General features: G+C 70.0%; 98 protein-coding genes, 3 rRNA genes and 1 pseudogene (2 of these 102 running past the window's edge). 46 read left to right on the plus strand and 56 right to left on the minus strand.

Going from position 1 to position 115,343, the window contains the following annotated elements; all coding sequences use genetic code 11:
• Positions 1–1,176, plus strand: the 3' portion of a protein-coding gene (locus OG230_RS15310; RefSeq protein WP_328910768.1) for an alpha/beta hydrolase family protein. Its footprint begins 36 nt before the window's first position; only the last 1,176 of its 1,212 coding nucleotides appear in the window; its start codon lies beyond the left edge, outside the window; it ends in the stop codon at positions 1,174–1,176.
• Between the two features lie 69 nt (positions 1,177–1,245).
• On the opposite strand, the gene OG230_RS15315 is transcribed toward OG230_RS15310, so the two are convergent.
• The 5 genes from OG230_RS15315 to OG230_RS15335 form a co-directional block, all read right to left on the minus strand.
• On the minus strand, positions 1,246–2,622 hold the full coding sequence (locus OG230_RS15315) for a dicarboxylate/amino acid:cation symporter (RefSeq protein ID WP_328910769.1): 1,377 nt from the start codon (positions 2,620–2,622) through the stop codon (positions 1,246–1,248).
• 416 nt (positions 2,623–3,038) lie between these two features.
• A complete protein-coding gene (locus OG230_RS15320; RefSeq protein ID WP_328910770.1) occupies positions 3,039–3,332 on the minus strand; it encodes a DUF4229 domain-containing protein in 294 nt (97 codons plus the stop codon).
• A gap of 74 nt (positions 3,333–3,406) precedes the next feature.
• A complete protein-coding gene (locus tag OG230_RS15325; protein ID WP_328910771.1) occupies positions 3,407–3,964 on the minus strand; it encodes a GNAT family N-acetyltransferase in 558 nt (185 codons plus the stop codon).
• A gap of 104 nt (positions 3,965–4,068) precedes the next feature.
• Positions 4,069–5,232 (minus strand): aminofutalosine synthase MqnE, encoded by a 1,164-nt coding sequence (gene mqnE, locus OG230_RS15330; RefSeq protein ID WP_328910772.1) that lies wholly within the window; start codon positions 5,230–5,232, stop codon positions 4,069–4,071.
• Between the two features lie 48 nt (positions 5,233–5,280).
• Positions 5,281–5,736 (minus strand): Lrp/AsnC family transcriptional regulator, encoded by a 456-nt coding sequence (locus OG230_RS15335; RefSeq protein WP_328910773.1) that lies wholly within the window; start codon positions 5,734–5,736, stop codon positions 5,281–5,283.
• Between the two features lie 121 nt (positions 5,737–5,857).
• On the opposite strand from OG230_RS15335, the gene OG230_RS15340 reads away from it, so the two are divergent.
• Positions 5,858–6,004: a hypothetical protein gene (locus OG230_RS15340; protein ID WP_328910774.1), complete on the plus strand. Its 147-nt coding sequence runs from the start codon at positions 5,858–5,860 to the stop codon at positions 6,002–6,004.
• 22 nt (positions 6,005–6,026) lie between these two features.
• Here the strand turns inward: OG230_RS15340 and OG230_RS15345 are convergent, their stop codons facing one another.
• Positions 6,027–6,698, minus strand: a complete 672-nt coding sequence (locus OG230_RS15345; RefSeq protein ID WP_328911410.1) for a UbiX family flavin prenyltransferase — start codon at positions 6,696–6,698, stop codon at positions 6,027–6,029.
• A gap of 122 nt (positions 6,699–6,820) precedes the next feature.
• Between OG230_RS15345 and OG230_RS15350 the strand changes: the two genes are divergently transcribed.
• On the plus strand, positions 6,821–7,432 hold the full coding sequence (locus OG230_RS15350; protein WP_328910775.1) for a rhomboid family intramembrane serine protease: 612 nt from the start codon (positions 6,821–6,823) through the stop codon (positions 7,430–7,432).
• Here OG230_RS15350 and mqnP read toward each other — a convergent pair.
• On the minus strand, positions 7,422–8,324 hold the full coding sequence (mqnP, locus tag OG230_RS15355; RefSeq protein ID WP_328910776.1) for a menaquinone biosynthesis prenyltransferase MqnP: 903 nt from the start codon (positions 8,322–8,324) through the stop codon (positions 7,422–7,424). The two genes, OG230_RS15350 and mqnP, sit on opposite strands and share 11 nt — an antisense overlap.
• Positions 8,321–9,778: a menaquinone biosynthesis decarboxylase gene (locus OG230_RS15360; protein ID WP_328910777.1), complete on the minus strand. Its 1,458-nt coding sequence runs from the start codon at positions 9,776–9,778 to the stop codon at positions 8,321–8,323. The genes mqnP and OG230_RS15360 overlap by 4 nt, the downstream gene beginning before the upstream one ends.
• Positions 9,779–9,868: 90 nt before the next feature.
• Here OG230_RS15360 and OG230_RS15365 point away from each other — a divergent pair, with 90 nt between their 5' ends.
• The 3 genes from OG230_RS15365 (at position 9,869) to OG230_RS15375 (ending at position 14,079) form a co-directional block, all read left to right on the plus strand.
• On the plus strand, positions 9,869–10,276 hold the full coding sequence (locus tag OG230_RS15365) for a PLD nuclease N-terminal domain-containing protein (RefSeq protein ID WP_328910778.1): 408 nt from the start codon (positions 9,869–9,871) through the stop codon (positions 10,274–10,276).
• A gap of 121 nt (positions 10,277–10,397) precedes the next feature.
• The gene (locus OG230_RS15370) at positions 10,398–12,527 is read left to right on the plus strand and encodes a hypothetical protein (RefSeq protein WP_328910779.1); all 2,130 of its coding nucleotides are present in this window, start codon (positions 10,398–10,400) and stop codon (positions 12,525–12,527) included.
• Complete coding sequence (locus tag OG230_RS15375; protein ID WP_328910780.1) at positions 12,520–14,079, plus strand: hypothetical protein; 1,560 nt, start codon at positions 12,520–12,522, stop codon at positions 14,077–14,079. Before OG230_RS15370 ends, OG230_RS15375 begins: the two co-directional genes overlap by 8 nt.
• On the opposite strand, the gene OG230_RS15380 is transcribed toward OG230_RS15375, so the two are convergent.
• The 8 genes from OG230_RS15380 to hemL form a co-directional block, all read right to left on the minus strand.
• Positions 14,080–14,619: an SRPBCC domain-containing protein gene (locus OG230_RS15380; protein WP_328910781.1), complete on the minus strand. Its 540-nt coding sequence runs from the start codon at positions 14,617–14,619 to the stop codon at positions 14,080–14,082. It lies immediately after the preceding gene.
• Positions 14,620–14,651: 32 nt separating this feature from the next.
• Positions 14,652–15,737, minus strand: a complete 1,086-nt coding sequence (gene ccsB, locus OG230_RS15385; RefSeq protein ID WP_328910782.1) for a c-type cytochrome biogenesis protein CcsB — start codon at positions 15,735–15,737, stop codon at positions 14,652–14,654.
• Positions 15,734–17,452, minus strand: coding sequence for a cytochrome c biogenesis protein ResB (gene resB / locus OG230_RS15390; RefSeq protein WP_328910783.1), 1,719 nt, complete (start codon positions 17,450–17,452; stop codon positions 15,734–15,736). The genes ccsB and resB overlap by 4 nt, the downstream gene beginning before the upstream one ends.
• 3 nt (positions 17,453–17,455) lie before the next feature.
• A complete protein-coding gene (locus OG230_RS15395; protein WP_328910784.1) occupies positions 17,456–18,211 on the minus strand; it encodes a cytochrome c biogenesis CcdA family protein in 756 nt (251 codons plus the stop codon).
• A gap of 4 nt (positions 18,212–18,215) precedes the next feature.
• Positions 18,216–18,821, minus strand: a complete 606-nt coding sequence (locus OG230_RS15400; protein ID WP_328910785.1) for a TlpA family protein disulfide reductase — start codon at positions 18,819–18,821, stop codon at positions 18,216–18,218.
• A gap of 67 nt (positions 18,822–18,888) precedes the next feature.
• The gene (locus OG230_RS15405) at positions 18,889–20,142 is read right to left on the minus strand and encodes a hypothetical protein (protein WP_328910786.1); all 1,254 of its coding nucleotides are present in this window, start codon (positions 20,140–20,142) and stop codon (positions 18,889–18,891) included.
• A gap of 217 nt (positions 20,143–20,359) precedes the next feature.
• Complete coding sequence (locus tag OG230_RS15410) at positions 20,360–21,052, minus strand: histidine phosphatase family protein (RefSeq protein ID WP_328910787.1); 693 nt, start codon at positions 21,050–21,052, stop codon at positions 20,360–20,362.
• A complete protein-coding gene (hemL, locus tag OG230_RS15415) occupies positions 21,049–22,356 on the minus strand; it encodes a glutamate-1-semialdehyde 2,1-aminomutase (RefSeq protein ID WP_328911411.1) in 1,308 nt (435 codons plus the stop codon). Before hemL ends, OG230_RS15410 begins: the two co-directional genes overlap by 4 nt.
• 285 nt (positions 22,357–22,641) lie before the next feature.
• Between hemL and OG230_RS15420 the strand changes: the two genes are divergently transcribed.
• Positions 22,642–23,226, plus strand: a complete 585-nt coding sequence (locus OG230_RS15420) for a hypothetical protein (RefSeq protein ID WP_328910788.1) — start codon at positions 22,642–22,644, stop codon at positions 23,224–23,226.
• 193 nt (positions 23,227–23,419) lie between these two features.
• Complete coding sequence (locus OG230_RS15425) at positions 23,420–27,157, plus strand: S8 family peptidase (protein WP_328910789.1); 3,738 nt, start codon at positions 23,420–23,422, stop codon at positions 27,155–27,157.
• A gap of 63 nt (positions 27,158–27,220) precedes the next feature.
• On the opposite strand, the gene OG230_RS15430 is transcribed toward OG230_RS15425, so the two are convergent.
• Positions 27,221–28,219 carry a TrmB family transcriptional regulator gene (locus tag OG230_RS15430; RefSeq protein WP_328910790.1) on the minus strand — a complete coding sequence of 333 codons (999 nt, stop codon included), beginning with the start codon at positions 28,217–28,219 and terminating at the stop codon, positions 27,221–27,223.
• A gap of 123 nt (positions 28,220–28,342) precedes the next feature.
• Between OG230_RS15430 and OG230_RS15435 the strand changes: the two genes are divergently transcribed.
• The 4 genes from OG230_RS15435 (at position 28,343) to OG230_RS15450 (ending at position 37,881) form a co-directional block, all read left to right on the plus strand.
• Positions 28,343–28,699: an ArsR/SmtB family transcription factor gene (locus OG230_RS15435; protein WP_328910791.1), complete on the plus strand. Its 357-nt coding sequence runs from the start codon at positions 28,343–28,345 to the stop codon at positions 28,697–28,699.
• A gap of 230 nt (positions 28,700–28,929) precedes the next feature.
• Entirely contained in the window at positions 28,930–31,479 is a 2,550-nt protein-coding gene (locus tag OG230_RS15440; protein WP_328910792.1) for a S8 family serine peptidase, read from the plus strand.
• On the plus strand, positions 31,479–34,415 hold the full coding sequence (locus OG230_RS15445) for an FG-GAP-like repeat-containing protein (RefSeq protein ID WP_328910793.1): 2,937 nt from the start codon (positions 31,479–31,481) through the stop codon (positions 34,413–34,415). The genes OG230_RS15440 and OG230_RS15445 overlap by 1 nt, the downstream gene beginning before the upstream one ends.
• A 115-nt stretch (positions 34,416–34,530) precedes the next feature.
• On the plus strand, positions 34,531–37,881 hold the full coding sequence (locus OG230_RS15450) for a BTAD domain-containing putative transcriptional regulator (RefSeq protein WP_328910794.1): 3,351 nt from the start codon (positions 34,531–34,533) through the stop codon (positions 37,879–37,881).
• Positions 37,882–38,356: 475 nt separating this feature from the next.
• Here the strand turns inward: OG230_RS15450 and OG230_RS15455 are convergent, their stop codons facing one another.
• The gene (locus OG230_RS15455) at positions 38,357–38,929 is read right to left on the minus strand and encodes a TIGR03086 family metal-binding protein (RefSeq protein WP_328910795.1); all 573 of its coding nucleotides are present in this window, start codon (positions 38,927–38,929) and stop codon (positions 38,357–38,359) included.
• Positions 38,930–39,161: 232 nt separating this feature from the next.
• On the opposite strand from OG230_RS15455, the gene OG230_RS15460 reads away from it, so the two are divergent.
• From OG230_RS15460 to OG230_RS15475, 4 genes are all read left to right on the plus strand, one after another.
• The gene (locus OG230_RS15460) at positions 39,162–39,713 is read left to right on the plus strand and encodes a GNAT family N-acetyltransferase (protein WP_328910796.1); all 552 of its coding nucleotides are present in this window, start codon (positions 39,162–39,164) and stop codon (positions 39,711–39,713) included.
• A gap of 85 nt (positions 39,714–39,798) precedes the next feature.
• The gene (locus OG230_RS15465; protein WP_328910797.1) at positions 39,799–40,578 is read left to right on the plus strand and encodes a phosphodiesterase; all 780 of its coding nucleotides are present in this window, start codon (positions 39,799–39,801) and stop codon (positions 40,576–40,578) included.
• 141 nt (positions 40,579–40,719) lie between these two features.
• Positions 40,720–41,562 (plus strand): NAD(P)H-binding protein, encoded by an 843-nt coding sequence (locus OG230_RS15470; protein ID WP_328910798.1) that lies wholly within the window; start codon positions 40,720–40,722, stop codon positions 41,560–41,562.
• A gap of 66 nt (positions 41,563–41,628) precedes the next feature.
• Positions 41,629–42,384: a Mut7-C RNAse domain-containing protein gene (locus OG230_RS15475; protein WP_328910799.1), complete on the plus strand. Its 756-nt coding sequence runs from the start codon at positions 41,629–41,631 to the stop codon at positions 42,382–42,384.
• Here OG230_RS15475 and OG230_RS15480 read toward each other — a convergent pair.
• A complete protein-coding gene (locus OG230_RS15480) occupies positions 42,381–42,917 on the minus strand; it encodes a MarR family winged helix-turn-helix transcriptional regulator (protein WP_328910800.1) in 537 nt (178 codons plus the stop codon). The genes OG230_RS15475 and OG230_RS15480 overlap by 4 nt on opposite strands.
• Positions 42,918–42,954: 37 nt before the next feature.
• Positions 42,955–43,530, minus strand: coding sequence for a TetR/AcrR family transcriptional regulator (locus OG230_RS15485; protein ID WP_328910801.1), 576 nt, complete (start codon positions 43,528–43,530; stop codon positions 42,955–42,957).
• A gap of 137 nt (positions 43,531–43,667) precedes the next feature.
• Between OG230_RS15485 and OG230_RS15490 the strand changes: the two genes are divergently transcribed.
• On the plus strand, positions 43,668–45,143 hold the full coding sequence (locus tag OG230_RS15490; protein ID WP_328910802.1) for an FAD-dependent oxidoreductase: 1,476 nt from the start codon (positions 43,668–43,670) through the stop codon (positions 45,141–45,143).
• A 37-nt stretch (positions 45,144–45,180) separates the two neighbouring features.
• On the opposite strand, the gene OG230_RS15495 is transcribed toward OG230_RS15490, so the two are convergent.
• Entirely contained in the window at positions 45,181–45,693 is a 513-nt protein-coding gene (locus tag OG230_RS15495) for a hypothetical protein (RefSeq protein WP_328910803.1), read from the minus strand.
• A 130-nt stretch (positions 45,694–45,823) separates the two neighbouring features.
• Here OG230_RS15495 and OG230_RS15500 point away from each other — a divergent pair, with 130 nt between their 5' ends.
• A complete protein-coding gene (locus tag OG230_RS15500; RefSeq protein WP_328910804.1) occupies positions 45,824–46,177 on the plus strand; it encodes a YnfA family protein in 354 nt (117 codons plus the stop codon).
• Positions 46,178–46,361: 184 nt separating this feature from the next.
• The gene (locus OG230_RS15505) at positions 46,362–47,123 is read left to right on the plus strand and encodes an SDR family oxidoreductase (protein ID WP_328910805.1); all 762 of its coding nucleotides are present in this window, start codon (positions 46,362–46,364) and stop codon (positions 47,121–47,123) included.
• Between the two features lie 100 nt (positions 47,124–47,223).
• On the opposite strand, the gene OG230_RS15510 is transcribed toward OG230_RS15505, so the two are convergent.
• Entirely contained in the window at positions 47,224–48,417 is a 1,194-nt protein-coding gene (locus OG230_RS15510) for an RtcB family protein (protein WP_328910806.1), read from the minus strand.
• A gap of 171 nt (positions 48,418–48,588) precedes the next feature.
• Here OG230_RS15510 and OG230_RS15515 point away from each other — a divergent pair, with 171 nt between their 5' ends.
• The 3 genes from OG230_RS15515 (at position 48,589) to OG230_RS15525 (ending at position 52,061) form a co-directional block, all read left to right on the plus strand.
• Entirely contained in the window at positions 48,589–49,410 is an 822-nt protein-coding gene (locus OG230_RS15515) for a DUF3558 domain-containing protein (RefSeq protein WP_328910807.1), read from the plus strand.
• 179 nt (positions 49,411–49,589) lie between these two features.
• On the plus strand, positions 49,590–50,399 hold the full coding sequence (locus tag OG230_RS15520; RefSeq protein ID WP_328910808.1) for a DUF3558 family protein: 810 nt from the start codon (positions 49,590–49,592) through the stop codon (positions 50,397–50,399).
• A 246-nt stretch (positions 50,400–50,645) separates the two neighbouring features.
• On the plus strand, positions 50,646–52,061 hold the full coding sequence (locus OG230_RS15525) for a DUF2637 domain-containing protein (RefSeq protein WP_328910809.1): 1,416 nt from the start codon (positions 50,646–50,648) through the stop codon (positions 52,059–52,061).
• Positions 52,062–52,158: 97 nt separating this feature from the next.
• Here the strand turns inward: OG230_RS15525 and lysS are convergent, their stop codons facing one another.
• Positions 52,159–53,922 carry a lysine--tRNA ligase gene (gene lysS / locus OG230_RS15530; RefSeq protein WP_328911412.1) on the minus strand — a complete coding sequence of 588 codons (1,764 nt, stop codon included), beginning with the start codon at positions 53,920–53,922 and terminating at the stop codon, positions 52,159–52,161.
• Positions 53,923–54,058: 136 nt separating this feature from the next.
• Between lysS and argS the strand changes: the two genes are divergently transcribed.
• The 3 genes from argS (at position 54,059) to OG230_RS15545 (ending at position 57,332) form a co-directional block, all read left to right on the plus strand.
• Positions 54,059–55,828 (plus strand): arginine--tRNA ligase, encoded by a 1,770-nt coding sequence (gene argS / locus OG230_RS15535; RefSeq protein WP_328911413.1) that lies wholly within the window; start codon positions 54,059–54,061, stop codon positions 55,826–55,828.
• 523 nt (positions 55,829–56,351) lie between these two features.
• Positions 56,352–56,915: an MFS transporter gene (locus OG230_RS15540; RefSeq protein WP_328910810.1), complete on the plus strand. Its 564-nt coding sequence runs from the start codon at positions 56,352–56,354 to the stop codon at positions 56,913–56,915.
• Between the two features lie 3 nt (positions 56,916–56,918).
• The gene (locus OG230_RS15545; RefSeq protein WP_328910811.1) at positions 56,919–57,332 is read left to right on the plus strand and encodes a hypothetical protein; all 414 of its coding nucleotides are present in this window, start codon (positions 56,919–56,921) and stop codon (positions 57,330–57,332) included.
• 9 nt (positions 57,333–57,341) lie between these two features.
• On the opposite strand, the pseudogene OG230_RS15550 reads toward OG230_RS15545, so the two are convergent.
• Positions 57,342–57,743, minus strand: a pseudogene (locus OG230_RS15550) (ATP-binding protein); the annotation flags it as partial.
• Between the two features lie 113 nt (positions 57,744–57,856).
• Between OG230_RS15550 and OG230_RS15555 the strand changes: the two are divergent.
• From OG230_RS15555 to OG230_RS15565, 3 genes are read left to right on the plus strand one after another with little or no spacing between them, the layout of a single operon-like run.
• Positions 57,857–58,681 carry a helix-turn-helix domain-containing protein gene (locus tag OG230_RS15555; protein WP_328910812.1) on the plus strand — a complete coding sequence of 275 codons (825 nt, stop codon included), beginning with the start codon at positions 57,857–57,859 and terminating at the stop codon, positions 58,679–58,681.
• A complete protein-coding gene (locus OG230_RS15560; protein WP_328910813.1) occupies positions 58,678–58,929 on the plus strand; it encodes a DUF397 domain-containing protein in 252 nt (83 codons plus the stop codon). The genes OG230_RS15555 and OG230_RS15560 overlap by 4 nt, the downstream gene beginning before the upstream one ends.
• A gap of 25 nt (positions 58,930–58,954) precedes the next feature.
• On the plus strand, positions 58,955–59,614 hold the full coding sequence (locus OG230_RS15565) for a maltokinase N-terminal cap-like domain-containing protein (protein ID WP_328910814.1): 660 nt from the start codon (positions 58,955–58,957) through the stop codon (positions 59,612–59,614).
• Positions 59,615–59,701: 87 nt separating this feature from the next.
• Here the strand turns inward: OG230_RS15565 and OG230_RS15570 are convergent, their stop codons facing one another.
• Positions 59,702–61,093, minus strand: coding sequence for a helix-turn-helix domain-containing protein (locus OG230_RS15570; protein WP_328910815.1), 1,392 nt, complete (start codon positions 61,091–61,093; stop codon positions 59,702–59,704).
• A 416-nt stretch (positions 61,094–61,509) separates the two neighbouring features.
• On the opposite strand from OG230_RS15570, the gene OG230_RS15575 reads away from it, so the two are divergent.
• Both OG230_RS15575 and OG230_RS15580 read left to right on the plus strand, forming a co-directional pair.
• Entirely contained in the window at positions 61,510–62,247 is a 738-nt protein-coding gene (locus tag OG230_RS15575; protein WP_328910816.1) for a DUF4232 domain-containing protein, read from the plus strand.
• 132 nt (positions 62,248–62,379) lie between these two features.
• Positions 62,380–62,730 (plus strand): hypothetical protein, encoded by a 351-nt coding sequence (locus OG230_RS15580; RefSeq protein ID WP_328910817.1) that lies wholly within the window; start codon positions 62,380–62,382, stop codon positions 62,728–62,730.
• 24 nt (positions 62,731–62,754) lie between these two features.
• On the opposite strand, the gene hemB is transcribed toward OG230_RS15580, so the two are convergent.
• From hemB to OG230_RS15610, 6 genes are all read right to left on the minus strand, one after another.
• Complete coding sequence (hemB, locus tag OG230_RS15585; protein ID WP_328910818.1) at positions 62,755–63,753, minus strand: porphobilinogen synthase; 999 nt, start codon at positions 63,751–63,753, stop codon at positions 62,755–62,757.
• Between the two features lie 113 nt (positions 63,754–63,866).
• Positions 63,867–65,534 carry a bifunctional uroporphyrinogen-III C-methyltransferase/uroporphyrinogen-III synthase gene (locus tag OG230_RS15590; RefSeq protein WP_328910819.1) on the minus strand — a complete coding sequence of 556 codons (1,668 nt, stop codon included), beginning with the start codon at positions 65,532–65,534 and terminating at the stop codon, positions 63,867–63,869.
• Complete coding sequence (gene hemC / locus OG230_RS15595) at positions 65,531–66,517, minus strand: hydroxymethylbilane synthase (RefSeq protein ID WP_328910820.1); 987 nt, start codon at positions 66,515–66,517, stop codon at positions 65,531–65,533. Before hemC ends, OG230_RS15590 begins: the two co-directional genes overlap by 4 nt.
• Positions 66,514–68,007: a glutamyl-tRNA reductase gene (locus OG230_RS15600; protein ID WP_328910821.1), complete on the minus strand. Its 1,494-nt coding sequence runs from the start codon at positions 68,005–68,007 to the stop codon at positions 66,514–66,516. Before OG230_RS15600 ends, hemC begins: the two co-directional genes overlap by 4 nt.
• On the minus strand, positions 68,004–68,774 hold the full coding sequence (locus tag OG230_RS15605; protein ID WP_328910822.1) for a redox-sensing transcriptional repressor Rex: 771 nt from the start codon (positions 68,772–68,774) through the stop codon (positions 68,004–68,006). Before OG230_RS15605 ends, OG230_RS15600 begins: the two co-directional genes overlap by 4 nt.
• 272 nt (positions 68,775–69,046) lie before the next feature.
• Positions 69,047–69,322, minus strand: a complete 276-nt coding sequence (locus OG230_RS15610; protein WP_328910823.1) for a glutaredoxin family protein — start codon at positions 69,320–69,322, stop codon at positions 69,047–69,049.
• Positions 69,323–69,481: 159 nt separating this feature from the next.
• On the opposite strand from OG230_RS15610, the gene OG230_RS15615 reads away from it, so the two are divergent.
• From OG230_RS15615 to OG230_RS15625, 3 genes are all read left to right on the plus strand, one after another.
• Complete coding sequence (locus OG230_RS15615) at positions 69,482–70,414, plus strand: HAD family hydrolase (protein ID WP_328910824.1); 933 nt, start codon at positions 69,482–69,484, stop codon at positions 70,412–70,414.
• A 499-nt stretch (positions 70,415–70,913) separates the two neighbouring features.
• On the plus strand, positions 70,914–71,690 hold the full coding sequence (locus tag OG230_RS15620; protein ID WP_328910825.1) for an ECF subfamily RNA polymerase sigma factor, BldN family: 777 nt from the start codon (positions 70,914–70,916) through the stop codon (positions 71,688–71,690).
• A 210-nt stretch (positions 71,691–71,900) separates the two neighbouring features.
• Positions 71,901–73,097: a DUF5667 domain-containing protein gene (locus OG230_RS15625; RefSeq protein WP_328910826.1), complete on the plus strand. Its 1,197-nt coding sequence runs from the start codon at positions 71,901–71,903 to the stop codon at positions 73,095–73,097.
• Between the two features lie 63 nt (positions 73,098–73,160).
• On the opposite strand, the gene OG230_RS15630 is transcribed toward OG230_RS15625, so the two are convergent.
• The 12 genes from OG230_RS15630 to OG230_RS15685 form a co-directional block, all read right to left on the minus strand.
• Positions 73,161–74,228 carry a lysophospholipid acyltransferase family protein gene (locus tag OG230_RS15630; protein WP_328910827.1) on the minus strand — a complete coding sequence of 356 codons (1,068 nt, stop codon included), beginning with the start codon at positions 74,226–74,228 and terminating at the stop codon, positions 73,161–73,163.
• A gap of 15 nt (positions 74,229–74,243) precedes the next feature.
• A complete protein-coding gene (locus OG230_RS15635) occupies positions 74,244–75,302 on the minus strand; it encodes an NAD-dependent epimerase/dehydratase family protein (RefSeq protein ID WP_328910828.1) in 1,059 nt (352 codons plus the stop codon).
• 192 nt (positions 75,303–75,494) lie between these two features.
• Positions 75,495–75,593: a 30S ribosomal protein bS22 gene (locus tag OG230_RS15640; protein WP_003948845.1), complete on the minus strand. Its 99-nt coding sequence runs from the start codon at positions 75,591–75,593 to the stop codon at positions 75,495–75,497.
• Positions 75,594–75,703: 110 nt separating this feature from the next.
• Positions 75,704–75,916: a helix-turn-helix domain-containing protein gene (locus OG230_RS15645; protein ID WP_328910829.1), complete on the minus strand. Its 213-nt coding sequence runs from the start codon at positions 75,914–75,916 to the stop codon at positions 75,704–75,706.
• 128 nt (positions 75,917–76,044) lie between these two features.
• The gene (locus tag OG230_RS15650; RefSeq protein ID WP_328910830.1) at positions 76,045–76,860 is read right to left on the minus strand and encodes a phosphatase; all 816 of its coding nucleotides are present in this window, start codon (positions 76,858–76,860) and stop codon (positions 76,045–76,047) included.
• A gap of 114 nt (positions 76,861–76,974) precedes the next feature.
• Complete coding sequence (locus tag OG230_RS15655) at positions 76,975–78,144, minus strand: acetoin utilization protein AcuC (RefSeq protein ID WP_328910831.1); 1,170 nt, start codon at positions 78,142–78,144, stop codon at positions 76,975–76,977.
• The gene (locus tag OG230_RS15660) at positions 78,113–79,318 is read right to left on the minus strand and encodes an MFS transporter (protein ID WP_328910832.1); all 1,206 of its coding nucleotides are present in this window, start codon (positions 79,316–79,318) and stop codon (positions 78,113–78,115) included. Before OG230_RS15660 ends, OG230_RS15655 begins: the two co-directional genes overlap by 32 nt.
• Before the next feature lie 42 nt (positions 79,319–79,360).
• Positions 79,361–80,005, minus strand: a complete 645-nt coding sequence (locus tag OG230_RS15665) for an HAD family hydrolase (protein WP_328910833.1) — start codon at positions 80,003–80,005, stop codon at positions 79,361–79,363.
• A gap of 72 nt (positions 80,006–80,077) precedes the next feature.
• Positions 80,078–80,194 (minus strand): 5S ribosomal RNA (rrf, locus tag OG230_RS15670).
• Between the two features lie 76 nt (positions 80,195–80,270).
• A 23S ribosomal RNA gene (locus tag OG230_RS15675) occupies positions 80,271–83,397 on the minus strand.
• A gap of 300 nt (positions 83,398–83,697) precedes the next feature.
• Positions 83,698–85,223 (minus strand): 16S ribosomal RNA (locus OG230_RS15680).
• The 16S, 23S and 5S rRNA genes sit together here, the layout of an rRNA operon.
• A 627-nt stretch (positions 85,224–85,850) precedes the next feature.
• The gene (locus tag OG230_RS15685) at positions 85,851–86,852 is read right to left on the minus strand and encodes a GlxA family transcriptional regulator (protein WP_328910834.1); all 1,002 of its coding nucleotides are present in this window, start codon (positions 86,850–86,852) and stop codon (positions 85,851–85,853) included.
• A 73-nt stretch (positions 86,853–86,925) separates the two neighbouring features.
• Here OG230_RS15685 and OG230_RS15690 point away from each other — a divergent pair, with 73 nt between their 5' ends.
• Positions 86,926–87,510, plus strand: coding sequence for a cysteine hydrolase family protein (locus OG230_RS15690; protein WP_328910835.1), 585 nt, complete (start codon positions 86,926–86,928; stop codon positions 87,508–87,510).
• 3 nt (positions 87,511–87,513) lie between these two features.
• On the opposite strand, the gene proC is transcribed toward OG230_RS15690, so the two are convergent.
• The 5 genes from proC to OG230_RS15715 form a co-directional block, all read right to left on the minus strand.
• On the minus strand, positions 87,514–88,323 hold the full coding sequence (gene proC, locus OG230_RS15695; protein ID WP_328910836.1) for a pyrroline-5-carboxylate reductase: 810 nt from the start codon (positions 88,321–88,323) through the stop codon (positions 87,514–87,516).
• A 62-nt stretch (positions 88,324–88,385) separates the two neighbouring features.
• Positions 88,386–89,153, minus strand: a complete 768-nt coding sequence (locus tag OG230_RS15700) for an ABC transporter permease (RefSeq protein ID WP_328910837.1) — start codon at positions 89,151–89,153, stop codon at positions 88,386–88,388.
• Positions 89,150–89,962 carry an ABC transporter ATP-binding protein gene (locus OG230_RS15705; protein ID WP_328910838.1) on the minus strand — a complete coding sequence of 271 codons (813 nt, stop codon included), beginning with the start codon at positions 89,960–89,962 and terminating at the stop codon, positions 89,150–89,152. The genes OG230_RS15700 and OG230_RS15705 overlap by 4 nt, the downstream gene beginning before the upstream one ends.
• A 276-nt stretch (positions 89,963–90,238) precedes the next feature.
• Positions 90,239–90,775, minus strand: a complete 537-nt coding sequence (locus tag OG230_RS15710; RefSeq protein ID WP_328910839.1) for a hypothetical protein — start codon at positions 90,773–90,775, stop codon at positions 90,239–90,241.
• Between the two features lie 34 nt (positions 90,776–90,809).
• The gene (locus OG230_RS15715) at positions 90,810–91,112 is read right to left on the minus strand and encodes an SH3 domain-containing protein (protein WP_328910840.1); all 303 of its coding nucleotides are present in this window, start codon (positions 91,110–91,112) and stop codon (positions 90,810–90,812) included.
• A 123-nt stretch (positions 91,113–91,235) separates the two neighbouring features.
• On the opposite strand from OG230_RS15715, the gene OG230_RS15720 reads away from it, so the two are divergent.
• Complete coding sequence (locus OG230_RS15720; protein ID WP_328910841.1) at positions 91,236–93,419, plus strand: protein kinase domain-containing protein; 2,184 nt, start codon at positions 91,236–91,238, stop codon at positions 93,417–93,419.
• A gap of 55 nt (positions 93,420–93,474) precedes the next feature.
• On the opposite strand, the gene ilvD is transcribed toward OG230_RS15720, so the two are convergent.
• The 4 genes from ilvD to OG230_RS15740 all read right to left on the minus strand — a co-directional run bounded on the left by ilvD (position 93,475) and on the right by OG230_RS15740 (position 98,002).
• On the minus strand, positions 93,475–95,325 hold the full coding sequence (gene ilvD / locus OG230_RS15725; RefSeq protein WP_328910842.1) for a dihydroxy-acid dehydratase: 1,851 nt from the start codon (positions 95,323–95,325) through the stop codon (positions 93,475–93,477).
• A 165-nt stretch (positions 95,326–95,490) separates the two neighbouring features.
• Positions 95,491–96,108 (minus strand): TetR/AcrR family transcriptional regulator, encoded by a 618-nt coding sequence (locus tag OG230_RS15730; RefSeq protein ID WP_328910843.1) that lies wholly within the window; start codon positions 96,106–96,108, stop codon positions 95,491–95,493.
• On the minus strand, positions 96,105–96,917 hold the full coding sequence (locus OG230_RS15735; protein WP_328911414.1) for a sugar phosphate isomerase/epimerase family protein: 813 nt from the start codon (positions 96,915–96,917) through the stop codon (positions 96,105–96,107). Before OG230_RS15735 ends, OG230_RS15730 begins: the two co-directional genes overlap by 4 nt.
• 137 nt (positions 96,918–97,054) lie before the next feature.
• Positions 97,055–98,002, minus strand: coding sequence for a Ppx/GppA phosphatase family protein (locus OG230_RS15740; RefSeq protein WP_328910844.1), 948 nt, complete (start codon positions 98,000–98,002; stop codon positions 97,055–97,057).
• A gap of 40 nt (positions 98,003–98,042) precedes the next feature.
• Between OG230_RS15740 and OG230_RS15745 the strand changes: the two genes are divergently transcribed.
• Positions 98,043–98,885, plus strand: coding sequence for a hypothetical protein (locus OG230_RS15745; RefSeq protein WP_328910845.1), 843 nt, complete (start codon positions 98,043–98,045; stop codon positions 98,883–98,885).
• Positions 98,886–99,021: 136 nt separating this feature from the next.
• Here the strand turns inward: OG230_RS15745 and OG230_RS15750 are convergent, their stop codons facing one another.
• Complete coding sequence (locus OG230_RS15750) at positions 99,022–100,848, minus strand: BACON domain-containing protein (RefSeq protein WP_443051559.1); 1,827 nt, start codon at positions 100,846–100,848, stop codon at positions 99,022–99,024.
• 172 nt (positions 100,849–101,020) lie between these two features.
• Between OG230_RS15750 and radA the strand changes: the two genes are divergently transcribed.
• Together radA and disA are read left to right on the plus strand one after the other, a co-directional pair.
• Entirely contained in the window at positions 101,021–102,433 is a 1,413-nt protein-coding gene (radA, locus tag OG230_RS15755) for a DNA repair protein RadA (protein WP_328910847.1), read from the plus strand.
• 80 nt (positions 102,434–102,513) lie between these two features.
• Positions 102,514–103,638, plus strand: coding sequence for a DNA integrity scanning diadenylate cyclase DisA (gene disA, locus OG230_RS15760; protein ID WP_328910848.1), 1,125 nt, complete (start codon positions 102,514–102,516; stop codon positions 103,636–103,638).
• Between the two features lie 100 nt (positions 103,639–103,738).
• Here disA and OG230_RS15765 read toward each other — a convergent pair whose 3' ends face one another.
• Complete coding sequence (locus tag OG230_RS15765; protein WP_328911415.1) at positions 103,739–104,539, minus strand: hypothetical protein; 801 nt, start codon at positions 104,537–104,539, stop codon at positions 103,739–103,741.
• Positions 104,540–104,768: 229 nt separating this feature from the next.
• Here OG230_RS15765 and OG230_RS15770 point away from each other — a divergent pair, with 229 nt between their 5' ends.
• From OG230_RS15770 to cseC, 5 genes are all read left to right on the plus strand, one after another.
• Positions 104,769–105,671 carry an A/G-specific adenine glycosylase gene (locus OG230_RS15770; RefSeq protein WP_328910849.1) on the plus strand — a complete coding sequence of 301 codons (903 nt, stop codon included), beginning with the start codon at positions 104,769–104,771 and terminating at the stop codon, positions 105,669–105,671.
• Positions 105,672–105,841: 170 nt separating this feature from the next.
• On the plus strand, positions 105,842–106,462 hold the full coding sequence (locus OG230_RS15775) for a SigE family RNA polymerase sigma factor (protein ID WP_328910850.1): 621 nt from the start codon (positions 105,842–105,844) through the stop codon (positions 106,460–106,462).
• Positions 106,450–107,190: a hypothetical protein gene (locus tag OG230_RS15780; RefSeq protein WP_443051560.1), complete on the plus strand. Its 741-nt coding sequence runs from the start codon at positions 106,450–106,452 to the stop codon at positions 107,188–107,190. Before OG230_RS15775 ends, OG230_RS15780 begins: the two co-directional genes overlap by 13 nt.
• A 29-nt stretch (positions 107,191–107,219) precedes the next feature.
• Positions 107,220–107,933, plus strand: coding sequence for a two-component system response regulator CseB (gene cseB / locus OG230_RS15785; RefSeq protein WP_328910851.1), 714 nt, complete (start codon positions 107,220–107,222; stop codon positions 107,931–107,933).
• Positions 107,930–109,363, plus strand: coding sequence for a two-component system sensor histidine kinase CseC (gene cseC, locus OG230_RS15790; RefSeq protein WP_328910852.1), 1,434 nt, complete (start codon positions 107,930–107,932; stop codon positions 109,361–109,363). Before cseB ends, cseC begins: the two co-directional genes overlap by 4 nt.
• A 7-nt stretch (positions 109,364–109,370) precedes the next feature.
• Here the strand turns inward: cseC and OG230_RS15795 are convergent, their stop codons facing one another.
• Positions 109,371–110,954, minus strand: coding sequence for an MDR family MFS transporter (locus OG230_RS15795; RefSeq protein ID WP_328910853.1), 1,584 nt, complete (start codon positions 110,952–110,954; stop codon positions 109,371–109,373).
• A gap of 142 nt (positions 110,955–111,096) precedes the next feature.
• Here OG230_RS15795 and OG230_RS15800 point away from each other — a divergent pair, with 142 nt between their 5' ends.
• On the plus strand, positions 111,097–111,681 hold the full coding sequence (locus OG230_RS15800) for a TetR/AcrR family transcriptional regulator (protein WP_328911417.1): 585 nt from the start codon (positions 111,097–111,099) through the stop codon (positions 111,679–111,681).
• Between the two features lie 7 nt (positions 111,682–111,688).
• Here the strand turns inward: OG230_RS15800 and OG230_RS15805 are convergent, their stop codons facing one another.
• The gene (locus tag OG230_RS15805) at positions 111,689–112,414 is read right to left on the minus strand and encodes a M23 family metallopeptidase (RefSeq protein WP_328910854.1); all 726 of its coding nucleotides are present in this window, start codon (positions 112,412–112,414) and stop codon (positions 111,689–111,691) included.
• Between the two features lie 454 nt (positions 112,415–112,868).
• Between OG230_RS15805 and OG230_RS15810 the strand changes: the two genes are divergently transcribed.
• The gene (locus OG230_RS15810; RefSeq protein ID WP_328910855.1) at positions 112,869–113,246 is read left to right on the plus strand and encodes a trypco2 family protein; all 378 of its coding nucleotides are present in this window, start codon (positions 112,869–112,871) and stop codon (positions 113,244–113,246) included.
• Positions 113,243–115,343, plus strand: the 5' portion of a protein-coding gene (locus OG230_RS15815; protein WP_328910856.1) for an NACHT domain-containing protein. Its footprint extends 1,139 nt past the window's final position; 2,101 of the gene's 3,240 nt are visible here — the first part of the coding sequence; its start codon is at positions 113,243–113,245; its stop codon lies beyond the right edge, outside the window. The genes OG230_RS15810 and OG230_RS15815 overlap by 4 nt, the downstream gene beginning before the upstream one ends.

Here is a 115,343-nt window from a genome sequence, read left to right on the forward strand (position 1 = left end):
CTCGCCGTGACCATGCTCCTCGCGACCTCCGCCACCGCCGCCACCGCCTTATCGGCACCCGGCGCCACCTCGGCCGGCCAGGCCGTCGCCGCTCCGACCGGCCCACCCGTCTCCACCCCGTCACTGGAGCTGCCCCGCCCGACCGGCCCGTACGCGACCGGCCGCGACACCCTGCACCTGACCGACACGAGCCGCCGCGACCCCTGGGTCCCCGAAGCGGGTGCACGGCAGGTGATGGTGTCGCTCAACTACCCCGCGCGCCCGGGCACGGGCGGCGGAACCGCGCCGTACATGACCGTGGACGAAGCCCGGCGGCTGATGGAGGCCAAGGGCCTGGAGGACGCCTTCCCCCCTGCCACGGTCGCCTCCACCCGCACCTACTCCCGCACCGATGCCCGCCCCGCAGGGGGCCGGTTCCCGCTGGTGGTGCTCTCCCCCGGCTTCAACACTCCGCGCACGACCCTCACCGGCCTCGCCGAGGAGCTGGCGAGCCGCGGATACGTCGTGGCGACCGTCGACCACGCCTACGAGTCGACCGGCACCGCCTTCCCCGGCGGGCGGCTGCTCACCTGCGTCGCCTGCGAGCGCCTCCAGGGGACCGGGCGGGAAGGCATGAAGCGGGTGTCCGAGGGCCGGGCCGCGGATCTCTCGTTCGTCCTCGACCGGCTGACCGGGCGCCACCCGGCCTGGCGTCACACCGGCCTGATCGACCGGCACCGGATCGGCGTCGCAGGCCATTCCATCGGCGGGAACGCCGCCGCGTCGACGATGGCCACCGACTCGCGCGTGGACGCCGGCGTCAACATGGACGGAACCTTCGCCGACCCGGTCCCCTCCTCGGGGCTCGGCGGCCGGCCGTTCCTGATGCTCGGATCGACCGTCGACCACAGCCCCGGCGGGGACGACACCTGGGACGGCGGCTGGGCATCCCTGGACGGCTGGAAGCGCTGGCTGACGGTCGACGGCGCAGGCCACTTCTCGTTCACCGACGTCCCCGCGCTCGCCGAGCAACTGGGTGTCGAGGACCCCGAGACCCCGATCTCCGGGGACCGTGCGACCCGGATCACCCGGGACTACGTCACGGCCTACTTCGACCTGCACCTGCGCGGCATCCACCAGCCGCTCCTGGACGGTCCGGTACCGGCCCATCCGGAGGTCAGGTTCGTGACTCCCTAGGAGTGTCCGCACCGGGAACGCACGAGTGCCCCGGATCGGCTGATCCGGGGCACTCGTGCGTCGTCATGCCTAGGCGGGGACCGGAACGGCGTCCTTGCGGTCGACGTCGACGAGACCGTCCTCGAGCTCCTCGATCTCGTCGACCGGGGACGACGAAGCCGAGTCGTACTTCTCGTGGTCGAGGATCTTCTCGCGGGAGGCCACGATCACCGGGACCAGCGCCTGTCCTGCCACGTTCGTGGCGGTACGCATCATGTCCAGGATCGGGTCGATCGCCAGCAGCAGGCCGACGCCCTCCAGCGGGAGGCCCAGCGTCGACAGGGTCAGCGTCAGCATGACCGTCGCACCGGTGAGACCGGCGGTGGCCGCCGAACCGATGACCGAGACGAACGCGATCAGGATGTAGTCACCGACACCCAGCTGCACGTCGAAGATCTGCGCGATGAAGATCGCCGCCAGCGCCGGGTAGATCGCGGCGCAGCCGTCCATCTTCGTGGTGGCGCCGAACGGCACCGCGAAGGACGCGTACTCCTTCGGGACACCGAGACGCTCGGTGACCTTCTGGGTGACGGGCATCGTGCCGACCGAGGAGCGGGAGACGAAGGCCAGCTGGATCGCGGGCCAGGCGCCCTTGAAGAACTGGATCGGGCTGACCTTGGCGACCGTCGCGAGCAGCAGCGGGTAGACGCCGAACATCACCAGGGCGCAACCGATGTAGACGTCGGCGGTGAACGTCGCGTACTTGCCGATCAGGTCCCAGCCGTAGTCGGCGATCGCGTAGCCGATGAGGCCGACGGTGCCGAGCGGGGCGAGGCGGATGACCCACCACAGGGCCTTCTGGAGGAGCTCCAGGATCGACTCGCTGAGGGTGAGGATCGGCTTGGCCTTCTCACCGAGCTGGAGCGCGGCGATACCGGCGACGGCGGCCATGAAGACGATCTGCAGCACGTTCAGCTCGGTGAACGGCGTGATGACGTCCGTGGGGATGATGCCCGTCAGGAAGTCCAGCCAGGAGCCCGCGCTCTCCGGCTTGGCGCCGTCCTTCGGGGTGAGGCCGGTGCCGGAGCCCGGGTTGGTGATCAGGCCGATCGCGAGGCCGATGGCCACGGCGATCAGCGAGGTGATCATGAACCAGAGCAGCGTGCGGGTGGCGAGCCTGGCGGCGTTGTTGACCTTGCGCAGGTTGGTGATCGACACCAGGATCGCGAAGAAGACGAGGGGTGCCACGGCCAGCTTGAGCAGCTGGACGAAGATGTGGCCGACCTGGTCGAGCGTGGTGTAGAGCCAGTCGATGTCCTGGCTGCGGGCGAGCCAGCCGAGGAGGACACCGAGGACCAGACCGGTGACGATCTGGGCCCAGAACGGGACCTTCGGTATACGGAAACCGCTACCGGAGCCGGAGGGCTTTCCGGTCTCGGTGGTGGTGGACGCGGAGTTCGCGGACACGGACACACTCCTGTGGGGACGCAGCGGAACGCACGAGGACAGACGCACGGTCGTGCGGTGGAACGGGGACGGGGGTGCGGCGCCCGCGACAGGGGCGGCGCCGCTGCATGGTGCCGGTTCAGACGTTGCGGCAACAGACCGCGGACATACAGCGGCAGAGATCGACATGCAGGCGCGCCACGAGCGGAATGCTCGCGGCATGGTGGAGGCGCACAGCTGTCTTCATGTCGAACACGTTAACACTTGAACTTTGAGATCCTCAAAGGTCTTCTTTGGCAAGACGACATGCCGCCACTCCTCGGAGAGGCCGGAAAACGGCGAAACCCCAGTGCTGGAGCGGTGGCTCCGGCCTGGGGTTTCGGGCGCCCGGGGGCGCGAGTGTGAGGAAGCTTACGCTCCGCTTACCGGCTGCGGCCCTACTGGACGGCGTCCTCGCGGGTCCGGTTGGACTCCAGGCGCGCCTTGGTCCGGTCGACCCTGGAGACGAGCTGCTCGGACATCTCGTCGCGCTGCTTGCGCAGCAGCACGTAGCTGAGCGGCGCCGAGAGCAGCAGGCCGAGCAGGATGACCCAGATGAAGTTGGAGCCGGCGAGGCCGGACGGCAGGAGCCCGAAGTGGACCGCCACACCGGAGACGAAGAAACAGCCCACGAAGATCAACAGACGCAACGCGGTGTAGCGGATCGTTGCGTTCGGCCTGGCAGCGGACACGGCTGACCCTCTCTCTACGTACGACACGTCGCAATCCTGCTCAACCAGTGAAGCATGACCCGAATTCACTCGGTTCAGGGGGCTCCCGGGCCGGCCGCGCACGGCGCCGGGTAGAGCGGGAGCAGCATGGTGATGTCGTCGCGGTCGTCGCCCGGGGCCACCCGGATCGCACCGGGGACGCGGCCCACCTCCCGGTAGCCGCAGGAGGCGTAGAAGCGGTCGGCTCCGGTGCCGCCCCGGCAGGTGAGCCGGATGGCCTCGATGCCGTCGGTCGCGCGGGCGGCGTCGGCAGCCGCGGCCATGAGCTCCCGGCCGAGGCCCCTGCCCTGGAGGCGGGGATGGATCATCACGGTGTGCAGCAGGACCCAGTGGGTCATCAGCCGGTGGGTGGTGCGGGCCAGGAAGGCGGTGGCGGCGACGCTCCCGTCCGCGTCGTAGCCGACGAGCAGCCGGGTCCGGCCCTCGGCGATCGCCGCGAGGTGCTTGAGCAGCTCGGGCCGGATCTCGTCGGGGTTCGCGGGCGGTACGAAGCCGACGGCGCCGCCCGCGTCGGTGACATCGGCCCAGAGTGCGGTGATGCCGTCGTGCAGGGGCCGGTCGAAGGCGGGGTCCAGCTCGAATGTAAGCGCCATAATGCGATGTTAGCTATTACATCAAGCACCCTCAACAAGTGTCCGACACGCGAGAAAGCCCCGGTCGGGGACCGGGGCTCTCGTACGGAACGGTGCGCCGGACGTCAGACGCGCATCGGCTGCGGCGACTCACGCCGCCCGGCGTCCGGACCCGGGTACTCCCGCAGGATCTCGTACCGGGTGTTCCGCTCCACGGGCCGGAAGCCCGCGTCACGGATCAGGTCCAGCAGATCGTCACGGCCGAGCTTGTTCGGCGTGCCGTAGTTGTCCGCGTCGTGCGTGATCTTGTACTCGACGACCGAGCCGTCCATGTCGTCGGCACCGTGCTGAAGGGCGAGCTGGGCGGTCTGCACGCCGTGCATCACCCAGAACACCTTCACGTGCGGCACGTTGTCGAACAGGAGTCGCGAGACCGCGAAGGTCTTCAGCGCCTCGGCGCCCGTCGCCATCGTCGTCCGCGCCTGGAGCTTGTTGCGGACCTTGCCGTCCTTCATGTCCACGAAGTCGTGCTGGTAGCGCAGCGGGATGAAGACCTGGAAACCGCCGGTCTCGTCCTGCATCTCCCGCAGCCGCAGCACGTGGTCGACGCGGTGACGGGGCTCCTCGATGTGCCCGTACAGCATCGTCGCCGGGGTCTTGAGCCCCTTCTCGTGCGCGAGACGGTGGATGCGCGACCAGTCCTCCCAGTGGGTGTCGTGGTCGACGATGTGCTGGCGGACCTCCCAGTCGAAGATCTCCGCGCCGCCACCGGTCAGCGACTCCAGACCGGCCTCGATCAGCTCGTCGAGGATCTCGGAGGCGGTGAGCCCCGAGATCGTCTCGAAGTGGTGGATCTCCGTCGCCGTGAACGCCTTGAGCCCCACGTTCGGCAGGGCTTCCTTCAGCGCGCTCAGCGAACGCGGGTAGTAGCGCCACGGGAGGGTGGGGTGCAGCCCGTTGACGATGTGCAGCTCGGTGAGGTTCTCGTTCTCCATCGCCTTGGCGAGGCGGACGGCCTCCTCGATGCGCATCGTGTACGCGTCCTTCTCGCCCGGCTTGCGCTGGAACGAGCAGTACGCGCAGGACGCGGTGCACACGTTGGTCATGTTCAGGTGACGGTTGACGTTGAAGTGCACGACGTCGCCGTTCTTGCGCGTGCGCACCTCATGGGCCAGTCCGCCGAGCCACGCCAGGTCGTCGGACTCGTAGAGGGCGATCCCGTCCTCGCGGGTCAGCCGCTCGCCGGCCCGGACCTTCTCCTCCAGCTCGCGCTTGAGTCCCGCGTCCACTAGGGCGCCTCCCATATCTCCGTGTAACAGACTCCGACCACCGTACGCCTAGCCCTCGTCGGGCAGGTCCCCGACCCGGTTCTCCCACTTCGTGGACAACACGATCGTCGTACGGGTGCGGGAGACGCCCTTCGTGCCGCTCAGCCTGCGGATCGTCTTCTCCAGGCCGTCCACGTCACCGACGCGGACCTTGAGCATGTACGAGTCGTCGCCCGCGATGAACCAGCAGTCCTCGATCTCCGCCAGGTCCTTCAGCCGGTGCGCCACGTCCTCGTGGTCGGCGGCGTCGGAGAGGGAGATGCCGATCAGGGCGGTGACGCCCAGTCCGAGCGAGGCCGAGTCGACGGTGGCGCGGTAGCCGGTGATGACACCGGCGGTTTCCAGCCGATTGATGCGGTCGGTGACGCTGGGCCCGGAGAGCCCGACGAGCCGTCCCAGCTCGGCGTACGAGGCCCTGCCGTTCTCCCTGAGGGCCTGGATGAGCTGCCTGTCCACCGCGTCCATATGACTGAAACCTTCCATTGTTCAGCAGTACCGCGAGTTTACGTATAGAATCTAAGGCATGCAGGCTTCGAGCCCTGCAAATCTTTCAGAACATCCAAGAAATGCTTTCGAATCTTCAGGAGTGAACTTCACCGTGTACACGATCGAGATGGCCTACGCCCGGATGCGCGAGCTGCAGGACCTGGCCAACCGCTCGCGTGCCCACCAGCCCGCCGCCGCGCACCGGATCGACAAGGCCCGGACCCCGCGCGCACCCAAGAAGCGCTGACCCGCACCCCTCGCGAGCAGCATCAGGAGCGGGAGCCACCGAGCTCTCCCTCCCAGCGGCGGTAGAGCTGATGCGGCACCCCTGCCGCGTCCAGCACCCGCCCCGCGACGAAATCCACCAGATCCTGGATGTGCGTCGCGCCCGCGTAGAACGCCGGAGAGGCGGGCAGCACCACGGCGCCCGCCTCGTCCAGCGCCACCAGAGCCTTCAGCGTCTGACCGCTGAGCGGCGTCTCGCGCACCGTCACGACCAGCTTCCGCCGCTCCTTGAGCGTCACGCTCGCGGCCCGCTGGAGCAGATCCTTCGACAACCCCAGCGCCACCCCGGCCACACAGGCCGTCGACGCCGGAACGATCAGCATCCCCTTCGCCGGGTACGACCCCGAGGACGGCCCGGCGGCCAGATCGCCGGCCGCCCAGTGCCGTACGTCGTCGAGATCGCTCCCGCCCACCGCGAAGGTGTCCGGCTTCCCGTCCGCGCCCCGCGCCAGCCAGCCGCGCAGATCCTCGCGCCAGTGAGCGTCGCGGAAGGCGATCCCGGTCTCGTCCAGCAGTGTCAGCCGCGAGGCACGGCTCACCACCAGGTCCACACTCTCCCCGGCGGCCAGCAGCCCTCGCAGGACCGCGGCGGCGAACGGGGTCCCTGACGCGCCGGACACCCCGACAATCCAAGGCCGCCGCTGCTGTTGACTCATCGAAGTCCCGGGTTTCACACCTGTGAGCCTATCCGGCACCCCGCACCAGGAACCGAGTCAGGGCCTCGGGACGTTCCGACAGATGAGGGGCAGGACTGTGCAGGCCCGGGACAGGGGGAGCCATGACCGGCATCCGTAACTCCGCCACGACCACGACCACCGGTGCCCGGGCCATGACGGCCGGCGCGGTGATGCTGGGCTGGGTCGCCCTGCTGTGGGTGCTGGAAGGCATCGACACGGCGACGGGCCATGCGCTGGACACCTACGGAATCAGCCCCCGCGAGCCCTCCGAACTGCTCGACATCGTGCCGTCCGCCTTCCTGCACAGCGGCTGGGACCACGTCGCGTCCAACAGCGTCCCGCTGCTGGTCCTGGGCTTCATCGCGGCGCTCGCCGGGCTGCGCAGGTTCGCCGCCGTCGTCCTCACGGTCGTCCTGATCGGCGGCCTGGGCGTCTGGCTCACCGCCCCGTCCCACACCGTCACGCTCGGCGCGTCCGGCGTGGTCTTCGGCCTCTTCGGCTATCTGCTGGTCCGCGGCTTCGTGGACCGGCGCCCCCTCGACATCGTGGTGGGCGTGATCATCGCCGCGGTCTACGGCTCGATCCTCTGGGGCGTCCTGCCCACCGACTCGGGCATCAGCTGGCAGGGACACCTCTTCGGCCTGATCGGCGGGGTCGTGGCGGCCTTCGCCTTCCGCAGACCCCGCCGCACCGCCACCGCCGTCACGGCGTGAGGCCACGCACCAGCAGATCCAGCAGCGCGCAGGCGAACAGCGCCATGCCGATGAAGCCGTTCACCGAGAAGAACGCCCTGTTGAGCCGGGACAGGTCGTGCGGACGCACCACCCGGTGCTCGTACACGAAGGCCACGGCGACGATCACCATGCCGATCCAGTAGAGCAGTTCCGCCCCGATCGCGAGACCGAACCAGACCAGCATCCCGGTCGTCACCACGTGACAGACCCGCGCGCCCCACAGCGCCGCCGGAATCCCGAAGCGCGCGGGGAACGAGAGCACCCCGTGGGCGCGGTCGGCCTGCACGTCCTGGCAGGCGAAGATCAGATCGAAGCCGCCGATCCAGATCCCGACGGCCAGCCCCAGGATCACCGCGTCCCACGACCAGCTGCCCGTCACCGCGAGCCAGGCGCCGATCGGCCCCATGGCCTGCGCGAGCCCCAGGATGGCGTGCGGGAAGTTCGTGAACCGCTTGCCGTACGGATAGACGACCATCGGCACGACGGCCAGCGGCGCCAGCGCCAGACAGAGCGGGTTCAGCAGGGCCGCCGCACCGAGGAAGACGACGAGGGCGACGAGCGCCCCGGTCCACGCCGACCTCACGGAGACCGCGCCGGTGACCAGTTCACGGCTCGCGGTCCGGGGGTTACGGGCGTCGATCTCCCGGTCGATGATCCGGTTGGCGGCCATCGCGAACGTCCGCAGCCCGACCATCGCGAGCGTGACGAGCAGCAGCGTGCCCCAGTGGATGTTCTCGTCCGTCTGGAACATCGCGGTCAGCGCGGCGATGTAGGCGAAGGGCAGCGCGAAGACCGAGTGCTCGATCATGACCAGACGGAGGAACGCCTTGGTCCTGCCGGGCGTGGGCAGCGCGGCGGCTGAGGCGCTCACAGGCCGTACTCCTTCCAGCGGCGGTCGACCTTCGCCGCCGTCTCCGGGTCGGACTCGACCATGTCGGGCCAGCCGCCGTCCCGGGTGTAGCCCTCCTCGGGCCACTTCCTCGTCGCGTCGATCCCCGCCTTGCCACCCCAGAACTGCTGGTAGGAGGCGTGGTCGAGATGGTCGACGGGCCCCTCGGCGACGGTCAGGTCGCGTGCGTAGTCGGTGTTCCCGAGCGCCCGCCACGCCACTTCGTGGAGGTCGTGGACGTCGCAGTCGGAGTCCACCACCACGATCAGCTTGGTCAGCGACATCATGTGCGCGCCCCAGATGGCACTCATGACCTTCTGGGCGTGCTTCGGGTACTTCTTGTCGATCGAGACGATCGCGCAGTTGTGGAAGCCGCCCGCCTCGGGCAGGTGGTAGTCCACGATGTCCGGCACGATGATCTTCAGGAGCGGCAGGAAGAAGCGCTCCGTGGCCCGCCCCAGCGGACCGTCCTCGGTCGGCGGCCGGCCCACCACGATCGACTGGATCAGCGGACGCTTCCGCATGGTCACGCAGTCGATCGTCAGCGCGGGGAATGGTTCCTGCGGCGTGTAGAAGCCGGTGTGGTCGCCGAACGGCCCCTCCGGCAGCATCTCCCCCGGCTCCAGCCAGCCCTCGATGACGACCTCGGCCTGCGCCGGCACCTGGAGCGGCACCGTCTTGCAGTCGACCATCTCGATCCGCTTGCCCTGGATGAAGCCCGCGAAGAGGTACTCGTCGATGTCACCCGGCAGCGGCGCGGTGGAGGCGTACGTCACGGCGGGCGGTGCCCCGAAGGCGATCGCGACCGGCAGCCGCTCACCGCGCTTCGCGGCGACCTGGTAGTGGTTGCGGCTGTCCTTGTGGATCTGCCAGTGCATGCCGATGGTGCGCTTGTCGTGGCGCTGGAGGCGGTAGAGCCCCAGATTCCGGATGCCGGTCTCGGGGTGCTTGGTGTGGGTGAGCCCCAGGTTGAAGAAGGAGCCGCCGTCCTTCGGCCAGGTGAAGAGTGCCGGCAGCTGCTCCAGGTCCACGTCGTCGCCGGTGAGGACGACCTCCTGGACGGGAGCGTGCTCGGACTTCACCTTCTTCGGCGGCACGTGCACCATCGAGCCGAGCTTCCCGAACGCCTCACGGACCCCGACGAAACCGTGCGGCAGCTCCGGCTTGAGGAGCCCGCCGATCTTGTCGCTGATCTCGGCGTACGACTTCAACCCGAGTGCCTTGAGGAGCCGCCGGTCCGTCCCGAAGACGTTCATCGCCAGGGGCATGGTCGCCCCCTTGACGTTCTCGAAGAGCAACGCGGGTCCGCCCGCCTTGTTCACCCGGTCGACGATCTCGCCGACCTCCAGATGCGGGTCGACCTCGGCCTTGATGCGCTTGAGATCGCCCTCGCGCTCCAGAGCCCGGAGCAGGGAGCGAAGATCGTCGTAAGCCATGCGTCCCAGTATCGGCCACCCGCTACCCTGGCCCCGTCACCGGGGCGGGACACCGCGCCCCCTCACCTCTTCTCGGGGGACCCTTCCACCATGCTCAGGGCCTTGATCTATCTTCTGCCGCTGGCACTGACGATCTACGCGTTCATCGACTGTCTGAACACCCCGGAGGACGAGGCCAAGCACCTTCCGAAGCTGGCCTGGGTCTTCATCATTCTGCTGTTCTGGATCGTGGGCCCGATCGTGTGGTTCGCCGCGGGCAAGATGCGCGTGGCGCCCGACGGCGGCCGTACGCCCTCCGAGTGGCACCGCAACCACCGCCACACGTGGGTGGCGCCCGACGACAATCCCGACTTCCTCAAGTCGCTCAAGGACGAGAACGAGAAGGACGAGTCCGTCCTCAAGGACTGGGAGGCGGACCTGCGCCGCCGCGAGGAAGAGCTGAAGCGCCGTGACGCGGAGGGCGGAAGCCCGGAGGACCCGACGCCGCCGAAGGGCTGAGACCCGGCCGGTCACGATCGGGCTCAATCGTTCGAAAATCTACACCTGCCCCCAACACCCTCCCGATATCCTGATGTTGACGCTGTGACAGGTCGTACGGGGTGTCGGCACTGGGGGTGCGGTGGACAGAGAGCTGTACGGACGCGAGGCGATTTTCGGCAACGACGGCCTGGCGGCACGTCTGACAGGTCTCACTCCGTACGGCTCGGCCAAGACGCCGTACGAGCACCGCGACGATCCGCCGGTGGTCGTGCTGACCGGTGGCCGCGGCATGGGCAAGACCGCGACGCTCAAGCAACTGCGCCATGTGTACCGGGAGATCACCCCGGTCGCGCTGGTCGACTGCGAGGCGGTCGCGCCGCCGGAGGATCCCGGGCCGGGCTGGACGCCGGTGACCGGGGCGCTGCCCGCGCTGGCCGTCCAGCTGACGCCGAGGGTGCGGGCGGCGAAGCCGGTGCAGTTCCCCCGACTCAGCCTGGGTCTGGTGGCGGTCGCGTCCATCGCCTGGAGCCGTGAGGACGAGACGCAGGCCCAGCGCGATCTCCAGTCCCTCGGGCCGGTGCTCGCGACCGTGGACTCCAGGCCGGGTGCGGCGCAGGGCTGGGTCACCAAGGTGCTGACGAAGCTGGCGGCTACGGCGTTCGACGCGGTCGCGCCGCTGGCCGGGCTGATCGCCGAGGCGACCGTGGAGTCGGTGCTGGAAGAGACGTTCAGCCGCTTCCAGCGCCGCACCGTCGACTGGTACGGCGCCTATCCGCACGCCGGGGGCGACGGCCGGATCGGGCTGCGGCAGCTCGCGGTCGACTTCGAGCGGGGCGGGGATCTGCGCAGGCGGGCCGAGGACCATCTGGTCGGGGCGCTGGTCGAGGACCTCTACCGGGCCTACCGGGGCACGGCGCTGGGCATGCGCCGGGGCCGTCCCGTGATCCTGCTGGACAACGCCCACAACGCGCTGGGCCGGCAGCTGGTCGAGCCGGTGCTGCGGGCACGGGCGTCGGGCCGCCGCGACCAGATCGTCTTCTTCGCCGCCTCCCGCTCCAGCGACCACGAGGGGCTGCGGCACGCCGTCCACCACCGGCTGCCGGAGGTGGCGCACGCCTCGCACTGGACCCGCGGCACGGAGGTGACCTCCGGCATCCTCGCGGTGGGGCTCACCCCGCTGAGCGCCGCGCACGCCCAGGCCGCGTTCGAGCGCCACGACCCGGGGGCCCGTACACCGGCCGGCCTGGCGCGCGGGGTGCACCGGCTGACGGGGGGCCGGCCGCTGGGGATCGCGCTGTTCGCCCAGGCGGCGGGCGAGGCGGAGCGGCCCGGTTCTCTGGTGCCGGGCGCGCTGCTGGACTGCACGGTGCAGGTGCGTGAGGACCGGCAGCCGGTGCGGCTGGCGGACGAGCTGCTGGAGCGGCTGCTGCCGGGGCAGCGCCTGGAGGTCCTGAGTGTGCTGGCCGCCGCGCACGGCGAGGAGTCGGCCAGGCTGCTGGCCGGGCTCCGGCTGCGGGGCGAGTCCCTGGACGGCGACGTGGCCCTGCGGGTACGGGACGTGCTGCGCGCGGAGGACTGGCGGGTCGGTCCCGAGTACTTCGTCGGCGACCCGTTGCTGCGCTCGCTGCTGCTGCACCGGCTGCGGTTCCAGGACGACGACCATCCCCGGTACGCGGTGTGGCGCGCGGTGCACGAGTCGCTGCGCGAGGTCTACCAGACGGGGAACGTCGCGAGCGCCCCGCACCGGCTGCACGAGGAGCTGGTGCTGGGCCGGGAGGCGGCGTGCGTGACGCATCTGCGGGTGCGTTTCCCGCGACCCGACGTGCCGGGCTGGCTGGGCGAACTGCGGCTGATCGCCTCGGCGCCGTATCCGCGTGAGCGTGCGGCGCGCGGTCCCGACCCGCGGCGGGCGGTCGCGCTGGGCCAGGACGTGGCCGGAGGGCCGCTGCCCGAGGAACGGACCGGTCTTGCCGGGCTCGACGAGGAGGCCGCGGAGCTCCAGCTGCGGATGCGCCGGCTGCTGCACGCGGTGTGGCTGCTGTCCGATCCGCTGGCCCTGCCGGACGACGAGGTGACCGACAAGATGGCGCACGAGCTGCGGCAGCTGTCCGGCAGGCACCTCACGGGCAACGCGGTGCTGTGGGACGCGGCGACGCACTGGCCGCGGGACATCAGGGCGTGGCGATCGCTGTCCATGCCGCCGGGGGTCCCGCAGGACGGGGCGCCGGACCGACGGAACCGACAGGGGGACGGTGGCTCGGATGCGTAATCCGCTGCGTTATCGCGTCTGGTACACGACCCGGCAGAGGATCGTCACGACGGTCGTCGTGGCGGCGCTGGTGACGGGCACCGGCTGGTACGGCATCGACCGGGCGACCACGCCGGAGGACCGGAGCTGCGTGCCGGGTGTGGAACGTCCGCAGGGCAGCGACGAGTGCGTGGGTGTCTCCGGTTCGGGTTACGACTTCGGGATGAAGCAGCTGACGGAGGTCGCCTCGGCGATCGGCCGGGAGAACCGGAGCCTGAAGGCGGGCGAGTACGCGACGGTCGCCCTGCTGCTGCCCCTGACCTCGACCGACGGGTCCATGGGACGGAAGATGCAGCGGGAGCTGCAGGGTGCGTTCGCCGAGCAGTACCGGGCCAACCGTCTGTCGAACTCCCAGGTGCCGAAGATCCGGCTGGTGCTCGCCAACACCGGTAAGAACAACCTGTTCTGGAAGCCGACGGTCGAGCGGCTGAAGACCATGACGGACGCGCCCGACCATCTGCGCGCGGTGTCCGGGGTCGCCACCAGCAGCTCCGAGGTGAAGCTCGCGGTCCAGGCGCTGACGAAGGCGCGGATCGCCGTCGTCGGCACCACGATCACGGCCGACGACATCGCCAACGGGCCCGGCGGGGACCCGTTCCCGGGGCTGGCGCGGGTCTCGCCCACCAACCGGGACGAGGCGCGGGCGCTGGCACAGTTCGGCAAGGTGGAGGCCGACAAGGCGCTGCTGGTCGAGGACACGCGTACCGGCGACCACTACACGGACACGCTGAAGGCGGCGTTCACCGCGCTGGTGAAGGGCACCAAGTACGAGGCGCAGCTGTTCACCTCGCCCCCGGACGCGACGGACGAGGGCACCACGTCCAACACGTTCAAGCAGATCACGCACCTGCTCTGCGACACGGACGCGGAGACGGTGTTCTTCGCCGGGCGGCACACGCAGTTGCGGCAGTTCATCAACGAGCTGGGGCGGCGCGGCTGCCAGAACCGGGCGTTCACGGTGCTCACCGGCGACGAGGGCTCGTACCTCGGTGGGGACGAGAAGCTGGACCGGAGCGCGCTCAGCCGGAAGGTCACCGTCCGCTACGCCTCGCTGGCCCATCCGGACGCCTGGCTGGACGGGAAGGACAGGAAGGTGCCGACGACGGGCGGTTCCCCGGAAGACTTCCGGGACTTCCAGCGGCTGCTGGCCCAGGTTTCCAAGAAGCCGGCCGGCCCGATCGGTCCGACGGGCCGGGACACCATGACGGACGGCCAGGTGATCATCGCGTACGACGCGATGGCGACGGCCGTGCACGGCATCCGGCAGGCGACCCCGGACGGCAAGCGGCTGCCGACCAAGACCGATGTGGGCGGCCAGTGGCCGCAGGTGAAGTCCTCGCTGAAGGTCGCGGGGGCGAGCGGCTGGATCTGCCTGGACAACCACGGCAACCCGTACAACAAGGCGGTTCCGGTGGTGGAGCTGACGGACCAGGGCGTGCAGCGGTTCGTGGCGATCGCCTGGCCGGAGGGCCGGGCGCCGGACCGGCGCTGCCTGCCGCCGTCGGGGCGCTAGCTAGGTGGGCGCTGCCGCGCCGTCCACCGCCACGTAGAGCGCGTGCAGCTCCCGCCGTCTCGCCGGGGTCCACCGGGACAGGTCGGCGGGGTGTCCGCCGAGCGCGGCGACGAGGTGCTCGAAGTGCTCGTGCCAGGCCGCGAGCCGGTCCAGGCGCAGGTCGTCGTCACCGCGGAACTCGTGGGTGAAGCGGAGGACGACGTGATCGCCGCGTGGCGGCTCCAGATGGAAGCGGACACGGCCGGGCGGCACCCCGACGGTGTACTCGGCGACCCGCTCGACGTCCCAGGCGGTGACGGTGCCCGCGGCGTCGGTGACCGTCCCGTCCAGGCCGCTGTTCAGCCGGCGCAGGGTGATCGCGCCGCCGACGCGCGGCTCGAAGGGGTCGGCGGCGGCGAGCCAGCTGCGCAGCCCTCCGGAACCGGCAACGGCTGCCCACACCCGGGGAACGGGATGGGGCAGCCGCAGGGTGAATCTCAGGAGGTGCGTGCCGTCGCGCGTCTCGCTGGTACCTCGCTCGATCGCATCGGTCGGGGTCATACCTCCAGGGTGACGCAACCGGGCCGGTCCGGCTACACGCCCGCGTACGAGTGCTTGCCGGTGACGAAGATGTTCACGCCGTAGTAGTTGAACAGCCAGCAGCCGAAGGCGATCAGTGCCAGATAGGCGGCCTTGCGGCCCTTCCAGCCGGCCGTGGCCCGCGCGTGCAGGTAACAGGCGTACGCGACCCACGTGATGAAGGACCAGACCTCCTTCGGGTCCCAGCCCCAGTAGCGCCCCCACGCGTCGCCGGCCCAGATCGCGCCCGCGATGATCGTGAACGTCCACAGCGGGAAGACCGCGGCGTTGATGCGGTACGAGAACTTGTCCAGGCTCGCCGCCGAGGGCAGCCGCTCCAGGACGGACCGGGCGAAGGCGCCGGGCTTGCCGCCGCCCGCGAGCTTGTTCTCGTAGCTGTCGCGGAACAGGTAGAGCAGCGTGCCGACCGCACCGAGGTAGAAGACGGCGCCGCAGATGATGGCGGTGGAGACATGGATCCACAGCCAGTAGGAGTCCAGCGCGGGGACCAGCTGGTCGCTGTCGGTGTAGAGCGTGGTGGTGGCGATGCCCAGGTCCAGCAGGACCGTGGTGACGAGCATCAGGCCCATCCAGCGCACGTTCTTCTTCAGCGCGAGCAGGACGAGGTACGCGCCGACCGCCACCGTGGAGAAGGTGATCGAGAACTCGTACATGTTGCCCCAGGGGGCACGCTGCACCGACAGCGCGCGGGTGAGGACTCCGCCGGCCTCGACGAGGAAGGCCACGACGGTCAGGGAGACCGCGATCCGCCCCCACAGGTCGCCCTTGAAGGTGCCGCCGGCCGCTCCGGGGCCGTCCGGGACGTCCCGGGTCCCGGCGGCGGAACGGGTAACGATCTTCGGGCGCTCCAGGACGGTGGTGGCGCCGCCCTTCTGCGCGACCTGCACCTTCACGGCGGGCGCCGAGGACGCCGGGGCTCCGGCCAGCGCGGCGGCGGTACGGCCGACCTTGCTGCGGCTGCCGAACACCCACTCCGCGATGTGCGCGAAGAAGGCCAGGGTGTAGACGGCCATCGACGAATAGATCAGCACATTGCTGGTGTGCGCCAGGTTCTCGTTGGTTGCGGCGGCGAGATTCACTTCTCAGCCCCTTCGGCAGGTTCTTCGGAAGGTACTTCGGGACCGGACCCGGGATCGGTCTCCGGGTCGTTCGTGGCATCGGGCGCGGTGGGCGCCACGCTGTTGAGCTCGACCGCGAGATCGGCCAGCTCCTCGGGGAGTTTCGCGGACTCGCTGCGGCCCAGACCGGCCATCTCGACGACGGTGACGCCGTCCGCTCCCCGTACCGCCCTGACCCACACCCGGCGGCGCTGGATGAACAGCGACCCGGCGAGCCCGGCGATGGCGGCGATCGATCCGGTGAGCGCCCAGCCGGTGCCCGGCTGCTCCGAGACCTGGAAGCTGGCCCACTCCTCGACGCTCTCGAAGGTGATCGAGCCGGCCCCGTCGGGCAGTTCCATCGTCTCGCCGGGGAGCAGCCGCTTCTTGAGCTTCTCGCCGCCGGCGTCCTTGAACTCCGTCATCTTGGAGGAGTCCAGCTGGTACACGTTCTGCGGCAGGCCCGAGTCGACGCCGAGGCTGCCGTGGAAGCCGTTCAGGGCGAGCACCGGGAACTCGGCGCCCGGGAACTGCGAGAACATCGTGCCCTTGCCCGCGCCCGCGAACGTCGGGACGAAGAACGCCTCGAAGCCCAGCTGGGTCTTCTCGCCGTTCTTGTCGCGGTAGCCGTCCATCACCTTGATCGCACCGGTCGAGGTGATGTTGTTGTCGATGGGCAGCAGCGGGACGGCGGTCCGGTAGATCTCCTTGCCCTTGCCGTCCTTGACCGAGACGACGGGGGCGTAGCCGTGCGAGATCAGATAGATCTTGGTGCCGTCGACGACCAGCGGTTCGTTGACCTTGATGACGGACTTCTTCGGCTTGCCGTCGGCGCCCTCCGCGTACGTCACACGGGCCTCGAAGGTGCGCGGGGTGCCGCGCTGCGGGCCGCTCTTCGCGTACGTGCCCACGAAGTCGTCGAGGGTGAAGCTGAACGGGGCGAGGGAGTCGGTGTCGTACAGCGAACCCGACTTGAAGTCGTCGTACTGGGTGAGCGTGTTGGAGAAGCCGTCGCCCTCGACGATCAGCTTGCCGCCCTCGGACTTGAAGAGCTGTCCGGCGGCGAAAGCCACCAGCATCACGATCAGCGCGATGTGGAACATCAGGTTCCCGGCCTCGCGCAGATAGCCCTTCTCGGCGGCCACCGCGTCACCGACCGCGTGGGAGCGGAAGCGCCGCTTGCGGAGCATGGCGACCGCGGCCTCGCGGACCTGCTCGGGCTCGGCCTCGGTGCGCCACGTCGTGTACGCGGGGAGGCGGGTGAGGCGCTTCGGGGCGGCCGGCGGGCGGCTGCGCAGCTGGCCGACGAACTGGCCGGTGCGCGGGACGATGCAGCCGATGAGGGAGACGAACAGCAGGATGTAGATCGCGGAGAACCACACCGAGCTGTAGACGTCGAACAGCTGGAGCTTCTCGTAGATCGGCGTGACCGTGGTGTGCGCTTCCTTGAAGGTCCGCACCTTCAGCTCGTCCACGCTGTTCTGCGGGATCAGCGAGCCGGGGATCGCTCCGAGCGACAGCAGGAACAGCAGGATCAGCGCGACCCGCATCGAGGTGAGCTGCCGCCAGAACCAGCGCGACCAGCCGATGACCCCCATCGCGGGCACCGAGGCGGCGGACTCCTCGCGCGGGGCGGTGGAGAGCTGTTCTCCGGCCGCGTCGAGCTCGCGCTCTTCCGTGGTGTTCGTGTTGCTCATGACTCAGATCCCCACAGTGAAGCCGTTGGACCAGACCTGCATCTCCTGCATGAGGGAGTCCCAGACGCCCGTCAGCAGGAGGATTCCGGTCGCGATCATCATGCCGCCGCCGATGCGCATGACCCATGCGTAGTGGCGCTTGACCCAGCCGAACGCGCCGAGTGCCTTGCGGAAGGCGACCGCCGCCAGGACGAAGGGGACACCGAGTCCGAGACAGTACGCGACGGTCAGTATCGCCCCGCGTCCGGCGGTCCCCTGTTCCAGCGAGAGCGTCAGCACGGAGGCGAGCGTCGGGCCGATGCAGGGCGCCCAGCCGATCCCGAACAGGGCACCGAGCAGCGGTGCGCCGGCCAGCCCGGCCACCGGCCGCTTGTGGATACGGAACTCGCGCTGGGTCACCCCCGGTAGAAGCCCCATGAAGAAGATCCCCATGAGGATCATCAGGCCGCCGAGGACCTTGTTGAGTACCCCGCTGTGTTCCTGGAGCCGGTCGCCGAAGAAGCCGAAGAGCGCGCCGCTGGAGACGAAGACGGCGGTGAAGCCGAGCACGAAGAGCGAAGCACCGGCGACGACCCGGCCGCGCCGGGCGTCGGCGAGATCCGTGCCGCTGACCCCTGTGACGTAACTGAGGTAGCCGGGGACGAGCGGCAGGACGCAGGGCGAGAAGAACGAGACGAGCCCGCCGAGCACGGCGATGGGCAGCGCCGCCAGGAGCGCCCCGCTGAGAACGGTCTCGTTGTACGCGGCGAGGGTGATCACCGGATCACTTCTCCGCGATCAGCGGGTCGATCATCTTGCGCAGGTTCTCCGCGTCGAGGGCCTGCAGGGTGCGGGCGGCGATCTTCCCGTCCCGGTCGATGACCACGGTCGACGGGATGGCCACCGGGTTCAGGGTTCCCTTGGGGAAGCGCAGGATGAGCTTTCCGGTCGGGTCGAAGAAGCTCGGGTAGGTGACGCCGAAGTCCTTCTCGAAGTTCACCGCGGCGGCCTTCTGGGGGTCCCGGGTGTTTATCCCGATGAACTGGACCCCCTGGTCCGCGGTCTCCTTCGAGACCTTCGCGAAGTGCTTGGCCTCGGCACGGCACGGGCCGCACCACGATCCCCAGACGTTCAGTACGACGACCTTGCCCTTGTAGTCGGCGACGTCGAGGCTCTTGCCGTCCAGGGCGGTGCCGTCGAGCTTCGGTGCCGCGGTCCGTTCACCCTTGGCAACGGTCGAGATTCCGCCGGTGCCGGTCACGAAGTTCGTATTGCCGCCGCCACCGGTCTTGTTGCCGTCCCCACTGCACGCGGACAGGGTCAGTGTCGCGGCCACGGCGGTGGCGGCGAGCAGGATGAAGCGGCGTCGGGGTGCGCGGCCAGAGCTCATGTGAAAAGTTTCGCATGGCGGTTTCGGGGATCTTGCGCACCCCCCTCACTGCCCGTAAAGCCCCTTGTCAAGGCTGTTTAAAGAAGGTATTCCAGCCGCCTGCGGGCGACTGACCGACGTCAAGCGTACGGAGCTTCGCGAGCACCGCCGGATCCTGAACGTCGAGCCAGTCGACGAACTGCCGGAAGGAGACCAGCCGTACGTCCGGCTTACCGGCAATGCGCTTGATCACTTCTTCGACGGCATCCATATAGATTCCGCCGTTCCACTCCTCGAAGTGGTTGCCGATGTAGAAGGGCGCGCGATTCGTCTCGTACGCGCGGAGGAAACCGTCCGTATAGGCACCGGCCGCCTGCTTGCGCCAGCCCGGATAGCGGGACGGCATGCCCTTGGTCGAATTCAGCGACTGATTGGCGAGGATGTTGTAGTCCATGGAGAGGACTTCGAAGGAGTGCCCGGGGAACGGCATGCCCTGCAGGGGAAGATCCCACACTCCGTCGCGCTTCTCCGGCCACATCTGACGGCCTCCGGGTGAGCTGGCGTCGTAACGCCATCCCAGCTTCCTGGCCGTCGGCAGGAGATTGTCCTGACCGAGCAGACAGGGAGTGCGTCCGCCGATCAGTTCTTTCCGGTAGTCGAACGGCAGCGGCTCAATGTTTTCCCAGCCGGTGTTCGTCCGCCACTCGGTGACGAAGGAGACCGCCTGATTGATCTCGCTGTGCCATTGCGCGGGCGACCAGTTGGCGACCGAGCCGGAACCGCCGCAGAAGTGGCCGTTGAAGTGGGTGCCGATCTCGTGGCCGTCGAGCCACGCCTCACGGACGTACCTCAGGGTCTCCTTCACGTGGCCATCGGTGAGATATCCGATGTCGGAGGCGCCGCGGGGGTTGTTCGGCGGACGGTACAGCGACTTCTTCGACTCGGGCAGCAGATAGATCCCGGAGAGGAAGAAGGTCATTGCGGCGTCGTGTTCCCTGGCCAGTTCGAGAAAGCGCGGGAAGAGGCCGTTGCCCACCTCGCCCGCCCCGTCCCAGGAAAAGATCACGAACTGCGGCGGTTTCTGGCCGGGTTCGAGAGGAACGGGAGCGGAGGGCTGATTCGGCTGCTTTCCGGTATCGGAGGTCGAACCGTCACCGATCAGCCTGACGCTCTTCTTCGGGGCCCCGGCACCCGGCCCGTTGGCATCACCGCCCCGGCCGCCCCTGGCGCTCTCGCCAGGCTTCGGCCCGTTATTGCCGGACGCTCCGCACCCGGTGATCCCGATTGCGGCCGCGGCTCCCAGTCCGGCGCCCAGCAGGCCCCTTCGCCTGATCTCGCGCATATCGTCCCCATCCGCGTCGTTCATCTCAAGGCCATACAAACCGACGAAGGCTTAGATGACCGATGCAACACGGGGGTTCCGCGAACCGGAACAAATATCGTTACGAGACCAGACCCTTACGGAACCTGCACACCGATAAAGATCGACACCGCAATGGGGGCCGCAACGGAGAGGCGGCACCCGGACGCACCGGGCACCGCCCACCTCCACGCCCGGCCTACGCGCCGAACGCCTTCGACTTCCCCTTCACGGGCTTGGCCCCGGCCAGCAGATGCGCCGGTACGAGATCCCGCGCCGGCTCCGTGTACGCGACCGACACGATCTTGTCGCCCTCGTACGTGAAGCTGGTCAGCGAGGCCAGCGTGCACTGCCGCCTGCGCGGGTCGTGCCACAGCCTGCGGCGCTCCACGAAGCTCCGCACGATCCAGATCGGCAGCTGGTGGCTGACGCACACCGCCTCGTGACCCCGGGCCGCGTCGCGCGCCGCGTCCAGGGCGCCCATCATCCGTACGACCTGCTCGATGTACGGCTCGCCCCAGGACGGGGTGAACGGATTGGTGAGGTGCTTCCAGTTCTCCGGGCGGCGCAGGGCCCCGTCGCCGACCCCGAAGGTCTTGCCCTCGAAGACGTTGGCCGCCTCGATCAGGCGGTCGTCCGTGGCCAGCTCCAGGCTGTGCGCGGCGGCGACCGGCGCGGCCGTCTCCTGGGCACGCTCCAGCGGGGAGGCGACGACATGCGTGATGTCGCGCTTCTCCAGGTGCTCCGCGACCCGGTCGGCCATCTGCCGGCCGAGCTCGGAGAGGTGGTAGCCGGAGCGCCGCCCGTAGAGGACGCCGTCCGGGTTGTGCACCTCGCCGTGACGCACGAGGTGCACCACGGTGGTGTCGTCACGCTTCACGTTCTCGCTCATGCGGTCGCCTCCGCGGCGGCCCGCGCCGCGGCCGGCAGGGCGGCGGCGATCCGCTCGACGGCCGCCGTGTCGTGGGCGGTGGAGACGAACCAGGACTCGAAGGCCGACGGCGGCAGGTAGACACCCTGCGCCAGCATCGAGTGGAAGAAGGCGGTGAAGCGGAAGGCTTCCTGCTTCTTCGCGTCCTCGTAGTCGCGGACCGGCTGGTCGGTGAAGAACACGGAGAACATGTTGCTCGCCGCCGACACCGTGTGCGCGACGCCCTCCTTGGTGAACGCCTCGCCCACCAGTCCGCGGAGCTCCGCGGAGACCGCGTCGATCTTCGCGTACGCGGCGTCGTCCAGCAGGCGCAGCTGGGCGAGCCCGGCGGCGGTCGCGACCGGGTTCCCGGAGAGCGTGCCCGCCTGGTAGACGGGACCGGCCGGGGCGAGGTGCGCCATGACGTCGGCGCGCCCGCCGAAGGCCGCGGCCGGGAAGCCGCCGCCCATGACCTTGCCGAAGGTCATGAGGTCGGGGCGGACTCCGTCGATGCCGTACCAGCCGGCCTTCGAGGTCCGGAATCCGGTCATGACCTCGTCGGAGATGTACAGCGCGCCGTTCGCCGCGCAGATCTCCTTGAGCCCGGCGTTGAAGCCGTCCAGCGGCGGTACGACGCCCATGTTGCCGGGCGACGCCTCGGTGATCACACAGGCGATCTCCCCGGGCTGCGCGGCGAACGCGGCCCGCACGGCCTCCAGGTCGTTGTACGGCAGCACGATCGTGTCGCCCGCCTGGGCGCCCGTGACCCCGGGGGTGTCGGGCAGACCGAAGGTGGCGACGCCGGAGCCGGCGGCGGCCAGCAGCGCGTCGACGTGCCCGTGGTAGCAGCCGGCGAACTTCACGACCTTCGCGCGGCCGGTGAACCCGCGGGCCAGCCGGATCGCGGACATGGTCGCCTCGGTGCCGGACGACACCAGCCGTACCTGCTCCACCGGCTCGATCCGGGCGACGATCTCCTCGGCGAGCGCGACCTCGCCCTCACCGGGCGTGCCGAACGAGGTGCCCCGCCCGACGGCGTCCTGGACGGCCGCGATGACCTCGGGGTGGGAATGGCCGAGAATCATCGGCCCCCACGAGCACACGAGGTCGACATACTCACGACCGTCGGCATCGGTGAGGTACGGACCGGTACCGGACACCATGAACCTGGGCGTACCGCCCACGGCCCGGAAGGCTCGTACGGGAGAGTTCACGCCGCCGGGCGTCACAACGGACGCACGGTCGAACAGCGACTGCGAAACTGGGGCTTCGTATGAATACGCCACTTTGGTCCTGATCTGCGATTCGGGGGTCGGGAGGCCGGGCCGGAAGTCCTGGCCAACGGTGAGCAAGGAGCGCACTCTCCTCGTATCACGAAAGGGCGTCGGCCCCCTCGCGTCTGCGAAACTGGGGCGACATTAGGGAAAGCTCACACATGCCATGGTGTCAGAGGCACGGACGGTCTTGCGGACAGGTGTTTCACCGCACGCCCGTGGGGGAGGTCACTGACACGATGATCGGGTTGCGCAGCGGGGGCTGTGTCTCCTAAGAAGTAGTCGGGTGGATGAGATATGCATCGCGGTGGCGGAGTGGGCGAAGGGACCGACGACCTGGGGCCCGAGCCTGCCCGGCGAGGGCGGCACCGGCGCGAGGCCGAGCGCATACAGGGCACTCAGGCAGGCAATGCCAGGAGTCCCGGGAGCAGGAGCAGTGGCCGCGTGGGGGTGACCTACAAGTACTTCGGGGCCCCCGACGGGGCCACGGCAGCCCGTGTGCCCATTTCGATGCGCCCCGAGGAGCTCGGCGGCGACGAGCTGGGCATGGGTGGCATGTTCACCAAGATCAAGCCGGAGACGGTGGCCGCCATGGTCCTCACCGGCATACAGGGCATACCCCTGCACAAGGTCCCCCCGCTCGAACTGGTCGTCCTGCACCCCGACTACGCGGTGGTCAAGCTCCCGATGACGGTCGTCGACCCCCTGCGCGACGTCGGCGAGGAATCGGTCGGAGCGGCAGCCTTCATCTGGTCCACGGTCCCGGACCGCGGCGGCCCCCGCGACGCGTTCAACGTCTACCAGCTGCTCCACGAGTGGCAGGACTTCTCCCACCGCCTGCACGACGCGGGCCACCAGGCGTACTGCCTGGTGTGGCCCTGACCTGGGGCTCCCCGGGGGCTGGGTGGGGTTTCGGCCCGTCGGCCAACTGAACTGCATCGAGGCGTAATTCACCCAGCATCGGGGCAAAACACCACCTCCGTGCTCGCCCCGGCCCTGGCGACCTGTGCCATGGCGAGAGGTCGCCATCAAAGCCTCGTGTCCGGGCCGGTGGGCGTCGCGCAGGATGCTCGGCATGATTCCTGCTTCTCCTCCAGCCGATGGCACGGCAACATCCCCCAGCACCCGGCGCCGGGCCCTGTTGGCCGCGACCGCCGTCGCACTGGCCGGCGGCCTGCTCCTGCCGCTGGGCCCCGCCACCGCCGCACCGGCCGCCGCACAGCCGGCAGCCTCGTCCGGGTCCGCCGAAAGCACCACCCACCGGATCACCCTGGTCACCGGCGACGTCGTGACGTTCACCGACGGCCCCGGAACCCGTGACCTCGTCACCACCGCCCCCGACGCCCAGGTGTCGGTCGAGCAGTTCGGCGACGACGTCTTCGCCGTCCCGCTCGACGCACAGCCGCTGATCTCCGCCGGGAAGGTGGACCGCCGGCTGTTCAACGTCACCGACCTGGTCGAGATGGGGTACGACGACGCCCGCACCGGCGGCCGGCTGCCGGTGATCGCCACGTACGACGCGAAGACGGCCCGCTCGCAGCCGTCCGCGCCCCGGGGCAGCAGGGTCACCAGGCGCCTGGAGAGCATCGGCGGCGCCGCGCTCACGGCGGACAAGGGCGAACGGCGGTCCTTCTGGAAGTCAGTCGCGGGCTCCGCCGAGGACCGCGCCCTCGAAGGCGGGATCACCGGGCTGTGGCTCGACGGCAGGGTCGAGGCCGCCCTGAGGGACTCCGTGCCGCAGATCGGGGCGCCGGAGGCATGGGCGAAGGGCTTCGACGGCAAGGGCGTCAAGGTCGCCGTGCTGGACACCGGCATCGACCTCGACCACCCGGACGTCAAGGACCGCGTCACCGTCGCCAAGAGCTTCGTACCGGGTGAGGAGGTGGAGGACGGCAACGGCCACGGCACCCATGTGGCCTCCACCATCGCCGGCTCCGGCGCGGCCTCGGGCGGTGCGTACAAGGGTGTCGCCCCGGCCGCCGACCTGCTGATCGGCAAGGTGCTGGGGAACAACGGCTCCGGCGCCGACTCCGGCATCATCGAGGCGATGGAGTGGGCCAAGGACCAGGGCGCCGACGTCGTCAGCATGAGCCTCGGCACCCCCTACGGCGACAGTGGCTCCGACCCGATGTCCCTCGCCGTCGACGCGCTGTCCGCGAACGGCGGTCCGCTGTACGTGATCGCCGCGGGCAACGCGGGCGCCGAGGGTTCCGTCACCGCCCCCGGCTCCGCCGAGAAGGCGCTGACCGTCGCCGCGGTCGACAAGTCCGACACCCGTGCGTCCTTCTCCAGCCAGGGTCCGCTGACGCGCAGCCATGCGCTGAAGCCCGACATCTCCGCACCGGGCGTGGACATCGTCGCCGCCGCCTCGCAGTCCGTTCCGGGCTGGACGGGCGGGATGTACCGCTCGATGGACGGCACCTCGATGGCCACCCCGCATGTGGCCGGTGCCGCGGCGATCGTGCACCAGCAGCACCCGGACTGGACGGGCGAGCAGGTGAAGGACGCGCTGATGAGCACGTCCAAGAAGCTTGCGGACACGCCGTACTCGATGGGCACCGGGCGGGTCGACGTCTCCGCGGCCGTCGGCAGCACACTCACGGCCACCGGTTCCGTCGCCGCCGCGGTCTACACCTGGCCGCACAGCGCCGACGACCCGGCGACGACGAGGACCGTCACCTACACCAACAACGGCACCGAGGACATCGCCCTCGACCTGGCCACGGACACCACCGACCAGGCGTACACGCTGGCCGACCGCGCGATAACCGTTCCGGCGGGCGGGAAGGCGCAGACGACACTCGCCCTCGACCCGGCCGCCGTCGCCGTGGACACCTCGTTCTCCGGGCAGGTCGTCGCCAAGGACCACGCCACCGGCGCGGTCGTGGCGCACACCGGCTTCGCGCTGTACAAGGAGCGCGAGCTGTACGACGTGACCATCAAGCTGCGCGACCGCAGCGGCAAGCCCGCGACCGGCATCGTGACGCTGGGCGCGCTCGGCGGCACGGACGTCGTCGAGCCGATGGTCACCGGCGAACTGACCCTGCGCGTACCGCCGGCCGACTACGTTGCGTGGGCACACCTGCAGGTCGAGGGTGAGGCACCGGACGCGCACGCGACGGCGTTCCTCGTCGACCCGGAGACCAAGGTCACGGACGGTCCGGCGACGATCGTGCTGGACGCGAGCAAGGCCCGCAAGGTCGAAGTGCGCACCCCGAAGGCGGCCGAGACCTCGCAGTGGCGCTACGACATGGCGAGGACCGCCCCCAACGGCAGAGTGATGCGCAAGACCACCACGCTGCCGATCTACGGTGACGAACTGTGGGTCAGCCCGACCGAGCCGGTCACCGAGGGTGATTTCAGCTACCTGACGCGCTGGCGGCAGACCGAGCCCGGCTTCCGTGTCCGCACCGACGGCGGGACGCTCGACGCGCTGACCCAGAGCGGCAGTCCCAGGACCACCGACAAGTTCACCGCGCGCGCCGTGTACGCGGGCGTCGGCGCGGTGGACGACTACGCGGGCAAGGACGTCAGGGGCAGGATCGTCGTCATCGACCGTTCTGCGGAGGTGCCCCCGCGGGAGCGGGCGGCGAACGCCGCGGCGGCCGGGGCGAAGGCCCTGATCGTCGTCAACGACGGCATCGGCCGGCCGAGCGAGACCTACGGCACGTCGACGTCCCCCGCGGCCTTGCCGGTGGCAGGCGTCCGCAAGGCGGAGCGGGCCGCACTGCTCGACCACATCGCCGAGCACGGCGCCCTCTCCCTCGACGTGGACGCCACTGCGGACTACCTGTACGACCTGGTGTCCCGTTACCAGGGCACCGTCCCGGATCGTCCACTGGTCTACGCCCCGGACGCCGACCGCGATCTCGCCAAGGTGGTCAACACCTTCCACGGCGACCGCGACGCGCAGGGCGGCGGCTACCGCTACGACATTCCGGCCTACGGACCGGGGGTCGGTTTCGCGCAGTACGAGGAGTACCCGGGGAAGCGCACCGAGTGGGTGTCCCCGCTCGGTGACGGGTACAAGTGGACGGACCAGCACCAGATGCTGAGCCCGGCGTCCTTGGAGATGTACGGCCCCCTGGCCGACGTCCAGGCAGGCCGGTCCTACGACCGGAACTGGTTCGGACCGGTGCAGCGACCCCGCATGGGCACCGCGTTCGCCGGACCGTACCGCGACGCCAACAACACCCTGTCCCTGGCCGTCGAGCCCTGGACGGACAGCGGCCCGGCCGGAACCTCCGGCATCGGTGACGGTGAGTTCAAGACCGTCCTGTACCGCGACGGCGTGCAGGCCGCGCAGTCGGCCGGCCGGGCGGTCAGGGCCACCAGGCAGCCGGCGGAGGAGCTTCCGTACACGCTGGTCATGGACGCCTCCCGCGACGCGTCGTTGTGGCACACGTCGACCCGCACCCACACCGAGTGGGAGTTCGACTCGAAGGCGATCCCCGCGGGCACGCCGGGAAGCCGGGAGGACGTGCGGCTGCTGCAGCTCGACTACGGAATCGACACCGACCTGGCCGGTGACGTCAGGGCCGGCCTGCCGGTCGTCCTGACGCTCTCCTCCGGAACCCAGGAGTGGCTGCCCTCGCGGGTGACGGCGAACACGGCGGCCCTGTCGGTCTCCTACGACGACGGCGCGACCTGGAAGCCGGTCACGTTGCTCCGCACCGCGGCAGGTACCTGGAAGGCGGCGCTGCTGCCGCCGAAGAGCAAGGCGGGCGGTTTCGTCTCGCTGAAGGCTTCCGCCGAGGCGGACGGCGGACTCGGCGTCAGCCAGGAGATCATCCGGGCCGTCGGCCTGCGCTGACCCCCACCGCGCACGGCGGCCGGCCGCAGCCCCTCCCCAGGGCCGCGGCCGACCGCCGTGCGTTCAGCGCTTCACCCAGCCCTGCTCGTACGCGTGCCATCCCAGTTGCATCCGGGTCGTGACCCCGGACAGTTCCGCCAGCCGCTGTACCCGCCGCTGCATGGTGCGCAGCGACACATCCAGCCGGGCGGCCACCTTGCGGTCGGTCAGTCCGGTCAGCATCAGGGAGAGGATCAGGAGGTCGGTCTCGTCCGGTCCTTCGGTCTGCGGTTCCTCCACCACCTCGCCCGTGGACGACATCAGCAGCGGCCGAGCCGTCACCCAGACGCCCTCGAAGAGCCCGACCAGCGCTTCGACCAGCCCGCCGGCATGCACCACCAGGGCAGCCGCTTCGGCCGACGCCTCGGCTTCGGCCGTCGACTGCAACGGCAACAGGGCGATCGACCGGTCCGCCACCACGAGTTTGGTGGGAACCCGTTCCACGACCCGTACCTGCTGGGCCCGGTCGAGCGCCGAGGACAGCTCCACCAGGGTGGACGGCTGCTCCAGCACGGATTCCTCGATCACCACCCGATAGTTCACCCCCCGGGCGGTCGCCTGCTCCTCCGCCTGGTGCTCCTCGCCGCGCACGGCCATCGGTTCGGCCGTGACCAGCACCTGCAGCTCGTGCGTCGCACCCCGCTGCAACTGCTCGAAGCGGTGCCTGATGGGGCCGGCGCCGGTGAGTACCTCCACGACGTCGGACCGCCCCGGCCCGGCCGACAGCCGCCGGTAGTCCTCGGCGAGCGCGGCCACCTCCGCCTCGGCCTCCTGCAGCGCGTGTCTGCGTTCGGCGAGCGCCCCGCCGAACGCGAGCGGCGGCGGTGCCGCGGCGTAGCGCCCCGGGGCGTCCGCCACGGGGGTGACCATCCCCCGGGACTCCAGACGGCTCAGCAGCCGGGCCGCCTCCCGTTCGCCCAGGCGCAGGTGGTCCGCGACGGCGGACCAGGACGCCGGCCCCCGCTGCACGAGCATGCGATAGGCCGCCTCCTCGCCTTCGGCCAGCCCGATGAAGTCAAGCAACGGTTCACCTCTCCTCTGCCCGCCTCTGCGACGTTGCGCGTGTTCCGCAGGGCCGTGCCAGTCTGCAGCACGGTTTCCCGCCACGGGCAGCCCCCTTGGTTCGACATGTGTCAACATAGACGCATGTCGAATACGAAGGTGTTGCCGCTGCTGGAGTCGCAGGCCGAGCCCTGCTGCCCGCCCCTGTCGGAGCGCCCGCTGACCGCCGAGGAGGCCGTACGCACGGCCGCGATGTTCAAGGCGCTCGGCGATCCGGTCCGGCTGCGACTGTTCTCACTGGTCGCGTCCCACGAGGGCGGCGAGGCGTGCGTCTGCGACATCTCGGACGTCGGGGTCTCCCAGCCGACCGTCTCCCACCACCTGAAGAAGCTCAAGGACGCGGGCCTGCTCACCTCCGAACGACGCGGCACCTGGGTCTACTACCGGGTCGAGCCGTCCGTGATCGCAGCCATGGGAGACATGCTCGCCTCGCGCGGCTGACGCCTCGGGCCCCGCGGACGGCGGAGCACGGACTCGTACAGCGCGGCACACACAAGCCCCGGGCCCCTCGGCCCGGGGCTTCCTCGTGCTGCGCACCGGCTCCGTCAAGATCAGTAATTCGTCAGTAACAACCCGCACCTAGCGTCCGGCCCCGGTCGGTCCCCGGGCCTCATCCACCCCGGAGTGCGTGTCGGGACGGCCCCTCTGCACACCCAAGAAGGAGCAGTCCCATGTACCTGCCCCGCACCCTCCGGCGCAGACGCGCCGTATGGGCGGCGGCCACGGCAGTCGCCGTGCTCGTCGGCTCGGCACCAGCCGCCGCCGCCCAGTCCGCGTCCGGCGGAGAAGCCCGTGGCGCGAAGATCGACTCCGCAGTCCTCGACACCGTCGGGAAGGGCGAGGAGGCGACCTTCTACGTCGTCCTCGACCAGCAGGCCGACCTGGCCCCCGCCAGGGGCAAGCGCAGCCACGAAGCCCGGGCCACGTCCGCGTTCTCGGCGCTGCGCGCGAACGCGGCGAGCAGCCAGGCGCGGATCCGTACCTTCCTCGACAAGGAGAAGGTCGGGTACGAGTCGTTCTGGATCGCCAACGCCCTGCGCGTGACGGGTGACGAGCGACTGATCGACGAGCTGGCCGCCCGGTCCGACGTGAAGAGCATCCGGGCGGAACGTACGTACCACCTCGACGACGTCGAGCAGAGCGGGACCGACCCCGCAGGCGTCTCCTCGGCCGCCGACCCCGAGTGGGGCATCAAGGACATCAAGGCCGACCAGGTCTGGTCCCAGTACGGCGACCGGGGCGAAGGCATCGTCATCGCCAACATCGACTCGGGCGTGCAGTACAACCACCCGGCGCTGGTGGGCAACTACCGCGGCAACCTGGGCGACGGCACCTTCAGCCACGACTACAACTGGTACGACCCGACCGGCGAGTGCGGCACCTCCGGCACGCCCTGTGACAACAACGGCCACGGCACGCACACCATGGGCACCATGGTCGGCGCCGACGGCATCGGCGTCGCCCCCGGCGCCCGGTGGATCGCCGCCAAGGGCTGCGAGTCCAGAAGCTGTTCGGACGCCTCGCTGCTCGCCTCCGGTCAGTGGATCCTCGCGCCGACCGACCGCAACGGCCAGAACCCGAAGCCCGAACTGTCCCCCGACATCGTCAACAACTCCTGGGGCGGCGGCGACACGACCTTCTACCAGGACATCGTCCAGGCGTGGAACGCGGCCGGGATCTTCGACGCGTTCGCCGCGGGCAACGACGGCAACGGCACGACCTGCTCGACCGCGCACGCCCCGGGCTCGCAGGCCCCGGTGTACGGCGTCGGCGCGTACGACTCCACCGGCAAGATCGCCGACTTCTCCGGCTTCGGCCCCTCGCTGGTCGACGGCTCGATGAAGCCCGACATCTCAGCCCCCGGCGTCAACATCCGCTCCGCCTGGCCCGGTTCGGCGTACCGGAGCATCAACGGTACGTCGATGGCGACCCCGCACGTCGCGGGCGCCGTCGGCCTGCTGTGGTCCGAGGCCCCCTCGCTGATCGGTGACATCACCGGCACCCGCGCCCTCCTCAACGGGGCCGCACGCGACGTGGACGACACCCACTGCGGCGGCACCGCGGACGTGAACAACGTGTGGGGCAACGGCAAGCTCGACATCTTCGCCTCTGTCGACGCCGCACCCCACTCCGCGGGCGTCATCTCCGGCAAGGTCACCGACCGGGCGACCGGCGCAGCGGCTTCCGGCGTGTCCGTCAAGGCCGAGGGCTCGGGCGCCACCCGCTCCGTCACCACCGGCGCCGACGGCTCCTACCGGCTGACGCTGCCCGCGGGCGCGTACACCTTCACGCTCGACGGCTACGGATACGCGCACGCCGCCGAGTCCGGCTACGAGGTCGCCACCGGCCGCGACGCCGCAAAGGACTTCGCCCTGGACGCCGTACCGGACCACGCCGTGACCGGCACCGTGCTCGACGTCACCGGCAAGCCCCTCGCCGGGGCCAGGGTCGCCGTCGCGAACACGCCGGTCGCCGGCGTCACCACGGACTCCGCCGGCCGCTTCACCCTGCCGGAGGTCGCCGAGGGTTCCTTCACCCTGACGGCCACCCCCACCGCCCCGGTGAAGTGCAACGGCGTCTACGCCGGCGTGCTGACCGTCGACGGCGACGAGACCCTGACCGCCACCCTGCCGAACCGCTCCGACGCCGCGGGCAACAGCTGCGCCCCGGCCGCGTACTCCTGGATCGGCGGCGCCACGAAGACCGGCCTGAGCGGTGACGAGAATGCCAAGACCCTCGCCCTGCCCTTCCCGGTGAAGCTGTACGGAGTCCCGTACAGCAGCGCGAGCGTCACCACCAACGGCGTCGTCAACTTCCTCCAGCCGCGCCTGGGCGACTACGACAACACCGCGCTTCCCAACGCCGCCCAGCCCAACGGCACCGTCGCCGCGTTCTGGGACGACCTGGTCATGGACAAGAAGTCCAGCGTCCAGACCGCCACCACCGGCACGGCGGGCACCCGGAAGTTCGCGATCGTCTGGAACAACGCCGCGTTCGCCTCGGACACCTCGCTGCGGGTCTCCTTCGAAGCCGTCTTCGACGAGGCCACCGGCGCGATCACTCTCCAGTACAAGGACATCGGCGGCGCCACGCTCCAGCGGGGCTCCTCCGCGACCGTCGGCATGGAGAACCAGGCCGGCACGGACGCCCTCCAGTACTCCTTCAACGAGTCCGTCCTGACCGACGCCTCCGCGATCCGCTTCTCCCCTAAGGCCGCCTGATGAGAAAAATCCACCGCCGGGGCCTGCGCCTCGCATCCGCCCTGGTCGCGGCAGGACTGGCACTGAGCTTCACGCCGCCCGCCTTCGCCGATGACGACAACGGCCTGCTGGTCCTCACCGACAGCCAGGCCGAGGATCTCGCGCAGCACGCGCGGATCGATCCGTACGGAGACGGCGCGACCGTCGACCCGCAGGGCGCGGCCGTGCGCGAGGACGCCGCTTCGGTGCCGTCGTCCACCGGCGCCGACGGCGAGACGGGCGACACCACGGGCAGCGGATCGTCGCTCGACGACTCCACCGACGCCGGCTCCTGGAAGGTCAACCAGAAGTCCTCCGTCGAGGGCGACTTCGGGATGGTCGCCACCGCCCCGGTGGCCGGCTCGGCCGGCGGCGACTACTTCGCACTCGACGCGCTCGGCCCCGTACAGCGGCGCACCGCCGACGGCAAGCAGGTCTGGCGGCGCGACAACGCCTCGTTCTACGCGGACTGGAAGGTCTCGCCGCTGCGGCCCTGGCAGACCGAGCCGGCCCCGGCGCGCATCGTGATGGGCTACAACGCCGTCAGCCCCTTCAGCATCTCCTCGGACAACGGCTACGCCACCGGCGACCTGACCGGTGACGGCGTGGACGACGTGGTCTTCACCGCGAGCGTCGGCGCCACCCCGTACCGACCCTTCACCTCACCCGGCTCCACCCTGCCCACCGGCACCTTCGTGACGGTCCTGGACGGCAGCACCGGCAAGACGTTGTGGAGCAAGCTGTACACCGGCGTCTACAACGTCACCCTGGTCGGCAAGACCCTGGTCGTCGCCGACTCGCCGTACTTCAACCTCAACGCGCCCGCGGGCTCGAAGGCCGCGCTGACGGGCATCCGCTTCTCGTACGCGGACGGAGCGCTCACCCCCGCAGACACCTGGACGTACGACACGGGCACCTTCACCGGGGTCGGCTGGGCGAGCCTGGAGCCTCTGGGCAACGGTCTGCTCGCCGCCTCCTGGAACCTGCGCAAGCTCAGCGCCACCGCGGCCCCGGCCGGCCACACCATGGTCTTCGACACCCGTGACGGCAGCATCAAGTGGCAGCAGACCAACCGTCTCTACTCGCGCCAGCTGCACCTGGACGCCGCCCGAGACCGTCTGGTGTCCCTGGAGCAGTCGGACCCGAACGAGGCCGTCACCTACGAGGTCGCCTCGTACTCCCTCGCCGACGGCGCCCGCACCACGGTGAGCAGCCGCACCAACGCTCTGCCGCTGGACCTGGAGGTCGGAAACCTCCAGGGCGGTGCCAAGCCCGAGTACACGGTCAGCGAGTCCACGCTGGACACCAGCCTGTACATGAACGCGAACACCGTACGGGCCCTGAACGGGGACGACGGCAGTCAGCTGTGGTCGCGCACCGTCAAGCGCGAAGCCGCCAACACCCATGACGGCGGCGCCGCCTGGGGACTGCAGAGCGTCGACGGCAAGATCGTCGCCTCCTACCTGGACGACGCCGGCCGGAGCACCGCCGACAACCGGGGCAGCAGCCGTTACGCCCGGCTCGCCGTCCTGTCCGGCACGGACGGGACGGTGCGCTGGGAGCAGCGCGGTGCGGTCGCCTCGCAGATGTGGGCGCAGCCGTTCCGGAAGGACGACAGCTGGAAACTCCGCACGGTCGACACCAACGAGAACGTCCGCACGTACAACCTGGGCAGCGGCAAGCAGGAGAACCTCCTCCCGCTGCAGGGCCTGCTGTACGCGGCCGTCTCCACGGACATCACCGGCGACAGGAAGAAGGACCTGATCGTCGGCGGCCAGTCCAACGGCGTATACGCCTATGACGGCCCGTCCATGGTCGGCGGCAAGCCGCAGCTGCTGTGGACGGCCGTGATGCCCGGCCGGGTCGGCGCGCTGGCCAAGGCGGATGTCAACGGCGACGGCCGCGAGGAGACCGTCGTCGCCGCCGACTCCGCGACCGCGGTACTGGACACCCGCACCGGCAAGGTCCTCACCACGATCGACGGCGGCGGCCAGTTCGTCCGCACGGTGTGCGTCGCCGACATCAACGGCGACGGCAAGGCCGAGATCATCGTCCCCACCGACAAGGTGCGGGTCTACAACGCCTCCGGCAAGAAGCTGTGGGAGTACGCCGCCCCGGCCGAGGCGGGCGACGTCGTCTTCTCCGACGTGTCGACCGGCGACGGCCGCGTCTACGCCCAGTACCAGACCCGGGGCCAGGTCGCCGAGGCGGACCTCGTCACGGGTGGTGCCGCCCTGCACGGCAAGGACGGCTCGGTCGCCTGGTCCTTCACCCCGAAGTCCGGCCTCGACGGGACGGACGGCAGGATCTACGGCGCTCCGATGCGGGGCGGCACCTTCGCCTCGCCCGGCATCCCGTACGCCGACGGGCACGCTGTCGTCCACACGTACATCACGAAGAGCTCCGCCGGCTCCATGGTCACCGGCGTGCAGATCCGCGACGGGCGCACCGGTGAGCTGCTGCACGAGGGCCTCGCCGGTGGTCCGTTGACCACCGGGAACTGGATGACCGGACCCGAGGGCCTGGTCATGGCCGGCACCGTGTCCTTCCGCACCTATGGCGCCAACGGCCAGGACGCCCTGGTGTACACGCTCCCGGAGACGCAGTCGGGCACCTTCGCCACCGGTCCCGGCGGCAGCCGGATCCTCGTTGCCGGCGAGACGGGTGGTGTCAGCACCTACGACCCGTCCGTCCTGACCGGCGCCGACAACTACCCGGCGAGTGTGTCCGGCATCGATGCACTGGGCGGCCGCGAGGTCTTCGCGGGCGACCTGAACGGTGACGGCGTCGACGAGATCGTCTCGCTCAACTTCGACGATTACGGCACCGACCGCACAGCCGGTCTCATCGGAGGCGCCTACTCCGTGCCCTTCACCGCGATACGCCAGATGATCACGGCGACGATCGACCCTTCGTGATCACTCCCGCAACGGTCCGTCCGACGTGATCCACCCGATTCCCGCAGACCTCCCGAGCACGCCGTCGGGGGGTCTGCGGGCGTGCGCGGCGACACGGCTTAATGTTGTCGCCCTCATGGACAGCACGATCGTGGACGACAGGAGCCCCGCCTCGCCGCCACCACTTCTCCGGCTGCACCTTTTCGGCGGATTCCGGGTGTCCCGCGACACCGGCCCCCCGCTCCCCGACCGCTGGCCACGTCCCAGCGCCCGCGTCCTGGTGAAGATGCTCGCGGTCGCTCCCGGCCGCCGGCTCCACCGCGACCAGGTCATCGAGAGCTGCTGGCCCGACGCCGACCTCGCATCCGCGTACGGCAGCCTGCGCGTCGCCCTGCACACCGCGCGCCACACCCTGGAACCCGAGCTGGCTCCCCGCGGATCCTCGTCCTACCTCGCCACCGACGGCGCGTGGCAGTGGCTGCGGCCGGACACCGTGTGGATCGACGCCGACCACGCGGAGGGCCTGGCAGGGACGGCTCTCAGGCAGGGGGGTACGCAACGGCTGGCCGGTGCTCTCGCCGCGTTCACGGGCGAACTGCTGCCCGAGGACCGGTACGCGCACTGGGCCCAGACCCGGCGCGACCGGCTCGACGGGCTGCGCGACCGGGTCCGGCTGGCTCTCGCCGGGTCGCTGCTGGCCGACGGCTCCCCCGAGGAGGCGGCGGCCACCGCCCGCGCGGTCGTCGAAAGCAACCCCGTGGACGAGCGCGCCCATCGTCTGCTGATCAACGCCTTCCTGCAGCAGGGCCTGCGCAGGGAGGCGGTCCGGCAGTTCCACGAGTGCCGCGAGATCCTTGCTACGGAGCTGGGCATCGGTCCCGACCCGGAGACCGAGCGGCTGCACCTGCTGGCGCTCGACTCCCCGGGCGGCAAGGCGCCCTCCCCGACGGCCGGCCTCACCCGCCCGGCCGCCCTGCGGGTGCCCGTGCCCGGTCCTCTGTACGGCCGCGGCCCCGCACTGGCCGAACTGCTCTCCCCCGACGCGCCCCCCGTACAGCTCCTCGGCGGCGAGGCGGGGCTCGGCAAGACCCGCCTGGTCACGGAGGCCGCGCGGCGGGCCGCCGACGACGGCACCCTCGTGCTGTGGGGCGCCGGCCACGAGGCCGAGGGACATACTCCGTACGGCGCGTTCGTGGAGGCCCTCGACGGCTGGCTGGCCGACCGGCCCCCTGCCGAGCGGGCGCGCGTGGGCACCGACTATCCGGAACTGGCCGCCCTCCTTCCGTCCCTCGGCCAGACCGGAGCGTCGACGGAGCTCAGCCCCGAGAAGCAGCGCGACCGTCTCTTCCGCGCCGCCGCGGGCCTGCTGGAGGACCTCGCCGACGTGGTGCCGGTCCTGGTGGTGCTCGACGACCTGCACGCCGCGGACGCCGGATCGTTCCAGCTCCTGGCCCATCTGGCGGAGCGGGCCGCGGCGCGGACGCGGCACGACCTGAGGTTCGTGGTCACGTACCGGAGCGAGGAACTGACCGGGACGGATCCCCGGCGGGCCGCTCTCGACATGCTCGAACGCCACGGGCCGGCCGCACACATCGCGTTGGGGCGGCTCGGCCGCGAGGACTGCGAGACGATGGCCGCGGACGCCCTCGGGCTCCCTCCGGGCGCCCCCGTGCCGCAGCGGGTGTGGGACCTGTCCCTGGGCAACCCGCTGTTCGCGCTGGAGCTCGCCCGCGAACTCGAAGCGGGCGGCACGGAACGGGACCTCCACACACCGCAGGGCGTACGGCACCTGATCTCCGCGCGGCTGGCGCGGCTGACTCCCGGCGCCCGGCTCGCGGTCGAGGTGGCCGCCGTGGCGGGGGGTGACGCCGCGCTCTCCGAAGTGCTGGAAGCCGCCGCAGCGCTGCGGCCCGGACTGTCCACGGCCCAGGCGGACGCGGACGCGGCGGTCGCGGCCTCCGTACTGACCGAGCGCGAGGTGGTACTCGACGGACAGCTGGCCCCCGGACTCGCCTTCCGCCACCCCCTCGTCCGTCTGACCTGCTACGAGAACCTCTCCGTGGCCCGCCGCCGGCTGCTGCACTCCGCCTACGCCGGCGCGGTGCTGCACAGCAGACCCGATGCCGTCGACAGGCTGGCCCTGCATTTCGCCCGCGCAGACGACCCCCGCGCCACCGGCTACCTGCGCCAGGCCGCCGAGCGTGCGGCAGCGCTGTGCGCCAACGACACCGCCGACCACTACTACGCAGAACTCACCAGCCGGCTCGACGCGCTGGCCGCCGACGCGGCCTGGGCACGCATCGGCCGAAGCGCGGTCCTTCAGCGGATGGCACGGTACGACGAGGCGGCGCAGGTCCTGCGCGAGGCCGTCGACGACCTGAAGCGGAGCGGCGACGCGGACGGCCTCGTGCTGGCCACCGCGCGCCTGGCGGAGGTGCTCGGCCACTCGCGCGCGCCGGGCCGGGCGCTGGCACTGCTCGACGCCCGGCTGCCCGACGACGGAACCTCGCCGCCGGCGGCGACCGTCCACCACGTCAGCCGGGCCCGGCTTTACCTCATCGTCGGCCGGTACGCCGACGCGGCGGCGGCGGCACGGCGGGCTCGCGCGAGCGCCGAGCAGGTGGCCGGGCCCGAGCGGCGCGGGCTCCTCGCACGGGCGCTGTCCGTGACGGCGGTGTCCCTCGCCCTGGACGGCCGGTTCACCGAGGCGGGCCCGATCGCCGACGAGGCCCTGCCGCACGCGGAGGCCTACGGGGACACCCGGCTGCTGTGCTCCGTCCTCTCCGTGCAGCGCGAACAGGCGCGCCGTTCGGGCAGGCTCCGGGAGGCCCTGGCCACGGGCCTTCGCGCCGCGGAGTTCGCGGAGCGTTCCGGGGACCCGGCCGCCACCGCCTTCGAACGGGCCAACGTCGCCGAGATCCACCTCCTCCTCGACGAGCCGGACGACGCCTCCGCACTGGCCCTGGCAGCCGTGGAGTCGTCCGGGACGGAGCCCAACTGGTCGACCGCGTACGCGAAGGTGGCGCTGGCCCGGGTCCACATGTACACAGCGAGCGGCGACCCCACCGGACTCCTCGAAGAGGCGTTGCGTACGGCGGCGGTCCACGACAACCGGCAGGCGGAGCACGAGGCGCTCACCGTGCTGGCGGAATGGCACATCCGGCAGGACCGCCCGGCCGAGGCCCTGTCGGTTCTCGACGGGATGACCGGCACCGGTCGGGCCCACATCGGCGCCTGGGCCCATCTGACCGCGGGCCGTCCCGAGCGCGCCGCCACTCTGGCCCGGGCCGAGGTCGGCCGTGCCGAGGAGACGGGTGAGTGCCTCGCCGAGATCGGGGCCCGTACCGTCCTCGCCGCGTCACTCGCGGCGCTGGGCCGCGCCGAGGAGTCGGCCGAGGGCTTCGCGACCGCGTCGGCGCTCGCGGCGAGGCTGCCCTACCCGGCGGGACTGCGCCGGATCGAACAGGCGAAGAAACTCGCCCACTGAGCCGGCCCGCGCCGGGACGGTCCGCGGAGGTGAACCACGGCTTCACGGCGCGGAGACGTCGGGCGGGGGCGCACTCCGTCTCCGGGCGCTGCCCGTCGCGCACTCCTGGGTCCGGCGTACGCCCCTGTGCAGCCCTATTCGGCCATTCATTGACCGAAGAATGATCTTCAGCTGACCTGTCGAACCTGCCGATGTAAGGGGCATCGACCCTGAAGGAGACCTGCCGTGGATGACGTTCTGCTGGCCCTGTCCATCCCCGTGCTGGTCTTCGCAAGCGGCATCTACGCGGCAGGCGAGTGCTGGTGGCGGCGCCGGCACCCGGCACCGCCGTCCCCTTACACGCATCAGGCGGCCCGCCTCGCCGAGCGCGCGATGCTGACCCGGGCCGAGGACATCGTCGACGGGGCGTACGAGAGCCTCTCCCCCCTCTACGACCCGCCCCTCGTACGAATTCCAGCCACAAAGGCCACAGCCGTCACACCCGGGGCGAACGCCAGCCAGGATCACGACCGGTCACAGCCAGCGCCTGCTCGAAGGCGGTAGCACCGGCCGGTACGGGGAACGGCTCGCCGAACACCTTGCCCTTCCGGGCCTGCGGAGCCATCGCGGCAAGACCGGGCCCCACCTCGTCCACCACGGCCTCGTCCGGCTCGAAGTCCTGACCGGTCGCCCGCGCCAGATCCCAGGCGTGCACGGTCAGATCGCCCAGCGCCATGAGGCCGACGGTCCTGGCCGGCATCCCCATCCGGCCCGTCACACCGTCCTCGGCGCCGGGCACGCCCCACGCCTCGACCAGGCGGGCCGTCTCCTCCTCGAACCTGCCGCGCCAGTCCCCCGTGACGACGTCCGGGGCGTCACCGAACTCCGACGGCTCCCTGGCCGCCAGCGCCCGGAAGTTGGCGACCACGTGGAAGAGATGGCTGACCAGGTCCCGGACGTCGAACTCCGTGCACGGCGTGGGGTCGCCCAACTGGCCGTCGTCGATTCCCCGCACCACGGCGATGGCCCGGACCCGGGCGGCTTCCAGCAGTTCACTGATCTTCTCCATGCCCCCGACCGTGCACCCGGCGGCGCCCCACGTCCGGAAGGGACGCGCCACGGACGGAGCACCGGCGCCCGCAGGATCACCCGCATGGCAGGGCCCGACGCGACACGAGGGCATCACGGGACACGCGGGGTCATCACCGACACCCCGGCCCGTCCGCACCCGGCCCGCCTCCGCCTCTCGCCGTCTCTCGCCGCCCGGCCGGTTGTCAGTGCCCGGCCCTAGAGTTTTCGGCATGGACAGCGCTGCGTCATCACCGGCCTCGCCGGCCTCCCCGGTGCGGATCGACCCCTGGTCCGACGACGACCTGGAGCTGCTCCGCCGGGCCAACGCGCCCGAGCTGATGGACCACCTCGGCGGCCCCGAGAGCGAGGAGCAGCTCCTGGGCCGCCACGGACGCTACGTGGCGCTGAGCGCGGACCGTACGGGCAAGGGACGGATGTTCCGGATCATCCTGGCCGACAGCGGCGAGGCCGCGGGGACGATCGGCTTCTGGGAGCGCACCTGGCAGGGCCAGGAGGTGTACGAGACGGGCTGGGCCGTCCTGCCCGGCTTCCAGGGTCTCGGCATCGCGACGGCGGCCACGAGAGCCGTCGCCGAGCAGGCGCGGGCCGAGCACAAGCACCGCTATCTGCACGCCTACCCGTCCGTGGAGAACGGCGCGTCGAACGCGGTGTGCCGCAAGGCGGGCTTCGTCCTGCTCGGTACGTGCGATTTCGAGTACCCCCCGGGCACCCCCCTGCTGACGAACGACTGGCGGCTGGACCTCGGCCCCACCGACGAATGAAGGCTTGCGCCGCCCCCGGACGACCGATCTAATGGATGGTGGATCAGTAACCATTATTCGACTTCACTGAGCGACGGGGGCCCCGATGCTGCTGGCACACATCAGCGACCTGCACCTGGACGGAACCGACCGCGCGACGGAGCGGGCCACCCGCGTGGTGACCTACCTCAACTCCCTGACCCGGCAGCCGGACGCGGTCCTGGTCACGGGCGACATCGCGGACCACGGCGCCCCCGAGGAGTACGCCGAGGCGGCCCGGCTGCTCGCCGGACTCACGGCGCCCGCACTTCCCTGCCCCGGCAACCACGACGACCGCGCCACCTACCGCAAGGTCCTGCTGGCCGACGAGCACCCCACCGGGACGGACGCCGGCACCGGCCCCGTCAACCGGCTGCACCACGTGGCCGGTTACGCACTCCTGCTCTGCGACTCGACGATCCCGGGCGAGGACGCGGGACGCTTCGACGACGAGACCCTCGACTGGCTGGCCCGCACCCTGGACGACCTGGGCGACACCCCGGCCATCCCGGCCTTCCACCACCCGCCGGCCACGGTCCACCACCCGTACCTGGACTCCACGAACCTCACCAACGCGGCGCGGTTCGCCGAGCTGCTCGCCGAGCGGTCCCTCGACGACGTCCCCGCGATCCTGACCGGGCACGCCCACACCCCCATGGCGGCCACCTTCGCCGGGCGGCCCCTGCTCGTGGCGCCGGGAGTGGTCTCGACGCTGCGGCTGCCCTGGGAGAGCGGAGACGGACTCGTCAGCACCGTGGCGCCGCCCGGCGTCGCCTTCCACGTCCTGGACGAGGGCGACCGGGGCGCCGGTGGCCGCATCACCACGCATTACCGCGTCGTGCCGTAACCGCGCACCGCCCGGCCCTCCCCAAACCATTTGACGGGGAGGGCCCTTCCCTGGATATTTATCTGCGTCACGCAGCTTATGCGTCACGCAGTTCATACGGCAGCCCGTTGGCAGTCGCCCCCCTTCCCGAAGGAGCACCCCGTGCCCACCACCCTCGTCACCGGTTCCCGAGGCCGTGTCGGCTCCGCGCTCGTCCGCCTGCTGCACGGCGCGGGCCACGACGTACGCGCCGCCTCCCGCAGCCCCGAGCAGCTCACCCCGCCGGCCGGCGTACCCGCCGTCGCCTGCGACCTGAGCGACCCCGCCACCTTCGCCGCCGCACTGGACGGCACGGACTCCGTCTTCCTGTACGCCGAACCGGCCGGGATCGACGCCTTCCTCAGCCACGCGGAAGCCGCCGGAGTCACTCACGTCGTCCTGCTCTCCTCCAGCGCGGTCCTCGCCCCCGACGCCGCCGACAACCCCATCGCCGCCCCGCACCTCGCGGTGGAACAGGCCCTGGCCGCCTCCCCCGTCACCGCCACGTTCCTGCGCCCCGGCGCCTTCGCGGGCAACGCGCACCAGTGGGCGCACCCCATCCGCACCCAGGGCGCCGTCGACCTGCCGTACCCCGGCAGCCACACCAGCCCCATCGACGAGACGGACGTCGCCGAGGCGGCGCTCGCGGTCCTCGCGGACCCCGGTCTGCGGGGCTCCGCCCACCACCTGACCGGCCCCGAAACCCTCACCGCCGCCGAGCAGATCGAGATCCTGGCGAAGGCCACCGGCCGCCCCGTCACCGCGCACGCGGTGAGCCGGACCGCCTGGCTGGAGTCGGTGTCCCCCTTCATGCCCGCCCCCCTGGCCGGAGCCCTGCTCGACTACTGGGCCGACTCGGACGGCGTCCCGGCCCTCGTGACCGGCGAGACCGAGCGGCTGACGGGCCGCCCCGCCCGCACCTTCACCGCCTGGGCCGAAGCGAACGCCGCCGCCTTCCGCCCCTGAGCCACACCGCACCCCCCGCCCGGAAAGCCCTCGCTGCCGCACCCCGCCCAGTGGCATCCTGGCCAGGTGAACGGACCGGAGATCATCCTCGAAGTAGCCCCCGAACTGCGCCTCTTCGTCGCACACGAGCGCCGCGGGGGACGCACGACCGTCACCACCGACGGCTCGTCGACACTCGGCCACGTCGTGGAATCGCTCGGAGTCCCGCTCACCGAGGCCGGACAACTGCTCGTCGACGGCCACCCCGTACCCGTCTCGCACATCCCCGGCCCGGGCGAACGGGTCGAGGTGCGCGCCGTGGAGCGCCCCCAGCGCGTTCCGGGTGCCCCGTTGCGCTTCCTCCTCGATGTCCATCTCGGCACGCTCGCCCGGCGCCTGCGCCTGCTGGGCGTCGACGCCGCGTACGAGAGCGAGGACATCGGCGACCCCGCGCTGGCCACCCTTTCGGCCGCGGAACAACGCGTACTGCTCTCCCGGGACCGGGGGCTGCTGCGGCGGCGGGAGATCTGGGCGGGGGCCTATGTCTACAGCGACCGCCCGGAGGCCCAGCTCCGCGACGTACTGGGCCGGTTCGCACCGGTCCTCGCACCGTGGACCCGGTGCACCGCCTGCAACGGCGAGCTGAGGGAGACCGACAAGAACGCCGTGAGCGACCGCCTGGAGCACGGCACGCAACAGTCCTACGACGTGTTCGCCCAGTGCACCGAGTGCGGCCGGGTCTACTGGCGGGGCGCCCACCACAGCCACCTGGAAACGATCGTCGCCGACGCGGTCCGCGAATTCGGCGGCCTCGGCACCGAGGCCCCGACCGCGCGGTCCTAGGGCCTTTCGCCGACAGCGCCGGGGCCGGGGCTGCCCGGCCCCTCGGCCGCCTCGAACTCGCCGCCGCGCAGCCGTTCGATCTGTGCCGCACTGAGCTCGACCGTGCGTCGCATATGGGCGATGAGGAGGGCGACCTCGTCGTCGTCGTACGCCTCGAACATCGCCGCCCAGTCGCCGTTCAGCCGCGCCCAGACCTCGCCGAACTCCGCCATCCGCTCCGGCACGGCCGCGACGAGGACCCGCCGCCGGTCCGCCGTGTCGCGTTCGCGGGTCACATAGCCGGCCCGCTCCAGCCGGTCGACGAGCCGGGTCGCCGAACCGGTGGTGAGCCCGGTCAGTTCCGCGACGCGGCCCGTGGTGACGGGCTCCGCCTCCAGGCTGAGCAGGTTGAGGCACTGCAGGTCGGTGGGGTGCAGCCGCAGGTGATCGGCGACGGCCTGGTTGAACAGGGCGTACGCGGCCATGTAGCGGCGCGAGGCGACGGACAGCTCGGCCAGCAGGACACTGCGCCGGCCGGAAGACTTCTGCGGCATGCAGAGAGTGTACGAAGCAGACAAGCCGCGGCCCCCGTTACGGCCCCTCCGCGGTCAGATAGCGCTGGAGCGTGGGCGCGAGCCAGGCCACGACCTCCTCGCGGGGCATCGCCGCAGCGGGCTCTATCCGCAGGACGTAGCGCGCGAGCGCCATCCCCAGGATCTGCGAGGCGGCGAGGGCGGCCCGGCGCGGGGCATCGGCGGGATCAGGGCAGACACCGGCAGCTATCGGACCGAGCTGCTCGGCGAAGACGGCCCGCATCCGCTCCGCTCCCGCCTCGTTGGTGACGCCCACCCTGAGCAGCCCCGTAAGCACGTCGTCCTGCTCCCAGCGGTCCAGGAAGTGGGTGACGAGCACCGCCCCGATGTGCTTGCCGGGCAGCGCACCCAGCTCGGGAAGGCGCAGGTCGATCGCGGACGCGGCGGCGAACAGCCCCTCCTTGTTGCCGTAGTAGCGCATCACCATCGACGGGTCGATCCCGGCGTCGCGGGCGATGGCCCGGATGGTGGCGCGCTCGTAGCCGTCGGCGGCGAAGCGCTCGCGCGCGGCGTCAAGGATCGCGGCCTTGGTGACATCCGAACGGCGGGGGGATGCGGGGGCGTGCGTCATCATGCCAACAACTGTAGGCCAACACCCGTTGACACACCAGACGGACCCGCTCTACATTTGCCAACAAGCGTTGACCAACACCTGTTGGCACGCAGCTGCCGCCCACCACCCGTGGGCACTCGGTATCGAAGGAGGCCGTCATGACCGGCACGCCCCACACCGGAACCAGCGCCAGCCCCACCCCCGACACCACGGACGTGATCGTCGTGGGCGCAGGCCCCACCGGCCTGCTGCTCGCCGGCGACCTCGCCGCCCAGGGCCTCTCCGTCACCCTGCTGGAGCGCCGCCCCCGCGAAGCCGGCAACATGACGCGCGCCTTCGCCGTGCACGCCCGCACCCTCGAAGCGCTCGACACCCGGGACCTCGCCGACGAACTGATCGGGACCGGCACCCGCCTCACCGGACTGAGCCTCTTCGGCAAGCTCCGGCTCGACCTCTCCCGCCTGCACTCCCGCTTCCCGTTCCTGCTGATCACTCCGCAGTACGAGGTGGAGCGCCTGCTGGAGCGCCGGGCCCGGGCCGCGGGGGTGGACTTCCGGTTCGGGGCGGAGCTGCTCGGCCTGGACCAGCCCGCAGGACAGGACACGGTCACCGCGCGGACGCGGGACGCCGACGGCACGCCCACCACGCTCTCCGCCCGCTACCTGGTCGGCACCGACGGAATGCGCAGCGCCGTGCGCCAGGCGCTCGGCCTCCCGTTCCCGGGCAGGTCCGTGATCCGCTCCATCGTCCTCGCCGACGTCAGACTCGCCGAGGAGCCCGCCGGCCTGCTCACGGTCAACGGCGTGGGGGACGCGTTCGCCTTCATCGCCCCCTTCGGCGACGGCTGGTACCGGGTCATGGGGTGGAACCGCGCCCGCCAGGTCGCCGACACCGAGCCCGTCGAGCTCGACGAGCTGCGCGAGATCGCCCGCCGCGCGCTCGGCACCGACTTCGGTATGCACGACGCCCGCTGGATCTCCCGCTTCCACAGCGACGAACGCCAGGCGCCCGCCTACCGCGTGGGCCGGGTATTCCTCGCCGGCGACGCCGCCCACGTCCACTCCCCCGCGGGCGGCCAGGGAATGAACACCGGACTGCAGGACGCCGCGAACCTCTCCTGGAAGCTCGCCGCCGTACTGAAGGGGCACTCGGCCGACCCGGAAGCCTTGCTCGACAGCTACCAGTCGGAACGCCACCCGGTCGGCACCGCGGTGCTGCGCAGCAGCGGCGCGATCGTGCGTCTGGCCATGGCCCGCACCCCGTTACAGCGCGCCCTGCGCTCGGCCGTCGCCCACCTGCTGTCCACCGTGCGCCCCGCCTCGCACAAGGCGCTGGGCATGATCTCCGGCATCGGCATCTCCTACGGGGCTCCCCGTCACGCACACCGCCTGACCGGCACCCGCGCCCCCGACCTGACCCTCGCGGAAGGCCGACTCCACGAACTCCTGCGCGACGGCACGTTCGTCCTGGTCACCCCCGCCGACAGCGCCACTCCCGCGAGCCCGACCCCCTTGGTCCACGCCCACTGGACAGGGGACCGCGCCACCACCCTGCTCGTACGGCCCGACGGATACGTCGCCTGGGCGAGCGAGCGCCCCGACCCGGAGGGCCTGCGTCACGCCCTGGGCCGGTGACGGTCCACCGCGCCGGCGGCGCCGGCCGCCCACCGGGTCAGAAGACGTACGCGTCTCCCGTGGCCGGCGCCAGCACCTCGTGCCGGTTGTTCCGCTGCTCGCGATCCGGCACACCACCGCTCCACACCGTGTCGACCCGGACGACCACCTCGGCAGGCCGTGTCCCGAGCCGCAGATCGAGCGCCGCGCGCCGGGTCTCGCCGTCCGCGGACAACGGCCCCGTCCGGCACAGCACCGTGCGGCTGCCGCCCCAGAGGCACCCCTGCGGCAGCCCCTGACGACCCGCCAGGGGCGTCGAGAAGCGCAGCCTCACCGTCGCGTCCGCCAGATCCCACGGACCGCTGTTCGCACTCTCCAGCCAGATTCCGAGCCGATCGCCCCAGAGGGAGACATGACCGTGATGGGCCAGATCCGCCTCCGGCACGACGCCCGGGGCCACGGGCGGCGTCACGGGCGGGGCGGCGGCCGAGGAACCCGCCCCCCACAGCACGGTCGCCGCCATCGCCGCCCCGGCGGACACCACCAGCAGAGCTCTACGCGTCACTACCATGCGGCGAACATACAGATCGCCCCCAATCATCCCTATTTAATGACCGGTTCGACGCGCCTCACCCCACCCGCACGGCCCACCCGCACGGCCACCGACCGGCCGGCCGCGCCCCCCATGTCACGCTCTCCGCATGCTTGTCGCGCGCTCCATCGCCCTCTTCCTCGTCGCCGCACTCTTCGAGATCGGCGGAGCCTGGCTCGTCTGGCAGGGCGTGCGGGGCAGCCACTCGCAGGGCGGACGGGGCTGGATCTGGATCGGCGCCGGCGTCATCGCCCTCGGCCTGTACGGATTCGTGGCGACGCTCCAGCCCGACGGCGAGTTCGGCCGCATCCTCGCGGCGTACGGCGGTGTGTTCGTCGCCGGTTCGATCGCCTGGGGCATGGTCGCGGACGGGTACCGCCCCGACCGCTGGGACGTGATCGGCGCGCTGGTCTGCCTGGCCGGTATGGCCCTGATCATGTACGCACCACGCGGCGGCCGGTGACCCTCCGCACTCCGCACCCCTCGCGGCGAACGGACTCCCCGTCCCGCCCACCGTCACCCCGTCCTGTCCCGGCCGGCCTCCCCGTCCCGCCGGCCGGCGGTCCACCGGGCGGACGGGTGAAACCGCGCCGCACCGGGCTGCCTATCCTTGGCCGCGTACCGATCAGCTGTCCGAGGAGATCGCCATGGCCGCCGCCACCCCCATCGCCGTCATCACCGGCGCGAGCAGCGGCATCGGCGCCGCGACCGCCCGGCAGCTCGCCGCCGCCGGCTACCGCGTCGTGCTCACCGCCCGCCGCAAGGACCGCATCGAGGCGCTCGCCGCGGAGATCACCGAGGCGGGCCACGAAGCGACGGCGTACGCCCTGGACGTCACCGACCGCACCGCGGTCGACGAGTTCGCCACGGCCTTCCGCTCCCTCGCCCTCCTGGTCAACAACGCGGGCGGCGCGCTCGGCGCCGACCCCGTCGCGACCGGTGACCCGGCGGACTGGCGCCAGATGTACGAGACGAACGTCATCGGCACGCTCAACGTGACCCAGGCCCTGCTGCCCGCCCTCACCGCGAGCGGCGACGGCACGATCGTCATCCTCTCCTCCACCGCGGCCCTCTCCTCCTACGAGGGCGGCGGCGGTTACGTGGCCGCCAAGCACGGCGAGCACGTCCTCGCCGAGACCCTCCGTCTGGAGATCGTCGGCACGCCCGTCCGCGTCATCGAGGTCGCCCCCGGCATGGTCAAGACCGAGGAGTTCGCGACCACCCGCTTCCGCGGCGACACCGAGAAGGCGGCCAAGGTGTACGCGGGCGTCGACGCCCCCCTCACCGCATCCGACGTGGCCGACACGATCACCTGGGCCGTCACCCGCCCCAGCCACGTCAACATCGACCTCCTGGTCGTCCGCCCCCGCGCCCAGGCGTCCAACTCCAAGGTCCACCGCACCCTCTGACCCCGGCGGCGGACACCGCGGACTCCTCCCGCACCCCGGAACACGAAGGAGCCCCGGACCGCGAACGGCCCGGGGCTCCGGCTACGTCGACGCGCGGGGCTCACCCCTTCACGCACACGACCTGCTTCAGCTTCGCGACGACCTCGACCAGGTCCCTCTGCTGCTCGATGACCTGCTCGATCGGCTTGTACGCGGCCGGGATCTCGTCCACGACGCCGGAGTCCTTACGGCACTCCACACCCCGCGTCTGGTCCTCCAGGTCCTGCGTCGAGAACCGCCGCTTCGCCGCGTTCCGGCTCATCCGGCGGCCGGCACCGTGCGAGGCCGAGTTGAACGACTTCTCGCTCCCCAGACCCTTCACGATGTACGAGCCCGTCCCCATGGACCCGGGGATGATCCCGTACTCCCCCGAACCGGCACGGATCGCTCCCTTACGGGTGACCAGCAGGTCCATGCCCTCGTACCGCTCCTCCGCCACGTAGTTGTGGTGGCAGCTGATCTCCTGCTCGAAGGAGACCTTGGCCTTCTTGAACTCCTTGCGGACGACGTCCTTCAGGAGCCCCATCATGATCGCGCGGTTGTACTTCGCGTACTCCTGCGCCCAGAACAGGTCGTTGCGGTAGGCCGCCATCTGCGGGGTCTCGGCGATGAAGACCGCCAGGTCACGGTCGACCAGCCCCTGGTTGTGCGGCAGGCTCTGCGCGATCCCGATGTGGTGGTCGGCCAGCTCCTTGCCGATGTTCCGCGAACCGGAGTGCAGCATGAGCCACACGGACCCGTCCGTATCGATGCAGACCTCGCAGAAGTGGTTCCCGCTCCCGAGCGTTCCCATCTGCTTCGTGGCACGGTCCTGACGGAACTTGACCGCATCCGCGATCCCGTCGAAACGCCCCCAGAAGTCGTCCCAGCCCGCCGTCGGGAAGCCGTGCAGCCGCCCGGGCTCCACCACCGAGTCGTGCATCCCCCGGCCCACCGGAATCGCCTGCTCGATCTTCGACCGGAGCCGCGACAGATCACCCGGCAGATCGTTGGCCGTCAGGGACGTCTTCACCGCCGACATCCCGCAGCCGATGTCCACGCCCACCGCCGCCGGACAGACGGCACCGTGCATGGCGATCACCGACCCGACGGTCGCGCCCTTGCCGTAATGAACGTCCGGCATGACGGCGAGACCCTTGATCCAGGGCAGGGTGGCGACGTTGCGCAGCTGCTGCATCGCCCCGTCCTCGACCGAGGCCGGATCGGCCCACATGCGAATCGGAACCTTCGCCCCCGGTACCTCTACATACGACATAACCCCTCGATTCCCCCGAAAAGACTGAAAGCGCAAAACTGGCGCCAAGATCGGCAAACGCGTCGGTCGACCGGCATTCACAGCTGCGCGTGCGATACACATTGTGTCCATCGGCCGCCATCGGGCGGCAACCCGTTTTCGTACCGAAGGGAGCCTGGGACCGTGCGACACATGGCGTATGTACCCGGCGTCGCGCTCCTCGCAGCGCTCGTCGTCGGCTGCAGCGCGGGCTCGGACGGCAGTGCCTCCGACGCGGACAGCAAGCCGGGCAGCCCGACGGTCTCGGCCGCACCGCCCGGCAAGTACCGGACCCTGCCCGAGCCCTGCCGCGCGGTCCCGCGTTCCACCCTCAAGGACCTCCTGCCGGGCGCCGCCGAACTGCCCGAGGAACAGCAGGAGAAGGTGTACGAGGGCACGGCCGCCGTCACCTACGACACCGACCGCAAGGTCGGCTGCCGCTGGAAGTCCGAGTCCCCGGACATGTCCCGGAGCCTCGTCATCGACTTCGAGCGCGTCGTGTCGTACGACCCCGCGGTGAGCGACGACGACCGGGCCCGCGAGGTCTACACGAAGAAGGAGACCGCCGCCGACCTGCCGGCCGCCTCCACCCCCGGCGCGGACGAGGGGACACCCAAGGGCTCCGCGTCCCCCACCCCCTCGGCCGGCAAGAACGCCGGCACGGAAAGCGCCACCGGCACGGCCGACCCGACGGACGCCGCCACCACCGGCACTCCCGGCGCCGATGCCGAGGACCTGCAACCACGCGTCCTGGAGGGCCTCGGAGACGCCGCATTTCTGGACGATGCACTCACATCGGCAGGTTCCACCGCACACCAGCGCACGGTGAGCGTGGTATTCCGCACATCGAACGTCATCGTGACCGTCCGGTACACCGAGCAGCCGGCCCTCGTCACCAAGGTCCCCGACAGCAAGGAACTGCAGGAAAAGGCCCGCGCACTGGCCCGCAAGCTGGCCGAGACGCTCAGCGAATAGCCCCGGTCCGGCGGCCCCGCACACGCCCCTCCCGTCCGCACGAGGTTCGCGGCCGAGGCGGCATCCGGGCACCGTCCGACGTACCGTGGCCCTCCGGAACACCCTGCCCGACCGGCCGACCACCGGCCCGCCCGACCGAAGACCCGCACGAGACCGCGTGCCATCCGAGTGAAGGAACCATGCACCGATCAGCTCCGCGACTGTCCCGCATACTCGCCTGCGCCGCCGTCCCGGTGATGCTCGTCGTCGCCGGCTGCTCGTCGGACGACGGCAAGAAGAACGCGGACTCCTCCGCCTCCGCGAGCGCCAAGCCGACGGCTCCGACCGTCGAGCCGGCGAAGTTCGGGGAGCTCCCCGACCCGTGCAAGGCGATCGCGAAGAAGACGATCTCGTCCCTGGTCCCCAAGGCCAAGGTCAAGGGCGGCACACCGGGCAAGTCCAGCGACGTCTCGGCCCGCGCCGGCTGCTCCTGGAACGGCCTGGACGACAACGGCGTCAAGGGCTCGCAGTACCGCTGGCTCGACGTCGGCTTCACCCGCTTCGAGTCGGACCCGTCCCTGGGCAGCGGCGCCAAGCGCGCGACCGACGACTACACGAAGCAGGTCGCCAAGGCCGAGGCCACCGAGGGCGCGAAGAAGCTCTCGACCGCGGCCGTCGACGGCATCGGCGAGCAGGCCAGCGCCGTCACGTACGCCCTCACCAAGACGAGTGAGGACTTCAACTACGCGACGGTCGTGGCCCGTACGGGGAACGTCGTCGTCACCCTCACGTACAACGGCGCGGGTTACGCGGGCGCCAAGACGCCCTCCGCCTCCGACATCCTCAAGGGTGCCGAGAAGGCCGCGAAGGAGGCCGTCGCCTCGGTCGCCACCGCCAACACGTCCGCTCCCGACGACACCACCGGCACCAAGGCACCCGCCACGGGCAAGACCTCGGCCAAGCCGACCGCCAAGTCGTCCACCAAGACGTCCGCCAAGACCAAGTCCTAGGACAGCGCGCCGAGTCCCGGGAACCGGACACCGGAAACCGTCGGCACATCGTGACGTAGCCCGGCAGGGAGCCCCAACCACCCTGCCCACAGGCGCTTTTACGAAGCCCGGCCCCCACTCGGGAGCCGGGCTTCACCCCTCCCCGCGCAACGAGGGCCCCGGGCATGTGCCAGGCTGTGCCCGCGCCGGACGTCCGCTGCCGGACGGAGGCAACAGCCGAGGACAGAAGTCGGGGAGGGATCGCGCGTGGCCGCGATGCAGCTGACACGCACGCACCGGATACTCATCGGAATCGTCATCGCCGGTGCGGTGCTCATCGCCGCGATCGGGTTCGCCGGCTCGTACGCGGCCGTGCGCGAACTGGCCGTGGAGAAGGGCTTCGGGACGTTCTCGTACGTCTTCCCGATCGGCATCGACGCGGGCATCTGCGTCCTGCTCGCGCTCGACCTGCTGCTGACCTGGATGCGCATCCCGTTCCCGCTGCTGCGTCAGACCGCCTGGCTGCTGACCGCCGCGACGATCGCCTTCAACGGCGCCGCGGCCTGGCCCGACCCCCTGGGCACCGGCATGCACGCGGTGATCCCGATCCTGTTCGTCGTCTCCGTCGAGGCCGCCCGCCACGCCGTGGGCCGAATCGCCGACATCACGGCCGACAAGCACATGGAGGGTGTCCGCCTCACCCGCTGGCTGCTCTCCCCCGTCCCCACGTTCAAACTGTGGCGCCGGATGAAGCTCTGGGAGCTGCGCAGCTACGAGCAGGTCATCAAGCTCGAACAGGACCGGCTCATCTACCAGGCCCGCCTCCAGGCCCGCTTCGGGCGGAGCTGGCGCCGCAAGGCCCCGATCGAGTCGCTGATGCCGCTGCGCCTGGCGAAGTACGGCGTCCCGCTCGCCGAGACCGCCCCGGCCGGACTCGCCGCCGCGGGCATCGAACCGGCCCTGCTGCCGCCCGTGAATTCCGCCCAGCCGCAGGCCGAGCTGCCGTACGCACCGGCCCAGGAGCACACGCAGGCACCGGAGCAGGAGTACGCGCACGAGCACGAGCAGGGCAACGAGCGGGGCTACGAGAAGCAGCACGGCGCGCCCCACCCGCAGCAGCTGCCGCAGCAGCACGGGGACGACCTCCCCCAGGGCCCCCCGGGCCCCGGCTCCCACGACAGCCCCTGGTTCGCGGCGCCGCAGGTACCGGAGGACGCGTACGAGAGCGCGTACAACCCGACATACGTCGAGGGCCTGGAGCCCACCCCGGTCATGATTCCCTCGGGCCCCGGCCGGACCCGCCCCCTCGGTGACGTGGGCACGATCGGCGCGGTCCCCCACCCCCGTCAGGCGGAGCCCCAGGCCGTACAGCAGGGGCAGGGGCAGGGACAGCAGCAGCCCCAGCAGGAACCGCACCCCGAGCCCCAGGCCGAGCAGCCGCAGCAGGAGGCGGACCCGGCGGAGTGGGCCGAGGCAGAGGTCGAGTTCGGCGAGATCGCGTACGAGGTGTTCGCGGCGTACACGCACCAGCACCAGGACTACCCGAGCGCCGAGGTCCTCGACATACACCTCTCGGACGGCCACAACGTGCGGCACCCGCGCAGTGCGGCCCTGCTCCGCAGGCTGCTGCCGGGCTTCAAGCAGCGCTTCAACATGGACGAGGCCGCGAACCACATCGCGTGAGCCACGCGGCGGCCCGTCGCAGGACGGAGCCCGCACGACGGAGGGCCGTCACCCGGTGATCCGGGTGACGGCCCTCCGTCGTGTTGCAACAAAGGCCCTAGGCGCCGAGCAGCACACGCACCCGGTCCGCCCCCACCGCGAGGAGCAGCGTGGGCAGCCGCGGTCCGGTGTCCCGGCTGACCAGCAGCCGGTACAGCAGCGCGAAGAACGAGCGCTGGGCCACCTTCAGCTCCGGCGTCGGCTTGGCATCCGCGTCCAGACCGGCCAGCACCTTCGGTACGCCGTAGACGAGCGTGGTCAGCCCGTCGAGCGACCAGTGCGAGTCCAGCCCCTCCAGGAGCAGCCGGAGCGACTCCCGGCCCTGCTCGTCCAGCGAACCGAGCAGTTCCTTGTCCGGCTCGCCGCGGACGATGGTCCGCGCCTCGGCCGGGACCTGGCTGGTGATCCAGTTCTCGGCACGGTCGAGACGGGGCCGGGCCTCGTCGAGCGAGGCCAGCGGGTTCTCCGGGTCCAGCTCGCTGAGGATGCGCAGCGTCTGGTCCTCGGCCCCCGCCGTGATGTCGGCGACCGAGGCGAGCGTGCGGTACGGCAGCGGGTGCGCGGTGGCCGGCAGCGGGCCGGCGGCCGTGCCGATCGCCCGTGCGTAGGCGGCGGCGTCGGCCGGCAGCACGGAGCCTTCGGCGACCTTGCGCGCCAGCGAGTCCCACTCGTCGTACAGTCGCTGGATCTCCTGGTCGAAGGCGATCTTGAAGGACTGGTTGGGCCTGCGGCGCGCGTACAGCCAGCGCAGCAGCGGCGCCTCCATGATCTTCAGCGCGTCGGCCGGCGTGGGTACGCCGCCCTTGCTGGAGGACATCTTCGCCATGCCGGAGATGCCGACGAACGCGTACATCGGTCCGATCGGCTGGACGCCGTCGAAGATCTCGCGCACGATCTGGCCGCCGACGACGAACGAGGAGCCCGGCGAGGAGTGGTCCACACCGCTCGGCTCGAAGATCACGCCCTCGAACGCCCAGCGCATCGGCCAGTCGACCTTCCAGACCAGCTTGCCGCGGTTGAACTCGCTCAGCCGGACGGTCTCGGCGAAGCCGCAGGCCGAGCAGGTGTAGTTCAGCTCGGTGCTGTCGTCGTCGTACGAGGTGACGACGGTGAGGTCCTTCTCGCAGTTGCCGCAGTAGGGCTTGTACGGGAAGTAGCCGGCGGTGTTGCCGCTGCCGTCGTCCTCGTCCGCCGCGCCGGAGCCCTCCGCGGCCTCCAGCTCGGCCTCGTCGACCTTCTTCTGCTGCTGGGGCTTCTTGCCGCCCTTGGCCCCCGCGCCGGAGTCCTTCTTCGTCCGGTAGCGGTCGAGGACCGCGTCGATGTCGCCGCGGTGCCGCATGGCGTGCAGGATCTGCTCGCGGTACGTGCCCGCCGTGTACTGCTCCGTCTGGCTGATCGCGTCGTACTCGACACCGAGCTCGTCCAGCGCCCCGGTCATGGCGGCCTTGAAGTGCTCGGCCCAGTTCGGGTACGCCGATCCGGCCGGAGCGGGCACCGAGGTCAGCGGCTTGCCGATGTGCTCGGCCCAGGTCTCGTCCACGCCGGGGACGCCGGCCGGCACCTTGCGGTAGCGGTCGTAGTCGTCCCAGGAGATCAGGTGGCGGACGGTGAGGCCCCGGCGGCGGATCTCGTCCGCGACCAGGTGCGGCGTCATGACCTCGCGGAGGTTGCCCAGGTGAATGGGGCCCGACGGAGACAGACCGGAGGCGACGACGACCGGTTTGCCAGGCGCACGACGCTCCGATTCGGCGATGACATCGTCCGCGAAGCGGGAGACCCAGTCGGTCTCGGTGCTGGTCTGACTCTCGGCCACGGTCTGCACGTCCTTCTCTCGTTCATAGATCCCGTCGGGGGACGTCGCCATTCTCCCAGGTACCCCCCACAGCGCGAAAACGGCTTTACACAGCGTGGGATACTTGGGCGATCCCTTGTACCCCTACGGAAACGGCAGCCAGCTCATGGCCTCGGTCAATTCCCTCGCTTCCACGCTCCAGCAGCAGCTGGCGGACGCCCTGACGGCAGCTCTGCCGGATGTCGGCACCGCGGACCCGCTGCTGCGCCGAAGCGACCGGGCCGACTTCCAGGCCAACGGCATCCTCGCGCTCGCCAAGAAGCTCAAGGGCAACCCGCGCGAGCTCGCGTCCCAGGTCACCGCCGCCCTTCCGGCGGGCGAGCTGATCAAGGACATCGAGGTCTCGGGCCCCGGCTTCCTCAACATCACGCTGACCGACAAGGCGATCATCGAGACCCTGGCCGCGCGCGCCGCCGACGGCGACCGGCTCGGGGTCCCGTACGACACGGCCGCGGGCACCACGGTCATCGACTACGCCCAGCCGAACGTGGCCAAGGAGATGCACGTCGGCCACCTGCGTTCGGCGGTCATCGGTGACGCGATGGTGCAGATCCTGGAGTTCACCGGCGAGAACGTGGTCCGGCGCCACCACATCGGCGACTGGGGCACGCAGTTCGGCATGCTCATCCAGTACCTGATCGAGCACCCGCACGAGCTGGACCACCAGGGCGGCGCCGAGGACGGCGAAGCGGCCATGTCCTCGCTGAACCGCCTCTACAAGGCGTCGCGGGTGCTCTTCGACTCCGACGAGGAGTTCAAGGCCCGCTCCCGTGACCGGGTCGTGGCGCTCCAGGCCGGCGACGCGGAGACGCTCGCCATGTGGCAGCGCTTCGTGGACGAGTCGAAGATCTACTTCTACTCCGTCTTCAACAAGCTCGACATGGACATCCGCGACCCCGACGTCGTCGGCGAGTCCGGCTACAACGACATGCTCGAGGACACCTGCCGGATCCTGGAGGAGACGGGCGTCGCCGTCCGCTCCGAGGGTGCGCTGTGCGTGTTCTTCGACGACGTGAAGGGCCCCGACGGCAACAAGGTCCCGCTGATCGTCAAGAAGACGAACGGCGGCTACGGCTACGCGGCGACCGACCTCTCCGCGATCCGCGACCGGGTGCAGAACCTCAAGGCGAACACCCTGGTGTACGTGGTGGACGCCCGGCAGTCCCTGCACTTCAAGATGGTCTTCGAGACGGCCCGGCGCGCGGGCTGGCTCAACGAGGACGTGAAGGCGCACCAGCTGGCCTTCGGCACGGTGCTCGGCAAGGACGGCAAGCCGTTCAAGACCCGTGAGGGCGAGACGGTCCGGCTGGTGGACCTGCTCGACGAGGCGATCGACCGGGCGACGGCCGTGGTCCGCGAGAAGGCCGAGAAGGTGGGCCTGAGCGAGCAGGAGATCGTCGAGAACGGCGAGTACGTGGGCATCGGCGCCGTGAAGTACGCGGACCTGTCGACCTCCGCCGTCCGGGACTACAAGTTCGACCTGGACCAGATGGTGTCGCTCAACGGCGACACCTCGGTGTACCTCCAGTACGCGTACGCGCGTATCCGCTCCATCCTGCGCAAGGCCGGCGACGCGAAGCCGGTGGCGCACCCGGAGCTGGAACTGGCCCCGGCCGAGCGCGCGCTGGGGCTGCACCTGGACCAGTTCGGCGAGGTCCTGTCCGAGGTGGCCGCCGGATACGAGCCGCACAAGCTGGCCGCGTACCTCTACCAGCTGGCGTCGCTCTACACGACGTTCTACGACCAGTGCCACGTGCTGAGCGAGGACAACTCGGCCGAGGTGGTCGAGAACCGGCTCTTCCTCTGCGACGTGACCGCCCGCACCCTGCACCAGGGCATGGCGCTGCTCGGCATCCGGACGCCCGAGCGTCTCTGAGCATCTCTGAGCTTCACACGTCCGGCCATGTGTAAGGGGCCCCTTACACATGGCCGGACGACGCAGCGCTACGGACGCGGGGACCGACGCCCGCCCACTATCGTCAGCACCAGGAGTCCCACCCCGAGAAGGGCAGAGGCGATTCCCGCGGCAAGGAAGCCACCCGAGGACTCGCCCATCTGGGATACCCAAATAAGCAGGACACCGACGATGATCAGCATGATCATGTGACGGGTATAGCGCGACAACTGGGCGATCACTGGACTCGGTTCCTCACGTTCGCGGACAATACGCGGGCACCGTAGCAGCCCGGAATCGGCCGGAAGCCGCCTTACGTGCGGGCCTCATGGGGTCTATGGGCACCGCGAGCCCCGTGACCTGCGCCTTCCCGGTCCGCCCGTGCGCCTCAGTCCCGGTAGTCCGGCACCACCCGCCGCCTTCGCGACCTTCGCCATCGGCTTCCTGCTGCGCCCGCTCGGCGGCATCATCCTCGGTCGGGGCCCTCGCCCCGATCCTGCTGATCGTGCTGCGCCTGGTCCAGGGCATCGCGATCGGCGGGGAGTGGGGCGGCGCGGTACTGATCGCCGTGGAGAACGCCCCGCCCGGCAATGCCTCCTTCTTCGGATCGTTCGCCCAGCTCGGCTCGTCCGTCGGCGCCCTGCTCTCCACCAGCGCCTTCAGCCTGATGAGCCTCTTCGGCGACGAGGCGTTCAACGCCTGGGGCCGGCGCGTGCCCTTCCTCGCCTCCGCCGTACTGGTGATCATCGGCCTCATCGTCCGGGTGAAGCTGGAGGAGTCCCCGGTCATGGAGGACGTACACAAGGAACAGGAGACGAAGGGCGAGACCAAGCTGCCGGTCGTGGAGGTCTTCCAGAATGCCTGGCGCACGGTCCTCATCGGCGTCTTCGCCCTCGCCACCGCGACCGGCGGCTACTACGTCGTGACCAGCTTCCTGCTCTCGTACGGCACCGGAGACCTCCACCTGTCGGAGTCGATGCTGCTCAACGGCCTGACCCTGGCGGCGTTCCTGGAACTCCTCGTCACACCGTGGCTGTCCTGGCTCGCCGACAAGGTGGGACCGCACTAGGTCGTGATCGCCGGCCTGGTGGGCGTCATCGTCCTCTCGATCCCCCAGTTCATGGTGCTGGGCACCGGCAGCGTCGTACTCATCTGGCTGATGATGCTGGCCATGCGTCTCGTGATGTCGGCGCTGTACGGGCCCATCGCGTCGATCCTCGTAGAGGGCTTCGCCCCGCACGTCCGCTACACCGGCATCTCCCTCTCCTACCAGATCTGCAACATGATCTTCGGCGGCCTCGCACCCCTCGCCGCGGTCTCCCTCGCGGCAGCGGCGGGCGGCCACTACTGGCCCCCGGCGGTCATGCTGATGGCCATCTCGGCAGTCGGCATCGTCTGCACAGCACGCCTGCGCCGACTCGCCGTACAGCCGGCCGCCGTCCAGGACCGGACCCCGGCACGACAGGCGGTACCGACCGCCCCGTAACCCCGTTGGCGCCTGCCCGAACTCGCACCACACAACCTTGCCCGGCTCGCGCTCGCCCACCCCCCACCGGTCGGCGAGCGCGGCCACGAGCAGGAGCCCCCGCCCGGACTCCCCGTCCGGCTCCCGCACCCCCGGCTCACCGCCACCGCTGTCGTGGACCTCGATCCGCAGCGCCCGACCCTCCTCCCGCAGCAGCAACCGCACCTGGTACCCGCGCCCCGGCGGAACCTTGTGCACCAGCGCGTTGGTCGCCAGCTCGCTCGCACACAGCAGTACGTCGTCCAGCCGCGCCGCCCCGAACCCCCAGTCGACGGCCGCCGCTCGTACGAACTCCCGCGCTGCCGGGACCGATCGGCGCTCCCGCCGGTAGAACCGCTCGCGCAGCAGCGAGAGTTGCATCGTCTCGTTCATGGGACGAGAGTCACACTCCGTGACTAACGTGGAGCAGTACGTGCACCCGTACAGATTTCTTGTACGGGTCGCTCGTGCGTGAAGTACGGACGAGGGCGGGGAGTGGGGACCGTATGCACCCCAGGAAACGGCAGCGCAAGAACGCGTCGGCGATGAAGCTCGTAGGCAAACTGGTCAGCGTGTTCCGCATCGCGGCCGGCCTGACGCAGGCCCAGCTCGCGGACCGGGTCGGCCTCCAGGTGGAGACGATCGCCTCGATCGAGCAGGGCAGACGTGCACTACTCCCGGATCTGGCACGCCAGTTGGACCGGCTGCTGGAGACGAAGGGGGCGCTGGAGACGGCGGTGGAGAACATGCCGGAGGTCGACCTGATCCCGGCGTGGGCGGAGGAGTACATGGACCTGGAACAAGAGGCACTTGCTCTCTGCTTCTTCGCAAACCAGGTTCTGCCCGGGCTGCTTCAGACCGAGAACTACGCCCGAGCCGTCTTCGACAGCCGAGTCCCTACATTCAGTGGGGAAGAGATCGACGTTCATGTCTTCAAGCGACTGAAGCGTCAGGACATTCTGCGCCGCAAAGTACCCCCGACCACCAGCTTCGTCATCTCCGAGGCCACTCTGCGCGACCGCCTCGGCGGCAACGAGGTGTATCGGGAGACCTTGGGCCATCTTCGCGCCTGCGCCGATCTTCCGGGCATCACCCTCCAAGTCATGCCACTAGCCAGGCGGACTCACGCAGGGCTCGACGGGCCATTCATTCTGGTGGAAACGCCGGACTATCAGCGCATCGCTTACACCGAAAGCCAGCGCGGCAGCCAGCTCATCTCCGACCCCGACGAGATCAGCATCCTCGCGCAGAGGTATGCAATGCTGCGTACGCAGGCCCTCAACACCGAGGAGACGAGGGACCTGTTGGACGAGCTGCTAGGAGAGCAATGAGCACCGCACTTGAGTGGTTCAAGTCCAGCTACAGCGGCAGCGACGGCGGCGAATGCCTCGAAGTCGCCTACACCTGGCACAAGTCGAGCTACAGCGGCAGCGAGGGCGGGCAGTGCGTCGAGATCGCCGCCCACCCCACCGCCATCCACGTCCGGGACTCCAAGAACCCCGACGGCCCCACCCTCACCGTCGCGCCCACCACCTGGGCCGCCTTCGCCGGATTCGCCGCCGACCGGCGACTCGTCTGAGCCCCACGGGAGAGCTACCACCGCCATGGCTGTCATCCACCGCACCACACTGACGCCCACCAAGCTGGAACTCCTCGCCTCCTGGCTGCCCGCGCAGCCCTGGTACCGAGGCAAGGGACAGCAGCCCGAGCTGGCCAGGACCGGCGGGTTCCGGCTGGACGACCCGGAGGGCGAGGTGGGGATCGAGTTCATGGTGGTCACCGACACCTCGGGGGACCAACCGGTCTCGTACCACGTGCCGTTCAGCTACCGCGGCGCACCGATCGCGGGCGCCGACAAGGCGCTCATCGGCACGACCGAGCACGGGGTGCTGGGTCGGCGATGGGTGTACGACGGGACGCACGACCCGGTCCTGGTCGCCCAACTGTTCGCACTGATCGTCGGCGCGGCCGAGCCACAGATGCAGAGCGCGAGCGACGCCCCCGACCCGTCCGTCACCGGCTGGTTCGCGGAGCCCCCCACCACAGCCACGCTCACGTCCACGACCGACGACCCGGACGGCACGGACATCCTCGTGGAGACAGCAGCCGACGGACGCCAGCTGACCATCCGCATCAACCGCGTCCTCCAGCCGGGCCAGGGCCTCACCGCCCAGCCCCTGGGCCACGTCACCGCAGACGCACCACTGCCCGACGGCACCAAGGCCCGCACGGTGTTCGCCCTCGTTCAGCACCCCGCCGCATGAGCTGTGACGGCATCCGGACGCCCGAGCGCCTCTGATCACGTGGGCCGGGATATCGCTGGGGCGCACCCAGCGACAACCCGGCCGTCGTCAGTTGCCCTGCCCCTCCAGCGAATCCGAGATGTCCTCCCACTCGGCCTTATCGGACCGGTATTCGTACACGGGCCGGTCCCTCATGCTGCTCGTACGAAACGGCTTGCCGTTGTCGTCGATGCGCACGGTCCCGCTCCGGCCCCCGCTGGACCATTCCAGCTCCAGGTACCAGGTCACGTCGTGGCCCTCCGTGTGCGCGTCGACGTGGAACACCTCCACGTCGGTGGAGCTCACCCGGTACGGAAAGTCCTTCGCTGGAACGACCCTGCCGGCGTCCTCACCGGCGACCGGCTGCGAGGCGGGCTGGCTGTCGTCCAGGTCGATATCGAACGTCTGCGGCACGATGCCGCCCCCGCAGCCCTCCCCCATCGAGTACGCGGGCCAGTCGGTGGCCGCCGCCTGCGATACCACCCGTACATGAAGCGCGTTCAGAACGACCGCCTCCTGCGAAGCTCCCTGCAGGGTGAGCTCGAGCAGCATGTCTCCCCCGTCCACTCCGCCCAGTTGCGCCGCCCAGGCGCGCCTGTCCCTGTCCTGGACCTCGGGCGCCGGCGGCATGCCCTGGGGTTCCCGGTCGAGCAGGTAGTACTGCCCGCAGGGCCAATCCCAGTTGTACGAACTGATGGTGGCGGTCACCGGCACGCCCTGGGAACCGGTCCCCTTCCCTCCCTTTCCGTCCGCCCCCTTGGGGGCGGTGGACCTCGTGGCCGTGGCGGAGGGTGTCACGGAGCCGCTGGTCGCGGACGGCGAGGTTTTCGCAGGACTCGGTGACGGAGACATGCTGCCGCTCCGGCTCGGCGTGGCCGGTGCGTTGCTGCGGGACGTGTCCATGCCCTCGTCGTGCGTGCGGTCGCCCGTGTAGTTGCTGATCGCCAGCGCGGCGGGCACGGTGACCGCCACCACCGCGACGGCCGCGAGCAGGACACGCAGCCGCTTGCCGGACGGCCGTCCCGGGGCGGGCGCGGTAGCGGAGGGCCGCGCATCCGGGGTCACATCGTCAGCCGCTGACTCCGGTGCCGGTGTCGGAGCCGGTTCTGATTCCGGTTTCGGTTCCGCTTCCGGTTCCGGCGGCGAGGCCGCGAGCTCCGACGTCACCGCCGCCGGCTCGACCGCCCCGACAGCCTCCGCCTTCCGAGCACCTCGCCGCTTCGCCTCGTCGGCCAGAATCCACTGCCGGTGCAACGCCACCAGTTCGTCCGACTGCGCACGGCACACGCGCGCGAAGCGTTCGACCGGCGCATAGTCGTGCGGGACCGCGTCACCGTTGCAGTACCGGTGAATCGTGGAGGTGCTCATGTGCAGCTTCTGGGCGAGCGCTCCGTAACTCAGCCCGGAGCGCTGTTTCAGCCCCCTGAGCAATGCCGCGAAGTCCTGGATCTCCGTGCCCACCCCGACCGTTCCCCTCTCCTACCCTCCCGGAACGGCGTTCCAGGCAGGGGATGTCATCGCAGGTCAGAGGCCCTACTTCCGTTCCAGCGTCCCGTACCGACCGGCAACCGTTGCCACCGGCCTCGAGGGCCGGACACGATGTTGGAACACACCGCAGCAGCACCCCTGCAAGGGCACGCAGCGCGACTCGTGCATCCACCACTTGCCCGTCCCCGGGAGCCGCCGTGCGTACCCGTCCTCGACTCAGCCTGACCGATGTAGTGGCCGCAGGAGTTCTGATCGCCTCTGTCACGACCGTCATCGCACTCCCGCGGCACCTCTGACCCCACGTCATTGTCCAGTACACCCGTCAGCTCCCGGTGCGCCAAAGCGGCGCCCCACACTCCACGACACCTTCCGAACGGAAAAGACACCTCATGCGTAACCTTCACCTCCGCCGCGCCGCCCGCACCTCTGCCCTCGGGGCTGTCGCACTGATCGCATCCCTGTCGCTGACGGCCTGCCAGGGCGACGACGAAGCGGCGTCCGGCGGCAGCGCCTCCGCTCCGGCCGGCTCGTCCTCCCCGCCCCCGGCGGAGAGCTCCGGCGCCTCCGCCGACAAGAGCTCGGCGGCTCCGTCCACCGACCAGGGCAAGAACTCCTCCGCTCCGGACTCCGGTTCGGGTTCCGGTTCGGGCTCCGGTGACGATGCGTCCACGGCCGAGCCGCAGGACGTCGACGATGCAGTCGTGCTGGCATGCACCGGAACGAACACCAAGCTGACGATGACCGAGGTACAACGGCCGGTCAACCACATGCTGCTCACGATGACCAACACCGGTTCGAAGGCCTGCAACGCCTACTCCTACCCCTACCTGCGGTTCGGCGACGCCCAGTCCGTTCCGAAGACGTTCGACGACAGCAAGCCGCAGGCGGTGGCGACCATCAACCCGGGCGAGTCCGTCTACACCGGCGTCATGACCTCGGCCGCTGACGGCAGCGGCACGAACGGCTACTCCACCAAGGACCTGACCGTCAGCTTCCAGAACCGCGACGGCAACTCCGACGGCACCGGCTCTGCGGTCAAGGTGCCGCTCGCCAAGAGCGTGTTCGTGGACAGCAGCCTGAGCGTCACCTACTGGCAGACGAGCATGGACGATGCGCTCACGTACTGAGCAGTACGGCTCGCAGCACCTGCGCCGTCGCCGGCCGCACCCCGTGGAGACATCAACCGCAGTCGCCGCATGAGCTGTCCCTGAGTACGACGACTCATGCGGCGATCCCGGGCGCGGAGTTGACTCGTACACATGCCCGATGACCTCACCAGTCCCCGCGACTCCCGCGCCTGGATCGCCCCGCTCGTCTCCACACTCGTCACGCTGCCGCTCGCGTTCTTCGCCCTGGTCTTCGGCGCGCTCTCGCCGATGGCCTGCGACTCCTGCATGGACGCCGAGGCCGACCGCTTCGACGCGAGCTTCGGCCCGGCGTGGACGGTGCTCTGCTGCGGCCTGGTGCTCGCACTGATCCTGCTGGTGGCCGCCTGGGCACTCCCGTGGCGGCCACGCAACGCCGCCCGCAGGGTGCTCGTCACCGTGCTCGCGCCCGCCACGGTGTTCCTCACCTACGTGACGTTCGCGGCCCTGGTCGACTGGCCGTAACAGAGACCGGGAGAGACCGGGACCCTAGCCCCGCCCCAACCGCTGCGCGACCTCGGTCGCCCAGTACGTCAGGATCATCTGCGCACCCGCCCGGCGGATCCCCGTCAGGCTCTCCATGATCGCGGCATCCCGGTCGATCCAGCCCCGCTCGGCCGCTGCCTCGATCATCGAGTACTCACCACTGATCTGGTACGCGGCGACCGGCACGTCCACCGACTCCGCGACCTTCGCCAGGACGTCCAGGTACGGTCCGGCCGGCTTCACCATGACCATGTCGGCGCCCTCTTCGAGGTCGAGCGCCAGCTCGCGCAGCGACTCACGGGCGTTCGCCGGGTCCTGCTGGTACGTCTTGCGGTCGCCCTTCAGCGAGGAACCGACCGCCTCACGGAACGGCCCGTAGAACGCGGACGAGTACTTCGCCGTGTAGGCGAGGATCGACACGTCCTCGTACCCGGTCTGGTCCAGCGCGTCACGGACGACACCGACCTGGCCGTCCATCATTCCGCTGGGGCCGACCACATGGGCGCCCGCGTCGGCCTGGACCTGCGCCATCTCGGCGTACCGCTCCAGCGTGGCGTCGTTGTCGACGCGGCCGTCGTCCGTCAGGACACCGCAGTGACCGTGATCGGTGTACTCGTCCAGACAGAGGTCGGACATGACGACGAGATCGTCACCGACCTCTTCCCGCACCGCGCGCAGGGCGACCTGGAGGATGCCGTCCGGGTCCGTGCCCGCCGTGCCCCGGGCGTCCTTCTTCTCGTCCACCGGGACACCGAAGAGCATGATCCCCGAGACACCGGCCGACACCGCGTCCACGGCGGCCTTCCGCAGGGTGTCCAGGGTGTGCTGCTGCACGCCGGGCATGGCCGAGATGGCGACCGGCGCGTCGATGCCCTCGCGTACGAACGCGGGGAGGATCAGGTTCGCCGGGTCGAGCCGGGTCTCGGCGACCATGCGTCGCATCACGGGCGTCGTCCGCAGCCGCCGGGGGCGGGAGCCGGGGAAGTTTCCGTACACAGTCATCCTTCGACGATAGACCCGTACACAGCGGCCTCTTACCGACACCCGCGCCGGAAAACGCGGCAGGGGCCCGGCCGCCGAAGCAGCCGGACCCCCCACACCCGCAGCCGGACCGGTCAGGTCGTCGTACGACGACGACGCGCACCCGGGCGCCGCTCGCTCGGCCGGGTCACCGGGTCACCGGCCTCCTTGGCCGCGTCCCGGCGCTGTGCGCCGAACGCCGCGAGCGCCTCGGCCAGCTTGTGCACCGACGGCTCGGGGGACAGCACGTCCACCCGCAGTCCGTGCTCCTCGGCGGTCTTCGCCGTGGCCGGGCCGATACACGCGATCACCGTCACGTTGTGCGGCTTGCCCGCGATACCGACGAGGTTCCGCACGGTCGACGACGAGGTGAAGAGCACCGCGTCGAAACCGCCGCCCTTGATGGCCTCACGCGTGTCGGCGGGCGGCGGCGAGGCCCGGACCGTGCGGTACGCGGTGACGTCGTCGACCTCCCAGCCCAGCTCGATGAGCCCGGCCACCAGGGTCTCGGTGGCGATGTCGGCGCGCGGCAGGAAGACACGGTCGATCGGGTCGAAGACCGGGTCGTACGGCGGCCAGTCCTCCAGCAGCCCGGCAGCGGACTGCTCGCCGGACGGCACCAGGTCCGGCTTCACACCGAAGTCGATCAGCGCGGCGGCCGTCTGCTCACCGACGGCCGCGACCTTGATCCCGGCGAAGGCACGGGCGTCGAGCCCGTACTCCTCGAACTTCTCCCGGACGGCCTTCACGGCATTGACCGAAGTGAAGGCGATCCACTCGTAGCGGCCCGTCACCAGGCCCTTGACCGCGCGCTCCATCTGCTGCGGCGTACGCGGCGGCTCGACGGCGATCGTCGGCACCTCGTGCGGCACGGCGCCGTAGGAACGAAGCTGGTCGGAGAGCGAAGCCGCCTGCTCCTTGGTACGCGGCACGAGCACCTTCCAGCCGAACATCGGCTTGGACTCGAACCACGCGAGCTGTTCGCGCTGGGCGGCGGAGCTGCGTTCCCCGACCACGGCTATGACGGGCTGGTGCCCGTCCGGCGACGGGAGCACCTTCGTCTGCTTGAACAGCTGGGCGATCGTCCCGAGCGTCGCCGTCCAGGTGCGCTGGCGGGTCGTGGTGCCGGCGATCGTGACGGTCAGCGGGGTGTCGGGCTTGCGGCCCGCCGAGACCAGCTCACCGGCAGCCGCGGCCACCGCGTCGAGCGTCGTGGACACGACGGCCGTGGCATCGCTCGCCCCGACCTCGGCCCAGCAGCGGTCCGACGCGGTACGGGCGTCGACGAAACGCACGTCGGTGCCCTGGGCGTCGCGCAGCGGCACACCGGCGTACGCGGGCACGCCCACGACGTTGGCGACACCGGGCACGACCTCGAAGGGCACGCCCGCGGCGGCACAGGCGAGCATCTCCGCGCCCGCGCTGCCGTCGAGGCCGGGGTCACCCGAAATGGCTCGGACGACCCGCCTGCCGCCCTTCGCTGCCTCCATGACAAGATTGGCCGCATCCCTGAGAACGGGTACTCCGGCGGCCGTTGACGCCACGTCAACAACCGTCAGCTCAGGCGTGCTTACGCCTGCCCGCGCATGGCGGCGAACGACGTCGAGAACGTCCGGTTCGGCGACAAGGACGTCCGCGCTCGCGAGCGCCTCGACAGCGCGCAGAGTCAGCAGTCCCGGGTCGCCGGGACCGGCGCCGAGGAAGGTGACGTGCCCTGCGGGCAGGACAGGAAAGTCGGATGCGGCGGGGCCGGTGGGGCTCAAAGTGCTCGCTCCCCCATAAGACCGGCCGCACCCTTGGCAAGCATCTCGGCCGCGAGCTCGCGACCGAGGGCCGCCGCGTCGTCGTGCGACGTGGGGACGGGACCGGTGGTGGACAGCTGCACCAGCGAGGAACCGTCGGTGGAACCGACGACACCGCGCAGGCGCAGTTCGTTGACAGTCTGACCGTCGACCAGGAGGTCGGCCAGCGCACCCACAGGTGCGGAGCAGCCGGCCTCCAGGGCGGCGAGCAGGGCACGCTCGGCGGTCACGGCGGCCCGGGTGTACGGGTCGTCGAGCTCGGCGAGCGCGGCGGCGAGGTCCGTGCTGGTTGCAGCACATTCGATCGCCAGTGCTCCCTGACCGGGAGCGGGCAGAACGGTGTCGACCGGCAGGAAGTCGGTCACCTCACCGGTCCGGCCGAGGCGGCTGAGCCCGGCGGCGGCGAGTACCACCGCGTCGAGCTCCCCGCTTCGTACAAATCCGATACGCGTATCGACGTTGCCCCGGATCGGCACGGTCTCGATGTCGAGGCCGTGGGACCGGGCGTACGCGTTGAGCTGCGCCATGCGGCGCGGCGAGCCGGTGCCGATGCGGGCACCGGACGGCAGCTGCTCGAAGGTCAGCCCGTCCCGCGCCACCAGCACGTCACGCGGGTCCTCGCGCTGCGGCACGGCCGCGAGGACGAGGCCCTCGGGCTGGGCCGTCGGCAGGTCCTTCAGCGAGTGGACGGCGAAGTCCACCTCGCCGCGCAGGAGCGCCTCGCGCAGCGCGGCGACGAATACGCCGGTCCCGCCGATCTGCGCGAGATGCTCCTTGGAGGTGTCTCCGTACGTGGTGATCTCGACGAGCTCGACGGCACGTCCGGTCACCTCCCTGACCGCTTCTGCGACCAGGCCGGACTGCGCCATGGCGAGCTTGCTGCGGCGGGTGCCCAGCCTGAGCGGCGCCGGGGCCGGCGCGCCCAGGGATGAGTTGTCGGTCATGACCGCCCTCTATTCGGGTCGTTCAGGTCTGCCCGGGAGACGGCGGCGACCGTCTGCGGGTCAAGGTCGAAGAGTTCCCGCAGCGCATCGGCGTACCCGGCGCCGCCGGGCTCGCTGGCGAGCTGCTTGACCCGCACGGTGGGCGCGTGCAGGAGCTTGTCGACGACGCGGCGCACGGTCTGCGTGATCTCGGCGCGCTGCTTCTCGTCCAGGTCGGGGAGGCGTCCGTCGAGCCGCGCGATCTCGCCGGCCACCACATCGGCGGCCATGGTGCGCAGGGCGACGACGGTCGGGGTGATGTGGGCGGCGCGCTGCGCGGCACCGAAGGCGGCGACCTCGTCGGCGACGATGGTGCGCACCTGGTCCACATCGGCGGCCATCGGGGCGTCCGCGGACGCCTCGGCGAGCGACTCGATGTCGACGAGGCGCACACCGTCGATGCGGTGGGCCGCACCGTCGATGTCGCGCGGCATGGCGAGGTCCAGGAGCGCGAGCCGGACGGGGCGGGAGCCGGAGCTCTGCGCGGGCACGGTGGCCCGGCGGACGGTCCGTTCCTGCGCGGTCGCGGTGGCGGAACCGTTCTCCACCCAGGCGGCGTGCTGGTCGAGCTCCGCCGTGGCGGCGAAGGGTGCGGCCGGCACCTCGGCAGCGGCGTCGAACGGCGCTCCGAGCGCTTCGGCGACGGCCTCGGCGGTCAGGACGAGCCCGGTCGCGCCGGTGCAGGAGACGACGACATCGGCACGTGTCAGTTCGCCGGAGACACCGGCCATCTCCACGGCACGGGCCGTCGTACCGCTCTGCCCGAGGATCTCGACGAGCCGGTCGGCGCGGGCCCTGGTCCGGTTGGCGACGACGATCTCGGCGACACCGGCGCGGGCCAGGGTTGCGGCGGCGAGCGAGGACATCGAGCCGGCGCCGATCACCAGGGCTCGCTTGCCGCCCGCCCAGTCGGTGACCTCGCCGCCGTCGGCGAGCTGTTCGAGACCGAAGGTGACGAGCGACTGCCCGGCCCGGTCGATCCCGGTCTCGCTGTGGGCACGCTTGCCGACCCGCAGCGCCTGCTGGAAGAGGTCGTTGAGGAGGCGTCCCGCGGTGTGGAGCTCCTGCCCCAGCGCGAGCGCGTCCTTGATCTGGCCGAGGATCTGGCCCTCGCCCACGACCATCGAGTCCAGACCGCAGGCCACCGAGAAGAGGTGGTGGACGGCCCGGTCCTCGTAGTGCACATAGAGATAGGGAGTGAGCTCGTCGAGACCGACCCCGCTGTGCTGGGCGAGCAGGGTGGACAGCTCGGCGACGCCCGCGTGGAACTTGTCCACGTCGGCGTACAGCTCGATGCGGTTGCAGGTGGCCAGCACGGCGGCCTCGGTCGCGGGCTCCGCGGCGAGGGTGTCCTGCAACAGCTTGGCCTGGGTCTCGGCGGCCAGCGAGGCCCGCTCCAGTACGGAGACGGGAGCGCTGCGGTGGCTCAGACCTACGACGAGGAGGCTCATGCCGGCATCACGGCGGGCATGTCCCCGTCGGGTCCCTTCCGGCTCGCGGGCGTGGCACGCAGGGGCGGTGCGTCGGCCTGGTCGGCGTTGTTCCCGGCGGCTTCCTCGCCGGCCTTGCGCTGCTCGTGGAACGCGAGGATCTGGAGCTCGATGGAGAGGTCGACCTTGCGCACGTCGACCCCGTCGGGCACGGAGAGAACCGTCGGAGCGAAGTTCAGGATGGAGGTCACACCCGCGGCGACGAGCCGGTCGCAGACCTGCTGCGCGGCACCGGCCGGAGTGGAGATGACACCGATCGACACCCCGTTGTCGCTGATGATCTTCTCCAGCTCATCGCTGTGCTGGACGGCGATCCCGGCGACGGGCGTACCCGCCATGGCGGGGTCGGCGTCGATCAGGGCCGCGACCCGGAAACCGCGGGAGGCGAAGCCGCCGTAGTTCGCGAGGGCGGCGCCGAGGTTACCGATACCGACGATGACGACCGGCCAGTCCTGGGTGAGCCCGAGCTCACGGGAGATCTGGTAGACGAGATACTCGACGTCGTACCCGACACCACGCGTGCCGTAGGACCCCAGGTAGCTGAAGTCCTTGCGGAGCTTGGCGGAGTTGACCCCCGCCGCCGCGGCGAGTTCCTCGGACGAGACCGTGGGAACCGAGCGCTCGGAGAGCGCCGTCAATGCGCGGAGATACAGCGGAAGTCGGGCGACGGTGGCCTCGGGAATTCCTCGGCTACGGGTCGCCGGTCGGTGAGTTCGGCCAGTTGCCACGGTGCTCCTGCGGGATGAGCGGGGCTGCAGGCGGCCGTATGTCCCAAGACCGCCCCGTCGAATGCAGGCTATGTCTTTGTGAACGCGTGCACAAAGATAGTGTCCGTTTTGTCCGGTCAAAGTGACCGGGGTCACGCGCATTCCCGGCGCGATCCCGGAACCATGGACCGCATCAGCCCGTTGCGGGCGCGAAGGGGGCAAGGCGGTACACACTCCTCACGTCTACGCCCCCGAGACCACTCAAAACGCCCATGATGTTAACCGGGTTTCGGTCAGGCACCCAGCGCGCTGCGCAACCTCGCCGGATCCACCCGCCAGAACGTGTGCTGCTCGTCGTCGACGAGCACGACGGGAATCTGCTCCCAGTACTCCTTGTACAGCGCCTCGTCCTGCGTGATGTCCTTCTCCACCCACGACGCGCCGGTCTCCTCGCAGACGGCGCGCACCACCAGCCTGGCGTCGTCACAGAGGTGGCACCCCGGCTTTCCCACCAGGGTCACCACACGGTCCGCGGGCTTCTTCTTCGTACGACGCAACAGTGCACTCATGCCTACATTCTGCGCCCGCCCGCACCCCTCCGGCGGGCTCCCGGCACCCCCGCGCACACCCGCCCGGAATCACCCGTTTAACAATCCGGCCCCGGAGAGTTCACACCTTCGCATCCCAGCAGGTCCGGCAGTGACGAACAGACTGGCTATGCTCACGACATGGCCGCTCTTGGATGGCTCACACCCCGTAGGCGCTCCGCGACAGCACGGAGCGTCCTGGCAGGCGAGGCAGCAGCCGAGGCAGCGCGGAAGTCGTCACTCTCCGCCGACGAGCCCCTGCTTCCCACGGAGGCCGAGGAACCCGAGTTCCCGGTCGCCGGGGACGACCGTGCCGCGGCCTTCTTCGACCTCGACAACACCGTGATGCAGGGCGCCGCGATCTTCCACTTCGGCCGCGGCCTGTACAAGCGGAAGTTCTTCCAGCGCCGCGAGCTCACCCGCTTCGCCTGGCAGCAGGCGTGGTTCAGGCTGGCCGGCGTCGAGGACCCGGAGCACATGCAGGACGCCCGCGACAGCGCCCTGTCCATCGTCAAGGGCCACCGCGTCTCCGAGCTGATGTCCATCGGCGAGGAGATCTATGACGAGTACATGGCCGACCGCATCTGGCCCGGCACCCGCGCCCTCGCCCAGGCCCACCTGGACGCCGGGCAGAAGGTCTGGCTCGTCACGGCCGCCCCGGTGGAGACCGCCACGATCATCGCCCGCCGCCTCGGACTGACCGGCGCGCTGGGTACGGTCGCCGAGTCGGTCGACGGCGTCTATACGGGACGCCTCGTCGGCGAGCCGCTGCACGGACCCGCGAAGGCCGAGGCGGTACGCGCCCTGGCGGCGGCCGAGGGCCTGGACCTGGAGCGCTGCGCGGCCTACAGCGACTCCCACAACGACATCCCGATGCTCTCCCTGGTCGGCCACCCGTACGCGATCAACCCGGACACCAAGCTCCGCAAGCACGCCCGCGCCCTGGACTGGCGCCTGCGCGACTACCGCACCGGCCGCAAGGCGGCGAAGGTCGGCATCCCGGCGGCGGCCGGCGTGGGCGCCCTGGCCGGCGGCACCGCGGCGGCGGTCGCCCTGCACCGCCGCCGCCGCTGACCCACCGGCGCACCCGCCCCGGCCCCGGCCCCGAAGCGACCGCACCTCCGGCGCGCGCCCCTCGCCCGCGCCTCCCCCGCTTCCCCCGCTCCCCCCGAACACGGGTGCACCGCCTCCCGCGCCGCTCCGGCCGCGGCCCGGCGAGCACCCGAAGCGGGCCTCCGCCGGGCCACGCCCGGGTTCGTACGGCCATACGGGACGCCCGCCCGCGCCACCCCACCCACCGCTCCGGCCAGTCGGATTGCCATCCTCCGACCACAACCCGTCGCGCCCGAAGGCAGTTCTCGAAGTAATTCGATCAATAACCGGTCACGATGTGCTACTTGATCAGTCACTTAGAGGTTACGGAAGCGACGTAATCGGTGATTTGAGCAACTGGGTGTAGCGCCGCCTGTACGAAGCGTTATTCTCCTCAGACGCATGACGGAGCCCCTCACCCGCTACGACGAGTGACGGTTTTCGAACTGCACGTGATGGAAGCTCTGCCTCTGGGAGTCCCGTGTACCCACATGTCGGGGTTGACGCCTCGGGCCTGGCTACGCTGCGCGCAACGGTCGTCGACCGCTTGCGCGGCTTCGTCCCCACCGCGTACGCCGTCCCCGCTTTTGCCGCCCCTGCACCCGTCGGCCCCTGCTATGCCCTGGCCGAACGGGGTGCGGCGGTCGGAAGACGCAGCAACCGCGGCGCCACGACCACGTCAACCGTTCGTCGGCCGACGGCCGACAGCGACAGCGCTCGCATGATGGATCTTGTCGAGCGCGCACAGGCCGGTGAGGCAGACGCCTTCGGCCGCTTGTACGACCAGTACAGCGACACCGTGTACCGGTACATCTACTACCGCGTGGGCGGGAAGGCGACAGCGGAGGACCTCACCAGCGAGACCTTCCTGCGCGCGCTCCGCCGCATCTCCACCTTCACCTGGCAGGGCCGCGACTTCGGCGCCTGGCTGGTCACAATCGCTCGAAACCTGGTCGCCGACCACTTCAAATCCAGTCGTTTCCGACTGGAAGTGACCACCGGCGAAATGCTCGACGCCAACGAGGTCGAGCGAAGCCCCGAGGACTCCGTACTGGAGTCCCTCTCCAATGCCGCGCTGCTTCAGGCCGTGCGCCGACTCAATCCACAACAGCAGGAGTGCGTCACCCTCCGTTTCCTGCAAGGTCTCTCGGTCGCCGAGACGGCCCGGGTGATGGGCAAGAACGAGGGCGCGATCAAGACGCTGCAGTACCGCGCCGTCCGTACACTCGCCCGGCTTCTGCCGGACGATGCCCGCTGAATCGACCCACGGTGATCGGTTCATGACGCACTGGTCCGATCATCTTTCGTGCGTAACCCAAGTGCCGCGCCGCTCGTTGTGCCGGATGCAGGCCCCCTGTCGTCACACCATGACCGCTTCCACTCACTCAATCGTGTGGAAACGTTCAAGGTACGCAACCTTCCGGACGCTCAGGGGAGTCGACCGTCATGACGAGAGGAGGTGCCGCCAGTGATCGCAAACGTTTCGGCGCACCGGCGGGCGAACGCCTTCGCCCAGGCCATGGAGGAGCAGTCGCTCCAGGGTGCGGCGGCCGTACAGCCCGAGGAGCCGGCCGAACAGGCCGACCGCGGAACGCTGTTGGCCCTGGCGAACGGCCTCGGTGAGCTACCGAAGCCGACAATGGATCCCGAGGTCAAAATGGTGCAACGAGCGCAGCTCGTCGCCGCCATGGAGGCCATGTTCGCCGAGGGCGGTGCGTCCACGGGCCCTACGGTGCCCGAACAACGGGGCAAGGGAGCCCATCGGGCCTCCCCGCTCCGGAAACTGCGCCCCCGCTCACGCTGGGCGAAAGGACTCACCGCCGGCGGACTCACCGTAGGTGTGGCCGCAGGAGCCTTCGGAGGAGTGGCCGCTGCCAGTTCGGACGCCCTGCCGGGTGATTCCCTGTACGGGCTGAAGCGCGGCATGGAAGACATCAACCTCGGTATGGCCAACGGCGATGCCGACCGCGGCGAGGCCTACCTCGACCAGGCATCCACCCGGCTCAGTGAGGCGCGACGCCTCATGGAGCGGGGCCGCTCGGGCGAAATGGACCACGAATCACTCGGCGAGGTCAGGCGCACGCTCAACCGCATGACCCACGACGCCACGGAGGGCCACCGCCTTCTGCACGCGGCGTACCAAAGGGACGGCGCCATCGGACCGATCCAGACACTGGACTCCTTCTCCCGCTCGCACCGCGAGAGCTGGAGCAGCCTCCGCGACCGGCTGCCCGTACAACTGACCGACATCAGCGACAAGGTCAGCTCGGTCTTCGAAGCCATGGACGAAGAAGTCGCCCCGCTCCAGTCGCTGTTCCCCAGCGCCCCGGACCGGAGCGAGGAACCCCGCCGGACCGACCACCCGGAGGGCGCCACCGGCCCATCCGGTGCGGACGAGCAGGCACCGTCCTCGCCCACCGCATCGGAGGACCGCACGGATCAGAGCACCAAGCCCAAGCCGTCCGGCTCCGGCAGCAGCTCGTCCGACGGTCTGCTCGGCGGCGGCACGGACGGCCTGCTCGACAATCTCCCGACGGACGAAGTCAGCCCGTCGGCCCCGGACGGCAAGGTCACCATGCCCCCCTCCCCGGACGTCACCCTCCCGCCGCTGCTCCCCGGACTGCTCCCAGGTCTGGGGATCGACGGCGAGGACCTGAAGCCCTGAGCGCCGCCGGGCCGGTCCCTCCCAGGGCCCGGCCCGGCAAGGTCCGGCCGGTCCGGCGAGCCGTCAGAAGAACACCGACCGCCGCTGCACCAGCAGTTTGTACAGCGTGTGCTGAATCTGCTCCCGCACCTGATCCGTCAGGTTGAACATCAGCATCGGGTCCTCCGCCGCCTCCGGCGGATAGCCGTCCGTGGGAATCGGCTCCCCGAACTGGATCGTCCACTTCGTCGGCAACGGCACCGCCCCCAGCGGCCCCAGCCACGGGAACGTCGGCGTGATCGGGAAGTACGGAATCCCCAGCACCCTCGCCAGGGTCTTGGAGTTCCCGATCATCGGATAGATCTCCTCCGCGCCCACGATCGAGCACGGCACGATCGGCACCCCGGCCCGGAGCGCCGTCGACACGAAGCCACCCCGCCCGAAGCGCTGCAGCTTGTAGCGCTCGCCGAACGGCTTCCCGATGCCCTTGAACCCCTCGGGCATCACCCCGACGACCTCACCGCTCTCCAGCAGCCGCTCCGCGTCCTCGGTGCACGCCAGCGTGTGCCCCGCCTTGCGGGCCAGCTCGTTGACGACGGGCAGCATGAAGACCAGGTCCGCGGCGAGCAGCCGCAGATGCCTGTTGGCCGGATGGTTGTCGTGCACGGCGACCTGGAGCATCAGCCCGTCGAGCGGCAGCGTCCCCGAGTGGTTGGCCACGATGAGCGCCCCGCCGTCGGACGGGATGTTCTCCACGCCCTTCACCTCGACGCGGAAGTACTTGTCCGCGAGCGGCCGGAGCATCGACATGAGGACCTGATCGGTCAGCTCCTTGTCGTACCCGAACTCGTCGACCTCGTAGTCCCCGGTGACCCGCCGACGCAGAAACGCCAGCCCACCGGCGATCCGCCGGTCCCAGCCGCCCCGTCCGGAGCCCTCCAGGGCCTCCTGCGGCGGTTCCGCTTCCTGCCCGGCCCTCTCGGCGTCCACCGGCACCTCCCCGCCCGGAAGGGCGCTCAGAGGCGCCGCACCGGCCGCTGTGGGGCCCGCGCCCCTGTTACTGCCCGATCCCGTCCTGCGCCGCGCCGGACGCAGCGCGCCACCCGACCGCGTGCGGTCGTCGTCGAACGGAATGACCTTGGCATCCGCCATCGTCGATGCGCTCCTCTACCTCGCGCCGTGCATGGAATGTGCCCCGCCCGCGAGGCGTGACTCGGCGAGCCGGTCGACGGCCCTGCCGACCGTCTCCGGCGGCAGCAGCCCCGGACCCCGGCTGCGTGCGAACTCCGCGAAGGTCTCCGCGGTGCTGAACCGCGCCCGGAATCCCAGCGTCTCGCGCATCTGGACGGTGGAGACCACGCGCCCGTGCGTGAGCAGCCGGATCTGTTCCGGTGAGAAGTCCGTCATGCCGATCGTGCGCAGCGCCGATCCCACCCAGGTGACGGCCGGCAGCAGCAGGGGCACCGTCGGCCGCCCGAGCCGCCGCGAGCACTGCGACAGGAGCAGCACCCCGTCGCCCGCGATGTTGAACGTGCCGCTGTTCAGCGTCCCGCGCCGTGGTTCGTGCGCCGCGATCCGCAGGACGTCGATGACGTCGTCCTCGTGCACGAACTGGAGCCTCGGGTCGTACCCGAAGACCGTCGGCAGGACGGGCAGCGACAGATAGTCGGCCAGCGGCGAGTCGGGCTCGGGGCCCAGGATGTTCGCGAAGCGCAGGACGCAGACCGCGACGTCCGGTCTGCGGCGCGCGAAGCCCCGTACGTACCCCTCGACCTCGACGGCGTCCTTGGCGAAGCCGCCGCTCGGCAGGGACTTGGCCGGCGTGGTCTCGGTGAAGACCGCCGGGTCCCGGGGCGCGGAGCCGTACACGCTCGTACTGGACTTGATCACGAGCCGCTGGACGGTCGGCGACTTCTGGCAGGCACCGAGCAGCTGCATGGTGCCGATGACGTTGTTCTCCTTGATGGCCGTCCGGCCGCCCGCGCCGAGTGCCTTCCCGGAGACGTCCAGATGGACGACCGTGTCGACGGAGTGCTCGGCGAGAACCCGCGCGATCGCCGGCTGCCGGATGTCCGCCATGACGAACTCGGCGTCGCCCAGCTGGTGCCCGGGCGGGACCGCGTCGACGGCGATCACCCGGTCGACCTCGGGATCGCGCTGGATGCGCCGTACGAAACGGCCTCCCAGCTGCCGGGCCACTCCTGTGACGAGCACGACCTTCCCCAAGATCAGCGCCTTCCGTCGGTACGTGAAGCGGGTGCCCTGCGGATCGGGGCACTCCCCTGACCGTCACCGTAGCGGGTGGATGTTGCCCTGTGATGACCCCGGGGCGGCCCCGCCGAAGCCTTGGCCCGAATAGCGCCGCAGCCCCCCCGCCGGAATGGCGGGAGGGCTGCGGTTTTCACGAACTGCGTTCGCTTACTTCTTGTTGCGACGCTGAACGCGCGTGCGCTTGAGCAGCTTGCGGTGCTTCTTCTTGGCCATCCGCTTGCGCCGCTTCTTGATAACAGAGCCCACGACTACCCTCGCTCACTTCTTCTTCACTGGTGCGGGGCGTCTGGGCCCACACGACCTACGTCGGCCTAGCCTACCCGCCACTGAGTGAGGGACGTAATCCGAGGGCAACGTCAGGCCGACTCCACCCCCACGAATGACTCGCGGAGATACTCGTGAACCGCTTGCTCCGGGACCCGGAAGGACCTTCCCACCCGGATCGCCGGCAGATGACCGCTGTGCACCAAGCGGTACACGGTCATCTTCGACACCCGCATGACCGAGGCGACTTCCGCCACGGTCAGAAATTTGACCTCGTTGAGAGGTACCTCGCTGCCAGCAGCCATGACCCACCTGTACCTTCCGCACGCGACGCGCACCGGCTTCCCCTCCGGTGACTCTTCGTCGATGTGCGCTCACTCCCCAGATTAGGGGCGGGTGATGCGAGTGGGGAAGAGGAGAGACCATCGGCCGCCTACTGTGACAGACACGCCCGATTGAGTACATAGCGCGTCAGGGGGCGGTAGTAGTCGGACTGCACGGCGTCATCAAGCGGAACGGCGACCGACACCCGCCCCTCGGCCTCCCCCACGAACAGCGCGGGGTCGTCCGTATCAGCCAGCCCGATGGCCTCAATGCCCAGCTGACCTGCACCGCAGACCCACCCATGGTCACCGACCACCAGCTCGGGCAGCAGCCCGTTCCGGTCCACCGCGTCTTCGAGCACGGCCCGAACCGGCAGCGGTGAATGGGTATGTGCGCCGGTGACACCACCGGGAGCCCGCACGCCGGGTTCGCGCATCAGCGCGACGCGTCGTACGTAGTCGATGCAGTACGTACGTACGCCGAACCGGGTCGTTATGTCGACACATCGCCCCTGCGCGGGGGTGAGAACGGAACATCCGGCCGCCGACAAAGCGTCTGCCAGCCCGGCGTAGAACCCGAGCAGCCGATGCGGGTGACCGGTCCCGAACAGCACCGGAGCCCGCCGATCCGCAGCGCCCGCCAGGCGGTCCGCGAACGCGTCCAGGCCGGCGAGCGTGAGCTCCGGGTCGATCACGTCGGGCCCCGAGACGCACGCGGGATCGGGAGAGACCCCGCACTTGTCGGCCATGAGCCGCAGCAGGTCACGCTCACCCCAGGCCCACTGCGCGTCGAGCCCGAGGGTCACCCGGGGATCCCTCGCCGCGAAGAGCCGATAGCTCCGCAGGCTGTTCTCGCGCGTGGTGGCCACGGGCCCGGCCAGCCTGGCCGCCAGCAGATGAGCGCGCAGCGCTCCGATGCTCAACACCCTCCCGATGCTCCCGCACCGACCCTGCCCCGGCTCCAAAAGCCCGGATACGCCGCACAGTTGGCGTAACCATTGCGCGCCACACCGCACTTCCGGCCGGAAACCGTCACACCGTCAGGCGAGCAGACCCCGCAGCGGAAACGCCGCCCGCCGGGTCGCCAGCACGGCCTGGTCCAGCCGGTCCGCCGGATCGTAACCGGCCTCCCACGGCTGCCAGTGCGGCGTACGCCCGTCCGTCATCCGGGCCGGCGCCAACTGACGCGTCCGCGCGTAGACCTCGTCCCGCCAGGACTCCGGAACCATCGACTCCGGATCCACCGGCGCATGCGCGGCGATACCCACCAGATGGGTCCAGGACCGCGGCACCACGTCGACCACCGCGTACCCGCCACCGCCCAGCGCCACCCACCGCCCGTCGGCGTACGTGTGCGCGTGGTCGTGACACGCCTCCATGACGGCCCGCTGGGCGTCCAGCGACACCGCCAGGTGGGCCAGCGGATCCTCGAAGTGCGTATCGGCCCCGTGCTGGGTCACCAGCACCTGCGGCCGGAAGTCCGCCAGCAGCTCGGGCACCACCGCGTGGAAGGCCCGCAGCCACCCCGCGTCCCCCGTGCCGGCGGGCAGCGCCACATTCACCGCACTACCCTCACCCGCCCCGGCACCGGTCTCCTCCGGCCACCCGGTCTGCGGGAACAGCGTGCGCGGATGTTCGTGCAGGGACACGGTCAGCACTCTCGGATCGTCCCAGAACGCGGCCTGCACACCGTCCCCGTGGTGGACGTCCACATCGACGTAGGCGACCCGCTCCGCGCCGAGCTCCAGCAGCCGCGCGATGGCGAGCGCCGGGTCGTTGTAGATACAGAACCCCGCGGCGCCCCCCGGCATCGCGTGGTGCAGACCGCCCGTGAAGTTCACCGCATGACCGGTCTCGCCGCGCCACACCGCCTCGGCCGCACCCACCGAGAGTCCGGCGATGAGAGCGGACACCTCGTGCATCCCGGCGAAGGCCGGATCGTCGACGGTCCCCAGGCCGTACGACTGATCGGCGGCCTTCGGATCGAGAGAGGCGGCCCGCACGGCCGCCACGTAGTCCTCGCGGTGCACCAGTCTGAGCGTGGATTCGCCGGCCGCCTTGGCGCCCCGCACCTCCACCGCGCCGTCGAGTCCGAACGCCCGTACCAGCCCCATCGTCAGGGCAAGCCTGACCGGGTCCATGGGATGGCTGTCCCCGAAGTCGTATCCCGTTACTGCGTCATCCCACATCAACTGTGCGCGGCCGCTCATGCCCGCCACCGTATCGGGCAGGCTCCGCACCGAACGAACGGGCGTACACGAGCGTCGCCAGCACCAGCACCATCGGCACCAGCATCGCCCCCCGATAGCTCCACGCGTCCCCCAGAGCCCCCACGAGGGGCGACCCCACGAGGAACCCGACGTAGTTGAAGACGTTCAGCCGCGCGACGGCCACATCACTGGCTCCCGGGAACATCCGCCCCGCCGCCGCGAACGTCTGCGGCACGATGACACAGAGCCCGAGACCCAGCATCGTGAAGCCCAGCAAGCCCATCCAGGCTCCGGGCGCCAGGGCCACCACGGCGAAGCCGGCCGCCGCCACCACACTCCCGCACCGCACCACGGTCACCGCCCCGAGCCGCCGCACACCCAGGTCCCCGACGGCCCGCCCCAGCAGTGTCGTCACCATGTAGACGTTGTACGGCAGCGTCGACATCTGCTCCGAACTTCCCAGCACGTCCTGCAGATACTTGGCACTCCAGTTGGAGACGGTCGAGTCCCCGATGTACGCGAAGCTCATCACCAGACACAGCGGCATCAGCAGCTTGAACGAGACAGTCGCACCCTTCCCCTCGCCGCCGGCGACCGGAAGGGCCTCGCCCCCGCTCTTCCCGTCGGTGTACCAGCGACTCCCCGCCAAAGCGGCGGGCAGCAGCACGACGACGGGCAGATAGGAAACGAGCAGGGACAGATCCCAGTGCGCCCCGGCCCACGCCATCGACGCCCCGGCGATACCACCGAGGCTGTACGCCGCATGGAACCCGAGCATGATGCTGCGCCCGTACGCCCGTTGGAGGCTGACGCCCATCATGTTCATGGAGGCGTCCAGCGCCCCCACGGCCAGTCCGAAGGCACCGAGGGCGACCGCTACCTGCCACAGCTCACCACCGGCGCCGACCCCGAGCAGGGCAAGCAGCACGACGGGCTGCGACCACCGCAGCACGACCGCGGGCCGCATGCGCGCGACCACCTTCTCGGTGGCCACGCTGCCGACCCCCGCGAGGATCGGCACAGCGGCCAGGAAGACGGGCAGCAGGCCGTCGGATATCCCGTACTGGTCCTGAATGGCAGGGATTCGCGTCACGAGCAGCGCGAAGGCAACCCCCTGCACGAAAAAGCTCAGCACCAGGGAGGCCCTACCGTGCCGCAACCACGCGTTTGTCATGGCCGCGAGCGTAGGGCCACCGTCTACCGGTGGGTAGATGGATCAGGCGAGCAATTCCGGCAGCTGCGAGACGTCGGAGAAGTGCCCCGTCACGCCGACGAGCCGGTCCGCCGGCATCATCGACGTAAACCCGTACACATCCATCCCGGCGGCTCGGGCGGCCTCGACGCCGAGCGGGCTGTCCTCGATGACGACACACCTCTCGGGTGCGACGCCCATCCGTTCGGCGGCGTGGAGGAACAGGTCGGGTGACGGCTTGCCCCGGCCCACGTCCTCCGAGCTGAAGATCCACTCCTCCTCGAACCACTGGTCGAGGCCGGTCTTCCGGTGCCCGACCCTGATCCGGTCGTGGGTCGCGGACGACGCGACGCAGTACGCCACCCCGTCGGCGACCAGCTTCCCCAGCAGTTCGTGGACCCCGTCGACCGCCGCGAGCTCACGCTCGAAGGCGGCGGAGACACGTGCGTGGAGCGTCTCGTCGAAGTCCGCGGGGAGCTTCTCTCCTGTCCGCTCCTCGACGAGATCGTGCACCCGGTGCACGGCGGACCCCATGTAGTCGTGGAGGGACTCCTCGTACGAGGTGGGGTGTCCGAGCTCGGTGAGGTAGCCGGCGAGGATGGTGTTGGCGATCGGCTCACTGTCGACGAGCACACCGTCGTTGTCGAAGATGACCAGTTCGTAGCGCATGGTTCGAGCCTAGACGCTCAGAACGCAGAAAAGCCCCGTGCCACAAGGGCACGGGGCTTTCCCGGAATAATTGTTCGGCGGCGTCCTACTCTCCCACAGGGTCCCCCCTGCAGTACCATCGGCGCTGAAAGGCTTAGCTTCCGGGTTCGGAATGTAACCGGGCGTTTCCCTAACGCAATGACCACCGAAACACTATGAAATTTGAACGCTGGCAAAAACACAGCTGTTCGTTATTTCAGAACTAACACAGTGGACGCGAGCAACTGAGGACAAGCCCTCGGCCTATTAGTACCAGTCAGCTCCACCCGTTACCGGGCTTCCACATCTGGCCTATCAACCCAGTCGTCTACTGGGAGCCTTAACCCCTCAAAGGGGGTGGGAATACTCATCTCGAAGCAGGCTTCCCGCTTAGATGCTTTCAGCGGTTATCCTTTCCGAACGTAGCCAACCAGCCATGCCCTTGGCAGGACAACTGGCACACCAGAGGTTCGTCCGTCCCGGTCCTCTCGTACTAGGGACAGCCCTTCTCAATATTCCTACGCGCACAGCGGATAGGGACCGAACTGTCTCACGACGTTCTAAACCCAGCTCGCGTACCGCTTTAATGGGCGAACAGCCCAACCCTTGGGACCGACTCCAGCCCCAGGATGCGACGAGCCGACATCGAGGTGCCAAACCATCCCGTCGATATGGACTCTTGGGGAAGATCAGCCTGTTATCCCCGGGGTACCTTTTATCCGTTGAGCGACAGCGCTTCCACAAGCCACTGCCGGATCACTAGTCCCGACTTTCGTCCCTGCTCGACCCGTCGGTCTCACAGTCAAGCTCCCTTGTGCACTTACACTCAACACCTGATTGCCAACCAGGCTGAGGGAACCTTTGGGCGCCTCCGTTACTCTTTAGGAGGCAACCGCCCCAGTTAAACTACCCATCAGACACTGTCCCTGATCCGGATCACGGACCCAGGTTAGACATCCAGCACGACCAGAGTGGTATTTCAACGACGACTCCACAACCACTGGCGTGGCCGCTTCAAAGTCTCCCACCTATCCTACACAAGCCGAACCGAACACCAATATCAAACTATAGTAAAGGTCCCGGGGTCTTTCCGTCCTGCTGCGCGAAACGAGCATCTTTACTCGTAGTGCAATTTCACCGGGCCTATGGTTGAGACAGTCGAGAAGTCGTTACGCCATTCGTGCAGGTCGGAACTTACCCGACAAGGAATTTCGCTACCTTAGGATGGTTATAGTTACCACCGCCGTTTACTGGCGCTTAAGTTCTCAGCTTCGCACACCCGAAAGTGCACTAACCGGTCCCCTTAACGTTCCAGCACCGGGCAGGCGTCAGTCCGTATACATCGCCTTACGGCTTCGCACGGACCTGTGTTTTTAGTAAACAGTCGCTTCTCGCTGGTCTCTGCGGCCACCCCCAGCTCACCGAGTAAATCGGATCACCAGTGATGGCCCCCCTTCTCCCGAAGTTACGGGGGCATTTTGCCGAGTTCCTTAACCATAGTTCACCCGAACGCCTCGGTATTCTCTACCTGACCACCTGAGTCGGTTTAGGGTACGGGCCGCCATGAAACTCGCTAGAGGCTTTTCTCGACAGCATAGGATCATCCACTTCACCACAATCGGCTCGGCATCAGGTCTCAGCCTTAATGTGTGACGGATTTGCCTATCACACGGCCTACACCCTTACCCCGGGAACTACCACCGCCCGGGTTGGACTACCTTCCTGCGTCACCCCATCGCTTACCTACTACAAGTCTGGTTCATCGGCTCCACCACTACCCTCAACTCCGAAGAGATCGGGCCGGCTTCACGGACTTAGCATCGCCTGATTCAGTACTGGGCGTTTCAAAGCGGGTACCGGAATATCAACCGGTTGTCCATCGACTACGCCTGTCGGCCTCGCCTTAGGTCCCGACTTACCCTGGGCAGATCAGCTTGACCCAGGAACCCTTAGTCAATCGGCGCACACGTTTCTCACGTGTGTATCGCTACTCATGCCTGCATTCTCACTCGTGAACCGTCCACAACTCGCTTCCGCGGCTGCTTCACCCGGCACACGACGCTCCCCTACCCATCCATACTCCCGTTGGGGATATGTGTATGAATGACACGACTTCGGCGGTACGCTTGAGCCCCGCTACATTGTCGGCGCGGAATCACTTGACCAGTGAGCTATTACGCACTCTTTCAAGGGTGGCTGCTTCTAAGCCAACCTCCTGGTTGTCTCTGCGACTCCACATCCTTTCCCACTTAGCGTACGCTTAGGGGCCTTAGTCGATGCTCTGGGCTGTTTCCCTCTCGACCATGGAGCTTATCCCCCACAGTCTCACTGCCGTGCTCTCACTTACCGGCATTCGGAGTTTGGCTAAGGTCAGTAACCCGGTAGGGCCCATCGCCTATCCAGTGCTCTACCTCCGGCAAGAAACACACGACGCTGCACCTAAATGCATTTCGGGGAGAACCAGCTATCACGGAGTTTGATTGGCCTTTCACCCCTAACCACAGGTCATCCCCCAGGTTTTCAACCCTGGTGGGTTCGGTCCTCCACGAAGTCTTACCTCCGCTTCAACCTGCCCATGGCTAGATCACTCCGCTTCGGGTCTAGAGCGTGCAACTCAATCGCCCTATTCGGACTCGCTTTCGCTACGGCTTCCCCACACGGGTTAACCTCGCTACACACCGCTAACTCGCAGGCTCATTCTTCAAAAGGCACGCAGTCACGACTGCTGTTCCGAAGAACAACAGCGACGCTCCCACGGCTTGTAGGCACACGGTTTCAGGTACTATTTCACTCCGCTCCCGCGGTACTTTTCACCATTCCCTCACGGTACTATCCGCTATCGGTCACCAGGGAATATTTAGGCTTAGCGGGTGGTCCCGCCAGATTCACACGGGATTTCTCGGGCCCCGTGCTACTTGGGTGTCTCTTAAACGAGCCGTTGATGTTTCAGCTACGGGGGTCTTACCCTCTACGCCGGACCTTTCGCATGTCCTTCGCCTACACCAACGGTTTCTGACTCGTCTCACAGTCGGCAGACTATGAAAAAGAGATCCCACAACCCCGCATGCGCAACCCCTGCCGGGTATCACACGCATACGGTTTGGCCTCATCCAGTTTCGCTCGCCACTACTCCCGGAATCACGGTTGTTTTCTCTTCCTGCGGGTACTGAGATGTTTCACTTCCCCGCGTTCCCTCCACACTGCCTATGTGTTCAGCAGTGGGTGACAGCCCATGACGACTGCCGGGTTTCCCCATTCGGAAACCCCCGGATCAAAGCTTGGTTGACAGCTCCCCGGGGACTATCGTGGCCTCCCACGTCCTTCATCGGTTCCTGGTGCCAAGGCATCCACCGTGCGCCCTTAAAAACTTGGCCACAGATGCTCGCGTCCACTGTGCAGTTCTCAAACAACGACCAGCCACCCATCACCCCGTCCCTACGGACGAGTTCACTGGGGCCGGCAACCGAAGATCCAGGCTAAAAGCCCGTACCTTCAGATACCCAACAGCGTGCCCGACCCGACCGATCCATTTCTTCTTTCCACGCCGAAGCAGTACTCGAAGAAACAACCTGTCGTGCCGAATAGTCAACGTTCCACCCATGAGCAACCACCGTCGAACATTTGCCGACGAAATGGTCTCTGGATTCCCCGAAGAGAATCTAGATGCTCCTTAGAAAGGAGGTGATCCAGCCGCACCTTCCGGTACGGCTACCTTGTTACGACTTCGTCCCAATCGCCAGTCCCACCTTCGACAGCTCCCTCCCACAAGGGGTTGGGCCACCGGCTTCGGGTGTTACCGACTTTCGTGACGTGACGGGCGGTGTGTACAAGGCCCGGGAACGTATTCACCGCAGCAATGCTGATCTGCGATTACTAGCAACTCCGACTTCATGGGGTCGAGTTGCAGACCCCAATCCGAACTGAGACCGGCTTTTTGAGATTCGCTCCGCCTCGCGGCATCGCAGCTCATTGTACCGGCCATTGTAGCACGTGTGCAGCCCAAGACATAAGGGGCATGATGACTTGACGTCGTCCCCACCTTCCTCCGAGTTGACCCCGGCAGTCTCCTGTGAGTCCCCATCACCCCGAAGGGCATGCTGGCAACACAGAACAAGGGTTGCGCTCGTTGCGGGACTTAACCCAACATCTCACGACACGAGCTGACGACAGCCATGCACCACCTGTATACCGACCACAAGGGGGGCACCATCTCTGATGCTTTCCGGTATATGTCAAGCCTTGGTAAGGTTCTTCGCGTTGCGTCGAATTAAGCCACATGCTCCGCTGCTTGTGCGGGCCCCCGTCAATTCCTTTGAGTTTTAGCCTTGCGGCCGTACTCCCCAGGCGGGGAACTTAATGCGTTAGCTGCGGCACCGACGACGTGGAATGTCGCCAACACCTAGTTCCCAACGTTTACGGCGTGGACTACCAGGGTATCTAATCCTGTTCGCTCCCCACGCTTTCGCTCCTCAGCGTCAGTAATGGCCCAGAGATCCGCCTTCGCCACCGGTGTTCCTCCTGATATCTGCGCATTTCACCGCTACACCAGGAATTCCGATCTCCCCTACCACACTCTAGCTAGCCCGTATCGAATGCAGACTCGGGGTTAAGCCCCGAGCTTTCACATCCGACGTGACAAGCCGCCTACGAGCTCTTTACGCCCAATAATTCCGGACAACGCTCGCACCCTACGTATTACCGCGGCTGCTGGCACGTAGTTAGCCGGTGCTTCTTCTGCAGGTACCGTCACTTGCGCTTCTTCCCTGCTGAAAGAGGTTTACAACCCGAAGGCCGTCATCCCTCACGCGGCGTCGCTGCATCAGGCTTTCGCCCATTGTGCAATATTCCCCACTGCTGCCTCCCGTAGGAGTCTGGGCCGTGTCTCAGTCCCAGTGTGGCCGGTCGCCCTCTCAGGCCGGCTACCCGTCGTCGCCTTGGTAGGCCATTACCCCACCAACAAGCTGATAGGCCGCGGGCTCATCCTTCACCGCCGGAGCTTTTAACCCCCGCCCATGCAGGCAGGAGTGTTATCCGGTATTAGACCCCGTTTCCAGGGCTTGTCCCAGAGTGAAGGGCAGATTGCCCACGTGTTACTCACCCGTTCGCCACTAATCCACCCCGAAGGGCTTCATCGTTCGACTTGCATGTGTTAAGCACGCCGCCAGCGTTCGTCCTGAGCCAGGATCAAACTCTCCATGAATGTTTTCCCGTAATCGGGAGAGCACCATAAAAGAGCGGAACGACCGAGTCGGAATATGACCGATCGTTCACAGCGTCCTCGCTAGTGTTGCCTACCCGCCACATGGGCCGGTAGGACTTCAAAGGAACCACCAACCCACCGAAGTGGGCCGGGGTATCAACATATTTGGCGTTGACTTTTGGCACGCTGTTGAGTTCTCAAGGAACGGACGCTTCCTTCGGTCCCGTTTCACCGGGGCCCTCCGGGCGCTTCCCTTCGTTCTTGCGTTTCCGACTCTATCAGACTCTTTCGTGTCCGATTCCCGGTCGAAGCGGGTTTCGCTTTCCAGTTCTTCGCTTTCGCGTTTCCCTTTCCGGCGAGTCCGACTCTATCAGATCCTTTCGGGCCTGATTCCCAGTCAGTGGGGGGTTGTCTTCCCGGCTGTTGGGCCGTTCCGACGAGTGAGACTTTAGCGAATCCCGGGCCCCGACGCTAATCGGGTCACGCTCGTTCGAACGCGGATTCCTCATTTCGCAAATGCGCACAGAAAGCAGTGCGACAGCTGTCGCTAGCTTCTAGTGGTTCCTGCGGAATGGCTGTCCGGGGACCGACCGGAGTCGGCGCTCACGTCGGACAACTCGGAGCACATTACGGTTCGGTGCGGGGTGTGTCAACCCCCGGCCTGGGCGCGTTGTCGTGGAAGGCGAGACGGTAGTCGCGGGGGCTGGTGGAGAGGTGGGTCGCGAAGTGCTGACGCATGGTGATCTCGCTGCCGAAGCCCGTGCGGCGGGCCACTTCGGGGAGAGGGAGGTCCGTGCGCTCCAGGAGCTTCTGGGCTGCGGCGATGCGTTGGGTGATCAGCCAGCGGAGCGGTGTCGTGCCCGTCGTGGCCTGGAAGTGGCGGGCGAAGGAGCGCGGGGACATACCGGCGTGGCCGGCCAGGGTCGCGACCGTGTGGGGTTCGGCCAGATGCGTGAGGGCGTGGGCGCGCACCGAGGCGAGGGTGTCGGCGTCGCGGTCGGTGTGCGGGGTGGGGTGCTCGATGAACTGGGCCTGAGTTCCCGTCCGGAACGGGGCCGTGACCATCGAGCGGGCGATCGTGGCCGCCGCTTCGGCGCCGTGGGTCGAGCGCACCAGGTGCAGACAGAGATCGATGCCGGCTGCGGTGCCGGCCGAGGTCCAGAGGTTGTCGTCGTGGAGGAACAGAGCGTCCTGGACCACCGTCACCTGGGGGTGATGGGTGCGCAGGAGGCCGGTGAGGTTCCAGTGGGTGACTGCCTGGCGGCCGTCCAGCAGGCCCGCCTGGGCCAGGGTGAAGGCTCCTCCGCAGAGCGCCGCGATCGGGGTGCCCGCGGCGTGCGCGCGGCGGAGGGAGTCGAGGACCGGGGCCGGTGCGGGGGTCACGTGGTCGTCCAGGCCGGGGACCACGATCAGGTCGGCGCGGGTCAGCCAGGCGAGGGTGCGGTCGGGGGTGAGGGTCAGACCACCGCGGAGCGGGATGGCGGTGGGCTGCGCCGCTGTGCGGCGCAGGTCGAACGCGGGGACGCCCCGGTCGGTGCGGTCCACGCCCCAGACCTCCGTGATGACGGAGACGTCGAAGGCCCGGATGCCGGGGAAGGCGAGGAGTGCGATGCGCGTCGTGGCGGCCATCGTGGCAGTAAAGCATCGATCGATGGCTTTCACGGCTCTGGGTGGGCGGGCTGCGCGGGCGCAGGATCGGGGCATGGAGATTTCGGAGAACGCGGCGCTGGTTGTGGTGGACGTACAGGAAGGATTCGAGGAGGAGGCGTACTGGGGGCCCCGGAACAATCCCGATGCCGACCGGAACATCGCCGGGCTGATCGACGCCTGGCAGTCGAGCGGGCGGCCCGTCGTCTTCGTACGGCATGACTCGCCCAAGCCCGACTCGCCGCTGCGGGTGGGGTATCCCGGGAACGACTTCAAGGGCTATGTGGAGGAGCGGCGCGGGAAGGGGAGCGGGCCCGAGCTCTTCGTGACGAAAAGCGTGAACTCCGCCTTCTACGGGGCGCCCGATCTGGATTCCTGGCTGCGGGAGGGCGGCGTGCGGCAGATCGTCGTGGCCGGGATCCAGACCAATATGTGCGCGGAGACGACCGCGCGGATGGGCGGGAACCTGGGGTACGAGGTGTTCTTCGCGCTGGACGCGACGTACACCTTCGACGGGGTGGGGCCCTGGGGGTGGACGCTGGGTGCGCAGGAGCTGGCGCGGGCCACCGCCGTGACGTTGCACGGCGGTGGGTTCGCGCGGGTGGTGCGGAGCGCCGAATTGGTGGCCGCTGCGGGGTGACGGTCAGCCGTTGCCGGTGGCCAGTTCGCGGCTGCGGTCGCGGGCGGCTTCGAGGGCGGCGATGAGAGCGGCCCGTACGCCGTGGTTCTCCAGTTCCCGGATGGCGCTGATGGTGGTGCCGGCCGGGCTGGTGACGGCCTCGCGGAGCTTGACCGGGTGTTCGCCGCTGTCACGGAGCATGACGGCGGCGCCGATGGCGGCCTGGACGATCAGGTCGTGGGCCTGGGCGCGGGGCAGGCCGAGGAGGATTCCGGCGTCCGTCATCGCTTCGACGAGGAAGTAGAAGTACGCGGGGCCCGAGCCGGACAGGGCCGTGCAGGCGTCCTGCTGGGACTCGGGGACGCGGAGGGTCTTGCCCACGCTGCCGAAGATCTCCTCGGTGTGGGCGAGGTGCGCGGGGGTCGCGTCGCTGCCTCCGGAGATGACGGACATGCCCTCGTCCACCAGGACGGGGGTGTTCGGCATGACGCGTACGACCGGGGTGTGCGCGGTGAGGCGTTCCTCGATGAACGCGGTCGTGATGCCCGCGGCGGCGCTGATGACCAGGCGGTCGGCGGTGAGATGGGGAGCCAGTTCGTCGAGGAGCGTGCCCATGTCCTGCGGCTTGACCGCGAGGATGAGGGTGTCGGCGTTCTTGGCGGCCTCGGCGTTGGTGACCGGCTCGACCCCGTACCTGGTGCGGAGTTCTTCGGCGCGCTCGGAACGGCGCGCCGTCACCAGGAGGTCGGCCGGGCGCCAGCCCGCCCGGATCATGCCGCTGAGCAGTGCCTCGCCGATCTTGCCTGTACCGAGGACTGCGACTGTCTGGGTCATGGGTTCACCCTCCGGGCGGTGCTCTGTTCTCCGTGTGCGGTCGTCATCCTCGCATCGGCTCGTCAGGCCGTGCGGCGGCGGAGGGTGGCCGCGCCGAGGCAGAGGACGAGCAGCGCGCAGCCCGCCACGACGAGGACGTCGCGGACGAAGTCGGTGGTGACGTCCGTGTGGTGGAGGACCTCGTTCATTCCGTCGACTGCGTACGACATGGGCAGGACGTTCGAGATCGCTTCGAGGACGGGGGCCATCTGGTCCCGCGGGGTGAACAGGCCGCAGAGGAGCAGCTGCGGGAAGATCACGGCCGGCATGAACTGGACGGCCTGGAACTCGGAGGCGGCGAAGGCGGAGACGAACAGGCCGAGGGCCGTGCCGAGCAGGGCGTCGAGCAGGGCCACCAGGAGCAGCAGCCAGGGCGAGCCGACGACGTCCAGGCCGAGTACCCAGACGGAGAGTGCGGTGGCCAGGAGGGACTGGACGACGGCGACTGCTCCGAAGGCCAGGGCGTAGCCGGCGATCAGGTCGCCCTTGCCGAGGGGCATGGCGAGGAGGCGTTCGAGGGTGCCCGAGGTGCGTTCGCGCAGGGTGGCGATCGAGGTCACGAGGAACATCGTGATCAGCGGGAAGATGCCGAGCAGCGAGGCCCCGATGGAGTCGAAGACCTGCGGGCTGCCGTCGAAGACGTACCGGAGCAGCGTGATCATCAGGACCGGGATGAGCAGCAGCAGCGCGATGGTGCGGGGGTCGTGACGGAGCTGGCGCAGGACACGGTTGGCGGTGGCCGTGGTGCGGGCGGGGTTCAGGGAGCGGGTGGAGGGCGTGGTGGTGTTCATCGGCTCGTCTCCCTGCTGAGGGCGCTCGCGGTGGCCTCGTCGACCAGGTGGAGGAAGGCCGCCTCGACGGTGCCGGAGCCGGTGCGGGTGCGCAGGGCCTCGGGGGTGTCGTCGGCGAGGATGTCGCCCTCGCGCATCAGGAGCAGGCGGTGGCAGCGCTCGGCCTCGTCCATGACGTGGGAGGAGACGAGGATCGTCGTGCCCCGGTCGGCGGCGAGGGTGTGGAAGAGGTTCCACAGATCGCGGCGGAGTACGGGGTCGAGTCCGACGGTCGGTTCGTCGAGGACCAGGAGTTCGGGTGTGCCGAGCAGCGCGACGGCGAGGGAGACGCGGCTGAGCTGGCCGCCGGAGAGCCGGCCGGCGAGGACGTCCGCGTGGGAGTCGAGGTCGACGTCCGCGATGGCGTGGCCGACGACTTCGCGGCGGGCGTCGCGGTGGCGGCGGCCGGGCTGGAGGACGGCCGCGAAGTAGTCGAGGTTCTGCCGGACGGTGAGGTCGGTGTAGACGGAGGGGGCCTGGGTGACGTAGCCGATGCGGGGGCGGAGCGCGGGGTGCCCCGCCGGCCGGCCGAGGACGTCGAGGGTGCCGGTGACCTTGGCCTGGGTGCCGACGACGGCGCGCATGAGGGTCGATTTTCCGCAGCCGGAGGGGCCGAGCAGGCCGGTGATCCTGCCGGGTTCGACGGTGAAGCCGAGGTTGCGCAGGACGGTGCGTTCGCCGCGTACGACGGTCAGGCCGCGGGCCTCGATCGCTGGGGCGGTGGGTGCTCCCGGTGGTTCGGGGCGGTCCACGGAGACAGAATTCATCATGCGATGAATTTTGGTGCCGAGTCTCCTCCCCCGTCAAGAGAACCAGCGGAGTACGGAGGCGGAGCTCGGGGGCGCGAACGGAGGTGGTCGTTCACTCCTGTGCGCGGCAGCCGGTCCGCCGTCGGGGCCCGGCTGTGTATGTGTGCGGTGGGGGGCGCCGGGTGCGCCGCCGATGACCGCCGTGATCGTGCGCCGCGGCGCCGGAGGCGTGGGCCCGGGCGGCGGGATACGCGGGTGGGGGCGAGGGGTTCCGGGCGACCCGGTGGCGCCGGGTGGTTACTTGCGCTTGGGGCGCTTGCGGGCCGCCGGGTTTCCCGTACGGGTGGAGCGGCGCTTCGCGTACTGGGCGAGCGCGGTCTCGTACTCCGTACGCCGCAGCTTCTCGCCCGGGGCCTCGATGAGCGAGCGGAAGAAGTAGGCGAGCAGCGAGCCGATGAAGCCGATGGACTTCAGACCGCGCAGATTGTCCTCGCGGGCCTGGTCCTCGGGCCGGCGGCCGAAGCCCTCCCAGGTCTTGCGGAAGGCGATGGCGCTGCAGATGGCGAACATCAGGACGACCAGCATGCCGACGAGGCTGCCGACGTCCGCGATCTCCAGTCCCTGGTAGGCGAAGCGGAGCACGAAGCAGGCGGCGACGGCCGCCGCGAGCGAGCCGACGGCCACGCCGGCTCGCCGCAGCCCGTAACCGCCGTCGTGGCCGACCCAGGTCGTGCCGAAGAAGCGGATGGGTTCGGGCTGCGGGCCGGGCGCGGTGGCGCCGGAGGGCTTGCGGCCGGGACCGGGGGTCTCACTGTTCTCGCTGTTCTCGCTCACGAGGTCGATTATCCCCGGTCGGCGTCGGTGGCCGTCAGTCGCAGCGCGGGGCGACGTACCCGTCACTGCCTGTCTTGACGTAGGCGTCCGACACGAACTCTCCGTCGGCGATGTTGTCCCAGAGGTTGGTGGTGCCGTACGGACCGGTGATCCACTCCCCCGGCTTCTGGCAGTAGACCGGGACGCTCATTCCGTACGGCAGCGTCCGGACGATCCCGTACTTGGTGCCCGGCCCCCGCCGGACGTTGACCCGGTATCCCGGTGCGATCGGATAGCGGGTGACGTCGTCCGACGCCAGTACCGCGCTCTCCACAGCGGTGTTCTCTTCGATGGCCATGAGGCCCTCCCCCGTTGGAATCAGTTCATGCGACGCGCAGGCTAACAAGCCCCACACCGATCGCACACGCCATCGACTAGGCTCCGTGCGTCGCGCTTGCGGACGAACACACGGGGGTGGGCGATGCCGCCGCTGCGAGGGACCGGATTCGATCCGGAAGCGGAGCATCCTGAGTACGCCGGGCAGTACCGACTTGAGGCATGTCTCGGAGCGGGCGGCATGGGTGTGGTGCACCTGGCGCGCTCCGCATCCGGGCTCCAGCTCGCGGTGAAGATCGTGCACCGACAGCATGCGGCGGACCCGGAGTTCCGGGCCCGTTTCCGGCAGGAGGTGGCGGCGGCCCGACGGGTCAGCGGCGCGTTCACGGCGCCCGTCGTCGATGCCGATCCGACCGCCGCGCTGCCCTGGATGGCCACGCTGTACGTGCCCGGACCGACGCTCTCCGAACAGGTGAAGCGGAACGGGCCCATGGCCCCCGCGGAACTCCGCAGGCTGACCGCGGGCCTGGCCGAGGCGCTGCGCGACATCCACCGGGCCGGTGTCATCCACCGCGACCTCAAGCCGAGCAACGTGCTGCTCTCCGACTCCGGGCCCAAGGTCATCGACTTCGGGATCTCCCGGCCGTACGACAGCGACCTGCGCACGGAGACCGGGAAGCTGATCGGCTCGCCGCCGTACATGGCGCCCGAGCAGTTCCAGCGGCCCCGCGAGGTCGGGCCCGCGGCGGACGTCTTCGCCCTGGGAGCCGTGCTGGTCCACGCCTCGACCGGGCGTGGGCCCTTCGACTCGGACAGTCCGTACATCGTGGCCTACCAGGTGGTGCACGACGAGGCCGACCTCGCCGGGGTGCCCGCGGATCTGGCGCCGCTGGTCGGGCGGTGCCTGGCCAAGGACCCCGCGGAGCGGCCCACTCCGGACGAGATCATGGCGGCGCTCGCGCTGCACCCCCCGTCCTACGAGGCTTCCGCGTTCATACCGTCGCAGCGGCGGCCGGCCGCGGTGTCCAGGGCTGTCGCGGCACCGCCGGCGCGGAACACCGGCTCGGAGACGGACACCCATGTACGGGCGCCGTCCGGTCCGGAACCGGCGCGGCCCCTGCCCGGCCGTGGCCGCCGGGCGCGGTGGGCCGCCGCCGCTGCCGTCCTGCTGGTCCTGGCCGCCGGCGGCGCGGCCGCGGTCGGGCTCCGGGACGGCGGCGAGTCCCCGGGCGGTCCGGCCGGGGGCGGCAAGGGCGCGGTCCCGGCCGCTTTCGTGCCGTGGGTGACGCCACTGCCGTCGGCGGGCGGGTCGACGCCGGTCTGTACGGGAGCGGGCGGCGGGCTGTACTGCGCGGCGGCCGGCTTCGGAACGGCGCGGCTCGATCCGGCGGACGGCCGGGTGGCCTGGTCGCACCGGCGGTCCTCGGGGGACGCGCCGGCGGTGGGAGCACTGCCGGGAGGAGTCGTGCACGTATCCGACGCCGGTGGCCGGCTCCGGGTGTACGAGGCGGAGCGCGGCGGACAGCTCTGGGACCGGGAGCTGTCCCCGTACCTCGGTGTCCCCTTCTCGGCCGGGGACACGCTGCTGATGACCCGGGAGAACGGCACCGCCGAGGGGCTGGACGGCAGGACCGGGGCGTCCCGCTGGACGCGGGCGGTACCCGGTCACGTACGGCCCGACTACGCGCTCTACGACGACGGGTCCGGACTCGCGTACGCCTTCGAGCACGCGGCCGACGGCGCCACGACCCTGGTCACGGCGCTCGAAGCCGCCACCGGACGCACGGCGTGGCAGCACAGGCTGGACGGGACGCTCACCCCGGTGGGAGCGCCGGGCGGTGCTCTGGTGCTGACGGCCATGAACGCGGACGCCCAGACCGTGGGGCTCGTCCGCTACGAGCCGGGGCGCAAGGCCGTCGCACGGCTGGAGCTGCCCTTCCGTATGAACGAACCGGAAGTGGTGATGGGCGGGGACACGGCCTATCTGCTCGCACGCGGCGGGACGCTCCTCGCCATGGACACCGGCCGGGCGGACCAGGCGGCCGGGAGTGCCGAGCTGTGGCGTCTGGAGACCTCGGCCGGGCGGACCTCACCGCCCGTACTGGCCGGTGGGAACCGTCTGTGCTTCTCGGCGGCCGACGGGCGGCTGCTGGCCGTCGACACGGAACGCGGAACGCTGCTCGGTCAGACCAGGCCCCGGCTGCGGGCGGGAAAGCTGGCGTACGCCTCGGCGCTGCCCGCTCCCGTGGTGATCGGGCGGACCGTGTACGGAACCTCCCCCGACGGTTCCGTATTCGCCGTCGACGGGCGCAGTCCCGCGAACTGGTGAGGCCCCGGGTGCCGGTGGATGACCGGTGCCCGGGGCCGTGGAACGGTGCGGTGTCTCAGCCGAGCTTGGAGACGTCGCGCACGGCGCCCCGGTCCGCGCTCGTCGCCATCGCCGCGTAGGCGCGCAGGGCGGCCGAGACCTTGCGCTCCCGGTTCTTCGGCGCGTAGACGCCGTTCAGTGCCTCGCGGCGGGTGGCCAGCTCGGCCTCGGGGACGAGGAGTTCGATCGAACGGTTCGGGATGTCGATCCTGATCCGGTCGCCGTCCTCGACGAGCGCGATGGTGCCACCCGATGCCGCCTCCGGAGAGGCGTGGCCGATGGAGAGGCCCGACGTACCGCCGGAGAAACGGCCGTCCGTGACGAGGGCGCAGGTCTTGCCGAGGCCGCGGCCCTTCAGGAAGGAGGTCGGGTAGAGCATCTCCTGCATGCCGGGGCCGCCGCGCGGACCCTCGTAACGGATGACGACGACGTCTCCGTGGGTGATCTCCTTGCGGAGGATCTTGTCGACGGCCTCGTCCTGGGACTCGCAGACGACCGCCGGGCCCTCGAAGGTCCAGATGGACTCGTCGACGCCCGCGGTCTTCACGACGCAGCCGTCCTCGGCGAGGTTGCCCCGGAGGACGGCCAGGCCGCCGTCCTTGGAGTACGCGTGCTCGACGGAGCGGATGCAGCCGCCCTCGGCGTCCGTGTCCAGGGTGTCCCAGCGCTCGGACTGCGAGAAGGCGGTCGCCGAGCGGACGCAGCCGGGCGCCGCGTGCCACAGCTCGACGGCCTCGGCGGACGGTGAACCGCCGCGCACGTCCCAGGTCTTGAGCCACTCGGCGAGGGTGGCGGAGTGGACGGTGTGCACGTCCTCGTTCAGCAGGCCGCCGCGGTAGAGCTCACCGAGGATGGCGGGGATGCCGCCCGCCCGGTGCACGTCCTCCATGTAGTACGTGCCGCCGGGCGCCACGTTCGGCGCGACCTTGGCCAGGCAGGGGACGCGGCGCGAGACCGCGTCCATGTCCGACAGGCCGAAGTCCAGCTCGGCCTCCTGGGCCGCGGCCAGCAGGTGCAGGATCGTGTTGGTGGAGCCGCCCATCGCGATGTCGAGGGCCATGGCGTTCTCGAAGGCGGCGCGGGTGGCGATGTTGCGCGGCAGGACGCTCATGTCGTCCTGCGCGTAGTGGCGCTCGGTGATCTCGACGATCGTGCGGCCGGCGTTCTCGTACAGGGCCCTGCGCGCGGTGTGCGTGGCGAGGACCGAGCCGTTGCCGGGCAGGGCCAGGCCGATGGCCTCGGCCAGGCAGTTCATCGAGTTGGCGGTGAACATGCCGGAACAGGAGCCGCAGGTCGGACAGGCGTTCTCCTCGATACGGAGGATGTCCTCGTCCGAGATCTTGTCGTTGACCGCGTCGGAGATCGCGTCGACCAGGTCGAGGCTGCGGACCGTGCCGTCGACCAGCGTGGCCTTGCCGGCCTCCATCGGGCCGCCGGAGACGAAGATCGTCGGGATGTTGAGGCGCAGCGCGGCCATCAGCATGCCGGGGGTGATCTTGTCGCAGTTGGAGATGCAGATCAGGGCGTCGGCGCAGTGCGCCTCGACCATGTACTCGACGGAGTCGGCGATCAGATCGCGGGAGGGCAGGCTGTAGAGCATGCCTCCGTGGCCCATCGCGATGCCGTCGTCGACGGCGATCGTATTGAACTCGCGCGGCACCGCGCCCGCCGCCTTGATCGCGTCGGAGACGATGCGGCCGACCGGGGCGAGGTGGGTGTGGCCGGGGACGAACTCGGTGAAGGAGTTGGCCACCGCGATGATCGGCTTGCCGATGTCCTCGCTCGCTACGCCCGAGGCCCGCATAAGGGCGCGGGCGCCCGCCATGTTGCGGCCGTGGGTGACAGTGCGGGACCTCAGCTGGGGCATCGCGCTCGCTCCTTCGACGGAAAAGACTGTCTTCGAGCGTACGCCCCGGCTCCAAGATCTGGACAGCGTGTCCGGAATGCGGGACGCGATGCTCGGTGGGTGGGCGGTGGGCGGAACGGCTCCGGGCTGGCGGGGCGGCCGAATCCGGGAACGCGACCGGGCCGGTCAGCGCTCGGTCAGGTACCTCTGGAGCGTCGGCGCCACCATCGCGATGATCTTCTCCGGGTCCGCCGAGGCCAGCGGCTCCGCCTGGATCACGTACCGCAGGATCGCGATGCCGATCATGTGCGAGGCGGCCAGCTCCGCGCGGAAGGTCGGATCGGGTACGTCCAGCTCCCCCGCGATCCGCTCCAGCAGCCGCCGCAGCACGAAGCCGCGCAGCACCTTCGCCGCCGCCTCGTGGGTGAGGGCGGAGCGGATGATCGCCAGGAGCGGGGCTCTGGTCGCCGGATTCTCCCAAATGGAGATGAAGTAGCGGGCCAGCCGCTCCCCCAGCTCGTCCGGGGAGCCGTCGAGGACGGCGGGGATCACCAGGGCCGGCTCGAAGGAGACCTCGATGGCCGCCGCGAAGACCTCGTCCTTCGTACCGAAGTAGTGGTGGACCAGCGCGGCGTCCACACCCGCCGCCTTGGCGATGCCCCGGATCGACGTCTTGTCGTAGCCGCGCCCGGCGAACTCGGTGCGGGCGGCTTCGAGGATGCGGGTGCGGGCGTCGGGGCCGGTCGTCTCCGTCGTACGGGAGGGACGGCCCCGGCGACGGGGAGCGGGGGCGTCCGGCGTCATGGGCGGGGGGCCTGCGCGGACGCCGCCAGATGCAGCCGGGTGAAGGCCAGCGCCTCCGCGAGGTCGGCCTCACGTTCGGCGGAGGACATGGCGCGACGGGTGTTGACCTCGATGACGACATGGCCGTCGAAGGAGGTACGGGCCAGCCGCTCCAGCAGCTCCGCGCAGGGCTGGTCACCGCGGCCCGGCACCAGGTGCTCGTCCTTGCTCGACCCCTTGCCGTCGGCGAGGTGGACGTGGGCGAGCCGGTCGCCCATCCGGTCGACCATGGCCAGCCCGTCGGTGCGGGCGGTCGCGGTGTGCGAGAGGTCGACCGTGAAATGCCGGTAGTCGTCGTTGGTGACGTCCCAGTCGGGGGCGTACGCGAGCATCTCGCGGTCCCGGTAGCGCCACGGGTACATGTTCTCGACGGCGAACCGGACGTCCGTCTCGTCGGCCATGCGCCAGATGCCGGTGACGAAGTCCCGCGCGTAGTTGCGCTGCCAACGGAACGGCGGGTGCACGACGACGGTCGACGCCCCGAGCTTCTCCGCCGCGGCCCTCGCCCGCTGGAGCTTCACCCACGGGTCGGTGGACCAGACCCGCTGCGTGATGAGGAGGCAGGGGGCGTGCACCGCCAGGATCGGCACCTGGTGGTAGTCCGAGAGCCGCCTCAACGCCTCGATGTCCTGGCTGACCGGATCGGTCCAGACCATGATCTCGACACCGTCGTAGCCCAGACGCGCGGCGATCTCGAAGGCCGTCGCCGTCGACTCCGGATAGACCGAAGCAGTCGACAGGGCGACCTTCGCATCCGGAACGCGCACCACTGGTTCTGCCACCAGAACAGGGTACGGGCAGCAGTGCGCGTCTCCAGGGGATCTTGACCGAAAGTGACCAGGGCCATGGCGCGCGACCGCGCGGCCGGCGGGGCCGTCCGGGTGGGGCGCGCCCCGCAGGCACCCGGTCAGTGCAGGGCTGCCCGCTCCGCCGGGAGGTGGTCCAGACGGCGCAGGATGACACCCTCGCGCAGCGCCCAGGGACAGATCTCCAGCTCCTCGACACCGAGCAGGTCCATCGCCCCCTCGGCTACCAGCGCCCCGGCCAGCAGCTGCGCGGAACGCCCCTCGGAGACCCCGGGCAGGCGGCCCCGCTGCTCGACGGTCATCGCCGCCAGCTTCGGAACCCACTCCTCCAGGGCCTTACGGGTGAGGACGCGCTGGACGTACAGACCCTCCGTCGAGCGCGCCGCGCCCGCGATCCTGGCGAGCTGCTTGAAGGTCTTGGAGGTGCCGACGACATGGTCGGGGCGGCCGAAGCGGGTGAACTCGCCGACGCTGCGGGCGATCCTGGCCCGCACATGGCGGCGCAGCGCCTTCACCTCCAGCGGGTCCGCCGGGTCGCTCGGCAGCCAGGCGGCGGTGAGACGCCCGGCCCCGAGGGGCAGCGACACCGCGGCGTCGGGCTCCTCGTCGATACCGAACGCGACCTCCAGCGAGCCGCCGCCGATGTCCAGGACGAGCAGCTTCCCGGCCGACCAGCCGAACCAGCGGCGGGCCGCGAGGAAGGTGAGGCGCGCCTCCTCCTCACCACTGAGGACCGCCAGGTCGACACCGGTCTCCTCCCGCACCCGCGCCAGCACCTTGTCGGCGTTGGTCGCTTCCCGTACGGCGGAGGTGGCGAAGGGCAGCACATCCTCGCAGCCCTTGTCCTCGGCGGCCTGGAGCGCACCGGCGATCGTCGACACGAGCCGCTCCACGCCCACCGGGCCGATCGCCCCGTCCGCGTCGAGGAGCTCGGCCAGCCGAAGCTCCGCCTTGTGCGAATGCGCGGGCAGCGGGCGGGCGCCGGGGTGGGCGTCCACCACCAGCAGATGAACCGTGTTCGACCCCACGTCGAGGACTCCGAGTCTCATACCCGGAACGCTACTGCTCCGGCGGACTTACTCTTGGCGCGTGCCAAAGACGAAAAAGGCGAAGCCGGACAAAGCCACGAAGAAGCAGAAAACGAAGCGGGAGATGCAGCAGCCGGAAGCAAAGGGACCCGACAGGCCCGACGAGACGGGGATCGACTTCGCGCGTGCCTGGGTCGAGTTCCCGGACCCCGCGGACGACGAGCAGATCTTCCGCTGCGACCTGACCTGGCTGACCTCCAAGTGGAGCTGCATCTTCGGCAGCGGCTGCCAGGGCATCCAGGCGGGCCGCGCGGACGACGGGTGCTGCACCCTGGGCGCCCACTTCTCCGACGAGGACGACGAGAAGCGGGTGGCCGGTCACGTCGCCCGGCTGACTCCGGACCTGTGGCAGTTCCACGACGTCGGTACGGAGACGGGCTGGGTCGGTATCGACGAGGACGGCGAGCGGCAGACCCGGCGCTGGGAGGGCTCCTGCATCTTCCAGAACCGGCCCGGCTTCGCGGCCGGCGCCGGCTGCTCCCTGCACATCCTGGCGCTGCGGGAGGGCAAGGAGCCCCTCGAAACCAAGCCGGATGTGTGCTGGCAGCTGCCCATTCGGCGTACGTACGACTGGATCGACCGGCCCGACGACACCCGGGTGCTCCAGGTGTCGATCGGGGAGTACGACCGCAGGGGCTGGGGCCCGGGCGGTCATGACCTGCACTGGTGGTGCACCTCGGCGACGTCGGCGCACGGGGCGGGGGACCCGGTGTACGTGTCCTACCGGCCGGAGCTCACCGAGCTGATGGGCAAGCAGGCGTACGACCGGTTGGTCGAGCTGTGCGAGGAGCGGTTGTCCTCGCTCCTGCCGATGGCTCCGCACCCGGCCGATCCGAGCAGCTGACCGGCGAGGTGGGCCTGCCTGCGGTGAGGTGGCCCTCTGGCGGTGAGGCCGGCTTTCCGGCGGTGAGGCCGTCCTTCCGACGGTGAGGCCGTCCTTCCGACGGGCGGCGCGGGCTTTCGCCCGACCCGTCGGACGGTCAGCCCGTCGGGTCCGTGGTCGTCGGGCTCGTCGACGGGTCCGTGGGGCTGGTGGGTTCGGTCGGGTCCGGCGATGTCGGCGGGTCGGTCGGATCCGTCGGGCCGGTCGGATCCGTCGGCCCCGGGGTCGATTCGGTGGGGCTCGGAGTGGGGTCCGGTGACGGCGTCGGGTCCGTCGGGGTCGGCGTGGGGGTCGGTACCGGGTCCGTGGGTTCCGCCGGCCCGGACGGGGTGCCGGGTACCGAGGGGCCGGTCGAGTGCTCGGGCGGCGGCGCCGTGGCCCCGTACCCGTCGATCACGACCACGGACCCCTCGGGGTCGAAGCCGACCTGCGCGCGCCACGGGCCGTCCGGCTCGGCGCCGTGGTCCACGGAGACCCGGACGGTGATGCTCCGGCCCGGGGCGAGGGTGCCGGACGTACTGCTGAGGTGGAGCCAGGGCGCGTCCACCCAGGCCGACCAGGAGACGGGTTCGCTGCCGGACGCCCTCAGCGTGATCGTCGTGAGGTCGCCGGACGTGCGGGCGGTGACGGTCAGACCACCGGGACCCTGTCGGCTGCCGGTGCTGATCACCTCGGCCGAGACGTCCGGGGTACGGGCGCCGGGCGTGAAGCGGCCGCTCTTGTCGGGACGGGCGTTGCCCGCGTTCTCGTAGTGGTCGTACGCCTCGTCCTCCAGCCCGCCCGCGCCGTCCCTCTCCGTGGCCGCGATCGTGGATCCGGCATGGCCCTCCCCCGTCTGCGGCGCCCCTCGGTACGCGGCCCAGAGGGCGATCACCGGCGCGGCGACGACGGTGGCGACCACTGTGGTCGTCAGGACCCGGGCGCGCAGCCGGTCCCGGCGGGCCGCGTGGTCCTTGGGGTCCAGCGGAAAGCCCGCCCGGCCGAAGCGCGGGCCGCCCGACCGGGAGCGCTGGGCGTGCGCCATGGCGACCTGGACGGAGGGGCGGGGCGCCTCGACGACCGGCAGCGCGGCGGCGGGGCTGACCGCGGCGCCGGGCCACGGTCCTGCGGCGCCGGCCCGCTCGGCGGCGCGACGGCAGCGGGGGCAGTCGTCGACGTGGCGGACGAGTTCGCGGCGCAGGGCGGCGGAGAGCAGGACCTGGTGGTCGCCGGTGAGCCGGGCGACGGTGGGGCAGTTGCCGGTCTCGACGACGGCGAGGGCGGCGCGGGTCCGCTCCACCTCGCAGGCCGCCGCCGCCAGGAGCTCGCGCGCGACGACGGGTTCGAGGCCGAGGACGGCGGCCACGGCGCGCGGGGGGAGCCGGTGGCGTACCGCGAGTTCGAGCGCTTCGCGCTGCTCGGGGGTGGTGCCGGCGGCTTCGGGCCAGGCCAGCTGTGCGAGTTCACGACGGCGCGCTTCCACGGCCGGGGACTCGGAGGGTGCGGGGACCGCTGCTTCCTCGGGGCCCGACGGGGCGTCGGGTGCGGAAGGGGCGGGCGGGTCGGTCTCCGGCGTACTCGTGCGCGTACGACGGGTGGCGCGCGCACCTCCTTTGGCCGGCTGGCGGTGGGCCTGGCGGCCCCGCTTCTGCTCGGCGAGCCTGCGCAGACACATCCACCTGGCCAGGGCGTACAACCAGGATTTACGTTCCTCCTCGCCTTCCGGGCACCGGCCTTCCTGCCGTTCGGCGACGACGAGGACCGCGCCGAGCGCCTCGGTCGCCGCCTCGTGGTCGCACAGGACGGAGAGGCAGTAGGTGAAGAGGCCGTCGAGATAGGGGTCGTAACGTGCGGGCGTTCGCTGTGCCGACGAGTGGGGGGCGCGGCGGTGCGCCCGGTGTGCGCCGGTGGGGTGTGTGGGGGTCTCCAGCCTGGTGCTCGTCACCTGGCGACCGTAGGCAGGGCACGGCACACCCTTAGCACCTCTTGACCACATTTAATCCTTACGGGTGAACGTATCCCTCAAAAGAGGACACGAATTCCGCTTTCTCGCAGAAGCCCCTCCGCGCGCCCCCGCGCCGGTCCTCACTGTCCGACCACCCCTATACGGTGGCGCCATGGCTGCCCGTACGAAATCCGCGAAGGACCGGCCGTCCTACCGCTGCACCGAGTGCGGCTGGACGACCGCCAAGTGGCTCGGCCGTTGCCCCGAATGCCAGGCATGGGGGACGGTCGAGGAGTTCGGCGGTGCCCCCGCCGTGCGGACGACGGCCGCGGGCCGGGTCTCCACCGCCGCCGTCCCCATCGGCCAGGTCGACAGCCGCCAGGCCACCGCCCGCTCGACCGGCGTGGGTGAGCTCGACCGCGTCCTGGGCGGAGGTCTCGTGCCGGGCGCCGTCGTGCTGCTCGCGGGCGAGCCGGGCGTCGGGAAGTCGACGCTGCTGCTGGACGTCGCCGCCAAGGCGGCGAGCGACGACCACCGCACGCTGTACGTCACGGCCGAGGAGTCCGCGAGCCAGGTCCGGATGCGCGCCGACCGGATCAAGGCGATCAACGACCACCTCTACCTCGCGGCGGAGACCGATCTGTCCGCGGTGCTCGGCCATCTGGACGCGGTCAAGCCGTCCCTTCTCGTCCTCGACTCCGTACAGACCGTGGCCTCGCCCGAGATCGAGGGGGCGCCCGGTGGCATGGCCCAGGTCCGGGAGGTGGCCGGAGCGCTCATCCGGGCCTCCAAGGAGCGCGGCATGGCCACGCTGCTGGTCGGCCACGTCACCAAGGACGGCGCGATCGCCGGGCCCCGGCTCCTGGAGCACCTCGTCGACGTGGTGCTGTCGTTCGAGGGCGACCGCCATGCCCGTCTCCGTCTCGTCCGCGGCGTCAAGAACCGGTACGGGGCGACGGACGAGGTGGGCTGTTTCGAGCTCCACGACGAGGGGATCACGGGCCTCGCCGATCCCTCGGGCCTCTTCCTCACCCGTCGTGACGCACCGGTTCCCGGCACCTGCCTGACGGTCACACTGGAGGGCAAGCGGCCCCTCGTCGCCGAAGTGCAGGCGCTGACGGTCGATTCGCAGATCCCCTCGCCCCGGCGCACGACCTCCGGGCTGGAGACCTCCCGGGTGTCGATGATGCTGGCGGTGCTGGAGCAGCGGGGGCGGATCAGCGCCCTCGGAAAGCGGGACATCTACAGCGCGACGGTCGGCGGCGTGAAGCTGACCGAGCCCGCCGCGGACCTGGCGATCGCCCTCGCGCTGGCCAGCGCGGCGAGCGACACCCCGCTCCCCAAGAACCTGGTCGCGATCGGCGAAGTGGGCCTTGCGGGCGAGGTCAGGCGGGTGACGGGGGTGCAGCGCAGGCTGGCCGAGGCGTACCGCCTGGGGTTCACCCACGCACTCGTGCCGAGCGACCCGGGGAAGGTGCCGGCCGGTATGAAGGTCACGGAAGTCGCCGACATGGGCGACGCCCTCAGAGTGCTCCCGCGCCGGTCTCGTCAGGACGGACCACAGGAGGACAATGCGCGCCGGTAGACTTTGCCCTGGTCTCGCCCGCCCGTACGAACGGTATGAGGGACGCAAGGGCATCGCAAACCTGTGACCGGAGGAGTGCAGTGGCAGCCAACGACCGGGCAGCATCGCCCGGAAAGTCCGGCCAAGGCACCGGTAACGAGGCGCTGATGCGCGCCTCGTTGAGCGCGGTCGCGCCCGGAATGGCCCTGCGGGACGGCCTGGAGCGCATCCTCCGGGGCAACACCGGCGGGCTGATCGTCCTCGGCATGGACAAAACCGTCGAATCCATGTGTACCGGCGGTTTCGTGCTGGACGTGGAGTTCACCGCGACGCGGCTGCGTGAGCTGTGCAAGCTCGACGGTGCGCTGATCCTCGACAAGGACATGACGAAGATTCTCCGGGCCGGCGTCCAGCTGGTCCCGGACGCGTCGATCCCCACCGAGGAGACCGGCACCCGCCACCGGACGGCGGACCGGGTCTCGAAAGCCTGCGGCTTCCCGGTCGTGTCGGTCTCCCAGTCGATGCGCCTGATCGCGCTGTACGTCGACGGGGAACGCCGGGTCCTGGAGGAGTCCTCCGCGATCCTGTCGCGCGCCAACCAGGCACTCGCCACGCTGGAGCGGTACAAGCTCCGGCTGGACGAGGTCGCCGGCACGCTCTCCGCGCTGGAGATCGAGGACCTGGTGACGGTCCGGGACGTGACCGCCGTCGCGCAGCGCCTCGAAATGGTCCGCCGCATCGCGACGGAGATCGCCGAGTACGTGGTGGAGCTGGGCACCGACGGCCGGCTTCTCTCCCTCCAGCTGGACGAGTTGATCGCGGGCGTCGAGCCCGAGCGGGAGCTCGTCGTACGCGACTACGTGCCGGAACCGACCGCGAAGCGGTCCCGCACGGTCGCCGAGGCACTGACGGAGCTGGACGCGCTCTCGCACACCGAGCTGCTGGAACTGCCGGTCGTGGCAAGGGCGTTGGGGTACAGCGGCTCTCCGGAGACGCTGGACTCCGCGGTGTCGCCGCGGGGATTCAGGCTGCTGGCGAAGGTGCCGAGGCTGCCGGGGGCGATCATCGAGCGGCTGGTGGAGCACTTCGGCGGTCTGCAGAAGCTGCTCGCCGCGAGCGTGGACGATCTCCAGACGGTCGACGGGGTCGGGGAGGCGCGGGCACGGAGCGTGCGCGAGGGACTGTCCCGGCTGGCGGAGTCGTCGATTCTCGAGCGGTACGTCTAGGAAAGCCGCGGGGGTGGGGCGGGCGCCGGGTCCTCCGGCGGCCGTCCTTCGTCCTCGAACGCCGGACGGGCCCGGCTCGTGAGCCGGTGACCGAGAGGCCCTAGTCCTTCGGCAGGACGAACGAGGCTCGTTGGAGGGGTACGCCCGGAGCCTTGGCCTCCAGGAGATACGTACCGGGGCCCGCCTCCGTCGTGGGGGCGGACGCGCACTGGGGGCTGCTCTTCTTGCGGTCCCACTCCACGGTGTGGACGACCGTCGCACCCGCGGGGATCTTCAGGAACAGGTGGCCCGAAGCGGCCGGGCAGTCCTCGGAGGACCAGATGCGGTCGTCCTCGCCGCCGGCCTCGGTGATCGTGAGCACCGCGTTCTTCGGGCCGAGGTCGGCCTTGCAGGTGGCGGCCGAGGTGTTCTTGGCGATCAGACGGAACACCGGCTTGTCGTCGGGGCCGTAACTGACCTCGGTCTTCAGACTCAGCCGCAGGGCCGTGGGCTTGCAGTCGGGAAGCGGGGAACCGGCCGGTACCTGCTGGCCTGTTGCTCCGTCGGCGCCCGAGGCGCCGCCCGTCCCGGAGGGCGTGGCACCGGGGGATCCGGTGGCGTCCGTTCCGCCCGTACCGCCCGGCTCGGTGTCGCCGTTGCCGGCGTCCGAACCCGCGTCCTCGCCGGACTCGTCGCGTCCGCCCGGCTGTTGGCTGATCGCGGGTCCCGATCCCGAAGGGCCGGGGGTGATCGAGTTGGCGGGATCAGGTCCGTCGGCCTTCGCGTCGCCGCTGCCCCCGTTGCCCCCACCGGACGTGACGGCCCAGGCGATCAGCACGGCGAGCAGCGCAATCAGGGATGCCGCAACTGCCCTCCGTCGCCAGTAGATGGAGGAGGGAAGCGGCCCGACCGGATTGCGCATAGATCCCACGGCGCAAACTCTACGAGAGAACCGGGCCAACTCCCGCCCCACCCGCCGCTCCGATCGCCAAGTTTTGCGGATCATCATCACGGACGTGCCGGAAGACAGGTCCGGACACGGGCAGAGGGGACAGAACGGGTGGCGTCGGCACCCCCAGGGCCCTCCGGAAGGGCGACACCCCTGCGGCCGTGAACATCGCCCCGCCTTCCGTGCCAGGATCGTCAGTGCGATGACTGCCACGACTTCGACACCCACGTCCCCCGCATCCCTCCACACCCCCGTCATCGGGTGGTTCGAGCAGCACGCCCGCGATCTCCCCTGGCGCCGCCCCGAAGCGGGCGCCTGGGGTGTGATGGTGAGCGAGTTCATGCTGCAGCAGACCCCGGTGAGCCGCGTCCTCCCCGTGTACGAGCAGTGGATGGCCCGCTGGCCGCGCCCCGCGGACCTGGCCGCCGACGCACCCGGTGAAGCCGTCCGCGCCTGGGGCCGTCTCGGCTACCCCCGCAGGGCGCTCCGCCTGCACGGGGCCGCACAGGCGATAGCGGAACGGCACGGCGGCGACGTGCCGAGCGAGCACAACCAGCTGCTGGCGCTGCCCGGTATCGGCGAGTACACGGCGGCGGCCGTGGCCTCGTTCGCGTACGGACAACGCCACGCGGTGCTCGACACGAACGTCCGCCGGGTGTTCGCCCGCGCCGCCACCGGCATCCAGTACCCGCCGAACGCGACCACCGCCGCCGAGCGCAAGCTCGCCCGGGCGCTGCTCCCGGACGAGGACGAGCGCGCGGCCCGCTGGGCCGCCGCGACGATGGAACTCGGCGCACTGGTGTGCACCGCGAAGAACGAGGACTGCTCGCGCTGCCCGATCTCCGGACAGTGCGCCTGGCTGCTGGCCGGGAAGCCCGCACACCAGGGCCCGCCTCGCCGGGGCCAGACGTACGCGGGTACGGACCGGCAGGTGCGGGGCCGGCTGCTCGCCGTCCTGCGTGAGGCGGTGGCACCGGTCGGTCAGTCCGCGCTCGACGCGGTGTGGGACGAACCCGTGCAGCGTGCGCGGGCTCTCGACGGCCTGGTCGCGGACGGCCTGGTCGAGCCGCTGCCGGAGGGCCGGTACCGGCTGCCGCTGACCTGAGTCCCCGCCTGGTCCGCACACGGCTCCAGGGACGGGCCCTGGCGCTGTTACACAACCGATGGGCAGCCGTGCGTCCGCGTATGGCTGCTCCGGACAGCCTCGTGACAACGCCTCCGTAGCGTCTTCGACAGCAGTGACCACGGGGACTTACGGGGACGGAGGCGGTTGTAATGGCGCAGGGCGAGGTGCTCGCATTCGAGGACTACGTACGGACCCGGCAGGATGCCCTGCTGCGCAGTGCCCGGCGCCTCGTTCCCGACCCCGTGGACGCCCAGGACCTGTTGCAGACCGCCCTGGTGCGTACGTACGGCCGCTGGGACGGCATCGCCGACAAGTCCCTCGCCGACGCCTATCTGCGCCGCGTCATGATCAACACGCGTACGGAGTGGTGGCGGGCCCGCAAGCTCGAAGAGGTCCCCACCGAGCAGCTTCCCGACGCGAGCGTCGAGGACGGTACCGAACAGCGCGCCGACCGCGCCCTGCTGATGGACGTCCTGGGCGTGCTGGCTCCCAAGCAACGCAGCGTCGTCGTGCTGCGACACTGGGAGCAGATGAGCACGGAGGAGACGGCCGCTGCTCTCGGTATGTCGGCGGGTACGGTGAAGAGCACGCTCCACCGGGCGCTGGCGAGGCTGCGTCAGGAGCTGGAGAGCCGCGAGGCGCTGAGCCGGGAGGCCCACAGCCGCGAGGCGGACGTGCGTCGTACGCCCGGGGCGCCGGTGCGTGCGCACACACCGGCGCGGCACGACGGGCGTCACGACGAGCGGGGGCGGGAGCGGTGCGCGGCCTGAGAGACAGCGGCGACGGCACGGTCGACAGCGCCTCGCGCGACAGCGTCGGGACGACCGGAACAGCCCGCCGGAGCAGAGGATTCCGTGCCGGACTGGCGGCGAGCGGTACGGCGATGGCCGGGCTCGCCGCCTTCGGACTGTTCTGCGTCAGCTGCTCCGCGAGCGGTACGGGCACCCGCGACGAGGGCCCGGCCGGAACGAAACCGGTCGCCCAGGCCAGCCCCACGCTCGCCACCCCCTCGACGACGGCGCTGCCCGCCCGGCGGGTCGACGCAGTGACGCTGCTGAAGCGGGATTCCGAGGTGAGCCCGCGGATCAGGACCGATCTCAGGCCCTGCTCCGGGGACGAGTACCCCATCGACACCTCGTACGGATCACTGACCGACGGCCCCGCGGCCGATGTCGTGGTCAACGTGCTGACCTGCGGCGATTCGGTGGGCATCGGCACCTACGTCTACCGCCCCCGGGACGACGGCTCGTACGAGAACGTCTTCGCCGCCGAGATGCCCGCGGTCTACGGCACGATCGACCGCGGTGATCTGGTGGTGACGACGCAGGTCTACGAATCGAAGGACTCGGTCGCGTACCCCTCCGGCGAGGAAGTGATCACCTACCGCTGGGCGGACAACCGGTTCAGCGAGCACGACCGCGTGCACAACGACTTCAACCGGGCCGTCGGCAGCGGGGAGGGCGAGCTGCCCGTGCCGGTGGACCCCACCAGGAACTGACCGAGACCGACCGTACGGAAAGCAGTCGCATGGCCGAGACCCACGTCCTCTTCGTCGAGGACGACGACGTGATCCGCGAGGCCACCCAGCTCGCGCTGGAGCGGGACGGATTCGTCGTCACCGCGATGCCGGACGGACTCTCCGGCCTGGAGGCGTTCCGGGCCGACCGCCCTGACATCGCCCTGCTCGACGTGATGGTGCCGGGGCTGGACGGCGTCAGCCTGTGCCGCCGCATCCGGGACGAGTCGACCGTGCCCGTGATCATGCTGTCGGCGCGCGCCGACTCGATCGATGTGGTGCTCGGCCTGGAGGCCGGGGCGGACGACTACGTCACCAAGCCGTTCGACGGGGCGGTCCTCGTCGCCCGCATCCGTGCCGTGCTGCGCCGTTTCGGACACGCGGCGGGGACCGGCGGACAGCAGCACGGTACGGCCACCGAGTCCCCGTACGGGACCGACGGTGTGCTCGTCTTCGGCGATCTGGAGATCGACACCGAGGGCATGGAGGTGCGCCGCGGAGGACGTCAGGTCGCGCTCACGCCCACCGAGATGCGCCTGCTGCTGGAGTTCTCGTCCGTGCCCGGCACCGTGCTCTCGCGCGACAAGCTGATGGAACGGGTCTGGGACTACGGCTGGGGCGGGGACACCCGGGTCGTCGACGTCCATGTGCAGCGGCTGCGGACCAAGATCGGTCAGGACCGGATCGAGACGGTCCGCGGCTTCGGTTACAAGCTCAGAGCATGAAGGGGCGGGCCCTGCGGACCGGCGTCCGCTGGAAGATCAGCATCGCAATCGCCGCAGTCGGCGCCCTCATCGCGGTGGCGCTGAGCCTGGTCGTCCACAACGCGGCACGCGTCTCGATGATCGAGAACGCGCGCGAAGTGCAGTTGGAACGACTCCTGTTCGCCCAGCGGCTGTACGAGGCGACGAACGCGAAGAACAACACGCCCAAGTTCGGTGCGAAGCTCAACGACCCGGCGATGCCGCCGAGCCTGCGCGACGAGGTCCGCGGCAACCGCCGCGCCACCCACGTCGACGAGTACGAGAACGGCGTGCCCGACGTCTGGGCGGCCGTCCCGCTGGCCAACGGCGACATCCTCTCGCTGCACACCCGCTTCGCCGACCGCAGCGCCACGATCATGAGCGACCTCGACCGGGCACTGATCATCGGCTCGGTCTCCGCCGTGCTGGGCGGCTCCGCGCTGGGCGTGCTGATCGGCGGTCAGCTCTCGCGCAGGCTGCGCAAGGCGGCAGCCGCGGCGGGCAGGGTCGCGCAAGGCCATACGGAGGTACGGGTCAGGGAGGCCGTCGGCGGGGTCGTCCGCGACGAGACCGACGAGCTGGCCGGCGCGGTGGACGCGCTCACGGACGCGCTGAACGGACGCATCGAGGCGGAGCGGCGGGTCACCGCCGACATCGCCCATGAGCTGCGCACTCCGGTGACCGGGCTTCTCACGGCGGCCGAGCTACTGCCGCCGGGGCGCCCCACCGAGCTCGTACGCGACCGGGCGCAGGCGATGCGGACGCTGGTCGAGGACGTGCTCGAGGTGGCGCGGCTGGACAGCGCGTCCGAGCGGGCCGAGCTTCAGGAGCTTCCGCTGGGCGAGTTCGTCAGCCGCCGGATCGCCCTGCTGGGCCCGGACGTCACGGTGCGGGTGATCCACGAGTCGTGGGTCTCCACCGATCCGCGACGCCTGGAACGCATTCTGGGCAACCTGCTGGGGAACGCCGCCAAGCACGGGGCCTCGCCGGTGGAGGTCACGGTCGAGGGCCGGGTGGTGCGGGTACGCGACCACGGGCCCGGGTTCCCCGAGGAGCTGCTGAGGGAGGGGCCGAGCCGGTTCCGTACCGGAAGCAGCGACCGGGCCGGGCACGGGCACGGCCTGGGCCTCACGATCGCGGCGGGCCAGGCGCGGGTGCTGGGCGCCCGGCTGACCTTCCGCAATGTGGTGCGGGAGGACGGGGCCGAGGGTGCGGGCGGCGCGATCGCCGTGCTGTGGCTGCCGGAGCACGCTCCGACGGACACCGGCAGTTTCCCGGTCCTCCAGCTGGCGGAACAGGGCAGGACCGGCCCGCCCGCGCAGCGGGCCGGGCTCAAGAAACAGCGGACGGGCTCGAAGGACCGAGCCCGTCCGGCGACCGAGGACGGAAAGGACACCGGGAGGACCCGGTGAGCCGTTCCTAGACGGTCTGCGACTCCTTGGCCGTCGGGGCCGGCGCATCGGCGGGGGCCGCCGGAGCCGCGGCGCCCCGCAGCGGGACCTCCTTGACGAACAGCGCCGCCACGAGGGCCAGCACGGCGACCGAGCCACCCACCAGGAAGGCGATGTGCGTGCCGGATGCCACGGCGAACTCGTACGCCTCACGCACCGGGTCCGGCAGCTTCGCCAGGCTCGCCGCGTCCAGCTGAGCGGACTTCTCGGTGACGCCACCGCCGCCGCGCGCCGCCATTTCGTCCTGGACCCGTCCGGTGAACAGCGCGCCCATGATCGCGACACCGAAGGAGCTGCCGAGCGTACGGAAGAGGGTGGTCGCGGACGAGGCGACTCCCATGTCCTTGAGTTCGACGCTGTTCTGCGCGACGAGCATCGTGATCTGCATCAGGAAGCCCATGCCGGCGCCGAGCACCGCCATGTAGACGCCGGAGGTGAACCGCGAGGTACCGGTGTCCATCTGCGCGAGCAGGAACAGGCCCGCCACCATCAGGGCGCTGCCCACGATCGGAAAGATCTTGTACTTGCCGGTGCTGGTGGTGACCCGTCCGGCGATCAGCGAGACGACCATCATCGCGAGGAGCATCGGGAGGAGCAGCAGACCGGAGTTGGTCGCCGACGCACCCTGGACCGACTGCTGGAAGAGCGGCAGGAAGAGCACGGCGCCGAACATCACGAAGCCGGCCATGAAGCCGACGACCGACATCAGCGTGAAGTTGAGATTCCGGAAGATGTGCAGCGGAATGATCGGCTCGGCCGCCTTCGTCTCGACGAAGACGAAGCCGACGAGGGAGGCCACGCCGACGGCGATGAGCTCCATGATCACGGCCGAGCTCCAGGCGTACTCCGTACCGCCCCAGGTGGTGACCAGGACGATCGCGGTGATGCCCACGGTCAGCAGTCCGGCACCGAGGTAGTCGACCTTCGCCTTCCTGCGCTGCGTCTTCGGCAGGTGCAGCACGGCGGTGACCATGGCCAGCGCGACCGCGCCGAGCGGCAGGTTGATGTAGAAGCTCCAGCGCCAGCCCAGGTGGTCGGTGATGGTGCCGCCGACCAGCGGGCCGCCGATCATGGCGATCGCCATGACGCCGGCCATCATGCCCTGGTACTTGCCGCGCTCACGCGGCGGCACCAGATCGCCGATGATCGCCATGACACCGACCATCAGCCCGCCGGCGCCGAGGCCCTGGATCGCCCGGAAGCCGATGAGCTGGCCCATGTCCTGGGCCATTCCGCTCAGGACCGAGCCGATCAGGAAGATCACGATGGAGGTGAGGAAGACGCCCTTGCGGCCGTACATGTCGCCGAGCTTGCCCCAGATGGGGGTGGAGGCGGCCGTGGCCAGGGTGTAGGAGGTGACCACCCAGGACAGGTGCTCCATGCCGCCGAGGTCACCGACGATCGTCGGCATCGCGGTGCCGACGATCAGGTTGTCGAGCATGGCCAGCAGCATCGCGATCATCAGCGCCAGAATCACCACCCGTACGCTGCGCGCCTGAGGCTCCGGTTTCCCGGACGCCGTGCCGTCCGCCGCTTTCTTCAGGTCCGCCATGGTCCCCACTCCCCTGTTGCCCGTTCACTGTTCCCCGGCCCACCGAGGGACTTACTTGCCGCCCGGCTAGCTGACTACACTGGGGAAGGTAGACCCGTAACTAGCCGGGCGTCAAGTAAGTTTTGGGGAGAGCACCATGAGCATGGGCAGCACGTCGCAGCCACGGCGCGGAAACACGCGCCAGCGCATTCAGGACGTGGCCCTGAGGCTCTTCGCCGAGCAGGGGTACGAGAAGACCTCGCTCCGCGAGATCGCCGAGCAGCTCGATGTCACCAAGGCGGCCCTGTACTACCACTTCAAAACCAAGGAAGACATCCTCAACAGCATCTTCGAGGACCTCAACCGGCCCGTCGAAGAGCTGATCGTCTGGGGCAAGGAGCAGCCGCGCACCCTGGAGACGAAGAAGGAGATCCTGGTCCGCTACAGCGACGCGCTCGCCGGCGCCGCCCCGCTCTTCCGCTTCATGCAGGAGAACCAGGCGACCGTACGCGATCTGAGCATCGGCGAGACGATCAAGGGCCGGGTCATAGCCCTGGTCGACCTGATCAAGGACCCCGAGGCGTCCCTCACCGACCAGGTGCGCTGCATCAGCGCGCTCTTCACGATGCACGCCGGCATGTTCGCCCTGAAAGACATCGACGGCGACCCCGAGGAGAAGCGCAAGGCTGTCCTCGAAGTCGCCGTCGAACTGGTCACCCGGGCACACGACCCGGGTCACACCGCATAGGGCAACGTCAGATGGAGACGTTGACGGAGCGCAGGAACGAGACCGGGTTCAGCGCGGAACCGTAGTTCGGGGTGGTCCGGATCTCGAAGTGAAGGTGCGGGCCGCTGGAGTTTCCGGTGTTGCCGGACAGGGCGATCTTCTGGCCGGTCTTCACGGTCTGGCCGATCTTCACGTTGATCTTCGACAGGTGCGCGTACTGCGAGTACTTGCCGTTGGAGTGCTTGATCACGATGGCGTTGCCGTACGCGGGGCCGTCGCCGCCGCCGTTCGGGCCCGCCTTGACGACGGTGCCGGCGTGCGCGGCCTCGACCTTGGTGCCGATCGGGACGGCGAAGTCCTGGCCGGAGTGCTTGTGGGCCCAGCGGGAGCCGCCGGTGCCGTAGGTGGCGCTCAGCGTGTACTTCTCGACCGGGGCTTCCCAGGAGGAAGCCTTCTTCTTCGCGGCGGCGGCCTTCTTCTTCGCCGCCTGCTTCGCCTTCGCCGACTTCTCGGCCGCCGCCTGCTTCGCGGACGTGGCCGCCTTGCTCTGCGACTGCGCCTGCTTGGCGACGGACTGGGCGGTAACGGTGCCCGCGAGAGCCGCGGTACCGGTGGTGCTCGCCGTACCGGAGGCCGCGAACGCCGCGCCCGCACCGAGCACCATCGATGCACCCACGGAAGCGGCGACCACGGTGCCACGGACTCGGGACAGGGACGGGCGGGCGGACTGCTGGAACGTAACGCGCTTCGACATACGGGGAAGTCCTCCGGTGGTGAGTGAACCCGGCGCTCTGCCGGACGTGCTCCACCTTGGTAACCCGGGTCCCGGCCAATGCTCAAACCCCCCATCTACGAAGAAAAGCCGTAGAAGGAGCCGCAGGAATTCGCTGCCGACGGTCCCGGCGACAGGGCCTCCGAACCGCTGGAATTCAATGTTCCGGATCGCGTTTAGGCCCAGTTCGAAACGGTCCTAAACGGACACAGGGCGGCCTTCCGGGCACATCATCCCGTTTCACCGAATGGCCCCACCCCTACCGGGCCGAAGGTCCCTCCGGCGATCATGGCCACTACTCCTAACCCGGCTAGTAGGCCCCAGAAGGGCTGTGCGCCTTGTCACCGCCGGTGGGACCAAAGACCTTCCGATTCGGGACCTTCGGCCTGCAACCTGACTACGCTGACGGGGAACGGCGAGCTCCTGGGGGGACACGATGGCCGGCGACGACACCGACGACACCCGCGGCCCGGACGGCATCGAGCTCGCCGACGCCGTCGAGTCCATCCGCAACCAGCTCATCGACGCGGCCACCCGCGCCACCGGCCGCCCCGTCTCCTTCGAGGTCGGTGACATCCACATGGAGTTCACGCTGGAGCTGCGCAAGGAGGCCAAGGGCGGCACGAAGGTCAAGGCATGGGTGGTGGAGGCGGGCGCCGACGCCTCGCGGGCGACGGCGCACACGCACAAGGTCGCGTTCACGCTCACCCCCCGCAACGCCGTGACCGGAGCGGCCTGGGAGATCGGGCACGAGGACGGCGGCAGCACGGAGCACTTCGGGCGGGGCCGCGGCCGCGGACCGGGCCGGCCGTGAGAGACGTACGGCCCGGGGACCGCACGGTCGTCGTGCTCGGCGCAGGCTCCGTACAGGGCAGCGGTGTGCTGCTCACCGACCGGCTGGTGCTGACCTGCGCCCATGTGGTCAAGGGCGGCAGCCGCGGTCGTGTGGCGCACCCCGGCCTGGCGGAGCACCGGGACGCCGCGGTCAGCTGGATCGACCACGACCTGGACGCCGCCCTCCTCCTCACCGCGGAGCCGGTGCTGCCCGTCCCGCCGGTACGGCTGGGCGCCCTCGACAGCGGCCAGGCGCTCCGGGACTGCGAGATCACCGGCTTCCCGGACATCCAGCGGTACGGCTCCGGAGGGCATCTGGAGGCCGACCAGTACACGGCCACGGTCCTGCCCATGGCGGGCCGGGTGCGCAGCCTGATGGTCTGCGAACTCGACGGCCCGCCCCCCGCCACCGACGGCCACGGCGCCCCCGCGCTCCGGGGCCTGTCCGGCGGCCCCGTCTTCGCGGGGAGCGTCCTGCTCGGCATCGCCCGCCAGATCCCCCGGCAGCGCGGCGGCGGACGGGTGGAGTGCGTCGCGCTCCCCCTGCTCGCCGCCGCCCGCCCGGTGCAGCTCCTGTACGAGCAGGCCACCGGCAGGCCGCTGAGGTACGAGAAGGTCCACGGCCACCACCCGAGGGACCAGCAGTACGAGGCGGACTACGCGGCCTCGGTCGGCGCCGCCTACCGGCGCACGAAGGTCTTCGGCCTCGACGAGCTGAACAGGAACGAGACCGAGTGGGACCTGGACACCGCGTACCTGAGCCTGGAGGCCCAGCCTCCCGACGACGGCGCGGAGCACCGGCCACCTCCGGTGCCGCAGCGCATCGACGCCCTGCTCTCCGACCGCCCCCGGGTCCTGCTGCGGGGCAACGCGGGCGCCGGAAAGACCACCCTGATCTGGTGGCTGGCTGCGCACGCCGCGGCCCGCACCCTCCCCGACCGCTTGGACGCCCTCAACGGCCTGGTGCCGTTCGTCGTCCCGCTGCGCACCCTGCGCGCCCGGGGCGGCACCTTCCCCGGGCCCGCCGGGCTGCCCGCAGCGGCCCGGCTGGTCGTCGACGAGCCCCCGGAGGGCTGGGCGGGCCGGGTCCTGGAATCCGGCCGGGCACTGCTGCTGGTCGACGGCCTGGACGAGGTCCCGCGGGAGGACCGCGACGAGGCGCACGACTGGCTGTCCCGGCTGCTGGAGCGCTACCCGGGCACCCGGTGCGTGGCGACCGTACGCCCCCTGGCCGTCGAACCGGACTGGCTGCGGTCGCAGGACTTCGAGGAGTTACGGCTCCTCCCGATGCGGAATGAGGACATCCGGTCCTTTGTGGGTGCGTGGCACAGAGCCGCACGGCTGGACAGTGACGACCACGAGCACCTGGGCGAGCTGGAACAGGACCTCACGCACCGTTTCACCCAGAACACCGCCCTGCTCGACCTCGCCCGCACCCCCCTGCTCTGCGCGGTGATCTGCGCCCTGCACCGCCGGCGCCAGGGATTCCTGCCGGAAACCCGCTGGAAGCTGTACCGCTCCGCCCTCGACATGCTGCTGGGCAACCGCGACAAACGCCGCAGGATCGACGCCCCCGAGGGCATCACGATGGACGTCGAGGAACAGACCCAGCTGCTCCAGCGCATCGCGGTCTGGCTGGTCCGCGAGGGCCAGTCGGAATTCTCCCGCGCCCAGGCCCTGCGGCAGCTGGACCGTGCCCTGTCCGGCATGGAACGGGTACGCGTCCAGGGCACCGCCGAGGAGATCCTGACGCACCTCCTGAACCGCAGCGGCCTCCTCCAGGAACGCGCCGACGACACCTACCAGTTCGCCCACCGCACCTTCCAGGACTTCCTCGCCGCGAAGGAGTTGATCGAGGACGACCATCTGAACGAGCTGCTGCGGCACGCCGCGGAGGAGCAGTGGCAGGACGTGATCCTGCTGGCGGCCGGGCACTGCGGGCGGCGCGAACTCCCTTTCCTGGTCAACGGCTTGCTCGACGCCGGGCTGGCCGTGCCCGAGGGCTCCCTCGCGCGTACGGAACTCCATGTCCTGGCGGCCCTCTGCGAACAGCACGCGGCCTGGCTCGACGGAGCCG

The sequence above is a fragment of the Streptomyces sp. NBC_00234 genome, assembly GCF_036195325.1.
Taxonomy (GTDB): Bacteria; Actinomycetota; Actinomycetes; order Streptomycetales; family Streptomycetaceae; genus Streptomyces.

What these genes read in the sequence shown, in the direction of transcription:
- OG230_RS15325 (WP_328910771.1), bottom strand. Translation starts at nt 3,964, where the DNA reads ATGGCGCTTACATTCGAGCTGGACCCCGCCTTCGACCGGCCCCTGCAC.
- OG230_RS15335 (WP_328910773.1), bottom strand. Translation starts at nt 5,736, where the DNA reads ATGGACGCGGTGGACAGGCAGCTCATCCAGGCCCTCAGGGAGAACGGC.
- OG230_RS15345 (WP_328911410.1), bottom strand. Translation starts at nt 6,698, where the DNA reads ATGAGTCAACAGCAGCGGCGGCCTTGGATTGTCGGGGTGTCCGGCGCG.
- OG230_RS15350 (WP_328910775.1), top strand. Translation starts at nt 6,821, where the DNA reads ATGACCGGCATCCGTAACTCCGCCACGACCACGACCACCGGTGCCCGG.
- OG230_RS15360 (WP_328910777.1), bottom strand. Translation starts at nt 9,778, where the DNA reads ATGGCTTACGACGATCTTCGCTCCCTGCTCCGGGCTCTGGAGCGCGAG.
- OG230_RS15365 (WP_328910778.1), top strand. Translation starts at nt 9,869, where the DNA reads ATGCTCAGGGCCTTGATCTATCTTCTGCCGCTGGCACTGACGATCTAC.
- OG230_RS15375 (WP_328910780.1), top strand. Translation starts at nt 12,520, where the DNA reads ATGCGTAATCCGCTGCGTTATCGCGTCTGGTACACGACCCGGCAGAGG.
- OG230_RS15380 (WP_328910781.1), bottom strand. Translation starts at nt 14,619, where the DNA reads ATGACCCCGACCGATGCGATCGAGCGAGGTACCAGCGAGACGCGCGAC.
- resB (WP_328910783.1), bottom strand. Translation starts at nt 17,452, where the DNA reads ATGAGCAACACGAACACCACGGAAGAGCGCGAGCTCGACGCGGCCGGA.
- OG230_RS15400 (WP_328910785.1), bottom strand. Translation starts at nt 18,821, where the DNA reads ATGAGCTCTGGCCGCGCACCCCGACGCCGCTTCATCCTGCTCGCCGCC.
- OG230_RS15405 (WP_328910786.1), bottom strand. Translation starts at nt 20,142, where the DNA reads ATGCGCGAGATCAGGCGAAGGGGCCTGCTGGGCGCCGGACTGGGAGCC.
- OG230_RS15410 (WP_328910787.1), bottom strand. Translation starts at nt 21,052, where the DNA reads ATGAGCGAGAACGTGAAGCGTGACGACACCACCGTGGTGCACCTCGTG.
- OG230_RS15420 (WP_328910788.1), top strand. Translation starts at nt 22,642, where the DNA reads ATGCATCGCGGTGGCGGAGTGGGCGAAGGGACCGACGACCTGGGGCCC.
- OG230_RS15425 (WP_328910789.1), top strand. Translation starts at nt 23,420, where the DNA reads ATGATTCCTGCTTCTCCTCCAGCCGATGGCACGGCAACATCCCCCAGC.
- OG230_RS15435 (WP_328910791.1), top strand. Translation starts at nt 28,343, where the DNA reads ATGTCGAATACGAAGGTGTTGCCGCTGCTGGAGTCGCAGGCCGAGCCC.
- OG230_RS15440 (WP_328910792.1), top strand. Translation starts at nt 28,930, where the DNA reads ATGTACCTGCCCCGCACCCTCCGGCGCAGACGCGCCGTATGGGCGGCG.
- OG230_RS15445 (WP_328910793.1), top strand. Translation starts at nt 31,479, where the DNA reads ATGAGAAAAATCCACCGCCGGGGCCTGCGCCTCGCATCCGCCCTGGTC.
- OG230_RS15450 (WP_328910794.1), top strand. Translation starts at nt 34,531, where the DNA reads ATGGACAGCACGATCGTGGACGACAGGAGCCCCGCCTCGCCGCCACCA.
- OG230_RS15455 (WP_328910795.1), bottom strand. Translation starts at nt 38,929, where the DNA reads ATGGAGAAGATCAGTGAACTGCTGGAAGCCGCCCGGGTCCGGGCCATC.
- OG230_RS15460 (WP_328910796.1), top strand. Translation starts at nt 39,162, where the DNA reads ATGGACAGCGCTGCGTCATCACCGGCCTCGCCGGCCTCCCCGGTGCGG.
- OG230_RS15465 (WP_328910797.1), top strand. Translation starts at nt 39,799, where the DNA reads ATGCTGCTGGCACACATCAGCGACCTGCACCTGGACGGAACCGACCGC.
- OG230_RS15480 (WP_328910800.1), bottom strand. Translation starts at nt 42,917, where the DNA reads ATGCCGCAGAAGTCTTCCGGCCGGCGCAGTGTCCTGCTGGCCGAGCTG.
- OG230_RS15485 (WP_328910801.1), bottom strand. Translation starts at nt 43,530, where the DNA reads ATGATGACGCACGCCCCCGCATCCCCCCGCCGTTCGGATGTCACCAAG.
- OG230_RS15490 (WP_328910802.1), top strand. Translation starts at nt 43,668, where the DNA reads ATGACCGGCACGCCCCACACCGGAACCAGCGCCAGCCCCACCCCCGAC.
- OG230_RS15495 (WP_328910803.1), bottom strand. Translation starts at nt 45,693, where the DNA reads ATGGTAGTGACGCGTAGAGCTCTGCTGGTGGTGTCCGCCGGGGCGGCG.
- OG230_RS15500 (WP_328910804.1), top strand. Translation starts at nt 45,824, where the DNA reads ATGCTTGTCGCGCGCTCCATCGCCCTCTTCCTCGTCGCCGCACTCTTC.
- OG230_RS15505 (WP_328910805.1), top strand. Translation starts at nt 46,362, where the DNA reads ATGGCCGCCGCCACCCCCATCGCCGTCATCACCGGCGCGAGCAGCGGC.
- OG230_RS15510 (WP_328910806.1), bottom strand. Translation starts at nt 48,417, where the DNA reads ATGTCGTATGTAGAGGTACCGGGGGCGAAGGTTCCGATTCGCATGTGG.
- OG230_RS15515 (WP_328910807.1), top strand. Translation starts at nt 48,589, where the DNA reads ATGGCGTATGTACCCGGCGTCGCGCTCCTCGCAGCGCTCGTCGTCGGC.
- OG230_RS15520 (WP_328910808.1), top strand. Translation starts at nt 49,590, where the DNA reads ATGCACCGATCAGCTCCGCGACTGTCCCGCATACTCGCCTGCGCCGCC.
- argS (WP_328911413.1), top strand. Translation starts at nt 54,059, where the DNA reads ATGGCCTCGGTCAATTCCCTCGCTTCCACGCTCCAGCAGCAGCTGGCG.
- OG230_RS15555 (WP_328910812.1), top strand. Translation starts at nt 57,857, where the DNA reads ATGCACCCCAGGAAACGGCAGCGCAAGAACGCGTCGGCGATGAAGCTC.
- OG230_RS15560 (WP_328910813.1), top strand. Translation starts at nt 58,678, where the DNA reads ATGAGCACCGCACTTGAGTGGTTCAAGTCCAGCTACAGCGGCAGCGAC.
- OG230_RS15565 (WP_328910814.1), top strand. Translation starts at nt 58,955, where the DNA reads ATGGCTGTCATCCACCGCACCACACTGACGCCCACCAAGCTGGAACTC.
- OG230_RS15575 (WP_328910816.1), top strand. Translation starts at nt 61,510, where the DNA reads ATGCGTAACCTTCACCTCCGCCGCGCCGCCCGCACCTCTGCCCTCGGG.
- OG230_RS15580 (WP_328910817.1), top strand. Translation starts at nt 62,380, where the DNA reads ATGCCCGATGACCTCACCAGTCCCCGCGACTCCCGCGCCTGGATCGCC.
- hemB (WP_328910818.1), bottom strand. Translation starts at nt 63,753, where the DNA reads ATGACTGTGTACGGAAACTTCCCCGGCTCCCGCCCCCGGCGGCTGCGG.
- hemC (WP_328910820.1), bottom strand. Translation starts at nt 66,517, where the DNA reads ATGACCGACAACTCATCCCTGGGCGCGCCGGCCCCGGCGCCGCTCAGG.
- OG230_RS15600 (WP_328910821.1), bottom strand. Translation starts at nt 68,007, where the DNA reads ATGAGCCTCCTCGTCGTAGGTCTGAGCCACCGCAGCGCTCCCGTCTCC.
- OG230_RS15610 (WP_328910823.1), bottom strand. Translation starts at nt 69,322, where the DNA reads ATGAGTGCACTGTTGCGTCGTACGAAGAAGAAGCCCGCGGACCGTGTG.
- OG230_RS15615 (WP_328910824.1), top strand. Translation starts at nt 69,482, where the DNA reads ATGGCCGCTCTTGGATGGCTCACACCCCGTAGGCGCTCCGCGACAGCA.
- OG230_RS15630 (WP_328910827.1), bottom strand. Translation starts at nt 74,228, where the DNA reads ATGGCGGATGCCAAGGTCATTCCGTTCGACGACGACCGCACGCGGTCG.
- OG230_RS15645 (WP_328910829.1), bottom strand. Translation starts at nt 75,916, where the DNA reads ATGGCTGCTGGCAGCGAGGTACCTCTCAACGAGGTCAAATTTCTGACC.
- OG230_RS15655 (WP_328910831.1), bottom strand. Translation starts at nt 78,144, where the DNA reads ATGAGCGGCCGCGCACAGTTGATGTGGGATGACGCAGTAACGGGATAC.
- OG230_RS15660 (WP_328910832.1), bottom strand. Translation starts at nt 79,318, where the DNA reads ATGACAAACGCGTGGTTGCGGCACGGTAGGGCCTCCCTGGTGCTGAGC.
- OG230_RS15665 (WP_328910833.1), bottom strand. Translation starts at nt 80,005, where the DNA reads ATGCGCTACGAACTGGTCATCTTCGACAACGACGGTGTGCTCGTCGAC.
- OG230_RS15685 (WP_328910834.1), bottom strand. Translation starts at nt 86,852, where the DNA reads ATGGCCGCCACGACGCGCATCGCACTCCTCGCCTTCCCCGGCATCCGG.
- OG230_RS15690 (WP_328910835.1), top strand. Translation starts at nt 86,926, where the DNA reads ATGGAGATTTCGGAGAACGCGGCGCTGGTTGTGGTGGACGTACAGGAA.
- proC (WP_328910836.1), bottom strand. Translation starts at nt 88,323, where the DNA reads ATGACCCAGACAGTCGCAGTCCTCGGTACAGGCAAGATCGGCGAGGCA.
- OG230_RS15700 (WP_328910837.1), bottom strand. Translation starts at nt 89,153, where the DNA reads ATGAACACCACCACGCCCTCCACCCGCTCCCTGAACCCCGCCCGCACC.
- OG230_RS15705 (WP_328910838.1), bottom strand. Translation starts at nt 89,962, where the DNA reads ATGATGAATTCTGTCTCCGTGGACCGCCCCGAACCACCGGGAGCACCC.
- OG230_RS15715 (WP_328910840.1), bottom strand. Translation starts at nt 91,112, where the DNA reads ATGGCCATCGAAGAGAACACCGCTGTGGAGAGCGCGGTACTGGCGTCG.
- OG230_RS15720 (WP_328910841.1), top strand. Translation starts at nt 91,236, where the DNA reads ATGCCGCCGCTGCGAGGGACCGGATTCGATCCGGAAGCGGAGCATCCT.
- ilvD (WP_328910842.1), bottom strand. Translation starts at nt 95,325, where the DNA reads ATGCCCCAGCTGAGGTCCCGCACTGTCACCCACGGCCGCAACATGGCG.
- OG230_RS15730 (WP_328910843.1), bottom strand. Translation starts at nt 96,108, where the DNA reads ATGACGCCGGACGCCCCCGCTCCCCGTCGCCGGGGCCGTCCCTCCCGT.
- OG230_RS15740 (WP_328910844.1), bottom strand. Translation starts at nt 98,002, where the DNA reads ATGAGACTCGGAGTCCTCGACGTGGGGTCGAACACGGTTCATCTGCTG.
- radA (WP_328910847.1), top strand. Translation starts at nt 101,021, where the DNA reads ATGGCTGCCCGTACGAAATCCGCGAAGGACCGGCCGTCCTACCGCTGC.
- OG230_RS15765 (WP_328911415.1), bottom strand. Translation starts at nt 104,539, where the DNA reads ATGCGCAATCCGGTCGGGCCGCTTCCCTCCTCCATCTACTGGCGACGG.
- OG230_RS15770 (WP_328910849.1), top strand. Translation starts at nt 104,769, where the DNA reads ATGACTGCCACGACTTCGACACCCACGTCCCCCGCATCCCTCCACACC.
- OG230_RS15775 (WP_328910850.1), top strand. Translation starts at nt 105,842, where the DNA reads ATGGCGCAGGGCGAGGTGCTCGCATTCGAGGACTACGTACGGACCCGG.
- cseB (WP_328910851.1), top strand. Translation starts at nt 107,220, where the DNA reads ATGGCCGAGACCCACGTCCTCTTCGTCGAGGACGACGACGTGATCCGC.
- cseC (WP_328910852.1), top strand. Translation starts at nt 107,930, where the DNA reads ATGAAGGGGCGGGCCCTGCGGACCGGCGTCCGCTGGAAGATCAGCATC.
- OG230_RS15795 (WP_328910853.1), bottom strand. Translation starts at nt 110,954, where the DNA reads ATGGCGGACCTGAAGAAAGCGGCGGACGGCACGGCGTCCGGGAAACCG.
- OG230_RS15800 (WP_328911417.1), top strand. Translation starts at nt 111,097, where the DNA reads ATGGGCAGCACGTCGCAGCCACGGCGCGGAAACACGCGCCAGCGCATT.
- OG230_RS15805 (WP_328910854.1), bottom strand. Translation starts at nt 112,414, where the DNA reads ATGTCGAAGCGCGTTACGTTCCAGCAGTCCGCCCGCCCGTCCCTGTCC.
- OG230_RS15810 (WP_328910855.1), top strand. Translation starts at nt 112,869, where the DNA reads ATGGCCGGCGACGACACCGACGACACCCGCGGCCCGGACGGCATCGAG.